Genomic DNA, 112,722 nt, shown 5'->3' with positions numbered 1-112,722 from the left:
CTGTCCGATGTCGCGGGTTCCGGCCCCGGCGGACGGATCGTGAAGGCCGATGTGGAGGGGGCAAAGCCCGGCGCTGCCAAGGCGCAAGCGCCCGCGGTCGCAGCGTCGCCTGCGCCGTCTGCGCCTGTGGCTTCCGCTGCGTCCGCACCAGCCACTGCGCCATCCGCGCCTGTCGGCCCGAACGACGCACCTTATGAGACGATCAAGCTTTCCAACATGCGCAAGACGATCGCCAAGCGCCTGACGGAATCCAAGCAGACCGTCCCGCATTTCTATCTGACCCTCGATTGCAATCTCGAAAAGCTGCTCAAGCTGCGCGGGGAACTGAACGCAGGGCTCGAAAGCCGCGGCGTGAAGCTCTCGGTCAATGATCTGCTGATCAAGGCCTTGGGCGTGGCGCTTGAGCAGGTGCCCGATGCGAATGTGAGCTTTGCGGGTAATAATCTGCTCAAATTCTCCCGCGCGGATATCTCGATGGCGGTCGCCATTCCCGGCGGCCTGATCACGCCGGTGATCACCGATGTGGGCAGCAAGGCTTTGTCGAAGATCGCGACCGAAGCCAAGGATCTGGCGGGCCGCGCGCGCGACGGCAAATTGCAGCCGCATGAATTTCAGGGCGGCACCGCCTCCATTTCCAACCTCGGCATGTTCGGCATCAAGCAATTCGATGCGGTGATCAATCCGCCGCAGGGCATGATCCTGGCCGTGGGCGCGGGCGACAAGCGCCCCTATGTCGTCGATGGCGCGCTCGCGATCGCCACGGTGATGACCGCCACCGGCAGCTTTGATCATCGCGCGATCGATGGCGCGGTGGGGGCGCAATTGATGCAGGCGTTCCAGGCGCTGATTGAAAACCCGCTGGCGATGGTCGCCTGATATGACGATGATGCGCTCCGTCTTGTTCGGAGGCATTGCTGCCATCGGTGTGCCGGCTGTCGTGAAGACGCTCAAATCCGAAGGGCTTCAGATCCTTGCCGCGGGCAGCATGGATGTGGATGTGGGCCACGGCGTGACGCTTCACTGGTCATGGCCTGTCTTCGTGGTGGTCACCGGGCTTGTCTTCATCCTGCTGCAGACCACCCACGGTCGAAATTAGCGCCGTCCTTCCTATTTCAGATTGATCCGATCAGGAGCTTTTCATCTTGGCTGACACCTTTGACCTCATCATCCTGGGCTCCGGCCCCGGCGGCTATGTCGCCGCGATTCGCGCCAGCCAATTGGGCCTGAAAACCGCGATCGTCGAGCGGGAAAGCCTGGGCGGCATCTGCCTCAACTGGGGCTGCATCCCCACCAAGGCGCTGCTGCGCACCTCGGAAATCTATCATTATATGAAGCAGGCCGATAAATACGGCCTCTCGGTTGAAAAGCCCTCCTTCGATCTGGAAAAGGTGATCGGGCGTTCGCGCGGCGTGGCCAAGCAGCTCAATCAGGGTGTCACCGGCCTGATGAAGAAGAACAAGGTCACCGTCTATTTCGGTGATGGCAAGCTGACCGGGCCGGGCAAACTCTCGGTCACCAAGGATGGCGCTGTCACCGCGCTGGAAGCCAAGAATATCATCATCGCCACCGGTGCCCGCGCGCGCGATCTGCCTTTCGCCAAGGCGGACGGCAAGCGTATCTGGACCTATCGCACCGCGATGACGCCGCCGGAAATGCCCACCAAATTGCTGGTGATCGGTTCCGGCGCGATCGGCGTGGAGTTTGCGAGCTTCTATAATGACATGGGTTCTGAAGTGACCGTGGTCGAAATGCTCGATCGCGTGCTGCCCGTGGAAGATGCCGAAGTCAGCGCGTTCATGGAAAAATCGCTGACCAAGCAGGGGATGAAAATCCGCACGTCCACGGGGGTCCAGAAGATCACCGATACCGGCACGGGCATCAGTGCGGAGATCAAGGACAAGGACGGCAAGGTCACCACCGAAGACTTCAGCCATGTGATCGTGGCGGTGGGCATCGTGCCCAATGTCGAAAATATCGGCCTGGAAGACGTGGGCGTGGAGCCGGACAAACGCTTCCATATCAAGACCGATGCCACCTGCCAGACGAACGTGCCGGGCATCTATGCCATTGGCGACGTGACGGGTGCCCCGTGGCTGGCGCACAAGGCGAGCCATGAGGGGATCATCGCGGTCGAGGCGATCGCCGGCCTGCATCCCCATGCGATGGATGTGCTCAACATTCCGGGCTGCACCTATTGCCATCCCCAGGTGGCCAGTGTCGGCCTGACCGAGGCGAAGGCCAAGGAAGCCGGGTATAAGGTGAAGGTCGGCAAATTCCCGTTCATCGGCAATGGCAAGGCGATCGCGCTGGGCGAGACCGAGGGTTTCGTGAAGACCGTGTTCGATGAGGCCACGGGCGAATTGCTGGGCGCGCATATGGTGGGCGCCGAAGTGACCGAACTGATCCAGGGCTATACGATCGGCAAGACGCTGGAGACGACCGAAGCGGAACTGATGGAAACCGTCTTCCCGCATCCCACCATCAGCGAAACGATGCACGAAAGCGTGCTCGCCGCTTATGATCGCGTGCTGCATATTTGAGGCGTGACGATCCGGGGAGGATTGCGGCGCAGAACGGCCGGGCGGGCGGTGTAGGAATGACTGAGATGGATCCCGTTATCCGCCGGCTGTTCCGGTTTTCCATGATCTGCCTGGCCCTGGCTGTGCTGGTCTATGCGCTGGCCGGCTTTGGCCTGACCCAGGCGCTCGATGAGCGGGCGATGCTGGGTTTTAGGGGCATGGTGAGTCAATTGCCCCCGGCGGCCACGGATGTGGCGCGCGGGTTCACATGGATGGGCAATGGTCTGCCGCGCTCGCTGATCGCCGCGGGGTTCATCCTGTTCCTGATGATCCGCAAGCTGCAGCGCGCGGCATCCTACGTGCTTTATGCAACGGCGGGCATTGCCGCGCTCAATGCCTGGGTGCTCAAGGCCATCGTGGCGCGGCCCCGGCCCGATATCGTGCCGCGGCTGATCGAGGTGGACCAGAGCTGGAGCCTGCCGAGCGGCCATGCTGCCAACAGCGCGGCGGTCTATGGCGCGATCGCCCTGGTGGCGACGGTGATCTGGTGGCGCAAGAGCCAGCGACGGACGATCTGGGCGGCGGCGGGCCTGTTGGTGTTCGGCATCGGCCTGTCGCGCGTATGGCTGGGCGTGCATTGGCCGAGCGACGTGATTGCCGGCTGGCTTGTCGGCGCTGGATGGGCGCTGGGGTTGGCGGTGTTGCTGAAACCGGTGAGGGCGCGGGCGGGTAATTGATATTTCTGCCGTTTGTCCCGAGCGAAGTCGAGGGACATTGGTGAAGCGACAACGTCCCTCGACTGCGCTCGGGACAAACGGTGAGTTGGATTACTCCCCCGAAACCAGCTTCAACTGGCTCTCGCCCTCAAGCAAAACCGCATTGCCGCGTAGCGTGAAGCGGCCTTCGACATGACCGCCGCTGGCGATGCTGATCGTTTCATAAGTCACGTCGCCGGTGATGTGCGCGGTGCGCTCCACGATCAGTTCGCGGGCGTTGATCGCGCCGTCTACCGTGCCCGAAAGGCGCGCGGTTTCCGCGGTGACGCTGCCCCTGATCCGGCTGCTCTCGCCCTGAACGAGCGCGGCGCATTGAATATCGCCCTCCACCGCGCCATCGATGTGCAGATCGGCCTTGGCGCTGATATTGCCGGTGATGACGACATCCGCGCCGATCACCGAAAAGCCGGTGCTGTTAGCCTTGGCCGAACCGCCGCTTGACGCTGTCTTGGACTTTGAGAACATCTTCATTCGCCTCCAGGAAAGGGCGGGGATTGATCGCGCGGCCCTGCACACGGACCTCGAAATGGAGATGGGTGCCGGTGGAGCGCCCGGTGCTGCCCATGCGTGCGACCTGCTGGCCGCGCTTCACGACATCGCCCACCTTGGCATTGAAGCCGGACAAATGACCATAGCGGGTTTCAAGACCATGGCCGTGATCGACCACGACCAGATTGCCATAGCCATTTTGCTGGCCGACGAAAGTGACGCGCCCGGCCGAAGCCGCGAAGATCGGCTGACCATTATAGCCGCCCACATCCATGCCGGCATGGAGCGCGCCGGCTCCGGTAAAGGGATCAGCGCGATAGCCGAAGCCGCTGGTATAGGAGAGCGGGAAAGCGGGGGCACTATTGGGCATGGCGAGCAGCGTACGCTCCATCCGGTCAAGCTGCTGCAGCGAAATGGCGAGCTTGGACAGATGCGGATCGCGGGCGGACTTGGCCGGAATGAAGGGGCCGCCCATGCCGCTGTTGCGGGCCGGACCGATGAGTGAGCGGGGATCGAGGCCAAGCCTGCGGATGGCGTTTTCGGCCTGACGCGCGCGGACGGCCGCGGCGAGGGACAGGCGTTCGGCGAATGCGAACTGGCGCTGCTCCAGGGCGGCGAGCGGGGCTGCCGGGCTGGCGCTGCTGATCTTCTGCGTCTGGTCTGCGGGCGGCGTCGCCGCGGGTGCCTGGGCAGCGGCGGGCTGCGGATTGATCTGCACATCGCCGAAATAATGCTGGATCATCTGATCCATCTTTTGCTGACGCGCCTCGATCCGGTCTGCCATGCCATCTACGGAGGAGCGGTAGGCCTGAACGCGGCTTGCGGTCTGCGTCACCTTTTCCTGCTGCGCATCGAGCGCGATGCGATCCTGATTGGTTTTCACCTGGAGGGTAATCATCAGCGCGCCGCCGATCACCAAGGCCACCGCGGCCAAGGCCGTGGCGGACGCGAGCTTGATCTGAAATCCGGAAGTGATCTTGAGGAATCGCATCTGGCCACCGGAGCGGACATAGATCTCGCGATCAGGAAAATAGCGGGCCACGCGGGCAATCAGCCCGTTCGCCCCCTTCAAATTTAGGTTCACTGTGCGACCCGTGTTTTTTAATGGGATGCCGGGCGCATAGCAGTGGCACCGGAGAGTCGCGATTCAGCCGGATCGGACTCGTGACGAGTCGAGTAAGACTCGCGATAAGACGAGGGAACCAACCGCAAGTACCGTATTGATTCGTCACACTTACGGGTGCGTTTTACGATAAATCTTCGCGAATCGCCGGTTTTAGGGAGTTTTACCTTCCGACATTTCGAGAATCACTTGCCATTGCGCCGCAGACAGTGGCGCGACCGACAGGCGCGACTGCTGCAGCATGACCATATCGGCCAGCTTCTTTTCCGCTTTCATGGCGGCGAGCGACACCGGATTCTTGAGCGCCTTCAATGGCTTCACCCGCACGGCAACCCAACGGCCGGTCTCGTCCGTCCGATCGGGCTCTGCCGCTGCCGCGATCTCCATGATGCCCACCGCTTCCTTGCCGATATTGCTGTGATAGAAAAAGGCGTGATCGCCGGGCTTCATCGCCTTCATATGACCGGCGGCGGCATTGTTGCGCACACCATCCCAATAGCCTTCGCCATCTTTCACCAGATGATCCCAACCATAGACATCGGGTTCGGATTTCATCAGCCAGTAATTGCGGGTCATCGGAAATCTCGCCTGATTGCACGGATTGATCGAACCAATGTCATAGTCGATCTGTTATGAGAGCCAAACCCGATCCTGAGGAGAATAAACATGATCACCCGCATAGGTTCCGCCACTTATGAAGGCTTTGGCAAAGAGGGGAAGGGGCATGTTTCCACTCAATCCGGCGTGCTTTCGGACAATCCCTATGGCTTTAACACGCGCTTCGAGGATACGCCGGGCACGAACCCCGAAGAACTGATCGCGGCCGCCCATGCAAGCTGCTTCACCATGGCGCTGAGCTTCGCGCTGGCCGGCGCTGGCTATACCGAGGGTTCATTGTCCACCAAGGCGGCGGTGAAATTGGACAAGGAAGGCGATGGTTTCAAGATTTCGCGTTCGGATCTGACGCTGACCGCCAGCGTACCGGGGATCGACGCGGCGGAATTTGCCGAGATTGCGGCAGGGGCCAAAGCGAATTGCCCGGTCTCTAAGCTGCTCAATGCGGAAATCACGCTGGAGCATACGCTGTCCAACTGACGCCGGTTCGATGCTTTACATGGACCGGCGAAACAGTTTTCCGCGTTCCGTGATCATTACGGCGATGATCGCCCCCGTGCCGCACAGGGTGAAACCTGCATAAAGCGGCACGGTGGTGCCATCGAAGCTCTGGCCCACGAAAATGCCGATGGTGGCACCCATTATGGTGGAAAAGCTGCCCTGGAGCGAACTTGCGGTGCCGGCGACATCGCCCACCTTCTCCATCGCCAGTGCGCCGAAATTGGCGGTGGACAGCGCGAAACAGCCCATCATCAACCCCTGCAATATCACGAAGACGGTCAGATCCTCATATCCAAGCGCGCTCGATATCAGATGAAGAGCGGCGAAGATCGTAAAGCCGATCATCGCCCAATGGCCGATGTAACGCATCCCCAGACGCTCGACGAAATGCGAATTGAACAGCGATCCCAGCGCCATCATGCCCGCGACGCCACCAAAGGCGGGCACCAGGAGATGCGATGCCTGGAAAACATCGGAAAAGATCTGCTGGACCGAATTGATGAAGCCCATCAGCGCCCCGGTCAGGAAGGCGATCGCCACGGTATAGCCGGTGGACTGGCGATCGCTCAGCACGCGGGCATAGGAGGCCTTGATGCGCGCGGGCGTGATCGGCAGCCTGTTTTCCGGGTCCAGCGTTTCGGGCAGGCGCAGCGCGATCCAGCCGCCGATGGCGATGCCGACCGCGGCGAGCGCCACGAAAATCCAGCGCCACGGGGCGATCGTGAGGATCAATTGGCCCACCGCCGGCGCCACGATCGGTGCCGCCATGAACACGATGAACGCCAGGCTCATCACCCGCGCCATCTGACGCCCGACAAACCGATCCCGCACGATGGACACCACCAACACGCGGCCACCCGCGGCGGAAGCGCCTTGCGCTATCCGGGCTGCGATCAGCCATTCAAAGCTGGGCGCCAGCGCGGCTGCTATGCTGAAAATCGTATAACAGACCATGGCGATCAGCATGATGCCGCGGCGACCAAAGCGATCGGAGAGCGTGCCGACGAAGAATTGTGCCACGCCGAAACCGATCATGAAGGCGGAAATCACGAACTGGCGGTGATTGCCGCTGGTCACGCCCAGGCTCTCGCCGATCGCGGGCAAAGCGGGCAACATGGAGTCGATCGCAAGCGCGACCATGGCCATGATCGCCGCCATCAATCCGACGAATTCGCGGAAGCCCGGACCCTTTGCGGTCTGACTGTCTGGGTTGGTGATGCCGTGCATGATGAGCGCCTTGGCGGAAAATGCAGCACATTTCCAGTGTTGCGCTGCAATAAATCCGTCAGCCGAGCAGGCCCATGCCCAGCAATAGCAAGAGGAAAAGGGTGAGCGCGATCGATGAAAATATCAAAAGCAGGCAAGTGCGCACGAGCGTCGCGAACCGTCCGGTCTCGTAAGCGCCCTTGATCTGCCGGTAAAAATGCACGGGCGGCACGATCGTCGCCAGCGCTGCGATCACCCAGCTCGCGGCCCCCGCTACACCCATCAGGGTCAAAAGAACGCACAGGAGAGACATGAACGCCAGCGAATAGGTCACGAAGATCGTATGATCGTAAATGTGCCGTTTGCGATGCCAGGCAAACATCATCCAGACGAAGGGAACAGAGATGGGGATCAGCGCCCAGGAATATTTATAGGCGCTGGTCTGGATCTTGTAGAGCGCAAGGCTGGGATTGGCGGTGGCTTTGGCGATGCCCTTGTCCAGCTTGGGCCAGCCGGTCTTCACATTGGCGAAATTCGGCATGGTGCCGCCGCCTGCCGGTGTCGAAGCGCCTTCCATTTCCTTTACGATCTTCTGGCGGGTCGCAAGATTTTCAGACAGTGTCTGGGTCGGCTGACCAGCGGCCTTGGCTTCCGCCAGTTTCCGTTCGGTTTCGGCTACGCCTCTTTTCTGGATCCGTAACTGATCGGAGAGTTGCGCGCCGATTTGCTGACGACCTTCAGGCTTGATTTCCAGATCGTCGAGATGTCCGCCAAAGGTGTTGATCACCGCGAACATCAGGAAAACCGAGAAGAGGAACAGCGCCAGCGGCGAGATGAAGCGCGCGCGCTCGCCGTGGATATAGCGCCGGGTGAGCGCGCCCGGCTGCCAGGCGAGCATGGGCAGGGTACGCCAGATCTTGCCTTCGAAATGGAACACGCCATGAGCCAGATCATGCCAGATCGCACCGATCGAACGGTGAATATGGCCCGATTGACCACAAGCGTGACAATAAGCGCCAACAAGCGCGGTGCCGCAATTCAGGCAGGCCCCCTCTGTATGATGGGTATCGCCGGCCTCGCCCTCGATCGCGCGCGCGATCAGGCCGCCCGTGATCGCGTCTCCCGCAGCGTCCATATCCCCCGTCATGGCCCTGTCATATCAGCGGCGGGGAGGAACGGGGAGAGGCTATTTATGCGGCGCAGCGAACGTGCTAGCGCGCCGGATTATGCTTATGTTAGATGAAGATTCCGATGCCCTGATCCGCACGATGGCGCAGGAGGCCCGCGCCGCGGCGACCGTGATCGCGCGTGCGCCAAGCGCGGTAAAGGCCGCAGCATTGGTGGCCGCAGCCGAAGCGATTCGCGCGGACGCGGATGGGATCCTGGCGACCAATGCGGAAGATATGGCGCGGGGCCGTGCCAACGGGCTGACTGCAGCGCTGCTCGATCGGCTGCTGCTCGATCGCGAACGCATCGCCGCGATGGCGGACGGCGTTGAATCGGTCGCCGCGCTGCGCGACTCGGTCGGGCGGATCATCGAGGAAACCGTGCGGCCCAACGGCCTGATCCTGCAGCGGGTCCGCGTGCCGCTGGGTGTGATCGCCATCGTCTATGAGAGCCGGCCCAATGTGACCGCGGATGCCGGAGCCTTGTGCTTCAAATCGGGCAATGCCGCGATCCTGCGCGGCGGATCGGAAGCGCAGGCCAGCAACCGCGCGATCCATGCAGCGATGGCGCGCGGACTGGTGTCGCAAGGATTGCCGGCTGCTACGATCCAGCTTGTCCCGACCACGGACCGTGCCGCCGTCGGCGCGCTGCTGCGCGCGGAAGGGCTGATCGACATGATCGTGCCGCGCGGTGGAAAATCGCTGGTGGCGCGTGTTCAGGCCGAGGCGCGGGTGCCTGTGCTGGCGCATCTGGACGGGATCAATCACATCTATGTCGATGCCGCGGCTGACCCCGCCAAGGCGATGGAGATCGTGGTCAACGCCAAGATGCGACGAACCGGCGTGTGTGGCGCGATGGAGACCCTGCTGATCGACCGCGCCTATCCCGATGCGGCGGCATTGCTGGGCGCATTGATCAAATCCGGCTGCGAAGTGCGCGGCGATGCGGCGGTGCAGGCGCTTGATCTGCGGATCGAACCCGCCACTGCGGCCGATTGGGATACCGAATATCTGGATGCGATTGCGTCCGTTGCGATGGTGGATGGCGTGGAGGAAGCGATCGCGCATATCGCGGCGCATGGATCGCACCACACCGATGCCGTGCTGACCGAGGACCGGGCCGTGGCGGAACGCTTCCTGGGCGAAGTCGATAGCGCGATCGTGATGCACAATGCCTCCACGCAATTTGCCGATGGCGGCGAATTCGGCCTGGGCGCTGAAATCGGCATCTCCACCGGACGGCTCCACGCCCGCGGTCCCGTGGCGCTGGAGGGGCTTACGACCTATAAATGGCTGGTCAGGGGCACCGGGCAGGTGCGTCCTTGAATCGGATGTATACAAGTGATACATTCGTTTCATGAGCAAGACATCCGTCATCACCGCCCGGCTTGACCCGGAAACGCTGGAACTGGTCGACAAGGTCGCCAAATCGCACGGCCGCAGTCGCGCCTGGTTCGCGGCGCACGCGATTCAGCGGGTTGCCGAGAGCGAGGCGGATTTTCTGGCCTTCGTGCAGGTGGGCATTGACGCCGCCGATCGCGGTGAGCTGATTCCGCAGGATGAGGTGTTTGCCAAGATCAGGGCGCGGCGGCAGGGGCGTGAAGCCGCGTGAGAGCAATCGTCTGGACGACGCCGGCCGAGCATGATCTCGAAGAGATAGACGATTACTGGCTGAAGCATAATCCGGAACGGGCTGACGCAATTCTGGACGTGATCGAGGCTGCGGGCAATTTCCTCACCACAATGCCGCACGCTGGTCCGGCGGTACACAGCCTTGCCGCGCGCAAATGGAGCGTGAGCACGACGGATTATGTTCTGGTGTATCGGGTTCATGTCGACCGAATCGAGGTTTTGCGTGTGCATCATGCACGGCAGGATTGGTTTCCGTCTTGACCAGAATCGGTCTCCTCGGTGGTTCCTTCAATCCGGCGCATCGTGGACATCGCCGGATCAGCACATTCGCGCTAGCCGCCTTGGGGCTGGACGAAATCTGGTGGATGGTCTCCCCCGGCAACCCGCTCAAGGATGGCGCGACGGATATGGCACCGCTCGCCGCAAGGCTCGCTTCGGCGCAGAAAATGGCGCGCGGCCTGCCCATTCGCGCCACCGCGATCGAGCGGACGCTGGGCACGCGATACACTGTGGATACGTTGGCGGCGCTGCGCCGTCGTTACCCCAAGGCGGAATTCATCTGGCTGATGGGCGCCGATAATCTGGATCAGTTTCAGCGCTGGCGCGCATGGCGCAGCATCGCCCGCATAGTTCCGATTGCTGTTATCGCGCGTCCGGGCTATGACGGGGCTGCCCGCGCAAGTCCTGCGATGGGCTGGCTGCGGCGCTTCGTCCACCCCGTTAGCCAGAAACAGGAATGGACGCATTGGAGACCGCCGGCGCTCGTGCTCTTGCGCTTTCGCCCCGATCAGACCTCCGCAACCCGTCTGCGACAGGCGGACCCCCATTGGCATCGTGCCTTCGACCGCAGCGCTCCGCGCGACGGCGTCACGCGACGACCATTTCCCCCAAAGGACTAGATTTTGCCCGCCACCGTACCTGCCATCAACGTGCCCCCTGCCAAATCCGACAATGTCGAGGCGCTGCACCAGCTTATCCTGACATCGCTCGATGATGATCAGGCGCTGGAAATCGTCAGCATCCCGCTCGCCGGAAAAAGCAGCATCGCGGATTACATGGTGATCGCCAGTGGCCGATCCACGCGGCAGGTCGCGTCGATGGCACAGAAGATCGCGCACAAGATCAAGGATGAGTTTCACCGCGGTTCGCGCATCGAAGGCTTGCCCACCGCCGATTGGGTGCTGATCGACGCGGGCGACGTGATCGTCCACCTGTTCCGCCCCGAAGTCCGCAGCTTCTACAATCTTGAGCGGATGTGGAATTTTGGTGAGGCACCTGCCGCGAACGAGGGCTGATGCTCCTCCATATCGTCGCGCGGGGGCGGATCGGGCGATCGCCCGAGGCCGAATTGCTCGATCGTTATGTGAAGCGGCTGAGCTGGCCGTTCAAGCACACCGAATTACCCGACACCGGCGGCAAGATGCCCGCGCGGGAGCCTGGCACCGTGCTGGTAATGCTTGATGAGAAGGGCGAACAGCTCACCTCCATGCAATTTGCGAAAAAGCTGGAGGGCTGGCGCGATCAGGGGCGGCGGGAGACGCGCTTCCTGATTGGTGCGGCGGATGGCTTCGATGACTCGCATCGCGCCGAGGCCGATCTGCTGATTGCCTTCGGCAGGGCCACCTGGCCACATCTGATGGCCCGCGCGATGCTGGCCGAGCAATTGTGGCGCGCCACCTCCATCCTTGCCAATCATCCTTATCATCGCGAAGGATAAGCGGCATGAAGCGCGCCGCTGTCCCGATCGCCTTGTTCGCCGCGCTCAGCCTCGGCCTGATCGCGTTTTCGCCCGCGACCGCCACGATCGAGGATGAGCAGCGCGCGTTGCTGAAGGCCAAGCGCGAGGCGGTTGCCGCGCTCGCCCGGTCCGAAAAGCTCGATGCGCAGGCGCAAAGTGAGAATGACGAGGCGATCCGCGCCCGCACGCAGGAAGCTGCTGTGGCCGCGCGCATCCAGCAGGCCGAGGCGGATATAGTGGCGGCAGAGGCACGCATCCGCATCATTGCGCGTCTGCAGGATGTTCACGCGGCCAGCCTCGCCGCCAAGCAGGGGCCGGTGGTCAAGCTCACTGGCGCGTTACAGATGATGTCGCGCCGTCCGCCGATGCTGGCACTGGTGCAGCCCGGATCGACCAGCGATCTGGTGCATGTACGGATGCTGTTGGCTGGTGTGCTGCCCGTGATCGAACAGCGCACGGCGGGCTTGCGCGCGGACGTGGCCAAGGCGCGCGCCTTGCGCGGGTCCGCCGAAATGGCGGCGCGCGCGCTGCACACCGGGCGCGAGCGTCTGGAATCCGAACGTATGGCGCTCGCCAAGCTGGAGGCGGAGCATCGGATGCGATCGGCGCAATTCGCCGATGGCGCGATGTTCGAATCCGATCGGGCGATCGGGCTGGGGGAGAAAGCGCGCGATATCGTCGATCTGATGGCCGAGCTGGAAGTGCAGGCGGGCTTGCGCGAGGACCTGGCGAGCCTGCCCGGCCCGATGTTGCGCCCCGCGCGGCCCGGCACCCGGCCCGTGCCGCTGAACCAGAATGCGGCGCGACCACAAAGTAATCCGCCTTATCGGCTGCCTGTGGTGGGGCAGGTGGTCACTGGCCTTGGCGAAATCGCGGCGTCCGGCGCGCGCGCCAAGGGGTTGACGCTGGCGGTGCAGCCAGGTGCTCAGGTAGTGGCACCCACGCGCGGCCGCATCGCTTATGCCGCGGATTATCGCGGATTCGGCAAGATCGTGATCATCGATCATGGCAGCGGATGGACGACCTTGCTGACTAGCATGGCCGGCCTCGGCGTAAAGGTGGGGGATCAGGTGGAGCAGGGCAGCCCGATCGGCCGCGCCGGCAATGATCGGCCCCGGATCACGGTGGAACTGCGTCGCAACGGCCGGCCGGTGGATATCACGCCATTGGTGGGGTGAATAATCCGTCATTCCCGCAAAAGCGGGAATCCCGCTTCTTCTTCTATCGGACGCTTCGAGGAAAAGCGGGATCCCCGCGTTCGCGAGGATGACAAGAGAGAGAAACAGTCACCTCTCATTCATCCGCATTCAGCTTGGTTTCGCCTGCGCCAAAAAGCCTGTATGATGCAGTCAAAGTCTGGGAACCCCTTTGAACGGGAATTACGTTTCAATGTCCAAGTCCTTCGTTCAGGCGCTCGTCGCTGTTTCCGCGATCGCCCTTATCCCCGCCACCACCGCCGGCATGGCCGCGGTCGATTCGACGACCTGGCGCGAGCTGGATCAATTCGTCGCGGTGTTCGATCGGGTGCGTGCCGAATATGTCGACAAGGTGGATGACGAGGCGCTGATCCGTGGCGCGATCGACGGGATGCTCGCCAGCCTGGATCCGCACAGTTCCTATCTCGATGCGCGCGATGCCGCCAATCTGCGGACGCAGACCGAAGGCTCCTATGGCGGCCTCGGCCTCACGGTCACGATGGAAGATGGCGCGGTGAAGGTGATGACGCCGACCGAGGATACCCCCGCTTTCCGCGCCGGGATCAAGACGGGCGACTATATCACGCATCTCGATGGCAAGCTGATCTATGGCGGCACGCTGGATGAAGCGGTGGACCAGATGAAGGGCAAGCCCGGCACCCAGGTGCGGCTCACCATCGTGCGTCCCGGCCGCGATGCACCTTTCGACGTGACGCTGACCCGTGAGATCATCGTGCTCAAGCCGGTGAAATGGGAAGTGAAAAACAATGTCGGCGTGATCAACATCAACACATTCTCTTCGAAAACCGCCGATGGCGTGCGCGCCGCGATCATGGGGATCGATAAGTCCCTCGGCCGTAAGCCCGCGGGTTATGTGATTGATCTACGCTCCAATCCCGGTGGCTTGCTGGATCAGGCGATCGAGGTTTCCGATATCTTCCTGGAGCGCGGCACCGTGGTCGAGCAGCGCGGGCGTAACCGCGGCGATATCGAGCGTTACAGCGCGCGGCCCGGCGATATGGCGCAGGGGTTGCCGATCGTGGTGCTGGTGGATGCCGGTTCCGCCTCCGCTGCCGAAATCGTCGCGGGTGCGCTGCAGGATCAGCATCGCGGCGTGGTGATGGGCGAACGCAGCTTCGGCAAGGGTTCGGTGCAGACCGTGATCCAGTTGACCGACACCACCGGCCTTCGTCTGACCACGGCGCGTTATTATACGCCTTCGGGTCGTTCGGTGCAGGAAGGCGGAATCGAACCCGATATCCTGGTGCCGCAGCTTTCCGATCCGGATTACAAGACGCGCCCGCGCGTTCGGGAGGCGGATCTGAAGCGCCACCTGATCAACGAGGCCAAGGTGGATAACAGTGTGTTGGAGGATGATGCCAAGACCGATCCGCGCTTTGCCATGACGGCCGATGAGCTGAAGAAAAAAGGCGTGGAGGATTTCCAGCTCAATTATGCGATCGAAGCCGTGGTGCGCGCCGGGCGCAAACCCGCCGTGCTGGCGGCGCTCGCCGCCCGCCCCGGCGGCAAGCGCTGACGCCAGGGGACGCTGAGGGATCATGACCGACAGGCTTGGCCTTGCGCGTGCCGTCGCGCTGCTCGCTCCGGTGGCGCTACTGGGCGGCGCGCTGATCTCCCAATATTGGGGCGGGCTGTTTCCGTGCGAAATGTGTTATTGGCAACGCTGGCCGCACATGGCGGCGATCGGCCTGGCGCTGCTCGCGATCCTGCTCCGGCGCACGGCGGGGGCCAAGCCTTTGCTGGCGCTGGCCGCGATCGCCATCTTGATCAGTGGCCTCATCGGTGGTTTTCACGCAGGCGTCGAATATGGCTGGTGGGAAGGGCTCACCCAATGTTCAACCACCATGGCGTCGGGCGATCGCAGCACGATCCTGGCGCGCATCATGGCCGCGCCGATCATCCGCTGTGATGTGGCGCAATGGGAATTGGCAGGGATTTCGCTTGCCGGGTTCAATTTCATCTTCTCGACCGGCACGGCGCTGTTGATATTGGCGCTGATGGCAAAGGGACGCAAGGTATGAACCGGATAGACACAGCGTCTATGCTTCGCGTGAACCAGGCAGGTGAATATGGGGCAACGCGCATCTATGCCGGCCAACTGGCCGTGCTGGGCGATCGCTCGCCCGTGGCGCGTTCGATTGCCGGCATGGCGGCGCAGGAGCAGCGGCACCGGGCGCATTTCGATGCGATGATCGCGGCGCGCGGCGTGCGGCCGACATTGCTGCAGCCCTTCTGGGATGTGGCCGGTTTTGCGCTCGGTGCGGTGACGGCGGCGATCGGCCCCGAAGCGGCGATGGCGTGCACCGCGGCGGTCGAGACCGAGATCGACAAGCATTATGGCGCGCAACTCGATCAGCTTGGCGACAGCGATCCCGCGCTTTCGAGCGCCATCGCCGAATTTCGCGCCGAAGAGGTTGAGCATAAGGAGGCGGCGATGGCGGCAGGGGCCGAACTCGCGCCGGCCTATCCGCTGCTGAGCGGCGCGATCCGGCTGGGTTGCCGCGCGGCGATCGCGCTTTCGAAGCGGATATGAGCGGAGCCGCCGCCCGCATTGACGCGTTGGTGACGTGACGGAATTTCGGGCGGCATATCGCCTGACACAATCAGAAGAGGACCAAGCCATGAAGCCATCCATCCTGATCCCCGCGCTGGCCGCGGCATTCGCCCTGACCGCCGCGGCTTCTGCGCAGACCGGACCCGCAGCGGTCGAGCCGAAGATCAATCAGGTGATCGTCTATGGCGATCAGCCTTGTCCGCTGAGCACCGAGGACGAGATCGTGGTGTGCGCGCGCGATTCGGAGGAATTCCGCATCCCCGCAAAGCTGCGCGGTAATCCCAATGCGCCGGCCAATCAGGCGTGGGGCGTGCGCGCCACGCAGATCGAATATGTCGGGCGCTCGGGCCTCGGCACCTGCTCGGCCACCGGCGCTGACGGCGCGAGCGGCTGTTTCAACAAGCTCGTTCAGCAGGCCCGTGCCGAACGCAAGCAGGGCGATGGCACCGGTTCGGTCGGGCTGATCGAGGCCGCACGTCAGGAGCGTCTTGGCCAGATTGACGAGAAATCGGATGCGATCGAGGCGCGGGTGAAGGCGGAGGAAGCGCAGAAGAAAGCGGCGAAGGACGTTGAGAAGAACATGCCGCAGCCGGAGTGAATTCGGGACGATAAGACATGCCGTTTGGGTGGCTATGATTGTTACGGCACCCGCATCTTCTAACCCCGTTTGTCCCGAGCGAAGTCGAGGGACGTGGATCCGGTTCCCACGTCCCTCGACTACGCTCGGGACAAACGGGTTCTCGCGGCTAAATTACCCCTTCTCCCCCGCGATCCACGCATCGATCTGTGCGTCCAGAACGTCCAGCGGCACCGCGCCTTGGCCCAGCACGGCATCGTGGAAGCGGCGCAGATCGAATTTGGGGCCGAGTGCGGTTTCAGCCCTTTCGCGCAGCGCCCGGATCTTGAGTTCGCCCAGCTTATAAGCCAGCGCCTGGCCGGGCCAGGTGATGTAGCGGTTTACCTCGGCATCGATATTGGCGTCGGACATGGCGGTATTGTCCTTCATATATTGCACCGCCTGCTCCTTGCTCCATCCCTTCGAATGGATGCCGGTATCCACCACCAGCCGGCACGCGCGCCACATCTCATAGCTCAGCCGCCCCATGTCTTTTTCGGGGGTGTCATACAGGCCGATCTCGATCCCCAGCCGCTCCGAATACAATCCCCAGCCCTCGACAAAAGCGGTGAAGAACGTCCCCGCCCGTCGCCACAAGGGCATGTCCAGTTCCTGCTGGAGCGCGATCTGCTGATGATGGCCGGGCACCGATTCATGCGCTGTGAGCGCCGGAATTTCCCAGAAGGGGCGCTGATCGAGCTTGGACGTGTTGACATAATATGTGCCTGAAAGTCCGGATTCAGGAGATCCGGGGCCATAATAGGCAGTGGTCGTGCCTTCGGCGGTTTCCGCGGGAATTGCGCGAATGCCATAGGGCAGCCGGGCGACCTTGCCGAACAGGCCGGGCATCTTGCCATCGATGGTCTTGGCGACGCGCGCCGATTTTTCCATCAGCTCTTCGGGTGTCTTGGCATAATATATCGGATTGGTGCGCAGATCCTGGATGAACGCCGCACGGCTGGAGAAGCCCGCCATCTTCGCCACCGCCTCCATTTCGCCGCGGATGCGCGCGACTTCCTTCAGCCCGATATCGTGGATCGCGGCGGGCGTGAGATCGGTGGTCGTCTCCTGCCGGATGCGGAAGGCGTAATAATCCGCACCGCCCCTTTGCGCAGATATGCCCGGCGTCCTGGCGCATTTTTTCAGATAGGTGCCGGTGTAGAAATCATAATGCTTTTGATAAGCCGGATTCAGCACCCTTGTGATGATCGTCCGCGCTTTGTCTTGCATCGTGGCCCATTCGGCGGCGCTGGCATCGACCGGACGGGATTTCAGAAAGGGCGCATAGAAGCGCGATGTCACCGGATCGTCCGCAATGACGCCGATGATGCCCTTTTCCGATCCCTGGATCGCGACGCATGGCAAGACATAGCCCTTGTCCACCGCCATCTGCGTGATCTTCAACGCCTCGTCATTGAGCGCGGGATATTGCGCGATGCGGGCGAGATAGCTGGCATAATCCGCCTTGGTGCGAAACGGCAGACTGTCCGCCATGCCCGCGAAGCTCTGGTGCCAGCCGTCATAGGTGGTGAACAGCATCATGCGCTGGCCATAGCCATTGCCTTCGATCGCTTCGGCAAAGCCGCGCCGCAGAATTGCCTTGTTCACGCTGTCCGCAGGAGAAAGCGCGGTATCGGAAATGGCATCCAGCCGCCTCAGGAAACCGACAAGTTCCTTCGTCCGCGCGTCTGCGGCGGCAAGGCTGATATCCTGGATCTTGTCGTCATATGTCCGCACGCCCAGCGATGTCGCATAGACCGGATTCTGCCTGAGCATCCAGGCTTCATAATCCGATTGCAGCGCCTTGAAGTCGTCCGCTGGTGCGGCGGAGACGGGCGTCGTGGTCAACAGCAGGACGGACAGAAGCAACGTGCGCATGACGAAATTTCTCCCTGGATTTTGATGCGGACGCTAGACCGGCCATCGGGCGATGGCCAGCGTGCGTTCGTCGCATATCGAGAACGATTGTGGGAACCGTTTCCAGCGCCATGCTTATTACGCGCATGAAGGCGCGGGCATCATCGGCGAAGGACAATGGGCGATCGGAAAAGCTTCGGCGGGAGGCGCGGAATTGCGTCCTTATCGCCGTGCGCGAAGACGAGCCGGAGTTTGCGGCCATGTTGATCGATGAGGCGTTGAAGCTTTCCCGGCGCGCGCGCGAACTGGATAGCGGCGCGCCGCCATCGAACGACAAGCCCATCCTGTTGCAAGGAGATGATCATGACCCTGAAAGCCATCGCCCTGAACGGCACGCTGAAACCGAAGGGCGCGTCCTCCACCGATCGGATGATCGCAACGCTGGGGACTGCCTTTGCGAAACATGATGTGGAGATCATCGAGACGATCCGTCTGGCCGATCACGATATCCTGCCGGGCGTAAAATCGGATGAAGGCAAGGGCGATGCCTGGCCCGCGATCCGCGAAAAGATACTGGCGGCCGATATCCTGATCTTTGCGGGGCCGATCTGGATGGGGCAGGTGTCCAGCGTATCCAAGCGCGCGCTGGAGCGGATGGACGCCTTTCTCGACGAGACTGACGATCAGGGGCGGATGCCAAGCTATTCCAAGGTCGCGATCGCCGCGATCGTCGGCAATGAAGATGGCGCGCATCATGTGAGCGCCAATGTGTTTCAGGCGTTGAACGATGTGGGCTTCACCATTCCCGCCGTCGCCGCCTGTTATTGGGTGGGTGAGGCTATGGGATCGAAGGATTATAAGGATCTGGATGCCACGCCCCGTGCTGTCACGAAGACGGCGGGCATGGTGGCGACCAATGCGGCGCATCTGGCGGCATTGCTCAAGGACAATCCCTATCCGGGCTGACGCACCATTTCTTCATAGCGCTTGAAGAGATGCTCCATGCGGGCGAGATCACTCATGAAGGGTGCCTTGCGATAGAGCCGATCGACCGCAGCATCCAGTGCGGTATGAGCGCGGCGGAGTTCGGCGGGCATCATATCCGGATCATAGAGATCGGCGAGCGTCGCGTCTGCATTTTTGGGCAGGGCGCGCGCGTCAAGCACCGATCGGGCCAGCGCTTCCAATCTGCAGCGCTGCGCATCGGCGGCATCGGGCCAGGGGAAACTGTTGTAGACCAGCCCGATCGTATAGCGATAGCGGCTCTCCAGCCTTCCGCCGACATGCCGCAGCCACGCCATGTGCATCCGGCTGGTGAGAATGGCGAAATGCCACAGTGTGGCGTCGGCCAGGATCTGCACGAGATCGGTGGGTATGGCGCGCGTGTCATTCCAGCCGATCGGCACGTAATCGCGCCGCTCGGAACTCACCTTGGGAATGATCAGGAAGCGCCCTTCCGGACGGGTATTCACTTCGAATGACAAGGGATATTGGGCCAGATCGCGGGTTGCCGCTTTCTTGCTGGCGGACCGGAATGCCCGCACATTGCGTATCCGTTCGCGCACCGCGGGCAGACGCTGTATCTCCGCGGGTGGCGTATCCTGGAGATCGAGGATCCAGCGCTGCCCGCCGCGAATGAATTCCAGCGCGCCGATCAGCGGAACCATTAGCGCCGCCGCATCCGGCTCTTGCCGCAGGAAGGCCGCACGCTGGGCGGGATTGAAGATATAGTGGCCGCCATCCACGATCTTGCTGCCCATCCGCATCACCGGCGCATCGCAGATCGGCGTCGTCGCTTCGGAAACCACCATGTGCTGCTCGGCTGGCTTGGCATCGAAAAGATAAGCGCTCAGCGCGGCATGGCGCGTTTCGATCGCTGGATCCTTGCCCTCGGCATAGCTGAACAGCCGCTTTTCATCGGGCGATTTCTCGTGTCGGGCTAGCCCGATCACCACGGTATGGACTCCCGCGCGGCCGGGCCAGGCAAAGCTGCGATGTGCGAACGTGATCTCGAGCCCAAGCTGTTCGAACAGGATGGGCCAGAGCTGCGCCACCTGTTCTCCCTGGCAGATCGAATTGGTCGCAACGAACCCAATGCGCATGGCGCGGCCGACCGCATCCGGAGCGCCGCACGCATTGAGATAGGCACCGGCCTTCAGAAACCATGATGTCACATAGTCCAGCGATCCCGCACGCCGCCCGAAGCGGCGGAGGAGATGGCGCATCTGCTGGCGCTGGGAGGGAGATTGATAGCTTTGCCCGATGAACGGCGGATTGCCCAACACATAGGAACAGCGCTCAGGCGGCAGAACCTCCGCCCAGTCGATCTCGAGCGCGTCGGCATGGCGAATGGTCGGCGCGGTCACGAGCGGGATGCGCGCGTAATTCTGGCCGAAATCTTCGGCGAGCCGGGTATTGGCGATATGATCGGTCATCCACAACGCAACTTCGGCGATCTGCGCGGGGAATTCATCGATCTCGATCCCGTGAAACGCATCCACGTTCAGCCTCGAAAGCAACGCGATGTCGGTGACGCGGTTGACCTCGGTCTCCTTCAATACCTCCCGCTCCAGCTCGCGCAATTCGCGGTAAGCGATCACCAGGAAATTGCCCGCGCCACAGGCTGGATCAAGGAATGTCAGCTCCGCCAGACGCTCGTGAAATTCGCGCAGCGCCCTGATCCTTGCGCCATCCTTGCGCGCTTTCAACCGCTCGAATTCGGCGCGTAGATCGTCCATGAACAATGGCCCGATGACCTTCAGGATCGAATGTTCGGGCGTGTAGTGCGCGCCCTGCGCTCGCTGCGTCACCTTGTCGATCACGCTTTCGAACAGGGCGCCGAAGATCGCCGGGCTCACCTCACCCCAATTGAAAAGGCAGGCATCGAGCAGCATCGTGCGCATTGCATTGTCGAAGGCAGGCATCCGGATGCGCTCTTCGAACAAGCGGCCGTTGATATAGGGAAAGGCCGCGAGATCGGCGTCCAGATTGCTCTGCCGGGCCGCAGGGGGCGTATTGAGCACCTCAAACAATTCGCCCAGCCAGCGCCCCAGATCGCTGCCATCCGCCGCGGTGCGCTGCTCCAGCAACAGATGGAATTGATCACGCGAGGCAAAGATCGCCGTATCGTCGGCAAACAGGATGAACAGCAGCCGCACCAGAAGCCGTTCGAGATCATGGCCGAGATAGCCCGCCTCGGCCAAGGCCTCATGCAATCGCCCCATCAGCCGCGAGGCTTTTTCATTGGCCGGGCTCTGGTTGCGGAGCAATTTGGGCTGCACGCCGAGCATGAAGCCGAACGCCTCCACATGGCGCTTCAACTCCTCCAGCCGGAAGCGCCATTCGCGGCGCTCATCAAGATCGATCAGATGGAAACGCTGGAAATCGGAGACCAAAGTGTAGCGCGGCTTCTGCGCTTCGGGCAGCCAGTCGTGATAATCGAGCAACTGGTTGGAGGCCGCGCGCAGATCGAGCCCTGCCGATTTCTGCTCGACGATCAGCGTGCCCGGCCAGAACAGATCGATAAACCCCCGCCGCCCGGCATCGAGATTGTCGACCCGTTGTTCATACACCGCGACCTGCCGCCGCTGGATGCCGAAGACCCCGAAAAACTCCTCGTAAAAGGCCTGCGTCTCGCCTTTTTCATAGCGATCATGCTTGTGCACCTCGCTGAACCGCGCCGCCCGCGCACGGATTTCGGACCATTGCAGCCGCATGATATTTCCCCCCGGAATGAAGGGCGGAAGCTATCGGTGGTGGCGACGATGGGCGCGGGGAGACTGGTCCGGAACGGAGCAGGTTTCTGCTTTCTGCTGTGGATTGAGACGCCACTTATCGTTCCTCCCCGGCCCGGGGAGGTGGCAGCCGCAGGCTGACGGAGGGGCAGTCATCCCGCTGAAGTCAGTAAAACATTGCACGCTACCACTGCCCCTCCACCGGAAGCGGTCCCCCTCCCCCGTGGGGGAGGAATGAATCTTTTTGCAAGGCTTGCCGGATGTTATAGACGGGCCGGGAATGGGAACGTATAGTGAACAAATGGCCCAGTTGGATACTCGTCAAAAGCTCGCTATCCTCGCCGATGCCGCGAAATATGATGCGTCCTGTTCGTCATCGGGCACGGTGAAGCGCGATAGCCGGGGCGGGAAGGGCATCGGATCGACCGAAGGCATGGGGATTTGCCATGCCTATGCGCCGGATGGCCGCTGTATTTCCCTGCTCAAAATCTTGCTCACCAATAGCTGCATCTTCGATTGCCATTATTGCATCAATCGCAAGAGCTCGAATGTGCGCCGCGCGCGCTTTTCGGCGAAGGAGGTGGTGGATCTCACGCTTTCTTTCTATCGGCGCAATTATATCGAGGGGCTGTTTCTCTCCTCGGGCATCATCCGGTCTTCCAATTATACGATGGAACAGATTGTGGAGGTGGCGCGGTCGCTGCGGGAGGATCATGATTTCCGCGGCTACATCCATCTGAAAACCATCCCCGATGCCGATCCGGAATTGGTGCATCAGGCGGGGCTTCATGCGGACCGCGTGTCGATCAACGTCGAATTGCCGACGGTGGGTGGCTTGAAGCGATTGGCACCCGAGAAATCCGCGACGCAGATCGAAGGCGCCATGGCAGACGTGAAAACAGCGATCGTGGACAATAAGGATGCGCGCAAAAAGTATAAGAGCGCACCCAAATTCGCGCCCGCCGGCCAATCCACCCAGATGATCGTGGGGGCGGACAGCGCCACGGACGGCGATATCGTGGTGCGTGCGGATTCGCTTTACGGCCGCTTCGGTCTGCGCCGCGTCTATTATTCGGCCTTCAGCCCGATTCCGGACGCCAGCGCGATCCTGCCCCTGCAGCGGCCGCCGCTGATGCGGGAGCACCGGCTCTATCAATCGGACTGGCTGATACGCTTTTATGGCTTTGCCGCGCAGGAGGTGGCTGCGGCCGCGGACGAGAGCGGGATGCTGCCGCTCGATATCGATCCCAAACTTGCCTGGGCATTGAAATTCCGCGGCGGCTTTCCGGTGGACGTCAACCGCGCACCGCGGGAAATGCTGCTGAGGATACCCGGACTGGGCGTGAAAGCAGTCAACGGCATCATCGCATCACGGCGCTGGCGCACATTGCGATTGGCTGATGTGGCGCGCCTCACGGTATCGCTCGCCAGGATCCGGCCTTTCATCGTGGCGGCGGACTGGCGACCGGTGGTGCTGGCGGACCGCGCTGATCTAAGGCCCATCGTGGCACCGAAGCGTGAACAGCTCGAATTATTCGGTGGCTAAGCATTGCCTTGCCCGCCCCGCTTGCGCCAAGAGGGCGGGGTTACGACGGCATGGAGTGGATGGCAGCGGTGCTGACCGACGATCAGGATCGGTGGAAGCGGCGCATTTCCAACAATGCGGCGGCCGCTTTGCTCGTTTTCACGCTCCTGCATATCCTCTGCTTCGTTGCGGTATCGGGCTATACCGGGTGGCGCTGGATCAATTTGCTGGGCATCGCGATCCTGGTCGGCTTCGCGATCCCCGCGATTTCGAAGATCGAGGCGCGTTGGGAAGCGCTGACGCGCGAGCCGCTCGGCCCCGCGGAGATATCGACCCATTTCCGGCGCGAACGAATGCGGCTGTGGATCGCGGCTATCTTGCTGCCCTTCCTTGGATCGGCCGTGTTTCTGGGCGCGCACGCGCTGGCGGGTTGAAACCAATCAGGGATGTGCTCGTTGAGCTTCCGGAAATTGACCGGAGGAACGACGATGGCGACTGCCGAAATCTTCGAACGACTGAAACAGGATCACGACCGGCACCGCGAATTGCTGGCCAGTATCGACGAGACCAAGGGCGACAGCGAACGGCGCCGCAGCCTGTTCGAAGCATTTCGCGTGGAAGTGACGGCCCATGCCGCGGCGGAGGAGGAATCGCTTTATGCGACGATGCTGGCCAAGCCCGATCTGCGCGAGGATGCGCAGCATTCCGTATCCGAACACAAGGAGATCGACGATTTCCTGGAGGAACTGGTCGAAATGGATTTCTCGTCATCGGGCTGGCTGACGCGCTTCCGCGCGATGAAGCATCGCTACGAGCATCATATCGACGAGGAAGAAGAAGAGATGTTCCCCGATGCCGCCAAGGAATTGACCAAGGCGGAGGAGGATCAACTTGCAGAGACCTTCCGCAAGCGCAAACCGGCGGAATTGGAACGCGCGAAATAAAGTGTAACGCCGTTCGGGCTGAGCCTGTCGAAGCCTCTTTTTTCTTCATACCTCGTGAAGTGAAGGGCTTCGACAGGCTCAGCCCGAACGGCATAGGTTGACGAAGATGCGTTCGATTGCCCTCGCCGATGAAGACGATTTCGATGGCTGGAGGCAAGCCGCGCGCGCGCTCGCGCTGGCAGATATGCCGCCCGATGCCGTGATCTGGCAGGTGGGTGATGCGCCGTGCGATCTGTTTGCCGAAGCCGGTTCGCCAATGGCGACGACCGAAGCGGCATTTTCCGTTCCCCGGCCTTTCGTCGATCTAGCGAAATCGGCGATCCTCCATCATGATCCGGCACGTTTCTCGCTACTCTACACGCTGTTGCTGCGCATTCGGGACCAACCCGGCGCGATGCAAGATCGCGCTGATCCATTGCTGCGCCGGCTGGAGGACATGGCCAAGTCTGTTCGCCGTGACATCCATAAGATGCGCGCATTTCTGCGCTTTCGCGAACTGGATGGGCGCTTCGTCGCCTGGTTTGAGCCGGATCATCATATCGTGCGCGCCAATGCCGGCTTCTTCGTGCGCCGCTTCGCCACGATGCACTGGTCGATCCTGACGCCCGAGGTGTCGCTGCATTGGGACGGCGATACGCTGACCGAGGGGCCGGGCGCGACCAAAAGCGACGCGCCCGATGGCGATCCGGTAGAGGAGGTATGGAAGACCTATTATGCCTCCATCTTCAATCCGGCGCGACTGAAGAAGGGCGCGATGCTGAAGGAAATGCCGAAGAAATATTGGAAGAACATGCCTGAAACCGCTTTGGTGCGGGCGCTTATCGCCGGTGCGCAGGCGCGGGAGGCGCGGATGATTGTTACCGCCCCGCGCACGCTGCCCGGTGGCAATAGTGAAGCCGCGTGGGCGGCGCTGCGTGAAGAAGCGATGGGCTGCACGCGCTGTCCTCTCCACCGTCAAGCGACACAGACGGTGTTCGGCGAAGGCCCGGTGGACGCGCGGATCATGTTTGTGGGCGAGCAGCCAGGCGATCAGGAGGATCTGCAGGGACAGCCATTCGTCGGTCCGGCCGGGCAGGTGTTCGATCGCGCGCTTGAAGAGGCTGGGATCGACCGGGCCAGCGTCTATGTCACCAATGCGGTCAAGCATTTCAAATTCGAGCCACGGGGCAAGCGGCGCATCCACCAGACCCCGGAGGTGAGCGAGATCAAGGCCTGCCGCTGGTGGATCGAGCAGGAACTGATGATCGTGAAGCCCGCGTTGACGATCGCACTCGGCGCGACGGCGGTGCGATCGGTGTTCGGCAAGGCGATGCCGATCGGCAAGTCCCGCGGACGGCTGATGGAAGTGCCGGGTGGCGGGAACGGCTGGATCACCGTGCATCCGAGCTATTTGCTGCGATTGCCTGATGAGGCAATGGCCGCGCAGGAGCGGGTGCGGTTCGTGGAGGATTTGAAGGGGGCCGTGGCCAGTCTGGGATGATCGCTACAAAAGTCCCCTAACTTTAATAAATCCGTTGGTGTCGAGCGCAGTCGAGACACGTTCCGGATGTGTCCCCACGTCCCTCGACTACGCTCGGGACAAACGGGTGAATAGGCGAAATATTCACTCAGCCGCCAGCAATTGCTCGGCCCCGCCCAGATCCACGGATACAAGCCGGCTCACGCCTTGCTCGATCATGGTCACGCCGAACAAGCGGTGCATCCGGCTCATCGTCACGGCATTGTGCGTCACGATCAGGTATCGCGTGTCGGTTTCGCCCACCATCGCATCGAGCAGATCGCAGAAACGCTCGATATTGGCGTCGTCCAGCGGGGCATCCACTTCGTCCAGCACGCAGATCGGGGCGGGATTGGTGAGGAACAGCCCGAAGATCAGCGCCACTGCGGTCAGCGCCTGTTCGCCACCGGATAGCAGCGTCAGCGTTGCGAGCTTCTTGCCTGGCGGCTGCGCGAGGATTTCCAGGCCGGCCTCCAGCGGGTCATCGGAATCGACCAGTTCCAGATGCGCCTGCCCGCCGTTGAACAGGGTGGTGAACAGCCGCTGGAAATGGCCGTTCACCGCCTCGAACGCGGCCATCAGCCGTTGGCGGCCTTCGCGGTTCAGGCTGCCGATCGAGCCGCGCAGACGGTTGATCGCCTGACCCAATTCGTCGCGCTCCGCCGTTGATTTCTCATGCTCGGCCTCGATCTCGGCCAGTTCCTGTTCCGCGACGAGATTGACCGGGCCGATCCGCTCGCGGTCCATTACGAGCCGGTCATTGCGTCCGGATTCGCTTTCCGCGCTGCCGACGTCCGCGCTGTCGAACCCGATCTTTTCGGGGAGCACCGGCGGCGGGCATTCGAAGCGCTCGCCCGAGATGCGGCCCATCTCCACCCGGCGGAGTTCCTGATTTTCCGCGCGCGCCACGGCACCCGCGCGTGCTTCGCGCACCGTCGCCAGCGCCTCGCCGGCTTCCGCCAGCAAGGCCTCGGTTTTGCGCAGCGCCGTCTCCGCCTCGCGCTCGTTGGTGATCAGCGTTTCAGCGGCCGCAGTCAGCGCGCGGCTTTCCTCGTCGAGCGTCGCGATCTGCTTGTCCAGCCGGGCAGGCGCATCGGCCAGTTCCTCGGCCTCCTTCTCGCCCGCCGCGGCACGGCGTGTCATTTCCTCGATGCGCTTGGCCGCTTCGCCCGCGCGTGAACGCCAGCCCTTGGCCTCTGCATTGGCGGCGGCCAGCCGTTCGCGGTCGCTGGCGATATTGCGATCCAGCGAGGCGCTTTCGGCCTTCAATTGCGCGACGGCGCTGCGCGAGGCGTCATTGGAGGATTGAAGCGCCGACACCCGCCCGGCCATGGCCGAGCCATCGGGCAGCGCCTTGACCGCGGTTTCGGCGCTGGCCGCTTCGGCTTCCGCTTCGCCTTGTTCGGCGATGGCGCGCGCGATCCGCTCCACCATTTCGGCGCGGCGTGCGGCAAGGCGTTCGATCTGACCAGCGATCTGATCCTCCTCGCGCGCCGCGGACCGCGCGCTTTGCTCGGCCCTGGCGAGCAAAGCGCGCGCTGTATCGGCGGCGGTGCGCGCGGACTCAACGGCGGCTTTGGCGGCATTTGCGGTTTCGCCCGCCTGGTCCACGGCCTGCTTGGCCTTGGGCAGCAGGTCTTCGATTTCGGCCAGGCGATTGAGGCGGATCAGGCGCTCGGCCGCGGCGGCCCCGCCTTCCTTCGCCACATAACCGTCCCAGCGGCGCAAGACCCCGGCGCGGGTCACGATCCTCTGGCCCACCGCCAGCGGCGCGCCATCGTCTGCATCCATCACGCCGATCTGGGACAGACGCCGGGCGATTGCCGCGGGCGCTTCGACATGCGCGGCCAGCGGCGTTGCGCCAGCGGGCAAGGCGGGATCACCCGGTAGCGCCTCGGCCCCCGCCCAGAAACGAATGCCGCCCGTCTCCAGCCCGGCATCCAGATCGTCACCCAGCGCCGCCGCCAATGCGCGTTCGTAGCCGGGCGCGGCCTTGATCCTGTCAAGCAAACGATCACCCGATTTGTTCTGATCAACCGCGCGGATCAGCGCCTTGGCCTCGCCCTCGAGGGCTGAAAATGCGGCCTGCGCGGCAGACATCGCGCTTTCCGCTTCGGTTCGTGCGGCGGCGGCGGCGGTGCGCTCGGCTTCGGCGCGTTCGATGGCCGTTGATGCCGCAGCGGCTTCGGCCTCAGCCGCCTCGCGCGTTTTGCGTAGGCCGTCGCGTGTCGCGATCAGCGGTGCGTCCTGGCCCAAGGCATCGCGCTCGCCGGTCAATCTCTGAGCCTCGCGCATCGCGCGTTCCAGTCTGGCCCGCGCGGTAGCGAACGCCGCCTGCGCCACGCGTGCGTCGGCCATTTCGCCGGCTTGCTCGGCCAGCGCTTTGGCCAACAGCACTTCGGCATCGCGCGCCGCCCCTTCGGCATCGCGGACCCGGCCCTCCATTGCGGGCCGGTCTTTCTGCGCAGCGCTGATTCGCGCATCCAGCGCCTTGCTCTCGGCCCCAAGCCGGGCCAGCGCATCCGCCGCATCATTGGCCAATGCGCCTTCCCGTTCGCGATCCTCGGCCATCCGCGCGCGTTGCGCCTCAAGTTCGTTCAGGCGGCGATCCAACGCGGCGCGCTCGGTGCGCAGCGAGGCCAGACGGTGCCCCGTCTCGGACGCCTTTTCGCGCGCCGATTGCGCGGCGCTGCGCTTGTCCGCCAGCGCCTGCGTCGCCTGCGCCTGCCAGGCTGCCGCTCCGCGCTGCGCCTCGCTTGCCTTGGCGACGGCATCCTCGGCCAATTGCGCCTCCTGGCGCGCGATATCCGCCGCTGCCGCCGCATCGCGCCAGCGCGCGAAGATCAGCCGCGCCTCGGCGATCTTGATCTCTTCGGTGAGTTTGCGATAGCGCTCGGCCTGCTTGGCCTGCCGCTTCAGATTGGCGGCGCGCACCGCCATATCGGCCAGCAATTCGTCCAGCCGCGCCAGATTGGTTTCCGTGGCGCGCAGCTTCTGCTCGGCATCCTTGCGGCGCACATGCAGCCCGGCGATTCCGGCCGCTTCCTCCAGCATCATCCGCCGTTCGGTCGGCTTGGCGGCGATCACCGCGCTGATCTTGCCCTGACTGACGAGCGCGGGCGAATGCGCGCCCGTGGCGGCGTCGGCAAACAGCAGCGAAACATCCTTGGCGCGCACATCGCGGCCGTTCACCCGGTAAGCCGAACCCGCGCCACGCTCGATCCGGCGGACCACCTCGACATCGCCATCATTGGCGGCACCGATCGGCCCGATCACTTCGCTCGCCGGGCGTTCCGTCAGGATGGTGACTTCGGCGAAGCTGCGCGCGGGGCGGGTGGCGGTCCCCGCGAAGATCACATCCTCCATCCCGCCGCCGCGCATCGACTTGGCGGAGCTTTCGCCCATCACCCAGCGGATGGCTTCGAGCAGATTGGATTTGCCGCAGCCATTGGGGCCGACGATGCCCGTCAGCCCCGGCTCGATCCGCAGTTCTGCAGGATCGACAAAGCTCTTGAACCCCGAAAGCTTGAGGCGCTTGATCTTCATGAGGTCAGCGCCCCCGCCTGGCCCATAAGCGCGATCAGGCGCCCGCAGCGATCAGCATCGGCTCCAGATCCTTCCAGGTGCCGACGCGCTCGACCGTGCCATTGACGACGAACGTCGGTGTGCCGGTGATCTCGAATTCCTTCACGCCGGATTCGGTGATCTTGGAAAGTTCGTCGATCGCGGCTTTGTCCGAGAGGCAGGCCTTGGCCTTTTCAGGGGCGACGCCGCGTTGCTGCACGAAGGTATCGAGCTGGAGCTTGGCGGCGATCAGGGGCGCGACCTGCTCGGGCTTCAAGCCCTGCCACGCCGCCTGATCGGCGGGGGTGAGCTGCTGCGCGAGGCCCAGCCAATTGGCCTGATCCGCGAAGATCTGCTCCGAAATCGGAAAATAGGGCACCGGGCCATTGCAGCGCGCGAGCAGGAATGCGGGCATGTCGAGAATGTTGAGCAGGAACGGGCGCATCTCATAGCTGAGCGTGCCCTTTGCAATCAGTGCCTTCATCGGTGCCGAGGATTCAGCCGAAAACTGGGCGCAATGCGAACAGCTCAAGGCGCCATATTCGATCAACTTCACCTTGGCATCGGGATTGCCGAGCAGGAAGCCGCCGGCCTCCGTCTTCGAAGCGGTTTCGGTCCATTGCGCGCCCGCGGGTGCGGTGACGCCAGCGGTGTTGGAAGATGCAGCATTGTTGCCGGCGTCTTCCTTGCTGCAGGCGGCCAGCGCGATGGCGATGGTCAGGATCGGGAGGGCGGATTTCAGCTTCATGACGGGGTTACGCTCCTGTGATGGTATCAATTGAGTGCGGCATCCAATTTGGGCTTCAGTGCAGCCCAGGTTCCGGTGTCCTTTACCAGCGCGCCGTTCAGATAAAAGGCGGGCGTACCGGGAATCTTGCGTGTGTCCCAGGCTTCGCTGGCCTGATCTTCCATCAATTTTTGCTGCGCAGCATTGGCGAGGCACGCGCCGATGCGCTGTTCGCTCATCCCGCGCTTGCGCATCAGCGAATCCAGCCCGGAACCCAGAGTGAGCGCGGTGAGTTGCTGGGTGATGTTCATCGCGGCAAGCCGCTTGCCGTTGCTGGCTTCGAAGAAAAGACCCTGCGTATACCAATCCCCCTGCGCGGCGAAAATCGCATCGCTATGCCCCAGGAATTTGGCAGGGCCATCGCAGCGCGCGAGCAAGGCTGCAGCATAATCCATGGTGTCGCGGATCGCGTGACGCACTTCGATCGAGGTCCGGCCCCTGGCGATATAATCGCGCTTCAGCACCGCCGCGCCCTGCTGGGAGAATTCCGCGCAGTGCGAGCAGGTATAGCTCAGATATTCGACCAGCTTGGTCTTCGCCGCGGGATTGCCGATGACATAGCTGCCATTGGGCTTCATCACGCCGACCGTGGTCCAGTCCCGTGCCGGGGCCGCGGCGATCAAGAGGATGCCGGCCAGCGCAGCCAGAGCGAGACGCTTCACTTCTTGTCCACTCCGACCATGGGGGCTCCGCGGGTGGCCGCGACGCCCTGCGCCAGTGATTCGAGCACGGCCTTCAGTTCAGGGTCGGCAATGGCGCGCAAACTGTCGCCCAATTCGACAGACAAGGGCTTGAGCGCGCGCGGCGCGGCGCGCTTGGTTGACGGCTTTGCGGTCGCGCCCTGTTTGAACGCGAGCTTTGCCACCGCGCTATAGCCGAAGAAGCGGTTTACCCGCTCGATGATTTCGGGTGCCACATGCTGCATCATCGGCGCGTGCGCGCCCACCACGCTCAATGTCAGTACGCCATCGGCGCGCGTGCCATGCGGGAAGCGGATCGATTCGGGCGTGGATACGCCCGCGTAGCGTTCGCCCACGATTTCGGACCAGCGGCTGACCACGGCGCTCTGCACGAACCCGAATCGACGGTATGCGGCGCGGCCGATATCGGGCAGCATCTCGGAAACCGTGCGCGCGCGCCCGCCGCGCGGACGTTCGTCGCCCGTGTTTTCCTTGCCGCCGCTGCTACGCCTTTCGCTCATCCGATGCTCCATGCCATAGCCGACCCATGCCAGTCGATATGCCAGACGAAAATGTGGTCGGAGATGTGTGGAAGGCATTGTCCTTCTTCTCCCATCCCGGCTTTCCCGGAGGGGCGGGGGGTGGGCTCTTCTTTCAAAAGGGAAGGGCCACCCCCAACCCCTCCACGAGGGCGTGGAGGGGAGTCCAGTGACCGAAATCGCATCCGATCTCCTGCGCTGGTATGATCGTCACGCGCGCAGTCTGCCGTGGCGCAGCGCGCCGGGGACGAATGCTGCCGATCCCTATCGTGTCTGGCTGTCCGAAATCATGCTCCAGCAGACCACAGTGGCCGCGGTGAAGCCCTATTTCGAGAAATTCACGGCGCTTTGGCCCGATGTGGCGGCGCTGGCGGCGGCGGACGATGCCGATGTGATGAGCGCCTGGGCGGGGCTTGGCTATTATGCCCGGGCGCGCAATCTGCTGGCGTGCGCCCGCGTGGTGGCGGCTCAGCATGAGGGCGGCTTTCCCGAAAGCGAGGCGGGCCTGCGCGCGTTGCCGGGGATCGGCTTTTATACGGCGGCGGCGATTGCGGCGATCGCCTTTGGGCAGCGCGCCGTGGTGGTGGATGGCAATGTGGAGCGCGTGGTCTCGCGGCTGTTCGCGGTGGAAACGCCTTTGCCCGGTGCCAAACCCGCGCTTTATGCGCTGACCAACGGGATCACGCCCCATGCGCGTTCCGGCGATTTTGCTCAGGCGATGATGGATCTGGGCGCCACGATTTGCACACCGCGCAATCCGGCCTGTGCAATCTGCCCGTTGCGAAGCCACTGCGCCGCATTCCGCACCGGCGCACCCGCGCAATTTCCTTTCAAGGCGGCAAAGAAGGCGCGGCCGCAGCGTTTCGGCACGATCTTCTGGCTGGAGCGGGATGGCGATGTGCTGCTGGTGCGTCGCCCGGACAAGGGATTGCTTGGCGGGATGCGCGCATTGCCCACTGGCCCCTGGGCGGATGCGCCGCCGGGCATGATGGATGCACCTGCGGATGCGGATTGGGTGCTGGGCGGCGAAACGGTGTCGCATGTCTTCACGCATTTCGCGCTCGATCTGGCGATTGCGCGGGCTGCGCTTGAAAAGGGTTGCGCCGGCAATTGGGACGGAGAATGGTGGCCGATGGATCGGCTGGACGCGGCGGGATTGCCCAGCGTGTTCGCCAAGGCGGCGCGCAAGGCGCTGGAGGAGATTGTTTGATGGCGGAAATGATGCTGGCGCGGCGTGAATTCGTCCGTTCGATCGCGACGCTGGGCGCGCTGGGGGCCATGCCGCCCGCGCTGCTCGCAAAGGCGAAGGAGGGGGATTGGCGCGTCGTCAGGCAGTTGTTCGAGGCCACATTGTCCAAGGGCAAGATCCCCGGCATGGCCGCGGCGCTCGGGCATGGCACGGCCCCGGCCGCATTCCTGAATGCGGGCACGATCGCCAGCGGCAGCCGGGCCGCGGTGACCCCCGATACGCTGTGGCGCGTCTATTCGATGACCAAGCCGGTCACCGGCATGGCCGCCATGATGCTGATCGAGGATGGCGATTTGCGGCTGGATCAGCCGGTGGCCGATTTCATCCCCGGTTTCGCCAAGGCGCGCGTGCTCACCGATCCTGACAACAGCCTGGACAGCCGTCCGGCCAATGGCATGATGACGATCCGGCACCTGCTGACGCATACCGCAGGACTTGGCTATTCGATCATCACCAAGGGACCATTGTTGCAGGCCTATAATGAGCAGGGCATCTTGCCCGCGCAGGTGAGCCGCACGAAGATGCCCGGCGTGCCCGATTACCCGACCGCACCCAGCCTTGCGGAATTTGCCGACCGGCTGGCGACGCTGCCATTGATTGCCGATCCGGGCGCACGCTGGAGCTATTCGGTAAGTCTGGATTTGCTTGGGCGGATCATCGAGATCGCCGCCGGGCGGCCGTTCGATGCGTTTCTGCAACAGCGGCTGTTCGATCCGGCAGGCATGAAAAACACGGTTTTCCAAGTTGCAGACAAGGATGTTTCCCGCCTCACCACCAATTATTTCGCCTTGCCCACGGGCAGCTTCCCGGTCGATCCCGGTGCGACCAGCATCTATCTCGACAAGCCCGCTTTCCCCTTTGGCGGGGCGGGGCTGGTGTCCAGCGCGCGCGATTATGACCGGTTTCTGGCGATGCTGATGGGCATGGGCAAGATCGGCGGCAAGCGCATCATGAAGCCCGAAACAGCAAAGCTCGGCATGAGCAATCTGCTGCCCGATGGCGCAGATACCACGGGCACATTTGCGGACGGGCAGGGCTTTGGCGCGGGCGGCCGCGTGGTGATGAAGGAGACGCCGGGTGGTGCCGGGATCGGCACATTCGGCTGGGGCGGCGCGGCGGCGACGATCGCCTTTGTCGATCCCAAACGCGGCATCCGCGCGAGCGGCTTTGCGCAATATATGCCCGATGCGGCTTTCGGATTTCCGACGGATTTCTCCAAGAGCGTTTACGCGAGTCTGGTGTGATCTCTGTTTCTTCGCGCCATTCCGGTTTTTTCCATCATTCCCGCGCAGGCGGGAATCCCGCTTCTTCTTCTTTCCTGGAGTCCGGCACAAAGCTGGATTTCCGCCTACGCGGGAATGACAGGAATATGGTGTGAGTTCCAACCATCGTCCCGGTTTTACGGGCAGCACCTTGGACCGCGAAGATCTCGTCCGCACCAATCCCGAAAGGCTGGCGGCACTGGCCGGCAGCCTGTCCGCGCGCTTGCTCGCGCTGGACGGGATCGATCCGATATTGGACGATCAGGGGTTGTTGACGTGGAAGAGCATGGCGGAGAGCGATCCGGGGAGCGAATTGATCTTCCTCGGCGTGCAGGATGGCAAGCCGCGCTTTACGGAAGTGCGCCCTGATCTTCCCCAAGGCGCGGCGCGTTCGCGGGCGATCTTCCGGATGCTCGATATCCTCCCGCCCGAGGAAGCCTCCACCTATGCCGCGGCGCGCAGCCTGATCGACTGGCATGTGCGCCATGGCTTTTGCGCGCAATGCGGCACGCCGACGGAGATATTCCGGGGCGGATGGGGCCGCAACTGCGGGCAGTGCAAGGCGGAGCATTATCCGCGGGTGGATCCGGTGGTGATCATGCTGGCCGAACATGAAGGCCGGGTGCTGGTCGGCCGCCAGCCCGCTTATCCGCCGCAGCGCTATTCGGCGCTCGCGGGTTTTCTGGAACCGGGTGAATCAATCGAGGAGGCCGTCGCGCGGGAGCTTCATGAGGAAGCGGGCGTGAAGGCGCTCGCTGTGCGCTATGTGGTCAGCCAGCCTTGGCCGTTTCCATCGTCACTGATGATGGCCTGTGTGGCGCAGGTGGAGAGCGATGCGCTGACGATCGATTATACCGAGCTGGAGGATGCCTTCTGGGTGACCCGCGCAGAGGTGGCCGCAGTGATGAATGGCGAGGCGGGCGCGAAATTTCTGCCGCCGCCGCCCTATGCGATCGCGCATACGCTGTTTCGAAGGTGGTTGGCTGAAACATAATTCCAAACCATAATACTCCGTCATGCTGAACTCGTTTCAGCATCCATTTGTCCGCCCCGCCATTGGTCGTGACTTCGCAATGGATGCTGAAACGAGTTCAGCATGACAGCGGTATTGGGGAGGTCGGCGCTCTCACCTCACCCGCGTCACGCTCACGATCTTTACCGGATTGATCATATGCTGCCCGATCGTGTTCATCGATCGTCCGCCGGGATAAGTGGGGGCGGCGAGGATGCGGTGGACGATGGGCATCCCGCTCACCACACGGCCAAAAGCGGCATAGCCGGGGTCGCCACCTGGCCGCGCGTCCAGAAACGGTGCGGCGCCGACCACCAGGAAGAAATCTCCCCGCGCCGTGCCGGGGGCATGGCGCGCCATGGAGATCGTGCCGTCCACATGACGCAGGCCGGTCTTGCTGGTCGGCTCATGCGCGATAGGGAATTTGCCGCGCTTGGCCAAGCTGTTGATCCCGCCCTGCACCAGCCCGCGTCTGGGATCGCCCTTGTTCCGCGCGGCGCGGTAGAAGGTAATGTTATCGAAGCGTTTTTCATCGACATAAGCGAGGAAATTATTGGCCGTGATCGGTGCGCGGCGGGTGTCCAATTCGACGATGATCGGGCCGAGGCTGGTCTGGATCTTCACGCGCACCAGCGCCGGTCCGGCTGCGCCGGCGGGCAGGGCGGCGAGGAGCAGGAGGAGGCAGATCACGGCCCCCCAAATCGCTCGGGCTGATATCCGAGACACCGTTCGGGCTGAGCCCGTCGAAGCCTTTCCCTTCTTGCTTCTCCCCTCCACGCCTTCGTGGAGGGGCCGGGGGTGGCATCTTCTTTTTTCGACTGTCGAGAGGATAGGGAAAGGAGAAGGGCCACCCCCAGCCCCTCCAGCAAGGGCTGGAAGGGAGTCAGAAGGGAGACGCTTTGACAGGCTTCGCCCGAACAGGGTCTGGGGCAATCCGATGATCACGCCAGCGCCGCGTCGGACCCCATCAATGCGGGGAAAAAGCCTTCATGCGCGGCGCGGAGATCGGCGAGGGGGATGCCGGTAACCGATTGCCCGCCGGTCATGCCGATCTGCGTTGCACCGGGAATATCCGTGCCGACAGCAGCCGTCACCACATAGCGGGCCTGATCTTCGCCAAACGCCGTTGCGGTGTTCAGCGTGATCGACAATTCAGCGCCGATGCCGCCAGCCAAAGCCATTTCAGCGATCGTGACGGTCAGGCCACCATCGGCCACGTCATGCACCGCCGTCAGCGTCCCGCTCTTGACGAGCGAACGGACCAGATCGCCATTGGCGCGCTCTTTCGCCAGATCGACCGACGGCGCGGAACCGTGCTCCTGGCCCTGAATTTCACGCAGCCAGATCGACTGACCCAGATGGGTGCCTTCGCCGCCGATGAGCCAGATCGCCTCACCCTCAGCCTTGAACGCCACGGTCGCCATGTTGTCCACATCCGCCAGCAGGCCGATCCCGCCGATCGCGGGGGTCGGCAGGATCGCGGACCCGCCGCCGGTGGCCTTGCTCTCATTATAGAGCGAGACGTTGCCGCTCACGATTGGGAAATCGAGCGCGCGGCAGGCGTCGCCCATGCCTTCGAGGCAGCCGGTAAGCTGCGCCATGATCTCGGGGCGCTGGGGGTTGGCGAAATTGAGGCAGTTGGTGACGGCCAGCGGCGTGGAGCCGACCGCGGAGAGATTGCGATAGCATTCGGCGATCGCCTGCTTGCCGCCCTCATAGGGGTCCGCATAGCAATAGCGCGGGGTGCAATCGGTGCTGATCGCAATGCCCTTCTGGCTGCCATGGACGCGGACCACAGCGGCATCGCCGCCTGGGCGCTGCACCGTGTCGGCGCCCACCATGTGGTCATATTGCTCCCAGATCCAGCGGCGGCTGGCGATATCGGGGCTGGCCATCAGCTTGAGTAGATCGGCCGCGATATCGGTGCTTTCGGGAATGTCGCCGAGCGGCTGGACATTTGCCCAGGCCTTATATTCTTCCTTGCTCGCGGCGGGGCGATCGTAAAGCGGCGCGTCGTCGGCCAAGGGTGCCAGCGGGATGTCGCACACCGTTTCGCCGTGATGCGTCAGCACCATGCGGCCGGTGTCGGTCACTTCGCCGATCACCGCGAAATCCAGATCCCATTTGCGGAAGATCGCTTCGGCGAAATCCTCGCGGCCGGGTTTCAACACCATCAACATGCGCTCCTGACTTTCGGAGAGCATCATTTCATAAGCGGTCATGCCGGTTTCGCGCTGCGGCACAGCGTCCATGTTGAGCAACAGCCCGACGCCGCCCTTGCTCGCCATCTCGACCGAAGATGAGGTGAGGCCAGCCGCGCCCATATCCTGGATCGCGACGATCGCGTCGGACGCCATGAGTTCGAGACACGCCTCGATGAGCAATTTCTCAGTGAAAGGATCGCCGACCTGCACTGTGGGGCGCTTGGCTTCGGAATCCTCCCCGAAATCCGCGCTCGCCATCGTGGCGCCGTGAATGCCGTCCCGCCCGGTCTTGGAGCCGACATAGACGATCGAATTGCCGACGCCCGAGGCCGCGGAATAGAAGATCTTGTCGGTATCCGCGATGCCGACCGTCATCGCATTGACGAGGATGTTCCCGTCATAGGCCGGGTGGAAATTCACCTCGCCGCCCACGGTGGGCACACCCACGCAATTGCCATAGCCGCCGATGCCGCGCACTACGCCGCTGATCAGATGGCGCATCTTGGGATGATCGGGACGGCCGAAGCGCAATGCGTTCATGTTCGCGATCGGGCGCGCGCCCATGGTGAACACGTCGCGCAGGATGCCGCCCACGCCCGTCGCCGCGCCCTGATAGGGTTCGATGTAACTGGGGTGGTTGTGGCTCTCCATCTTGAAGATCGCGGCCTGACCATCGCCGATATCGACCACGCCGGCATTCTCGCCGGGGCCGCAGATCACCTGCGGGCCGGTGGTCGGCAATTTCATCAGATGAATCTTGGAGGATTTATAAGAGCAATGCTCGGACCACATCACCGAGAATATGCCGAGTTCGGTCATATTGGGCTCGCGGCCCATCGCGTGCAGGACGCGCTCATATTCTTCGGGGGAAAAGCCGTGCTCGGCGACGATCTGGGGCGTGATTCCGGACATGGGGAGCGCCTTAGCGGCGGGGGCGGGCGAAGCCTAGCCCGTATCGCGCTTCCGCGCCCGTTTACAGCATTATTGCCGGTCCAGCCCCACCAGCAGGCCGCGCCGGGCCGCGATGGCGACTGCCTCGGCGCGGGTGTCGGCATCGAGCAGCGTCATCGCATGATGAACCTGCGCACGCACCGCGAGTGCCGTCAGTCCCAGCAGCGGGGCGATTTCGAAATCCTGATATCCGGTGAGAATTAGCGCCAGGCTTTGCCGCTGGATCAGGCTGAGGCCGGCATTTTCGGGCGCGTCTTCCCGAATGCCGCGCCGCTGATCGAACAGCGTCATGCCCTGATCCGCATACAGATCGGCCAGCGCCTGAAGCCGCGCAATGCGATCGCGCTGAGGCATCTCGCCAGGCCCGGTGACCAAGACCAGTAAGGTGATGTCCCGCCGCTGGATGGGGATCAGCAGGCCGCGGTCGGCACCGTCCAAGATCAGGCGGGGATATTCGGGGCGAGCGCGCGCGATCCGGAGTGCCTCGATCGACATGCCGTTCATATCGCCGAAGAGCGAGGAAAAGCGCGAACCTTCCTCAAGCATCAGGCAGAGATGATGATCGAAGCCTTCGCCCGCAATGGCCGCGGCAAAGGCGGTGGTCAATTCCGCGAGCGACCGCGCCGACGCTGCGCGCATGGCGAAATCCGGCAGCGGATCGCCCGGCGAATCCCGATGCGCGGTTTGCGCCGATATGCCCGCGATCATCCCCATTGCCACCCCAGCAGAAGAGCATCCGCTTTACCGGTACGCGGGTTAAAATTTGGAGAATCGAGATTTGGTGCCGCCGTTAACCGGATCGCAGCGGTGAGGCGCTAAGCAGATGTTCGATGAACCGACAGCGGAAAGACGACAGCGAGAGACAGACGGGTTCCGGGCTGGCAGCGGCTTCGGGCGATGCCCCGCATATCTGGGTCGATTCCCTGCCGCAGCCGCTGATTTCGGCGCTGGATGCGGCGGGGATCGCCATCGCCTATCGCCTGCCGGAAAGCCGGACCGTGATCTTTTCAGATGCGGCGCAACGATTGCTCGACGTGAAGCCCAGCACCACGATCGAACGCGCGTTGCGCACCGTGGGGCGCAAATACCGCCGCCGCTTGGCCGATTTCGTCACCGGCAAGGCGCGCCATCCGGACGCGGGCGGGCTTTCCCGGATCATCGTGCCCTTGCTCTTCGAAAGCGGCGTGCGCAAATGGCTGGAACTCAGCATGTCCGCCGATCCGGCGGGCGGCGGCGAATATCTGATCCTGCGCGATTGCACCGAAGATACCGACACCCGCCGCAGGCTGGAACGCGAGCGCGAGCATCTGCGCCACACCGTCGAACTCAATCCGCAATTGCCCTGGCTGGCGGATGCGCAGGGCAATATCATCGCCTTTACCGAGCGCTATGAGATCATGACCGGGCGCACGGCGGAGGAACTGACCGGCAATGGCTGGGCGCTGATCACACATCCTGACGACCGGGAGCGCGCCATGGAGCAGACCGCGCATTCCGTGGCGACGGGCGATCCGCTGGATACGCGGGTGCGCGTGCGCACGGCGGACGGTGCCTATCGCTGGATGCGCGTGACGGCTTATTGCCTGCGCGACGACGAAGGCAAAATCCTGCGCTGGTTCGGCTATACCGAGGATATCGACGATCATGTGCTGATCGAACAGCAGATCCGCTGGACTGCGGAGCATGATGCGCTCACGCGATTGCCAAACCGGATGGTGTTCAATCGTCAACTCGAAGATGCGCTGACCAGCGAATATCAGCTTGGCCAGAAGATCGCGGTGCTGCTGGCGGACGTCGATAATTTCAAGGACGTCAACGATGTGCTGGGCCATGATTCGGGCGATGCACTGCTGATCGGCTGTGGGGAATCGATTGGGCGCGCGCTGCCGCCCGGCTCGATGTTGTCGCGGATCGGGGGCGACGAATTCGCGATCATCCTGCCGTTCGATGGCGCGGTATCCGTGTTGAACGAAGTGTGCGACCGGATCTTCGCCGCGATGCGCGATCCGCTGAACGTGAACGGCCAAAGCGTGGAATGCCGGGTGAGCATCGGGGCCGCGATCTTCCCCTTTCATGGTCAAAGCCCCACCGAATTGTTCAAGAATGCCGATATCGCGCTCTATCAGGCCAAGGCGCGCGGGCGCGGCCAGATGACGGTGTTTTCGCTCGAAATGAAGCAGGAGACCCAGCGCCGCGTGGCGATGGTCAATCTGGGGCGCAAGGCGGTCGAGAGCGATTCGATCATTCCTTATTACCAGCTTCAGGTGTCGCTTGAGGAGAATCGCCCGATCGGCTTCGAGGCGCTGCTGCGCCGGCGGGATCGGCAGGGGCGCATTTGCGCGCCGTCCAGCATTTCCGCGGCGTTCGAGGATGCGGAGGTGGCCGAGGCGATTGGCGATGCGATGCTGAAGGCCGTGCTGGCCGATATGCAGATGGCCGAAAATCGCGGGGTCGATCTGGGCACGGTCAGCGTCAATTTCTCGACCGCCGAATTTCGCAGCGCCACATTCATCGACCGGCTGACCAACCGGATTGCCGATGCGGGCATCGATTTCAGCCGCGTCATGATCGAAGTGACCGAAGGCGTTTTCCTGGGCCGGCCCGCGGATAGCGCGGCGCAGACGATCCGCACGCTTCACGATCTTGGTTTCAAGATCGCGCTCGATGATTTCGGCACGGGCTATGCCTCGCTCGTCCATCTGCGCCAGCTTCCGGTGGACACGCTGAAGATCGATCAGTCGTTCATCCGCGCACTGGTCGATAGCAAGGATGATCTGGCGATCGTGAGCGCCATCCTCAATCTGGGCGCGAGCCTGGGGCTGAACGTGATCGCCGAAGGGATCGAATCCGAAGCGCAGCTATCCATATTGCGGGGGCTGAAGCTGCGTTATGCTCAAGGCTATCTCTTCGCGCATCCGGTGCCGATCGAAGAGGCGTTTGCGCTGGCGCTGCCTTGGCAGACCCAGGGCCATGCCCGTGATCAGGCGCATGGAGAACGGCCTGGTATTCACAAGCGGATGATCGGCTGGCGCTGAACGCCGCACAACCGGCCGGCCATAAAAAGGGCCGGCGGATCGCTCCACCGGCCCGCATTGTGAAGATCGAGAATCAGGCCTTGCAGGCCTGGGCACCCTTTCCGGGAAGCGTGATATTGATGCTCGTGCCCGCACCGGACACGGCGAAACCTTCAGCCACGAAAGGACCGCCTGCCGCCGCCGCCTTGAGCGGGGTGGGGCTGCCACCGGCGGGCGTAACGGTCGCGGAAAGATCGTCCGACAGGAAATCGACCGAAACGATGCTGCTATCCTTGCACCGATATTTCTTGGACGATTTCACCGAAGGCGGCAGCTCGACCGGAGCAGCATTCGCCAATGCGGCGGCCTGATCATCCTGCGGGCTGTGACCCTGAGTCACGGTTGTAGGTTCTGTGTTGCAAGCACCAAGCGCGATAAACGCGCTCAACGCCACGAAAGGGAGGAGGGGTTTTTTAATCATGGTGATCATGCGCTTCGCGGGTGCAGCGCGCCGCGTCAAGCATAGTTGTGTGACATAGTGTCAAATATTTTTGCAGTGCACCACAATTGGCAATAAAAGGAATGTCAAACGATCGAAATTTGAAATACGATTACAGACGCCCGGCGATCCGACAGCGCTATCAATCCCGAAGGACTCATAGTTTAGGGGGTTAAAGTGAAGTGCACTTGCCGCTGCGCCCGGCACTGGTCTATTCCGCCGCCATGACCATCATATCAGACACGCTCTCCCTGATCGGCAACACGCCGCTTGTCCGCCTGGCCGGACCCAGCGCCGACACCGGCTGCGACATCCTCGCCAAATGCGAATATGCCAATCCCGGCGCGTCGGTGAAGGATCGCGCCGCGCTCTACATCGTGAACGATGCCGAGGATAAGGGACTGATCGCGCCCGGCGGAACCATCGTCGAGGGCACAGCGGGCAACACCGGCATCGGCCTGGCGCTGGTCGCCAATGCCAAGGGCTATAAGACGATCATCGTGATGCCAGAAACGCAGAGCCGGGAGAAGATGGATACGCTGCGTGCGCTGGGTGCCGAACTGGTGCTGGTCCCCGCCGCGGCTTATTCGAACCCCGGCCATTTCGTGCACACGTCGCGCCGGATTGCCGAGGAAACCGAAGGCGCAGTCTGGGCCAATCAGTTCGACAATATCGCCAACCGCAAGGCGCATATATTGGGCACGGCCGAAGAAATCTGGGAACAGACCGGCGGCAAGATTGACGGCTTCATCTGCGCCGCGGGCACGGGCGGCACGATTGCCGGGGTGGGGCTGGGCCTGAAGGCGAAGAATGAGGATATCGTGATCGGGCTGGCCGATCCCCATGGCGCGGCGCTGTATGAATATTATGCGCATGGCGAGTTGAAGGCCGAAGGCTCTTCGGTGGCCGAAGGCATCGGCCAGGGGCGGATCACCGCCAATCTGGAAGGCGCGCCGATCGACACGCAATTCCGCATCTCGGATGAAGAGGGGCTGGAGCAGGTGCATCGCCTGCTCGAAGAGGAAGGGCTGTGTCTGGGACTGTCGTCTGGCATCAACGTGGCGGGCGCGGTTGCGCTGGCCAGGCAGATGGGGCCGGGCCACACGATCGTCACGATCCTGTGCGACACCGGATTTCGCTATCTTTCGACGCTCTACAATGCCGAATGGCTGGAATCCAAGGGGCTGACCGTGCCCGCCTCGCTCAAAGACGGATCGAGCCGCTGACGCGATCAGATGTTCGACAAAAGCATTGCAAATGGTTATCCCATGCGTGTGACAGTGCATTTGCCTGAAACCGAGAAGAAGGAACGGCTCCAGCGGGTGCGCATCGGCGCGACCGGGCTGGCGGCGGTTTTGCTCGTGATCCTCGGCGCAGGCGCGCTGACCCGATCGGCCAGCGACGAGACCCCGGTCGATCAGACACCCGGCGTGGAGACACCTGGCGGGCTGCCCGATCTCACCGGCAATGCCGGCGCATCCCAAAAGACGCAGGAGCCGCTGGCCGAACTCGGCGTGGCACCCAGCATGGATGCCAGCAGCGATCCGGCCAATGCCGCGCAGGGGCCGCGCCCCTGATCATCCGCCGCAGGGCTTTGCTGCTCATCGTGGCCGGGGCTTATGCTCTGGCCGAATTGATGTGCGGCATCGGCGCAGGGCGGTTCTTCGAGGCGGAGCGGGCCGAGCCGGATGCTTTTATCGTCGTGCGCCCGATTTTGCTGTTCGGCCTGATCTTGATCATCCGTCGCTGGAATGGTGCGGCGCGATGGGGCGGGGTGGTGGCCGCCCTGGCGCTGGCGCTGATAACGGAGATCATTCTGCTGTCGCGGCTGGGTGGCTTCGATGCGCGTTCCTTCGCGGTGCAATTGGCTTCCGCGCTGCTGCTCGCCGGCCTGCTGGATGCTCTGGTGCAGGCGGCGGGACGCCTCGGGCGTTGGGCGGGGATGCTGCTGGCCGCGCCTCTGGCAGCGGCGCTGATCTGGGCGCAGCCGCTCGCTTTCATTCAGACGATGGCCGAACCCTGGCTCTCCCCCACACCAGAAAAGCTTGCAAAACTGCCGCCGCTGGTGGTGGTCACGGGGCTGCCGATCGTGCGCGGCGAAGGGGATATCGGCGCGTTGCTGTCCGGCACTGCGGCACCAGCCGAAAGCTGGCGCTGGCTGGAGCGGCATTTCCGGACGACGCCTGTCGATTTCGTGACGCCCGAAGCGCTCGCGGGGCGTGGTTTGCTGCTGCTGGCCCAGCCGCGCACGTTGCAGCCGCAGGAATTGGTCGCCATCGATGATTGGTTGCGTAGCGGCGGGCGGGCGCTGGTGCTGGCCGATCCCGCGCTGCACTGGGATAGTCGCTATCCGCTGGGCGATCCGCGCGCGCCGCCACCCATGTCGCTGCTCGATCCGCTGATGACGCGCTGGGGCGTGCGGCTCGATCAGGGCGAGCCTGGTCCGGTGATCATGGATGTGGTCGTCGCTGGCCGGCGCTGGCGGGTGGCCATGGACGCGGCCGGCGTTTTCGTCGCCACAGGCGAGGGATGTCGTGCCGAGTCCGACGGGCGGCTGGCGCGCTGCACGGTGGGGGACGGGCAGGTGTTGCTGGTGGCCGACGCCGATCTGATGGCGGATCGCCTGTGGGTCGCTGCCGGAGCGGACGGCGCGGCGCGCGTGCGCCGGCTGGCGGATAACGGGCCGGTGCTCGGCGCATGGCTGGATAGTCTTGGCGGGATTTCCAGAGACCGTGGCGCGGAGGCCGTGCGCTGGTTTGCGCCGGGCGTTTCATGGTTAACCGCCTTGGCGCTGGCGTGCATTCCAGCGTTATTCGCGCTCATCGCGGGCTTATTCATGAGATTTTGGCCGCGGAGTCGCGCCGCGTGAGTCGCAATGCTTGCGAATACTTTAGGAACAAAATGGCAACTTGACTGGGTGCGCCGAATTTTGACACTTATCGACATTAAAATTATGATTGAAAATCAGTGTGTTGAAGTGTTGTCCCGCAAAATCCCCAATTCACCCCTTTTTTCCCGAGCCAGACCCTGATAACAAAATCTCTTACAGGGCGGGGCACACTTCCCTCTTCGGATAATTAGCACGGGCGCTCACAAAAGGCGATTTTCCGGGCGGGAGAGCTGTGCAGGCCAGGGCAAGGGCATTCACGCGCGTGGCGAGGCAGAGCTATCATGGAGCGGGATTGAGCGTCATCGACGCCAAGGGCCGCGTCTCGATTCCGCCTGAGCTCCGATCCCTCATCCTCGAAAATGGCGCGAACGAGCCTCGTATCGCGCTCAATTTCCATAATTCCGAACAATATCTGGTGGCTTTCGAAAAGGCCTATATTCCCGAGCTTCAGGCCAAGTCCGACCGGGATTATGCCGAGCGCGAAGATCCGAGCCTGACGCGCGATTATTTCGATGACCAGAATTTCGGCACGCTGGAAACCCAGCCATTCGATGCAAGCGGCCGCTTCATCATGTCCCCCGTGATGCGCCGCCTGGGCCAGTTCGAAGATCTGGCCTTCTTCTTCGGGTCAGGCGCGGTCATCCGCATCTGGAACCCGTGGCTCGCGCGGGAATCTGCCCTGGTTCCGCGCGGGCCGAAGGTTATTCTGGAAACCCTGCTCGAACAGAAGGGGCTGCTATGAGCATCCCTCATGTTCCCGTCCTGCGGGACGAAGTGATCCATGGCCTCGCCATTGCCCCCGGCGAAATCCATGTCGATGGCACGTTCGGTGCCGGCGGCTATACCCGTGCCCTGCTCGCCAGCGGGGCCATGGTCTATGCCCTGGACCGCGATCCCGATGCGATTGCCGAAGGCAGTGGCTTGGTGACCTCCAGCGATGGCCGTTTGATCCTGCTGCCCGGCTTGTTTTCCCGCATGGACAAGCTGCTCGCCGAACAGGGCGTGGACGCCGTGGACGGGGTGACGCTGGATATCGGCGTATCCTCGATGCAGCTCGATCGTGCGGACCGGGGTTTTTCGTTCCAGCAGGATGGCCCGCTGGATATGCGCATGGGGCAGGATGGGGAGACCGCCGCCGATTTCCTGAACATGGCCGAGGAAGAGGCGATCGCCGACGTGCTCTATCATTTCGGCGACGAACCGCGCTCACGCCGGGTGGCGCGCGCGATCGTGGCTGCGCGCCCGCTAACCCGCACGTCCGAACTCGCCCATGTCGTCCGCCGTGCGCTGGGCTATAAAGCGCATGACAAGAAGGATCCCGCCACGCGGACCTTCCAGGCGATCCGCATCCACCTCAATCGCGAATTGGGTGAGCTTGAGGATGGGCTTGAGGCCGCCGAACGTGTGCTGAAGCCCGGCGGACGGCTGGCGATCGTGACGTTCCACAGTCTGGAAGACCGGATGGTGAAGCGCTTCCTGCGGGATCGCAGCGGCGGTGCGCCACAGGGTTCGCGTCATTCGCCCGATGTCAGCGGCACCGGGCCTGCCCCCTCGTTCGAGCGCGTGGCCAAGCCAGTGCGCCCGAGCGCGCAGGAATTGGAGCGCAATCCACGGGCGCGCTCCGCCACACTCAGGGTCGCAACCCGCACAGCCAATGCCGCAGGAGGAATGCGATGATCGCCAACCGCTTCAAGCCGATGGGCCTCGTCATGATCGGCATGACCGCCGCGATGGGGTTTTACCTCATTTCGTCGCGCGTGGCGTCCGAACGGACCGAGCTGGAAAAGGTGGATCGGCAGATCCTGGCGGCGAAAAAGCAGATCCGTCAGCTTCAGACCGAGATCGGCACGCGCGCCAGTATGCGCCAGCTTGAGCAATGGAATGGCGAAGTGCTGGCGCTGAGCGCGCCCGACGCCAGTCAATATGTGCAGGAGGCCGCGCTCGGCCATATCGATCGCGTGGGGATCACCGATGGTCCGCGCTTCCTGCCCGCGCAGATGGTGACGGCGATGGCCAATACGGCGCTGCCCGCGCAGATCGCCCCCGCCGTCGTGCGATCCGATGCGGTGGACGTGTCCGGCAATGAGCGCCGCGCGCTGGTCGATGAATCGCGTGCCAAGCCGAAGACCATGGCCGCCGCCGCTCTGGCCGCCCACAAGCCTTCGCCATCCGTCGCCCGGATGGAAAAGAAGCTGCTCGACGATGGGCTGCTTGGCGAACTCGCGCACGCCGCGCGCGCGGAGGAACGCAAGAGGTGACCACGCTCGTCGCCCGTCCCCACCGCGTCCGCCATGCCGGCCAGCGCTATCAATGGCTGGTGACGGCGCATTACCGGCTGATGGTGATGATGCTGGTGTTTCTGGGCGTGGGCCTGTTGATCGGGCTGCGACTGTCTTATCTCGCGGTGTTCGGCGATGAGCCGCGCAGCCGTGTCGCGGGCACGCTGGTGCCCTTGCGCGGCGATATCGTCGATCGCAACGGCGTGCCGCTGGCGCGCACGATCGACGCCTGGTCGATCGGGGTGCATCCCGATCGTCTGCTGGGCAAGCCCGAGGATCTCGCACCGCAACTCGCCGCGCTGCTGCCCGAGCATGACGCCGGCTGGTATCTGGCCGTCCTGCGTTCGGGCAAGAGCTTCACCTATCTGCGTCGCCGCGCGCTGCCCGAACTGGTCGCCAAGATCAACGCGCTGGGCGAACCCGCCATGGCCTTCGCGCGCGAGCCCGAAAGGCTCTATCCGCAGACCACATTGGCGGCGCATGTGCTGGGTTATACCGATTTCGACGGGCATGGCGTGACCGGCATGGAGCGGGTGCTGGATGATCGCCTGACCGATCCGGCGCAGCGCGGCACGCCCGTGGCGCTTTCGATCGACAGCCGGGTGCAGGCGGCAATGGAGAGCGAGCTTTTCGCAGCGATGACCAGCCAGCAGGCCGTGGGGGCCACCGGGCTGGTGCTTGACGTGGCCACTGGCGAAGTGATCGCGATGGCGTCGATGCCCGTTTATAATCCCAACAAGGTGGGGCAATCGCCCCCGGAGGCGCGCCGCAATAATGTGACCCAGAGCGTCTATGAACTCGGCTCGACGTTCAAGCCGATCACCATGGCGGCGGCCATCGACGACGGTGTGGTGACCTCCATGGCGAAGCGCTATGATGCCACCGCGCCCGTCGCCATCGGCCGCTTCCGCATCAAGGACGATCATCCAGCCGGACGCTGGCTCAATGTGCCCGAAACGCTGATCCAGAGCTCCAACATCGTCACCGCGCGGATCGCCGACGAAATGGGTCAGGCGCGGATGGAAGCGGTGTTCCGCAATCTGGGTTTCGATAAGCCGCCGGTGATCGAATTGCGCGAAAAGGGCCGCACGCTCTGGCCGCGCGACTGGGGCCGGGCCACCACGCTGACCACCGCTTACGGTCATGGTATCGCCGTAACGCCGCTGCATTTGGCGACGGCCTATGCCGCGCTGGTCAATGGCGGCACGCTGCGGCCGGCAACGCTTTATCGCGTCGCACCGGGCAAGGCAGCGGTCGGCCGCAGGGTCTTCACCGAATCGACCAGCGCGCGGATGCGTCAGTTGCTTCGTCTTGTGGTGATGCAGGGCACCGGCAAACGCGCCGAAGCGCCCGGTTACCGCGTTGGCGGCAAGACGGGCACGGCTGAAAAGCCGCAGGCGGGCGGCTATTCGAAAAGCGTGAATGTCTCCACCTTTGCCGCCGTCTTCCCCATGGACAAGCCCCGCTATGTGGTCATCGCCATGCTCGATGCGCCCAAGGGCAGCGCCGAATCCTCCGGGCTGACCACCGCCGGCTACACCGCTGCACCCGTCGTTTCCCGCGTGATCGCCCGCACCGGCCCGATGCTGGGTGTGATCCCCGACGCCAATAAGGAAATCGACTTGAGCGATCTGCTGCCTCTGATCTGGAAACCGAAGGGGCACGAATGATGCGGCTGGGAATGCTCACGGGTGGGGATGAAACGCAGACGGTGACGGGCTTCGCGATCGATCATCGCAAAGTCGCGCCCGGCACGATCTTCGGGGCATTTCAGGGCGCGGCGCACAATGGCGAGGATTTCATTCCCGCCGCGATCGCCGCCGGTGCCGTTGCGATCGTCGCGCGGCCGGGGCTTGAGATCGCGGGTGCAGCCTATATCGCGACTGATGAACCGCGCGCGCATTTCGCGCGGCTCGCCGCGAAATTCTTTGCCCCTTTCCCGCAAACCGTGGTCGCCGTGACGGGCACCAACGGCAAGACCTCGACCGTGGAGCTGACCCGTCAGCTCTGGCGGATGGCGGGGTATCATGCCGCGTCGATCGGCACGCTCGGCGTCACCACCGGGGGGGATCAGACCAAGACCGGGCTGACCACGCCCGATGTGGTCACGTTCCTTTCCAACGTCGCCGGGCTCGAGCGCGAAGGCGTGACGCATCTGGCCTTCGAAGCCTCGTCGCACGGCCTCTCGCAATATCGCACCGAGGGTCTGCCGGTCCAGGCGGCCGCCTTTACCAATCTCAGCCGCGATCATCTCGATTATCATGGCGATATGGCGGCCTATTTCACCGCCAAATTGCGGCTTTTTTCCGAAGTGGTGGATGCCAGGGGTTCGGCCGTGATCTGGGCGGACGACGAAGCGTCCGCGCGGGTTGTGGATCTGGCTCGTGAGCGGGGGCTCCGAGTGCTGGGTGTGGGCGTGCACGGGGATGCGCTTCGGCTCGTCTCGCGCGCCCCCACCCAGTTGGGGCAATCGCTGGTGATCGAAGCGGGTGGCGAGACGCACAATGTGAACCTGCCGCTCATCGGTGCCTATCAGGCGGCAAACGCGCTGATCGCGGCGGGCCTCGTGCTGGCGACGGGCGGCGAATTGAAGACCGTCCTCGGCCATCTGGCGCGGTTGCAGCCGGTGCGCGGGCGGCTTGAGCGCGCCGTGATCACGCGGACGGGCGCGCCGGTTTATGTCGATTATGCGCACACGCCCGATGCGATCGAGGCGGCGATCCTGGCGCTCAAGCCCCATGCGGCGGGGCGGATGATCGTGGTGATCGGTGCCGGCGGGGATCGCGACACGGGCAAGCGCCCGGAAATGGGCGCGGCGGCGGTAAAGCTCGCCGATCATGTGATCGTCACCGACGACAATCCGCGCAGCGAGGATCCCGCAGCGATCCGGCGGGACATCATGGCGGGTGCAGCCGGCGCGATCGAGATCGGCGGACGGCGCGACGCCATTGCAGCGGCCATCGCCGAAGCCGGGCCGGGCGATATCGTGCTGATCGCGGGCAAGGGCCATGAGCAGGGACAGATCGTGGGGGATCGGGTGCTGCCGTTCGATGACGTGTCCGTCGCGCGGGAATGCGCGGCGTGATACTCCAGCCATCCACATTTCCGTTCAGGCTGAGCCTGTCGAAGCCTTTTGCTTCTTCTGCAGCGGTGCCGGAGAAAAAAAAGGGGCTTCGACAGGCTCAGCCCGAACGGGCATGGGCAGAGGCGGCATCATGAGCCTCTGGACCTCCCAGCAGCTCGCGGAAGCGACTGGCGGCACGGCATCGGCCCCGTTCGAAGTGAACGGGGTCGCTTTCGATTCGCGGGAGATCGGCCCCGGCGATCTGTTTCTCGCGCTGAAGGGCGAGGAAACCGACGGTCATCTGTTCATCGAAAAGGCATTTGGTCTGGGCGCGGCGGGTGTGATCACCGCCAAACCCGTGAACCATCCACATATCCTGGTCGCGGATACAACCGCGGCGCTGGATGCCCTTGGGGTCGCAGCAAGGGCCAGGACGGCGGCGAAAATCGCCGGCGTCACGGGGTCGGTGGGCAAGACCGGCACGAAGGAAGCGCTGTTCGCGGCGCTCGATCGCTTCGCGCCCGGCCGTGCCCACCGGTCCGTGAAGAGTTATAACAATCATGTCGGCGTGCCGCTGAGCCTGTCCCGGATGCCGGCCGCCACGCGCTTCGGCGTGTTCGAAATGGGGATGAACCATGCGGGCGAACTGGCGGGGCTCACGCAGATCGTGCGTCCGCATGTCGCCATCGTCACCGCCATCGCGCCCGCGCATCAGGAATATTTCAGCAGCCTCGAAGCCATTGCTGACGCCAAGGGGGAGATTTTTGCCGGGCTGGAGCCGGGCGGCACAGCGATCATCCCGTTCGACAGCCCCTATCGCGACCGCCTGATTGCAGCCGCCAAGCCTTATGCCGCCAATATCGTGACCTTCGGGCTGGGCGAGGGTGCCGATGTTCGCGCGGTGGAGGCGATGCGCGCGCCGCATGGCGGCACGATGATCAATGCCAAGCTGCCCGACGCAGAGCTGTTCTTCACGGTCGCTTTGCCCGGCGCGCATTGGGTGTCCAACGCGATGGCGGTGATCGCCGCGGTCGATGCGATGGGGGGCGATCTGGCGCAGGCCGGGCTGGCGCTTGGCGATATGGCCGGCCTGCCGGGGCGCGGCGCGCGGCACACGATTGCAGCGGGCGAAGGCACGGCGCTGTTGATAGACGAAAGCTATAATGCCAATCCCGCCTCCATGACGGCCACGATCGGCCAGCTTGGCGAGGAAGCTGCCGGGCGCAGGATCGTGATCCTGGGCGCGATGCGCGAATTGGGCGGCGATACCGATGCCTTCCATGCCGCCATCGCCAAACCGATCGAAGCGGCGAAGGTCGATTTCGCGCTGCTGGTCGGCCGGGAAATGGGCGCGCTCGCTTCTGCACTTGAGGGCCGCGTCGATTTCGCGCATGTGCCCGATGCGTCCACCGCCATCGATCGCCTTCCCGGCTTGATCGGTGCGGGGGACGCCATTCTCATCAAGGGATCCAACGCGATCGGGCTGTCCCGCGTCGTTGCGGCTCTGACTTCGCCGGACGGAACCGACTGATGCTATACTGGCTCGCACAACAGCTCGATTTTCCCGGCATCCTGAACCTGATCCGCTATCTGAGCTTTCGTACCGGGGCGTCGATCGCGACCGCTTTGGTCATCGGCCTCGTCATCGGCCCGCGCTTCATCGGCTGGCTGCGCTTGCGGCAGGGCAAGGGGCAGCCGATCCGCGAAGATGGCCCGCAGACGCATCTGGCCAAGCGCGGCACGCCCACCATGGGCGGGTTGATGATCCTGACGGCGGTTTCGCTTTCGATGCTGATCTGGATGGACCTGTCCAACCTCTATGTCTGGGCCTGCCTGTTCGTGACGCTCGGTTTCGGCGCGATCGGGTTTCTGGACGATTATGACAAGGTGAAGAAGGCCAGCCACAAGGGCGTCTCGGGCAAGGTGCGGCTTGCGGGCGAATTCCTGATCGCCGGCTTTGCAAGCTGGATGATCGTCAGTCAGTCCGGCACCTTGCTTTATGTGCCCTTCCTCAATTATCCGCCGCTAGATCTGGGGTATTTCTACATATTGTTCGCCGCCTTCACGATCGTGTCGTTCGGCAATGCGGTCAACCTCACCGATGGGCTGGACGGCTTGGCCACCTTCCCGGTGATCATCGCCAGCCTGGCGTTCCTCGTGATCGTCTACATGGCGGGCAATGCCAAATTCGCCGGCTATCTGGGCATCCCGCATGTGCCGGGGGCGGGCGATCTCGCGATCTTCTGCGGCGCGATCATGGGGGCGTGTCTGGCGTTCTTGTGGTTCAATGCGCCGCCGGCCGCGGTGTTCATGGGCGACACCGGCAGTCTCGCTTTGGGCGGGGCGCTCGGCGCGATCGCTGTCACCGCGCATCATGAGATCGTGCTGGGGATCGTCGGCGGGCTGTTCGTGGTCGAGGCGATGTCGGTCATCATCCAGGTGTTCTTCTACAAGCGCACCGGCAAGCGCGTGTTTCGCATGGCGCCGATCCATCATCATTTCGAACAGCTTGGCTGGGCCGAGGCGACTGTGGTGATCCGCTTCTGGATCGTCTCGATCGTGCTGGCGCTGGCCGGTCTCGCCACGTTGAAAATCCGGTGATCGTCTCCGACGCCTTTCGCGGCAAGCGCTATGCGGTTCTGGGCCTTGCGCGCTCGGGGCTGGCCACGGTGCGCGCGCTTGCGGCCTCTGGCGCGCAGATGACCGCATGGGATAGCAATCCCGATGCGATCGAAGAACTCCGTTTGTCCCGAGCGCAATCGAGGGACGTGGACGCGTACCAGCGTGTCTCGACTTCGCTCGACACAAACGGAGTTTTGGATTTTCAGGATCCGCTTGAGATCGATCTGGCGGGCTTCGACGGCGTGGTGGTGTCACCCGGCGTGCCGCTCAATCGCCATCCGATCGCCAAGCGTGCCGCGGATGCGGGCGTGCCTGTGATCGGTGATATCGAACTGTTCGCACAAGCCCGCGCCAGCCTGCCGCCGCATAAGGTGGTTGGCATCACTGGCACAAACGGCAAATCGACCACCACCGCGCTGATCCATCATATCGTGAAAGCGGCGGGCATCCCCACCACGTTGGGCGGCAATATCGGTCTGCCGATCTTGGGACAGGATCCGCTGGCGGCGGGCGGAATTTACGTGCTTGAGCTGTCGAGCTACCAGATAGATCTGACCTTTTCGCTCGATTGCGATGTGGCCGTGCTGCTGAACATCACGCCGGATCATCTGGATCGCTATGACGGCTTTGCGGGCTATGCGGGGTCGAAAATGCGGCTTTTCGAGATGCAATCATCTAATCATTTCGCAATTCTTGGATTTGATGATCCGGAAGTGCGGTCAAGGTCTGCACTGCCGCTTTGGTTTAACCGCGGTGAAAAGTTGGTGTTAAGTACGATCGACGAGATCACCGATCAATCCGCATGGCCGACGCTGCAAGGCCCGCATAATGCGCAAAATGCCGCCGTCGCCATTGCCGTCACCCGCGCACTCGATATCGACGATGCGATGATCTTCGCCGCGCTCAAAACCTACCCAGGCCTGCCGCACCGCATGGAAATCGTGCTCGAACGCGGCGGCGTTCTGTTCGTCAATGACAGCAAGGCCACCAACCCGACATCCACCGCGCCCGCCCTCGCAGCCTATCCGAAAATCCACTGGATCCTCGGCGGGCAGGCCAAGACGAATGACCTCGATGCCTGTGCGCCGCACTTCGATCATGTGGTCGCGGCCTATACCATTGGCGATTCCGCCCAGATGTTCGCCGATCTGCTCGCGCCGCATATGGTGGTCAGCAATTGCGGTGACCTGAAAACGGCTGTGGGCGTTGCGGCGGAGGCAGCGCGGAGCGGGGAGACCGTGTTGCTCTCCCCCGCCTGTGCCTCATTCGATCAATTCCGTGATTTCGAAGCGCGCGGCGATGCGTTTCGCGTGGCAGTGGAGGCTCTGGGCTGATGGCATCGATCCCCGGTTTCGGACCCGTCGTTCCCCGCAGCAAGACCAAGGTCGGCGTACTCTCGCGCTTCGGCCGCGACGATCGCTCGTCCTTCAGCCTGTGGTTCTGGGAGATCGACCGCTTCCTGCTGCTGTTCGTCACCTTGCTGATCTCCATCGGCCTGATCGCGGTGGCCGCCGCGTCTCCTGCGGCGGCGGAGCGCTATTCGGGTGGCGGCGTGAAGGTCAATCCGCTCCATTATTTCTATATGCAGCTTGCCTGGGTGGTGATCAGCGTCCCCGTGATGCTGTTCATTTCCACCTGGCCGAAGGATGTGGCGCGTCGCGTCGCGCTTTCGGGCGCGATCCTGTTCGCCTTCATGCTGGTGCTGGTGCCTTTTTTCGGCGAGGAAGTGAACGGCGCGCGGCGCTGGGTGGGCTGGGGCGCGGCACGGCTGCAGCCTTCGGAATTTCTCAAACCCATGTTCGTGGTGGGCCTGGCCTGGCTTCTATCGCTCAAGGCACAGGATCGCACGCTGCCGCTGGTGCCGATTTCCGGCATGATCACCGGGCTGATCGCCTTGTTCCTCATGAAGCAGCCCGATTTCGGCCAGACCGTGATCTTTGCCGCGATCTGGATGACGCTGCTGCTGCTGTCCGGCGTCAATTCGCGGATCATCGGCTGGCTGGTCGGCGGCGGCGTCGCCGGGATCGTCTGCGCCTATCTGTTCTATGATGTCGCGACCAAGCGCATCAACGATTTCATCTTCGCCGAGGGCGACACCTATCAGACGGATATGGCGCACGCCACGCTGACCGCGGGCGGCCTTTTCGGCACCGGCCCCGGCGGCGGGCAGATGAAGTTCCGCCTGCCCGAAGCGCATACCGATTATATCTTTTCCGTAATCGGCGAGGAGTTCGGCCTGATCGCCTGCTTCGCCATCGCAGCGCTCTATATCGCGATCGTGGTCCGCGTGTTCGTGAAGCTGCTGGAGGAGGAAGACATGTTCCTGCTACTGGCCTCTGCCGGTCTGGCCACGCAATTCGGGCTGCAGGCGCTGATCAACATGGCGGTGAATGTCCAGCTTGCACCGTCCAAGGGGATGACGCTGCCGTTCATCAGCTATGGTGGATCATCCATGCTCGCTTTGTCGATCGGCTTCGGACTCCTGCTCGCATTTACCCGCCGTAACCCGTATCTGTCACGCTCGCCCTATGTGAGCAGAGGTGGTGGGATATGAATTTCGTGCGGCATTTCGTTCTGGCGGCGGGCGGCACCGGGGGGCACATGATCCCGGCGCACGCGCTGGCGCGCGCGCTGATGGAGCGGGGCCATCATGTCGCCCTGGTGACTGATGAACGCGGCGCGCGCATTCCCGGCCTGTTCGATGGCGTGCAGACGCATGTGCTGCCCGCCGGGCGCCTCTCCAAATCGCCGGCCGGCCTGTGGCGCGCGGGCAAGTCTATCCTGGCGGGCCGCGCGATGGCGATGCGGCTGTATGAGACGTTCCGGCCCACCGCCGTGATCGGCTTTGGCGGCTATCCCGCTTTGCCGTCGCTGCTCGGTGCGTTGAAGGCAGGTATTCCGACAGCGGTGCATGAGCAGAATGCCGTGCTGGGTCGCGTCAACCGGCTGCTCGCGGGCCGCGTCGATGCGATCGCGACGGCCTATCCCGAAGTGAAGCGCCTCGCCGAAAAGCATATCGGCAAGGTGCATCTGATCGGGAATCCGGTGCGTGATGAAGTGCTGGCGCTCCGCGATCAGCCGTTCCCCACGCTGGAGGACGATGGCGTTTTCCGTTTGCTCGTGACCGGGGGCAGCCAGGGCGCATCGATCCTGTCCGACGTGGTGCCGGCTGGTCTGGCCATGCTGCCGCTCAATTTCCGTCGCCGCCTGCAGGTGACGCAGCAATGCCGCGTCGAGGATATCGACAAGGTGCGCGCGACCTATGCCGAACTGGGCATTCCCGCCGATCTGGCAACCTATCTCCCTGATCTGCCAGAGCGGCTGGGCTGGTCCCACCTTGTGATCGCGCGCGCGGGCGCATCGACGATTGCGGAGCTGACCGCGGCGGGGCGCCCTGCGATCCTCGTGCCGCTGCCTTCCGCCACCGATGATCACCAGAGCTATAATGTGCGCGAAATGGTGGCGGCGGGCGGCGCGCGCTCGATCCCGCAAAAGGCGTTCACCCCGGTCGAGCTGGGCAAGCAGATGCAAAAACTGGCGCTGGAGCCGGGCGCGCTGGCCAATGCGGCGAAGCGCGCGCGCGATTGCGGGCGGCCCGAAGCCGCGCGCGATCTGGCGGACTTACTGGAAGGCATGGGCGCAGCGCCCATCGGCGGAGAAACGATCAAGATGCGGCCTACACCCACCATCGGCACAGCGCAGGCTTTCGCATGAGGGGCGTGCACACCGATATCGGGACGATCCATTTCATCGGCATCGGCGGCATCGGCATGTCCGGCATTGCACGCGTGATGAACAATCTGGGGTATAAGGTTCAGGGGTCCGACAGCGCCGAGAGCGCGACCGTGCAGCAATTGCGCGAGCGCGGGATCGATGTGATGATCGGCCATGCCGCCGAAAATCTGCGCGATGCGCGCGTGGTGGTCACCTCCACCGCGATCAAGCGCGGCAATCCCGAAGTCGAGCTGGCGCTGGAGAAGCGCATTCCCGTGGTCCGCCGCGCGGAGATGCTGGCGGAGCTGATGCGGCTGAAATCCACCGTCGCGGTGGCGGGCACGCATGGCAAGACGACGACGACCTCGATGATCGCGGCAATGCTGGATGCGGGCGGCTTCGATCCTACCGTGATCAACGGCGGGATCATCAACAATTATGGCTCCAACGCGCGTCTGGGCGAAGGCGAGTGGATGGTGGTGGAGGCCGATGAGAGCGATGGCAGCTTCCTGCGGCTGGATGGCACGCTGGCGGTGGTCACCAATATCGATCCCGAGCATCTCGATCATTATGGCAGCTTCGATGCGGTGAAGACCGCCTTCGTCGAGTTCGTCGAGAATGTGCCCTTTTATGGGGCGGCGTTCCTCTGCCTCGATCATCCCGAAGTGCAGGCGATCCTGCCGCGCGTCCGCGATCGTCGGATCGTCACCTATGGCTTTTCCGCGCAAGCCGATGTGCGCGCGGATAATGTGACGCCGATCCCGGCGGGCAATCGCTTCGACGTGGTGGTGCGGTCCGTTGACGATGTGATCCGTCGCATCGATGGCGTGATGCTGCCGATGCCGGGCCGTCACAATGTGCAGAATGCGCTGGCGGCGATCTGTGTTGCGATCGAAATGGGCATCCCCGACGAGACGATCATCGAGGGCTTCTCGAAATTCGGCGGCGTGAAGCGGCGCTTCACCAATGTGGGCGAAATCGACGGGATCACCGTGATCGACGATTATGGTCATCATCCGGTGGAAATCCGCGCGGCGCTGTCTGCAGCGCGCGAAGGCGTCGCTGGTCGGGTGATCGCGGTGGTCCAGCCGCATCGCTATTCGCGCCTCGGCGATCTGATGGATGATTTTCAGCAGGCGTTCAACGATGCGGACATGGTCTATGTCACACCGGTCTATGCCGCGGGCGAACAGCCGGTGGAGGGCGTGAGCGCGGCGGCATTGGTCGCTGGTCTGCGTCAGCGCGGGCATCGGGCCGCAAACGAGATCGCCGACGCCGATGCGCTGGCGGCGGCGCTGGCTGTGGCAGGGCAGCCGGGCGATATGGTCGTGTGCCTTGGCGCTGGCGATATCACGAAATGGGCCGCTGGCCTGGCGGATGGCATCAAGGCGGTGCGCGCGTGATGCCTGCATCATCCCCCACTCCATTTGTCCCGAGCGACGTCGAGGGACGTTGGTGCGTCGGCGAGATGTCTCGATGGAGCCTGTCCCGAGCGACGCCGCAGGCGGCGTCGAGGGGCTCGACACAAACGGATTTTGGGATGCGGAAGGGGTTCGCGTGACCCTCGCGCTGGCCCTTCCCCCTGTGCGCGGCAAGTTGACGGCGCAGGCACCTTTGGCGCCGCTCGTGTGGTTCAAGGCGGGTGGTACTGCGGAATGGCTGTTCGAGCCCAAGGATGTCGATGATCTCAGCGCCTTCTTGGCCGATCTTGATCCGGCGGTGCCGGTGATGGGTCTGGGTCTCGGATCGAACATGATCGTGCGCGATGGCGGGGTGCCCGGTGTCGTGGTGCGGCTGGGCAAGGCGTTCGCCAAGGTCGAGGCGCTGGATGCGACCACATTGTCCTGCGGCGGCGGGGCGAGCGGCATTCTCGTCTCCTCCACGGCGCGCGATGCGGGCATTGGCGGGCTTGAGTTTCTGCGGTCGATCCCCGGCACGGTCGGCGGGTTCGTGCGGATGAACGGCGGCGCTTATGGCCGTGAGGTCAAGGATATATTGGTGGATTGCGACGTCGTGCTGCGCTCGGGTGCGCGGGAAACGCTGTCGCTTGACGCGCTTGGCTATCGCTACCGGCATAGCACCTTGCCCGAAGGTGCGATCGTGGTGAGCGCCACCTTTCGTGGCCATGTCGCCGATCCCGTCGCGATCCAGGCGGAGATGGACCGCATCGCTGCTGCGCGCGAGGAATCGCAACCGCTGCGCAGCAAGACGGGCGGATCGACCTTCAAGAATCCGCAAGACCACAAGGCCTGGGCTTTGGTCGATGAAGCCGGCTGCCGTGGCCTCACGATCGGCGACGCGCAGGTATCGGAAAAGCACTGCAATTTCCTGCTCAATCTCGGCAGCGCGACTTCGGCGCAGATCGAGGCCTTGGGCGAGGAAGTGCGACGCCGGGTGAAAGAGAAATCGGGCGTGACGCTTGAATGGGAAATCCAGCGTATTGGAATTAACTCCCTCTCCCCTTCAGGGGAGAGGGCCGGGGAGAGGGGGCCATCCTCATGAATGACGTTAGAAACCCCCGTCTCCCAACCCTCTCCCCTGAAGGGGAGAGGGCTAAGCTTCACATCGCAGTCCTGATGGGCGGATGGTCCGCCGAGCGCGAAGTCTCGCTGTCCAGCGGCAATGGTGTGGCGGACGCGCTCGAGAGTCTGGGCCATAAGGTCACGCGGATCGATATGGATCGCAACGTGGCGCAGGTGCTGGCGGGCGTGCGCCCCGATGTGGTGTTTAACGCGCTGCACGGCACGCCGGGCGAGGATGGTACGGTGCAGGGGATGCTCGATCTGATGCAGATTCCCTATACGCATTCGGGCCTCGTCACCTCGGTGATCGCGATCGACAAGGAACTGACCAAGCAGGCGCTGGTGCCGCATGGCATCCGGATGCCCGAAGGCACGATCGTGAAGAGCGAGACGCTGTATGACGCCGATCCGCTGCCGCGGCCCTATGTGCTGAAACCGATCAATGAGGGTTCGTCGGTGGGCGTCGCCATCGTGACCGAGAGCGGGAATTACGGCAATCCGATCGGCCGCGACGTGAAAGGTCCGTGGCAGGAATTCGAGACTTTGCTGGCCGAGCCGTTCATTCGCGGACGCGAACTGACCGTGGCGATCATGGGCGGCGATCAAAATGGGGACAGGGCGCTGGCGGTGACTGAACTCAGGCCCAAGAGCGGCTTTTACGATTATGACTCCAAATATACCGATGGCCTGACCGAGCATATCTGCCCCGCCGAAATCCCCGACGATATCGCCGCGGCCGCGATGGACATGGCGCTTGAGGCGCACAAGCTGTTGGGCTGCAAGGGTACGAGCCGTTCCGATTTTCGCTGGGATGACGAGCGCGGCGTGCGCGGGCTTTATCTGCTTGAGGTGAACACCCAGCCGGGTATGACTCCCTTGAGCCTGGTGCCCGAGCAGGCGAAATATTGCGGCATTTCCTATGCCGAATTGTGCGATCGCATCGTGAAGGACGCCCTATGAACAACGCGACGATCAGGCGGGGACAGCCGGGCAAGGCACGCCCCAAGGTGACCGGAAGGCGCAAGGCGCCGGTGAAGCGCAAATCCATGTTTGCCAGCGCCGCGGCCTTGCTGCCGTTTCCGCTGGAAGTGGTGCAGAAAGCGGTCGGCTATGGCGCGGTGGCGCTGGGCATCGGCGTGATCGCGGTGGGCGTCACATTCCTGGGCTTGCCACAGATGGCAGGCGTGGCCGCCGCCGAAATGGTGGGCCGCGCCGGTTTCGAGGTGAAGCGGATCGAAGTGACGGGCATCGACCGCATGGAGCGGATGACGGTCTATGCGATCGCCACCGATCAGCAGAGCATGGCGATGCCGCTGGTCGATCTGGACGATGTGCGCGGGCGCTTGATGGCGCAGCCCTGGATCGCGGAAGCGCGCGTTTCGCGGCGTCTGCCCGATACGCTGCTGGTGGATATCGTGGAGCGCAAGCCCGCGGCGGTGTGGCAGAGCCAACAGCAATTGTCGCTGATCGACGGCAATGGCGTGGTGCTTGAGCCCGTGTCGCCCGACGCCATGCCCAATCTGCCATTGGTGATCGGCCCGCAGGCCAATCTGCAGACCGCGCCGCTCAAGACCCTGCTGAGCGCGGCGCCCGCGCTGGGGCCGATGGTGGCGGGTGCGACCTGGGTGGGCAATCGCCGCTGGGATTTGCGCTTCCAGTCCGGCGAGACGCTGGCGTTGCCCGAAGGCGAGCAGGATGCGCGGGTGGCACTGGTGAAATTCGCGCGGATCGACGGCACGGAACGGCTGCTGGGCCGCGGTTTCGTGCGCTTCGATATGCGCATTCCCGGCAAATTCGTCGTCAAGGTGCCACCGCGCAGCGCGACGACCAAGATCGACACGCCGTCCGATGCGCCAAAGCAGGATGGCCAGGCGGGCAAGATCAAAGATACGGATGCGAACAGCAGCGGGGGCGAAAATGGCACAGGCGAAGGGTGAAGGGCTGATCACGGCCCTCGATATCGGTTCATGGAAGGTCTCCGCGCTGATTGCGGAGAAAACGGAAAGCGGCGAACTCAACGTGCTGGCGACCGGCCAGCGCGAAAGCCAAGGCGTGAAGCGTGGCTATATAGCCGATATGGCGTCCACAGAGCGCGCCGTGCGGGAAGCCGTGGAGCAGGCGGAGCGGATCGCTGGCACCAATATCGAGGATGTGTGGGTCAGTTTCTCGGCCGGCGGCCTGGTGAGCGATATCGCGCCGGTCGAAGTCGAACTGGGCGGTCACCGGATCGAGCAGGAGGATATCAACACGCTGCTGATGTCCGGCCAGCAATCGATTGATCCCGACGGCCGCATGATCCTGCACGCGCAGCCCACCCTCTATACGCTGGATGGCCTGCGTGGCGTGAAACAGCCGCTGGGGCTGTATGCCGACCGGCTGGGCGTGGACATCCACGTCGTCTCTGCGGACGGTTCTCCGGTGCGCAATCTTGATCTGTGCGTGCGCAGCGCTTATCTGAAGGTGAAGTCCATCGTCGCCTCACCCGTGGCGACGGGCATGGCCTGCCTATCCGAAGAAGAGCGCGAACTGGGCGTGGCGCTGGTCGAAATGGGCGCGGGCGTGACCAATGTCTCGCTCTTCTGCGGCGGCCTGCTCGTCGGGCTGATGTCCATCCCCTATGGCGCGGCGGACATTACGGACGATATCGCATCGGCTTTCGGCACGCGACGCAATCATGCCGAGCGGATGAAATGCTTCTACGGCTCGGCCACCGCGACCCCGCGGGACAATCATGACATGATCGAGGTCGCGCCCATTTCTGCCGATGACGACAGCGGCGACTCATCGCGCATCACGCGGGCGCAGCTCATCGCCGTCATCCGTCAGCGGCTCGAGCATCTGATGGGTGAAGTCGCCAAGGCGCTGAAGGATCTGGGCTTCACCGGCCCGGTCGGGCGTCAGGTGGTGCTCACCGGCGGCGGGGCCGAACTGAAGGGCATGGCGGATTACGCGCAAGGCGTCCTGGGGCGCGCCGTCCGCATCGGCAAGCCGCGCGGCCTGATCGGAATGCCCGATGCGCATAGCGGCCCGGGCTTCGCCACATTGGGCGGCCTGGTCCATTATGCGGCCAGCAATCCCACCGATCTTCGCTCCATCGTGCCACAGCACCAGTTGGTGCACCGCGTGAACGGCGGGGGCTTGATTCAGCGCCTTATCAGAGTGATCGGTGATAACTTCTGATGAACAGGATTCACGCCAGCATGGTTTGTTTCGCCCCCACAACCACTAGGGAGTGGGGTGAATGATCATGCAGGCTACAATTTTTTACGCCCAAGTTAACTTTTTTGGTGATTCGGCGAATCGGATAGTGCACAACAAATCAGGGGCTATCGCTTCGCCCGCGTCGAAGCATGGGGAGACAACACAATGAGTATCGAATTCATGCCGCCTGAGGTGGACGAACTTCGGCCTCGCATCAGCGTCATCGGCGTCGGCGGCGCAGGCGGCAACGCGATTGCGAACATGATCGCCAGCCAGGTGCAGGGGGTCGATTTCATCGTCGCCAACACCGATGCGCAGGCATTGAAGGCATCCACGGCGGAGCGCCGCATCCAGCTTGGCCTGCGCATCACGCAGGGGCTTGGTGCCGGATCGCGCCCCGAAATCGGCCGTGCGGCGGCTGACGAGACGCTGGAGCAGATCGAAAAGGCGCTCGAAGGATCGCACATGTGCTTCATCGCGGCCGGCATGGGCGGCGGCACCGGCACCGGTGCGGCTCCCGTCATCGCCAAGGCCGCGCGCGACAAGGGTATCCTGACCGTTGGCGTCGTGACCAAGCCGTTCAGCTTCGAAGGTTCGCGCCGCGCCAAGGCTGCGGAAGCGGGCATCGAGGAACTGCAGAAGCATGTCGATACGCTGATCGTCATCCCCAACCAGAATCTCTTCCTGATCGCCAATGCGAACACGACCTTCAAGGAAGCGTTCCAGATGGCGGATGAAGTGCTGCAGCAGGGCGTGCGTGGCATCACTGATCTGATGGTCATGCCCGGCCTGATCAATCTCGATTTTGCCGACGTTCGCTCCGTCATGGGTGAAATGGGCAAGGCGATGATGGGCACCGGCGAAGCCGAAGGCGATCGTCGTGCGATCGAAGCCGCGGAAAAGGCGATCGCCAATCCGCTGCTCGATGGCGTTTCGATGAAGGGTGCCAAGGGCGTCATCATCTCCATCACCGGCGGCGAAGACATGCGCCTGATGGAAGTCGATGAAGCGGCGAACCACATCAAGGAACTGGTGGACCCGGACGCGAACATCATCTGGGGTTCGGCGTTCAACAACGATCTGGAAGGCCGCATCCGGGTTTCCGTGGTCGCTACGGGCATTGAAGCCGATGTCGCGTCGGCACCCGAACCTGCCCGCGTCTTCGCTTTCCCGACGGCACGTCCTGCGCCTGTCGCCGTGACGCCCGTCACCGAAGCGGCTGCCGATGAAACCCCGGCGCCCGTGCTGGAAGCGCCGGAAGAGATCGCCGCGGAAGGCGACGAGTTGTTGCTCGACACCGGCCGCATCGTGGAAGAGGCTTCGGCTGAAGAAGCGCCGCTTGAACTGAGCGAAGAAGTGAAGGCCGAACCGGTCACGCCGACGTGGTTGGCCGGCACGGCCGATACCGCTGAAGCGGCCCCCGAGGAGCGCGCCCCGCGCGTCTCCACCGGCGGCGGCACATTGTTTGAGCGCATGTCCAACATTGCGCGCGGCAATAAGGCAGACGATGCCGAAGGCCGTTCGGATCCGCTGGATATCCCGCGCTTCCTGAATCAGCAGAACAACCAATAATCGTCGTCCCCGCGGGGACGATCAGAAGAGGCTCCGGCGCAAGTCGGAGCCTTTTTTGGTTTCTGGGGGGAAGCGGGGCGCGATGCGACTCCCCTCCCGGCCTTCCGGGAGGGGTTGGGGGTGGGCCTCCTGCTTTCTCAGAAAAAGGGGGCACCCCCAGCCGGTGCTATTCAGTGTCCCCCTTCACCAAAACAGCTCATTCGGCCTCCCGCCGCACCGCTTCACCGTGGACTGTGCTTGCAATTCATGAAGCCTTCATCGACAGACCTGTCTTGGGGCTGGGTCATTATGAAATCGAGATCATTTCTTTTCCATATGCCGCTGATCGCCGCGGCGATTCTGGCGGCGGGTGCGCCTGCTTCTGCGCAAATCCAGGGCAGTCAGGCCGGGCTGTCGCTGTCTGAAAATCTCATGATATTGGCGGGCGATCCGCGCGATGTCCGTGCGCTGGTCGGGGCCGGCCGGGCCGCGCTGGCGCTGGGCGATGCGGAGGCGGCGATGGGCTTTTTCCAGCGCGCCGAGGCCGTCGATCCCCGCAGCGGGGAGGCCAAGGCCGGGATCGGATCGGTGCTGCTGGCGCAGGAAAAGGCAGGGGATGCGCTCAAGCAGTTCGATGCCGCGGTGAAGCTGGGCGTGCCCGAAGCCACGATCGCCAGCGATCGGGGGCTGGCCTATGATCTGCGCGGCGATCCGCGCCGGGCGCAGCGTGATTATGCACTGGCTGTGCGGCGCGGCAATGATGACGAGGCGGTGCGCCGCTATGCGCTCTCGCTCGGGATTTCGGGGGATCGCGATCAGGCGCTCAAGATGCTCGATCCGTTGCTGCTCAAGCAGGATCGTGCGGCCTGGCGCGCGCGGGCCTTCGTTCTGGCAATGAACGGGGATGTCGGCCCTGCCTATGATATTGTCGCGGTGGTGATGCCCACGGCGGCGCAACCGATGAAGCCCTTTTTCGCCCGGCTTCACAATCTTTCCCCGGCCCAGCGCGCGGCGGCGGTGCATCTGGGGGCGATGCCGCATGATGGGCGCACCGACGGGCGGATCAATGATGCGCTCGATGGCGGCAGGATCGCCAGTAACAGCGGCGTCCTGATGCCTGCAGGTGATCCGCTGGCGTCGCTGCGCGCAGAAACAGCGCCGGAGCCGGTCAAGGTGGCGGCCAAGGTTTCTAAGGAGCCGCGTCGGAGACCCGGGCAGCCGGCGGTGGATCAGATCAAACCAGTGCAGATCGCACAGGTCGCGCCAAAGCCGGTGGCCACCCCACCGGTCGCCAAAATTATACCCAAGAAGGCCACTGTCAGCCAGCCGCCCGTCGTGAGGATCGCCATGGCCGATGTGCCGCCGCTGGCGCGTGCGCAGATGGAGAAGCCGTCCAATCCGGCGCTTGATGCGGTGGTCGCCAAAAATCAGGCGGTGGGAGCCGGCGTTGCGGGTGTCCCTGTGAACCGGCCCGTTGAACCGGTTTCACCCGGAACCGAAGCCGTGAGACGCGCCCCTGCGGCGGAGCCGGGCTTTGCATCGCTGCAGCCGGGCGATTTCGATCTGCCCGCTGGCTCCGCGATCGTGAAGTCGGCTGAAACGCCACCATCGACGGCGATCAAGGCTGAGGATGTCACGTTGGCGCAGATCGTCGCCGGGCTGAAGGTGGAGCCTGTGGCGGCTGTGCCCTTGCCCGAGCCGGCACCCGCCAGGGCCGTGGAGATCGCGAAGCCGCCCGCGCCCAAGCCAGCGGCGATTCCGCCGGCCAAGCCGAAGCCCGATAGCGTAAAGCCCAGCGAAAAGGCGAAGCCGGACGCCAAGGCGGCGGCTGTGAAGCCGGGTGACAAGAAAGCGGCGGCAAACGGCAAGATCGATCCCAAGAAAAAAGCCGATGCCAAGAAATCCGAGCCCAAGAAGCCGGATCCGCTCAAACTGCATCCCGCGCGCGTCTGGGCGCAGATCGCGACGGGCGCGAACGCGCGGGCGCTGGCGACCGATTATGGCAAGTTCGCCAGGAAGAGCCCCGATGCGTTCAAGGGGATGCAGGGCTGGAGCGTGCCGTTCAAGGGCACGCGGCGCTTGCTGGTGGGGCCGTTTCCTTCCGGCAAGAAGGCGCAGGATTTCCTGAAGAAGGCCGGTATCACCGGATTTCCGTTCGAAAGCCCCGCGGGGATGGAGATCGAGAAGCTTTCCGCCAAATGAGGGAGATGGCTGCTTACGCCTGTGATCCGGGCAAAAGCCGGGGGCGGCTGCATGAGGAAGGCGATGCCGTGCGCGGTCCGCGGGATGCGTTCCAGCGCGATCGGGATCGGATCATCCATTCCATCTCCTTCCGCCGTCTGCGCCACAAGACCCAAGTGTTCATCGCGCCCGATGGCGATCATTTTCGCGTGCGGCTCACCCATAGTCTCGAGGTGGCGCAGATCGGGCGCACCATCGCGCGCGCGCTCGGCCTGAACGAGGATCTGACCGAAGCGCTGTGTCTGGCGCACGATATCGGGCATCCGCCCTTTGGCCATGCCGGGGAGGATGCGCTGGAGGCCGCGATGGCGGGCGCGGGGGGCTTCGATCACAATGCGCATACACTGCGCACGCTGATGCTGCTGGAAACGCCTTATCCGCATTGGGATGGGCTGAACCTGACGTGGGAAATGCTGGAGGGACTGGCCAAACACAATGGCCCGATCCATCAGCCCGGCTGGGCGATGCAGGCGGCCGATGCGCTGCGGCCGCTCGATCTGGAAAGCTGGCCCTCGCTGGAGGCGCAGGTGGCGGCGCTGGCCGACGATATCGCCTATGACAATCACGATATCGACGATGGTGTGCGCGCCGGGCTGCTGTCTATGGAACAGTTGCTCGAAGTCCCGCTGGTCGCCGATGGCTGGCGCGCGGTGACCGCGCGGTGCGCCGGCGTGACCTTGCAGCGGCAGCGTTCGGAATTGATCCGGTCGCAAATCGGCGTGATGGTCAACGATCTGATCGCGGAGACGCGGCGGCGGATCGCGGCGTCGGGCGTGCGCTCCGTGGAGGATGTGCGGGCGGCGGGGCAGGCCTTGTGCGGCTTTTCACCGGCCATGCGCGATGCGGAGCGCGATCTGAAGGCTTTCATGTACGCCAATCTCTATCATCACCAGAGCCAGCTCGATGCGGCGGCGGGCGCGCGCACGGTGGTCGCGGGGCTGTTTGACGCTTATCACGGCGATGATCGGGGGATGCCGGAAAGCTGGCGCGCGTCCATGCCGGCGAGTGAACCGGATCGCAGCCGGCATATCGCCGATTTCATCGCGGGGATGACGGATCGCTACGCCATCGCGCGCTTTCGCGAAATGGGCGGACAGGTGGATCTGCCTGAGGGATTTTGAATCAAAGCAATGGCAGGATAGGCTCTGACGCGAAAAAGGCCGCCATGCCTGCGCATGACGGCCTTTTCGAAATCCGGTGTGCGTCAGCTTAGTCGGCTGCGGCAACCTGGCCGTCACGGACGACCGACTTGACCTGGCTCAGCTTGAACGCAACGGCCGAACCGCTGGACGTGCCGCGGACCATGCCGTTCGCAACGATCAGACGGAAGCTCTCGCCGCCGGGGTAAGACCGGCCGCTGATCACCTTGCCGCCGCTTTTCGCTTCGGTGTGATAGACGTAGGTGGTGCCTTCATGCTCGAACGACTTTTCAGCAGCCTTCTCAGCGAAAGCAGGAGCGGAAACGCCAAGAGCGGCGATGATGGCAATGGACAGCATTCTCATGGATAATCTCCCTATGTGAATGCCGATCAGGGTTCCCCAGGATGAATTTGTTATATGCCATTCTTATGTTGCGGTGCGGCATATTGCGCAATCGCAAGGATTGCATCGATGGTTGCAATAATTGCAACTACAAAGGAGATACGCAGTGATCATTGGCATTATCGGCGGAAATGGTCTCATTGGTAACCAGTTAATTACTGGATTTTTGCAATGCGGCATCGCGGTAGATGCTTTGTTGCGCCGCAGCGTAATTCCTGAGACATCCGGTCTGAGGCAGCATATCGCGCCGCCCGAAAGCTGGCCCGCGCTGGTGGAGGACATAAAGCCGGACGTTGCGATTTCGGCGCTGGGCACCACGATCAAGCAGGCCGGATCGCAGGCCGCGTTCGAATCGGTCGATCTCGATATGGTGATGGCCTTCGCCCGCGCGGCGCGCTCGGCAGGGGCGCGGCAGATGATATTGGTGTCGTCGGTCGGTGCGGATCCGGCTGCATCCAATTTCTATCTGCGCACCAAGGGGCGGGTGGAAGCGGGATTGCGCGCATTGGCGTTCGATCGGCTCGATATCGTCCGCCCCGGCCTGTTGCTGGGGGATCGCCCGGGTCCGCCGCGAGTGGGAGAGCGGATCGCGACCCTCTTCAGCCCGGTTCTCGATCTGGTCCTGCGCGGTTCGCTGGATCGCTATGCTGCCATCCATGCCGATATCGTGGGCGCGGCCATGGTGAAGCTGGCCGGGCAAACTGCACCCGGCGTGTTCGTGCATGAAAACCGGGCGCTCAGACGCCTGGCGGATGTTTCCGGGGCGTGACCCGCGCGTAGAAGTCCGCTATTGGCGCGCTTCATTTTGTCGAAAGCCCATTGTGTGACCCTTTACGCCCGTTTTGCCGCGCATATCGATGCCGTGCTCGATAGCCTTGTTGCCGCCGGAGACTTGCCCGAGGGGCTGGAGCGCCGCAATGTGACCGTGGAGCCGCCGCGGGATCCATCCCATGGCGATCTCTCGACCAATGCGGCCATGGTGCTCGCCAAGCCCGCGGGTACCAACCCGCGCGCGCTGGCCGAAAAGATCGCCGCCGGGCTGGGCGCGATCGACGAGGTGGTATCCGCAGAGATTGCGGGACCGGGCTTCATCAATCTGCGGCTGGCCGAGAGCGCATGGCGCGGCGAGCTTCAGGCCATTGCCGATGCAGCGGGCGATTATGGCCGTTCGGATCAGGGCCGGGGCATCACCGTCAATATCGAATATGTCTCCGCCAATCCCACGGGGCCGATGCACATGGGCCATTGCCGTGGTGCGGTGGTGGGCGATGCGCTGGCGAGCCTGCTCGAATATGCGGGCAATACGGTGATCCGCGAATATTATGTGAATGATGCGGGCGGGCAGGTCGATGTGCTCGGGCGTTCGGCGCATGTGCGGTATCGCGAAGCGCTGGGCGAAGCGGTGGGCGAGATCCCCGAGGGTCTGTATCCGGGCGATTATCTGGTGCCGGTTGGCCAGGCGCTGGCTCAGGAGTTTGGCGACACCTACGTTGCCGCGCCTGAAGGCGAATGGCTGGCGCTGTTCCGCACCCGTGCGGTTGCGGCGATGATCGTGATGATCAAGGACGATCTGGCGCTGCTGGGCATCCATCATGATCTGTTTTCGTCGGAAGCCGAATTGCAGGCGGCGGGAAAGCCCGAGGCGGCGGAGGCCGAATTGCGGTCGCGCGATCTGGTCTATGATGGCGTGCTTGAGCGGCCCAAGGGCCAGACTGTGGAAGATTGGGAGCCGGTGGAACTCCCGCTGTTCCGCTCGACTCAATTTGGCGACGATCAGGATCGTCCGATCAGAAAGTCCGATGGCCATTGGACTTATTTCGGCGCGGATTTGGCCTATCATTATCAGAAAGCCCAGAACGCCGACGAATTGATCGACATCTGGGGTGCGGATCATGCCGGCACGGTGAAGCGCATCCAGGCGGCTGTGGCCGCGCTGACCCATGGCAAGACGCGCTTCGATGTGAAATTGGTGCAGATGGTACGCCTGCTGCGCGATGGCGAGCCCGTGAAAATGTCCAAGCGGTCGGGCAATTTCGTCACGCTGGCCGATGTGGTGGAGGAAGTGGGCAAGGATGTCGTGCGCTTCACCATGCTCACCCGCAAGGCCGATGCGCAGATGGATTTCGATTTCGCCAAGGTGGTGGAGGCGTCGAAGGACAATCCGGTCTTCTACGTCCAATATGCCCATGCGCGCATCCGTTCGGTCAATCGCAAGGCGGCCGAGGCTGGCATCGTGTGCGGTGCGGTGGACCTGTCGCTGCTTGACGCCGAGGATCTCGCGGTGGTGAAGCTGGCCGCGCAATTCCCGCGCATCGTGGAAGCGGCGGCGCTCAGCCGCGAGCCGCATCGCGTGGCCTTTTATCTGGGTGATCTCGCTGCGGCCTTCCATGCGCTGTGGAATTTGGGCAATGATAGGCCCGAACGGCGTTTCCTGCTGGCAAACGACGCCCCGACAACCTGCGCACGGCTTTTTCTTGCCAATGCGATCGGGCAGATTATCGTTAACGGATTGGCCATTATGGGGGTGGCCGCCGTCGAGGAGATGCAGTGATGACGGATGTGGATCGCGACGGACTGAATTTGCGTGATGAGGATCGCCTGCCCTGGCTGGAGGCCGTGGAGGATGAAGATCCCGAAAGCGGCATCAATTCGGGTAAGCTCATCGGCGGGCTGATCATCGCCCTGATCCTGCTCGGCCTTGTCGTCGGCGGGGCTTATTGGCTCAAGAATCGCGGCAGCAGCACCGAAGGGGATGGCGCCGTGATCGCTGCGCCTGCGGGTGACTATAAGGTGAAGCCCGACGATGCCGGCGGCATGAAGGTGGAAGGGCAGGGCGACGCCGCCTTTGCCACCAGCGACGGCGCGGAAGGCGGCGCGCAGATCGACACCAATGCGCTGCCCGAAGCACCCGTGGCCGTCACCAAGCCAGCCCCCGTGGTCGCCAAGCCGGTGACGCCGCCCGCGGCAGCCGTCAGCACCAAGGTGGCCGATGCTGGCAAGCTGGCTGCGCCCGTCGCAACCCGGCCCGTTGCCGCGCCCGTGGCGTCCGGCGCGCGCGGCAGTCAGGTGCAGTTTGGTGCCTTTGGGACGGAGGCCAAGGCCAATCAGGTCTGGGCCAATCTCACCAAGCGCTTCAACTATCTTGCGCCTTTTTCCAAGATTGTTGTTCCCGTTCCCGGCGCAAGCGGCACCGTCTATCGCTTGCGCACCGATGCCGGATCAGGCGCGGCGGCTTCGGCGCTTTGCGGCAAGCTGAAGGCGGCGGGCGAAACCTGTCTCGTCCAATAAGCGGGGCACACGCGCGATGAAGCCGGTCATCTTCGGCCTTTCCGGCCTGACGCTGACCGTGGACGAGCGTGCGCTGTTTGCGGCGGCACGGCCGGCGGGCTATATCCTGTTCAAGCGCAACGTCGGCGATCCGGATCAGCTCCGTGCGCTGACGGACTCATTACGCGCGCTGGACGGCCGCCAAAATCTGCCGATCCTGATCGATCAGGAAGGCGGTCGTGTCGCGCGGATGCAGCCGCCGTTCTGGCCCGCCTTCCCGCCGGCGGGTGCCCCCTTCGGGGCGCTTTATGATGTCGCGCCGGCGTCGGCGATCGAGGCGGCGCGCGCCAATGCGGAGGCGATTGCGATCACGCTCCGGCAAGCGGGCGTCACGGTGGATTGCCTGCCGTTGCTGGATGTGCGTCAGCCCGGCGCGAATGACATCATCGGGGACCGCGCCTTTGGCACGGATCCGATGCGCGTCGCGGCGCTGGGCCGCGCGGTGCTGGATGGATTGAAGCGGGGCGGCTGCGTCGGCGTGGTGAAGCATATGCCCGGTCATGGCCGCGCGATGGCGGACAGCCATCTGGAATTGCCCGTTGTCACCGCGTCTGACGCGGAGCTGGAAAGCGATCTCGCGCCGTTCAAGACCTTGAAGACTGCGCCGATGGGGATGACCGCGCATGTGGTCTACACCGCGTGGGACAAGGACCGCCCCGCCAGCCTCTCCCCGCGCGTGATCGAGGAGATCATTCGCGGGCGGATCGGCTTTGACGGATTCTTGATGTCCGACGATATCGACATGAAGGCGCTCTCCGGCACGCCGGCCGAAAAGGCCGCGGGCGTGGTCGCGGCAGGCTGTGATGCGGCGCTGGATTGCTGGGGCCGGTTTGACGAGATGGCCCAGATCGCGGAGGCGCTGGACGATATGAGCGCGGTGTCGCTGGCAAGGCTGGAGCGGGCGATGGCCGGGGTGACGGACGAGAGGCCACCGGGCGATTATGCGGCACTGGCCGGCAAGCGAGATGCTTTGCTGGGTTATGCGTGACCCCGTGTCACCGCCTGTCCCGAGCGAAGTCGAGGGACGTCTGTCCCCTGCACCACGTCCCTCGACTTCGCTCGGGACAAACGGATTCATTTTAGCGCATGTGTAGTCTCGACTCGTCCCGGCAGCGGTGCATAAACGGCCCATGATCCAGCAGGACGCGCTTTTCGAAGATTCCCCCGAATGGGGTGGCGATACGCTGACGCTCAACCTGGATGGGTGGGAGGGGCCGCTCGATCTGCTGCTGTCGCTCGCGCGCGTGCAGAAGGTGGATCTGCGCGAAATCTCGATCTTGGCGCTGGTCGAGCAATATCTGAATTTCCTGAATGAAGCCAAGGCTTTGAAGCTGGAGATTGCGGCGGATTATCTGGTGATGGCGGCCTGGCTGGCCTATCTCAAATCCTGCCTGTTGCTGCCGCGCGACGAGACGGTGGATCCCAGTCCCGAGGAACTGGCGCTGAGACTCCAGCTTCGGCTGCAACGGCTGAACGCCATGCGCGAGGCGGGGGCGCGGCTGATGGGGCGGGACCGGCTGGGCCGCGACGTCTTCCCGCGTGGTGAACCGGAAGGGTTGCGGACGGTGCGCAAGAGCCTGTGGCAGGCCGATCTCTTCGCGCTGATCTCCGCTTATGGCCAGATCAAGGCGCGCACGGCACCGGCCTATCACCATGTCTCGCGCCGTCCCGTCATGACGCTGGACGCCGCGCTCCAACGCGTGGAGCGGTTGATCGGCGAGATGATCGACTGGGCGGAGATCGGCCGATTTCTGCCCGAGGGGCTGGAAGGCCCGCTGCACCGTTCGGCGCTCGCCTCCAGCTTCGTCGCGGCGCTTGAACTGGCGCGGCAGGGAAAGGTGCATCTGAAACAGAATGACGCTTTCGCGCCGCTCTATCTGAGGGCCACCGCATGAACCCGCCCGATGATCTGGCCCGCGCCGTCGAGGCGGCCTTGTTCGCCGCCGAGGAACCGCTGGCCCTGAACGAACTGCGCGCGCATATCGGCGCGGACGCGGATGTGAAGCGCGCGCTGGAGACTCTGCGGCAGGATTATGCCGGGCGCGGTGTGGAACTGGTGGAGCGGGGCGGGCGCTGGCTGTTCCAGACCGCACCCGATCTGGCGCATATCCTGCGGCGCGAGCGCGAAGAGCCCAAAAAGCTGAGTCGCGCGGGCATAGAGACTCTGGCGATCATCGCCTATCACGAGCCCGTGAGCCGCGCGGAGATCGAGGCGATCCGCGGCGTGCAGATTTCCAAGGGCACGCTGGACGTTTTGATGGAGGCCGGATGGGTGCGCCCGGCGGGCCGCCGCGAAGTGCCGGGACGACCGCTCATCTATGCCACGACCCCTGATTTCCTGGCGCATTTCGGGTTGGAGAGCCGCAAGGATCTGCCGGGCATTGACGATCTGCGTGCGGCAGGTCTGCTGGATCCGATCGATATCGCCATGCTCGATTTGGATACGGAGCAAGCCGAACTGGAAAGCGCCGGCGATAGCGACTAGATAGAGTTTATGATTGTCATCATTCTTGCACGATCCTGCCCCAAAGCGCCCGCTTCGCTTTCGCGCATGTCCTGCATCGAGGAGAAATTAAATGGGTAGTCTGAGCATCTGGCATTGGCTGATCGTCGGCATCATCGTGATGCTGCTGTTCGGGAAAGGCCGCTTTTCCGACATGATGGGCGATGTCGCCAAGGGCATAAAGAGCTTCAAGAAGGGCATGGCCGAGGAAGAGGAATCGCCCAAGCCGATCGTCGCGCCGCGCATCGAAGGCCAGCGGACGGCGGATCCGGTGGTCGATCCAGCGCCCGTGAGCAAGGACGTCAATTAAGCGACGCGCCCCGGTCCGTTCAGGCTGAACCTGTCGAAGCCCTTATCTTTCTTCACTTGGGAAAGAAAAAGGGAAGCCCTTCGGCAAGTTCAGGGTAACGGTGCTTCACCTCACGGCTTTTAAGGGTCGCCGACCTGTATGTTCGATATTGCCCCTACCGAATTGCTGCTGTGCGCGGTCGTCGCCCTGCTGGTGATCGGCCCCAAGGATCTTCCTAAGGCGATGCGCGTGGTGGGCCATTGGGTCGGCCGGGCGCGCGGCGTGGCGCGGCATTTTCGCGCCGGTTTCGATACGATGGTGCGCGAAGCCGAGCTTGAGGAAATGGAAAAGAAGTGGCGCGAGGAAAATGCGCGCATCATGAGCGAACATCCCGCTGATCCCCCCGCGGATACAATTGCCGATCCTGCGCCCGATCTGGTGGTGGTGCCTGAACCCGTGGAGGACGCGATCGCCCCGATCCCATCCGAACCTGTCGTGATGGCCGCGACAGCGGCATCGGCCCCCGCGGCCCCGGATGCGCCGGCCATGTTGCCCATGCCGCTCCCCGAGGGCGCGCCCAAGCCAAAGCGGACGAAAAAGGCATGAGCGAAGAGATTGACGACAGCCGCGCGCCTTTGCTCGATCATCTGATCGAGCTGCGTCGCCGGATGCTCTGGGCCGTGAGCGCGCTGCTCGTGGCGTTTCTGGTCTGCTTTTATTTTGCATCCCCGATCTTTTCCTTCCTGGTGCAGCCGCTGGTGCAGGCCGGGCAGGGCAAGATCATCTACACCCAGGTATTCGAGGCGTTTTTCGTTCAGGTGAAGGTGGCGCTGTTCGCGGCTGCGATGATCGCCTTTCCCGTGATCGCCACGCAAATCTGGCTGTTCGTGGCGCCTGGCCTGTATCGCAAGGAAAAGCGGGCACTGCTGCCCTTCCTGTTTGCCACGCCGATCCTGTTCATCGCAGGCGCGTCTCTGGCCTATTATTTCGCCATCCCGATGGCCCTTAAATTCCTGCTCAGCTATCAGGGCGATCTGGGCGGGATCGAGCAGGAAGCGCTGCCTGCGGTCGGCAATTATCTGTCCTTCACGATGCAGTTCATCATGGCTTTCGGCGTCGCTTTCCTGATGCCGGTTTTGATCATGCTGCTGGAGCGCGCCGGAATCGTCACCCGCACCCAGTTGATCGGGCTGCGGCGCTATATGGTGGTGGTTGCGTTCGTGATCGCGGCGATCTTCACGCCGCCTGATGTCGTCTCCCAGCTTATGCTCGCGATCCCGCTGGTGCTGCTCTATGAGCTCACGCTGGTAACGATCTGGATCACCGAGAAGCGGCGCGCCAAGGCTTCGGCTTCGGAATCCACCGCAATCACGCCATCGACCGACGCATAGAAAAGCCCGCCTCTCCGGGGAGAGACGGGCTTTGCATCGGCTGAATAAGCCGGTTTTAGTTGATCACTTCCGAACCAGCCTGGCCGACGGATTCAACGTCGCGACCAGCACCCTTGACGGTGTTGCAAGCGGTGACGAGGAGCGAGCTGGCGACAAGGGCCAGGGCCAGATATTTGCGAACCATAGGATATCTCCGAAATCAGCGGCGCACCAAAGCGATGCCACCCCTTTCCAAATGTTTGAAAAGCGAATCGGTTCCGCAACGAAATATCTGGAAATAAAAGAAAATGGGCTCGGACTTGCCACCGGGGGGGAGGGGGTTAGCAAGTCCGAGCCCGTGTCTTGGATAGCGAGAGCGGGGGGGCAAAAGGTCGCTATCCGAAGTATAAAACAAGCAAGGGTTCTGAAGGTTCCTTGAAAAAGAGGATTATTTTATTTTATTTTTTCAACCGCAATAATTGTTAGTTTTCAGTCGCCTGACCCTACATCATCCTGTGCGACGATCGGGATTTCCAGCGCAAACACGCCGTTTTCGAGATCGCGGTCGAAGGGGGAACGGAGCTGGCGGGACAAGCCTTCGAGCACGCGGCCATAGCGGCCTTCAAGGCCCGCCATCAGCGCCGGGGATCCGATCAGGGCGTCAGACCGCACTTCGAGCCGCGCCTTGCCCGGCACGGAGGCGGCGAGACTGATCGCCACGCGCGCATCGGGCAATGCCGTCATCGCCAGCTCGAACAGTTCGGTGAGCAGGAACGACACCGGCACGGCGACATCCTGACTCACATAAACGGGCTGGATATCGAGCGCCATCGTCGGCCCCGTCATCCCTTCCGACACCGAAGCGCGCAGCCCCTGTGCCAGTTCGCCGATCAGCGGGCGCAAGCCGACGCCGCGATTGTCCTCAAGTTCGGCGAAATGATTGCGGTGCACCACAGCGAGCGCATCGACGCGGCGCTGGATCGAGCCATAGGCGCGCGCCACCTCGGGATTGTCCACGCCGCGCGCGTGCAGATTGATCAGGCTGGCCACCACCTGGAGATTGTTTTTCACGCGGTGATGGACCTCGCGCGTCAGCCGGGTCTGCCGCGCCAGCCCTTCGGCAAGCTCGCCTTCATGCAGCGAGATCCGCTCGGTGATCGTGTGAAAAGTGTTCGCAAGTTGGCGCAGTTCGAAGGCGGGGGTCGTCATGCCCGCCAGCGAATCGACGATTTCACCGGGTCGATAGGCCGATACATCGCGTTCGAGCAGCTTGAGCGGCCTGATCAGCAGCCGGTCCACCACCGCCCAGCCGATGGCGGCGGCCGACGCCCACATGATCAAGGGCAGCAGGATGGCGAGAATTTCCGCCGCGCTGAAATCCTGCCGCGCCACGTTGATTTCGGCCGTCATCCCCGTGGTGCCGATGGGTGCGGACAATGTATCCGATCCCGCCATGCCGCCGCCGATGCTGCGCTCGGTCAACGCAGTGCGTTCGTCCTGATCCAGCAGGACGAAACTGTGATCGATATCGAAACCGCCCGGCGTGGCCAATTTGGTGAGCAGCGCGCGCGGATAATGCAGCACGCTTACGACGGACGCACTGGCGCTGCGCACCGTGATCGTCAGCCCCTCTTCATCGATCTCGAGATCATCGGGGGTATTGGGATCGAGCGGCAAAGTGCTGGGGCGCAATACGGCGATGGCACCCGCGCGGCAGACGGGTTCCGAAGCCGGGCCGAAGATGGCAAAGGGAGTTGCTTCTCCGCCTTGTGCCGCGATGATTTCAGTGATGCGCGGACAGATCGTAGGATCGTCGGGCCGGTCGATCACTGATTTCATGGCCACGCTCAGCGTCGCCATGTCTCCGGCAATGGTGGTGGCGATCTTGCGAGTGCTTTCCGTCAGCGCGATACGAACCTGCGCGCGGCGTTCCAAATCCGCCGTGCGGCTGGATTGGAGCGTGGCGAAAAAAGCGATCAGACCCAGCGGCAGCAGCGCCAGGCTGAGGATCAGGAACAGCTTGAACCCGGTCGAAAACCGGGCGAAACGCCCTTCGCGCGCCAGCGGATCATCCGTGGCGGCCTGCTTGGCGTCGATTGTCACTGATCTCAGCCGAGCTTGCCGAGCAGATCGAGCATTTCCTGAGGCACTGTCTCGTCGATGGTCCTTTGATAAATGTTACGCAGCGCCGTGCCGACATCGCTGTCTTTTTCCGACGGGCGAGACGAGGGCTTTTTGGCAGAGGGGCGCGTCGAATGTGCGGCGCTCTTATTGGTCTTACCGTTAGACACTGGACATTCTTCCCCCTGCGCATATGCGCTTGCAGACCCAAAACAGGGCATGACCCCATGCTCGCTCGCGACGGCGAACATCATGCCATGCGGCACACGTTATATTTCGTGTCCCGCGCATGAAACAAAAAACTCACTCGTTTGTTCCCACCGTTGCGCAAGTGTTTTTTCAGCGTCGGGGTGCGGGGAGCAGGGGGGTTGCTTTGATCCTTCCGTCCGCCCATCACGGCGCGACAGATTAGGAGCAATGAATAAATGTCGCTTGGTCAACAACTGGCACCGCATCTTCCCTTCTTGCGCCGCTATGCCCGCGCGCTCACCGGCAGCCAGGGCCACGGCGATGCCTATGTCCGCGCCACGCTGGAAGCGATTGTTGATGCGCCGGATCAGTTTCCGCGCGATGTCGATCCGCGGCTTGGTCTCTACCGCACCTTTCACGCGATCTGGTCGCCGGCCAATATGGAGCCCGATCTGATCGACGAGGGCGTTCATCAGCCCGAAGCGATCGCCCAGGCGCGTCTCTCGCGGATCACGCCGCTGTCCCGTCAGGCGCTGCTGCTGACGGCGATGGAAGGCTTCACGCCCGAAGACACGGCCTATCTGATCGAAGCCGAGACCGCTGAGGTCGAAGCGCTGGTGAATGAAGCGCTGGTCGAGATCGAGCGCCAGACCCGCGCGGACGTGCTGATCATCGAGGATGAGCCGATCATTGCGATGGATATCGAAACGATCGTGCGCGATCTGGGTCATGAAGTGACCGGCGTCGCCGTGACGCGTGATGAGGCCGTGGCGTTGGCGCGGGCGAAGCGACCGGGCCTGGTGCTGGCCGATATCCAGCTTGCCGACGATAGCAGCGGAATCGACGCGGTGAAGGATATCCTGGCCGAATTCAGCGTGCCCGTGATCTTCATCACGGCGTTTCCAGAGCGTCTGCTGACCGGCGAACGTCCGGAGCCGACCTTCCTGATCACCAAGCCTTTTCAGCGCTCGACGGTGAAAGCCGCCATCGCTCAGGCCCTGTTCTTCGATTCGGCTACGGTGCCGGCCTGAACTCATATCTTTGCGGTTCCATCCGTTGCAGTGACGGAACTTGTTGGCGCGGCGGGGCGTTTCCCCATCCGATGCGTATAAACAACAAGCGGGACCGCAGATCATGAGCGACGAGGAAATCCACATCTCGACAGAGGATGCGCGTGCAGGGGCGACCCCGCACATGACGCGTTATATCCTGGGCGTGTCCCTGGTGGCCGTGATCGTGATCTTCGCGATCATTCTGGCCTGGTAGTCGCACGCGCGCTGTCTTGATTTTATTGGCTGCAAGGAGGTTCGGGTGCTAGTTTCACAATCAGCGCCTTCGCCGGTTTTGTTCGTCCCGCGGGTTGGGGTAATGATGACACAGATTTCTTCCGATACGCCGAGACCGGACGATTTTGACGACGACGAGGATGAAATCCAGGAAGTCGTCGAACATGTCTCGCTGAGTGACGACGAGTTCAAGAAAGAGCTTGGCGCGGTGATCCCGCATTTGCGCGCTTTCGGGCGATCGCTCTCGGGCAATGCCGATCTCGCGGATGATCTGGTGCAGGAAACGCTGATGAAGGCCTGGGCGGCGCGCCTGCGCTTTCAGGCGGGCACCAACATGCGCGCCTGGACCTTCATCATTTTGCGCAATCTCTATCTCTCCCAGATGCGGCGCGCGCGGTTCAAGGGCGAGTGGGACGATCTGACTGCAGACAAGATTCTTGCGGCCCCGGCCAGCCAGGATCGGCATGTCGAACTTGCCGATATGCAGCGCGCGTTGCTGATGCTGCCCCAGCCGCAACGCGAGGCTCTGATCCTCGTGGGCGCCGGTGGCTTCGCTTATGAGGAAGCCGCCGATATCTGTGGTGTCGCGGTGGGCACGATCAAGAGCCGCGTGGCGCGCGGGCGCGTCGCGCTGGAGCAGATCATGAACGATAATTCGCTCGGCCCGCGCAGCGAGCATGAGGCTGATCCCAATCGCACCGCGCTCGATACGATCATGGAACAGGTGGAAGAACTCAGCCGGGACCGGTGAACCGACGTGGATCGCGAGCGTGGGGATTTTGCCCCTCGCCACCCCGATTCCGCGCTGCTATCGCGGCTGAATGGCCACCGACCCCATCGATCCCAATAAGCAGATCATTGACGCTCCTTTCGATACCGCGCTCTCGCAGCGGTATCTGGTCTATGCGCTGTCGACGATCACCGCGCGATCCTTGCCCGATGTCCGTGATGGTCTGAAACCCGTGCATCGCCGCCTGCTCTGGGCGATGCGGTTGCTCAAGCTCGATCCGGCGAGCGGGTATAAGAAATGCGCGCGCGTCGTGGGTGACGTGATCGGCAAATATCATCCGCATGGCGACCAGTCGGTCTATGACGCGATGGTCCGCCTCGCCCAGACTTTCTCGCTGCGCTATCCGTTGGTCGACGGCCAAGGCAATTTTGGCAATGTCGATGGCGATAACGCCGCAGCCATGCGCTATACCGAGGCGCGGCTGACGCTGGCGGCCAATGATCTGATGGCCGGGCTGGACGAAGGCACGGTCGATTACCGGCTGACATATAATGGCGAAGAGGAAGAGCCGGAGGTTTTTCCCGGGCTGTTTCCCAATCTTCTGGCCAATGGCGCGACGGGCATCGCGGTGGGCATGGCGACCAGCATCCCGCCGCACAATGTGGCTGAACTGATCGACGCATCGATGTTGCTGATCGATCAGCCCGAGGCCGACAATGCGCAACTCGTGCAATTCGTCAAAGGCCCGGATTTTCCGACCGGCGGCGTCGTGGTGGATAGCGCCGCCTCGATCGCCGAGGCCTACGCCACCGGGCGGGGCGGTTTCCGCGTGCGATCGCGCTGGGAAAAGCAGGATGAGGGACGCGGCACCTGGGTCGCGGTTGTCACCGAGATTCCGTATCAGGTGGGCAAGTCCAAGCTGATCGAGCAGATCGCGGCGCTGATCAACGACAAGAAATTGCCGATCCTGGCCGATGTGCGCGATGAATCGGATGCGGAAATCCGCATCGTGCTGGAGCCGCGCAGCCGCACGATCGATCCCGACATGCTGATGGAAAGCCTGTTCCGGCTGACCGAGCTTGAAACGCGCATCTCGCTCAATCTGAACGTGCTGGACGCCAATCGCACGCCGCGCGTGATGAGCCTGAAGGATGTGCTGACCGCATGGCTGGCGCATCAGATCGAAGTCCTCGTCCGGCGATCACAGCATCGCCTGTCCAAGATCGATGACCGGATCGAGCTGCTCGACGGCTATCTGATCGCCTTCCTCAACCTGGATCGGGTGATCGAGATCATCCGCTATGAGGATGAGCCCAAGGCCGTGATGATGGCCGAATTCGGGCTGACGGACCGCCAGGCCGAGGCGATCCTGAATATGCGGCTGCGGTCTTTGCGCAAGCTGGAGGAAATGGAAATCCGCAAGGAGCGGGACAGTCTGGATGAAGAGCGCAAGAGTCTCGCCGCGCTGATCGACAGCCCCGCGCGGCAGCGCACCCGGCTCAAAAAGGATCTGGCGGCGCTGCGCGAACGCTATGGCCCGGAAACCGCGCTCGGCAAACGCCGCACGGCGATCGAGGAAGCCGGCCCGGCGCGGGAAATCCCGCTCGAAGCGATGATCGAGCGCGAGCCGATCACTGTCATCATGTCCCAGCGCGGCTGGATCCGTGCCATGAAGGGGCATAGCGATCTGGGATCGGCGGATGCGCTGAAGTTCAAGGAGGGTGATGGCCCGGCCTATGCCTTTCACGCGCAGACCACGGACAAATTGCTGCTCGCGGCCGACAATGGCCGTTTCTATACGCTGGCCAGTGACAAGCTGCCCGGTGGGCGCGGCTTCGGGGAGCCGGTAAGACTGCTGATCGATATGGACGCAGAACTGGGCATCGTGAACCTGCTGCCCGCCACGGCCGGGGGCAAATTGCTGCTGGCGTCATCGGACGGGCGCGGTTTCGTGGCGACGATGGCGGATGCCGTGGCCGAAACCCGCAAGGGGAGGCAGCTTGTGAACGTGCGCCCCGGTGCCAAGCTGAAGATCGTGCGGTCGATCCCGGCCAGTGCCGATTACGTCGCGGCGATCGGGGATAATCGCAAGCTGGTGGTGTTCCCGCTGAATGAACTGCCGGAAATGGGGCGCGGGCAGGGTGTGGCGCTGCAGAAATATCGCGATGGCGGCCTGAGCGATGCCATCGCCTTCCGGTTCGAGGACGGCTTGAGCTGGGCCATGGGCGGGGATAGCGGCCGCACGCGGACCGAAAGCGATTTAACATTGTGGAGAGTCGCGCGCGGCGCGGCCGGACGTATGCCGCCCACCGGATTTCCGCGGGATAACCGCTTCGGTTGATCCCGTTCACATCATTGGTTTTACAAAGAATTTACCTAATTCGCTTTATGGCCAAGCCCCATGGTCGCGAAAACCCAAACCAGAGCGGCGCGACCGTCGAACCGCAGGGCGGGCATCCCCACCGCGCGCGCGCTCAATTTGCCGATTTGCGAAATGGCCGCGAACGCCGCCGATTCGAGACAGCAATTGCTGGACGCCCTGCCGATCGCGGCGGCAACCGTGGGCATCGAAGATGGCGTGGTCGTCATCGAATGCTCCAATCAGGTGTTCAAGCATTTCGAAAAGCCGCTGGCCTATGTGGACAATGATCAGGCGCTGATTCTCGATCGCAACGGGCTGGCGCGGCTGATCGAAGGTTTCCTGCGGACGGACGCCGCCAGCGGCGAATTCTTCTGGCACGATGGCGATGCGATTTCCGGTCGTCATTTCAATGTGAACCTCACACGCATTCATTCCGGACAGCCCGACCACCCGCGCTGCATGGTTTTTCTGCTCGATCGCACAGCCGAACTGCAGACCGAGACCAATTTGCGCCGGGAAATGCTGTCGGACAGCCTGACCGGCCTGCCCAATCGCGCTGGCTTTACCGAAATTCTGGAAGAGACGGCAGCGGGCGACGATCCGCATTTCGCCGTGTTGATCATCGATCTGGTCCGCTTCAGCCGTGTGAACGAGTGCATCGGCCCGATGGCGGGCGATGAACTCATCATCACGGTCGCGCGGCGTCTGGTCCATGCCTTGCGTGGTGGGGATCGGCTGGCGCGGCTGGGTGGCGATGAATTCGGCATTCTCGTCCGATTGGTCGATGGGCCGGGCGACGCGCTTCATGTGGCGCAGCGCGTGGGCGAAATCCTTGCCGCGCCCTGTCGCCTGTCGGAGCTGGAAATCTGCGTCGAGGCGAGCGTAGGCTGCGCGGTCTTCACCAGCGAGAGCGACGATGTGGAGGAACTGGTCCGTCATGCGCAATTCGCCCTGAAGCGCGCCAAGGTGACGGGCCGCACCGAGATTTACCAGCCGATCGCCTTTCGCAAGGCCCGGCAGCGATTCACGCTGGAAACCGAATTGCGCCGCGCGGTCGAGGGCGGCGGGCTGCACCTGGCCTTTCAGCCGCTGGTCGATCTGGAGACCGATCAGGTGACGGGTTTTGAGGCGCTGGCGCGCTGGAAAACCGAGGACGGGCGCGATATTTCGCCGACCGATTTCATTCCCGTGGCCGAGGAATCGGGCCTGATCGTGCCGATCGGACGCTGGGCGCTCGATTCGGCCGCGCGCACGCTGGCCGCATGGGATAAGCGCACGGGCCATACGCTGCCGGTGAAGATGAGCGTCAACCTGTCGGCGATCCAGCTTGCGCGCGACGATATGGCCGGGGCGTTGTCTCAGGTAATCGATCTGCACGGCATCGCCGGCAACCGTTTCACGCTGGAGCTCACGGAAAGTGCGATCATCGCCGATCCGGAGCGCGCCGTGCGTGTGCTCGATTCGCTCAAGGCGCTGGATGCGTCGCTGGCGATGGACGATTTCGGCACGGGCTATTCCAGCCTCACCTATCTCCAGCGTCTTCCGCTCGATATCCTGAAGATCGATCGCAGCTTCATCACGGGGATGCTGACCGACAAGAACAAGATCGCGATCGTCCGCGCCGTGCTGTCCCTGGCGGATGCATTGGGCATGAAGACCACGGCGGAAGGCATTGAAACCGTGGAACTTTCGCGCACCCTTGCTGCGCTTGGATGCGCCGTGGGGCAGGGCTTTTTCTATTCAGGTCCGCTCGATGAGACGGAAGCGTTCGACTATATGGTCTCACGCAACAATTGAGCCACGGCCTGGTCAGCGATCGCCGATACGCGCTCTTCCCCTGGAAACCCCTCGTCGATCCACTGCTGTTCCACCTGCTTTAGCGCGCGCGCCACGATCGGCCCGGCCTGCAGCCCGCGCGTTACCAATGCACCGCCACCGATCGGCAGGATCGGCCGAGGCATGTTTTGTATCGCATGAATTCGGGGCAGGGCGTCTTCGATCGGCGTGTTAGATAGCAGGAGACGATCGAGCGCGGCGTCCATGCCCCAGCGATAGAACATCTCCTCCGCACTGGTGCCATCATCCGCCAAGGCCGTGTCCACGCGCTTGCGAATCGCCTTGGAAAGTTTGAGCCGCGCCGCCACACCATCCGCGATCTTGCGATCGGGGGGGAGGATCGCGATGAAACGCCGCAACGCATCGGGCTTCGCACCGGCTGCGCTTTCCCGTGCGATGAGCGTCGCCAGGCGCTTGACCGCAGCCTCGCCAATCTCGGGCACGATCGGCTTGAAGATAGCGTGCGTCTGCATCGTAGCAAGCGTGGGCGCAGGATCGGGCAGGCCGAGCAGCTTGAGCAATTCGTCCGCAATGCGCTCGCGGGACAGCGCCATCATGTCGTTGGCGCGCGTTGCACAGGCGGCCAGCCCGTCCGCATCGGGCGCGCCCTTGCCGAAACGCGCGTGGAAACGGAAGAAACGCAAAATACGCAGATGATCTTCCGCGATCCGCTGCGCCGCATCGCCGATGAAGCGCACCCGGCCCTGCGCAAGATCCTCCACGCCGTCGAAATAATCGAGAATGTCTCCGGTCGCCGGATCGGCATAAAGCGCGTTGACGGTGAAATCGCGCCGCGCCGCATCCTCGCGCCAGTCATCGGAAAAGGCCACGGTCGCGCGGCGGCCATCGGTGGACACGTCCTGTCGCAGCGTGGTGACCTCCACCGGTCCGCCCGGCAGCAATGCGGTCACGGTGCCATGCGCGATCCCGGTGGGCACGGTCTTGATCCCGGCCTCCGCCAGCCGCGCGACCACGGTTTCCGGCCGCAATGCGGTGGCCACGTCCACATCCTGTACATCGACGCCCAGCAGCGTATCGCGCACCGCCCCGCCCACGAAGCGCGCATCGCCCAGAGCGCCGAACAGCCGGTCCAGCCCCTCGCGATGCCGCCAGGGCGCATCGGGCAGCGTCAATCCGCCCATTGCAGCCTCCGCGTGAGATTGACGATCATCGCCGCGGTCGCCCCCCAGATGCGGCGGCCCTCGAAGGTGATTTCATAATAATGCCGCTCGCGCCCCTGCCATTCCACGGCCTGCTCCAGATGATTGGCGGGTTCCAGCAGGAAGGACAGGGGGACTTCGAACACGTCTTCCACCTCTTGAGCATTGGGGGTGTAGACCAGATCTGGCGGCACCACGCCGATCACCGGGGTCACTTCATAACCGGTGATGGTACGATAAGGGTCGGTGATCCCGATGATCGTCACGGCGGCGCGGGGCAGGGCGATCTCCTCCTCGGCTTCCCGCAGCGCGGCACCGATCGGGCCATCGTCCTCCGGATCGATCCGCCCGCCCGGAAAGGCGATCTGGCCGGGATGCTGGCGCATGTTGGCGGGCCGCTGCGTCAGGATCACGCCGGGATCGGCGCGGTCCGTCACCGGGATCAGCACCGCGGCGGGTGTGACCAGGGACGTTTCCCCATCATCGACAACCACATTGTCACCGATCAGCAGGATGGGCGAATGGCGATGGCCATGTTCAAGCGCATGGTGCAGCCGCTCGACCAAAGTCATGCCGGGGTCCCGAACGGAAAGAACACGCCCTGGCTCCACAGGCCGGTCTGATCATCGTCCGATGCCAGCGCCAGATTGGCCAGTTCATACCACACGCTGCGCGCCACCAGCGCTTCCATGTTCCCGCGCACCATCAGATAAGGGTGCGGGCCATCGTCCCGACTTTCAAAGCGCAGCGGATGATCTTCGCCCGCCACCACCATGTCCCCGGTGTTCAGCCGGAAGGCGAGGATTGTGTCGCGGCCCTCGCCCTCGATCTTCACCTCGACCGCGACGAACGGCGCATCCTCCACTTCGATATCCAGCTTTTCGGCGGGCGTGACGAGCACATAGCCGCCATCGGCCTCGCGCCGCAAAATGGTGGAAAACAGGCGCACCATCGGCATCCGCCCGATCGGCGATCCCTGATGAAACCAGGTGCCGTCCCGCGCGATCCGCATCTCGCTATCCCCGCAATACGTGGGGTTCCAGCTTTCTACCGGGGGCAGGCGGCGTTCCTCCACCAGGCGCGCGATTTCGACGAGCGAGAGCGTGGAGAGGTCTTCGGGCGGGGGCGTGGTGGGCATGATAGGGTCCGATTAGGCGATCCTCTGCCCCAGCGCAAAGCGGATCAGCGTGTGGGATCCGGCAAAATCCGTCCGTGCTGCGGCACATTTTGCAGGAAACGCGCCCGGACGAGCAGGCGGCGGCGCTCCACCGGGCCATCCAATTCCCATCCTGCCGTGCCCTCCGCGGTAAAACCGAAGAAGCGGCCATAATATTCGGGATCGCCGATCATCATCAGCGGCGGCGCATCGGTGTCGCTGGCGGCCTTCAGCACGGCGCGCATCAGCATTTGCCCGATGCCAGAACGCTGGATCCCCGGCTCCACGGCAACGGGGCCGATCATCACCAGCGGTTCGTCCGCGATCTTCACGGGCCAGCTTTGAAGCGTCCCCAGCAGCGCGCCATCCATATCCACCGCGGCAAAGCTCAGCGCCGGGATCGCGCACGTCCCTTCGCGCAGCGCATAGGCCGGGCGCGTGCGGCGATCCGCACCGAAAGCGCGATCGAGCAAATCTTCCACCGCGGCGACAGGCACGCGATCGAGCGGGACGATTTCCGCCACGGGGCATTCCTTTCCGATGGGTAGAGGGCATGGACGGCAGGCGCGGCGGGCTTTAGCGGGTCTGGCAGGGATGAAAAGAGCGAATCGCCCGCTCACGCGCCAGGGAACATGATGCAGGACAGTCTTCAGCTCAGGGTTTTGGATCTCGAAGTGCCGGTTTTGACCGGCATCTATTCGGAGGAAACCCATCTGCCGCAGCCGCTCCGGATTTCGGTGATCGTCGATCTGGAATGTCACCCGCGTTATGATCCCGATACGCTGCTGTCCGCCTCGAAAAACTATATGGACCTCAAGCACGCGGCGATGGCCGCCCTGCCGGTGGATCAGCATTTCACGCTGGTCGAGGCCGTGGCCGATCATATTTGCGAAACGCTGATGGTGCAGGATCGCCGCGTGCAGCGCGTGCAGGTCGATATCGTGAAGCTCGCCATTGCCGAAAAAGACGAATCGATCGGGATTTCGCTGGTGAGGCATCGCCGATGAAGCTCGCTCTGGTCACGGGCGGTTGCCACCGGGTCGGCGCTGCGATTTCGGCGAAGCTGGCCGAAGAAGGCTGGACGCTCGCGCTGCACGCCCGGCACAATGCCTCGCCCGATCCGGCGCTGCTGACGCGGCTCGGCCAATGTGGCGCGGCATGGCACGGCTTTGTCGCCGATCTGGCCTATGAAGCCGAAATCGAGACGCTGGTGGGCCGGGTGACGGCGCATTTCGGGCAGGCACCCCATTTGCTGGTGAACAACGCTTCATTATTCGGGCAGGATGATCCCTCCAGCCTCACGCTCGGCGCGCTGGTCGATCATTTCACGGTCAATACAGCCGCCCCGGTGCTGCTGGCGCGTTCCGTCGCGGCATTGGCGACGTCTGCGCGCCGCGCGGTGATCATCAACATTCTCGATCAGCGCATCCGCAATCCGGTCGGCGATCAGGCGAGCTACACCATTTCCAAGCTGGCGCTGGCGGGCGCGACGGAGATGCTGGCGCGCGCGCTGGCCCCGGCCGCGCGCGTCTGCGCGGTCGCGCCCGGGCTCACCATGCCCACGGAAGACTATCTGCCAGCACAACTCGCCCGGCTGGAGCAGGCGATGCCGCTCGGCCTGCTGCCGGAGCCCGAGGATATCGCGGACGCCGTGGCCTATCTCGCCGCTGCCGAATCGGTGACGGGGCAGGTGCTGTTCGTCGATGGCGGGGCGCATCTGACCGCCTTCGAACGGGATTTCGTCTATCTTGGCAAAGACGCCGGCTGAAGCGCCGCTGCCCGATTGCGCGTGCAAACGCCCAATCCGTCGATCACCACGCGGTAATCCGCGCGCGCCTGATCGAAGATCACGGGATCGGCATTGTCCACGGCGCTCTCTGGCAGTTCGCGCGGCAGGAAGCAGGCAAGCCGATACCAGAGCAGGCTCTGCGGCTTGGGCGTGGCTGCCGATTCGTCCACGATCTCGCCCAAAGCGACTGCCCATCGCGGCCCCTGGCCGGGACGCCTGATGATTGAGAGCGATACGGGCTCGCCGCTGTCGGTAATGAGGAAGATCTGCGTTTCGCTTTCGCCCCGGATGGCCCCGGGAACGTGAAAGGCATGGCCCACGCGGGCGATTCGCGGCGCTGAACCGGGCGAAACCGCTTCGGAGATGATCGCACGCAGCGTCGCTTCGGTCTCGGCCGACCACGCCAATTGTGCATCAGGCGCGATCAATTGCAGGTCAGCCGGCTTGCCCGGGACAGGGCGTGCGAGAATCAGCACGCGGCTTTTTTTCAATTTTGGCGCTTTTCCTCGCGAATCCAGCCTCACATTAGCCACATAGCGGATACGCGGTGGGCTTCCACCGGCACCGCGAATCAGCGAAATGACGTCCGATTCGATGAGATATCGTGCAAATGCGGTTTGAACTGGGGTGGAAATTTCGTCTTTCATGCGGGTGGCCGAAACGATTTTCGCATCGATCACCACCGGGGCTGCAAGCGCCAGATCGGCAAGGTCCGCATAACTGCCCGCAATGGGGGCAGACATCGCCTGAGCGTTGCAAATACTGGGAAAACTCGTTGCAATCGCCAGCCCTAAAAATGCTATTCCATAGCGTCTCATATTCGCTCCATGACCGTGCTTTGCCCGTCATGCCAGAAGGCAGATGAACCTGCCATGCAACCCGTAGCGTCAGGGTGTCGTTCCAACGGAGACAAAAGCGTTTGCGTCGCCCCGCGGCTGGCGATAGACGTTGGGCTCTGCCTTAAGATACAATAAATCGTGGCAGGGCGGGTCTGTAAAAAATTCCGGGCGCAGTGCGTTCCCGGTGGCCATGTCCTGTCTGCAACCGAGTAAAGAAGGAGTGTCGTTCCTGGATGGCTTACGCTGATCAAAAGATGAGTTCGAGCCGTGTGATCGCGATCATTATCGTGGCGCTACTTCACGCGGTGCTCGGATACGCCTTCGTTACCGGACTGGCCTTTAACGTGGTCAAGAAGGTCGCGGCGGATATGGACGTGTTCGACGTTGAAGAACCGCCCCCCCCCGAGGAAGAACCGCCACCCCCGCCGCCCAAGCAGGATGTGCCCCCGCCGCCCGTCGTGACTCCTCCGCCGATCGTGCGGACGAACACGCCGCCGCCGCCGCAGATCCAGCAGGTCAACCGTCCACCGCCGCCGTCTCCGCCCCAGGTGGAAAAGCCGGCACCGCCGCCACCGCCTCCGCCCAAGCCCGGCATCGCCAAAAAGGCCGTGCAGCGCTCAGGTTCGATCAGCGATGACGATTATCCTTCGGCTGCCCAGCGTGCAGGCGATGCAGGTTCGACGACTGTGAACTACACCATCGGCGCGGACGGCAAGGTTTCCACTTGCGAAATCCGCAAGTCGAGCGGTTCGGGTTCGCTGGATGATCAGACCTGCAAGCTCATCAGGAGCCGCTTCCGCTTCAAGCCAGCGGAAGATGCCACGGGCAACAAGCTGTCGGAAAGCCGTACCCAAACGGTGACCTGGCGTCTGCCCAAGGACTGATACGCTTCCTCCCTTAAATTTCAGATATATTCTAAAAGGATCCAATCGAAATGTTCATCCAGATTGCAGCCGCGGCCGGAGCCGCTCCCGCCGCAGGCGAAAATCCCTATGGCCTGTTCGCGGCGCTTGAGCAGGGCGGCGCCATCGCATGGTCCGTGTTCATCATCCTCGTCGTGATGTCGGTCTTTTCCTTCTACATCATGTTCACCAAGCTGTTTGATCAGCAGAAGATCATGAACCAGGCAAAGCGCGTCCGCGCCGGTTTCTGGAACACGCCCAGCCTGAAGGAAGGCGCAGCCAAGCTCGACAAGAACAGCGCATATCGTCAGATCGTCGATGACGGCCTGATGGCGCAGGAGCAGCACGCCAAGCTGACCGATCCGGTCGAAGCGCATGATTGGCTTCATGGTTCGCTGGCTCGTTCGGAAGCCGCGATCAATTCGAAGCTCGGTGGCGGCCTCGCATTCCTGGCAACCGTGGGTGCAACCGCACCGTTCATCGGTCTGTTCGGCACCGTGGTCGGCATCTATCGCGCTCTCGTGAAGATCGGCGCATCCGGTCAGGCATCGATCGACGTCGTCGCCGGCCCGGTCGGTGAAGCTCTGATCATGACCGCACTGGGCCTGGTCGTCGCCGTTCCTGCCGTGCTTGCCTATAACTGGCTGCAGCGTCGCAACAAGTCGATCGCCGAAGACCTCAGCGCCTTCTCGAACGATGTTCTGGGCTATATGGCTTCGGGCGGCGCTGTGAAGCCTGCCGCCATGGTGCGCGCAGCCGCTGCCAAGGCACCGGTTGCTGCCGCAAAGCCCGTCACGACGACGGGTGGCGTGCCCCCCAAGGTCTGATTTACGGACAATCGGGCGGCGCGTATCCCTTTGCGCCGCCCGCCCCGTAATTCAGTCAGGAGACATCTCCTGCGGGATATGGCTCCAAGCGTAAGATAGGACGAATACATGGCAATGAGTGCTGGACCCGGTGGTGACGACGCCCCCATGTCGGACATCAACACGACGCCGCTCGTGGACGTCATGCTGGTGCTTCTCATCATCTTCCTGATCGCGATTCCGGTCGTGATCCAGACGGTTGACGTCAAGCTTCCCGAGGTGCGTCACGATCCGACGACGACGAAGCCGGAAAACGTTTCGCTTTCGGTCAAGGCATCGCCCAATGGCGCGTGTGAGGTTTACTGGAATTTGACCCAGGTCAATTCGCAGGAATTGCTGGATCGCGCCGTGGCCAAATTGAAAGCCGAGATCGACAAGAAGGGCGGACTGGAGAATTTCACCGCGGAAGATATGCCTGAAGCGCATATTCGTGGTGACGTGAACACGCCGTACCGCTGCATTGGCGGCACCATCTACACGATGCAGATGGCGGGCTTTGCCCGTGTGGGCTTCATCTCAGAGCCGCCGGCTGGCAGCTTTGTCGCCCAGCGTCTGTAATCGAGCGATCAGGAGTATTTCGAAATGGCAATGAGCGGCGGCAGGGAAGATGGCGAGCCGATGATGGAAATGAACACGACGCCGTTGATCGACGTCATGCTCGTTCTCCTCATCATGTTCATCATCACCATCCCGATCCAGACCCATGCGGTTAAGGTCGATCTTCCGGTCGATGATCCCAACCAGAAGAACAATCCACCGCCGATCCTTCCGGATATCAACAAGGTGGCGATCACGCCGCAGGGTGTGATCCTCTGGAATGCGTCGCCGATCGACAAGCTGACCCTGCGTCAGTATCTCGATCGCACCCGTGACATGGATCCGGAGCCCGAGCTCCATTTCCAGCCGGATGCCCAGGCGCGCTATGATACGGTGGATCAGGTTCTCTCGATCATCCGTAAATCGGAAGTGAACAAGATGGGTTTCGTCGGAAACGAGCAATACGCGAATTTCTGATCGATCCGATCGACGAACAATCAGGGCGGTCCTTCGGGGCCGCCTTTTTTGTTTGCGCCTGGATCGGCCCCGGAACGAAATCGCCGCGCCGCGCGTCCCCTTCCTACACATGCGAGGGGGGCGACTGATTTGGAACCAATGGTGAAGCGGAGCGGGCGGTCGCGGTGGATCTGGCTGGCCGTGATTCCGCTGGGGGTCGTGGCGCTGGCGCTGCTGGCCCTTGCGCTATTCCCCTGGGGTGCCTTGCGGACGATGGCGGAGGAGCGGCTGTCCGCCTCGCTTGATCGGCCTGTCACGATCGCTTCCGCCGAGCGGACCGATCGATTCTCCTTCCATCCGACGATCCTGCTGCGCGGCGTGCGCATTCCGCAGGCGGCATGGGCAGGCCAGGGCGATCTGCTCAACCTGGCCACGGCGCGCGTGCGCTTTGCCGCGCTGCCTCTGCTGCTGGGTGATCTGCGCATCGAGGCGGTCGAACTGGACGGAATGAAGATCGCGCTGGTGCGCGACGCCGCCGGCCGCGAAAGCTGGAACAATGGCAAGAAGGATCGGGACAAAGCGGCCAGCCGCCCCGCGATCTCCACCCTCACCATCGCCAACAGCAGCCTCTCCTATGCCGATGCCAAGCGCGATCGCAGCTTCACCGCTGCGCTGAGCGCGGACATCAACCGCGGCCTCACGCTTTCCGGCACCGGCCTCATCCGCGGTGCGCCGGTGACGCTCACCGCCTCGGGCGGCGCGATCGCGGGCGTGAAGCCGGGTACGCCCTGGCCCTTCCGCGCCGAAATTGCCGGCAAGGCGGTGGGGATGACCGCCGTGGGCCGGATGGACGGTCCGCTCGACATCGGCCATTTGACCGCCGCGGTGACCGGCTATGGCGACGATCTGCGGATGCTGGACGCGATCATCGAAGCGGGTTTGCCCGGCACGCAGCCGGTGAAGCTCAAGGCCAATGTGCGCCGCGATTCGCCGGATTGGATCGTCACAGCGCTCACCGGTACGATCGGCCGTTCGGATATCGCGGGTCATGCCACCATCAGGAAGCGCGACGGTCGGACCCGGATCGAGGGCGCGATCGCCTCCAACCGCTTCGATTTCAATTCGCTGTCATCCGACGAAGGTCTGCGCAAAGGCGCTTTGCTCAAGGCGCGGATCGGTGATCGCATCGTGCCGCCCACCGCGATCGATCTGAAGTCCGTGGCGCGGACCGATGGGCGACTGGAACTCAGCGTGAAGCAATTGCTCTGGCCCGGTTCTTCGCCCTTCCGCCATTTGCGTGGCACACTTACGCTGGAGCAAAGCCATCTGAAAATCGAGCCGTTGACCCTGGGCCTCACCCGGGGACGTCTGGATGGACGCATCACGGTCGACCAGCGCAAGGGCGGGCCGATGTTCACCGTCGATCTCACCCTGGCTCAGGCGCGACTGCTGGATTTCTTTCCGGCAACGGCGATCGACGGCAGTCTGGCCGGGCGCATCCGCCTGAGCGGTCCGGGCGGCACGATCCGCGCCGCGATCGGCCGTTCCAGCGGCTCGATCGCGCTGGTCGCGCGCGATGGCACGATCCCGGCGCGCACCGCCTCGCTGCTAGGCCAGGACGTCGGGCGCGGCGTGACCGGCGACAAGGAGGAGATGGCGGTTCTGCGCTGCATGGTGGCGCGGCTGGACGTGTCCCGCGGCGTGGCGCAGGCAAACCCCGTGGTCATAGACACTTCGCGCGCGCTGACGCGTGTGACGGGCCGGATTTCGCTGGCCGATGAGCGGCTGATGCTGACATTGAGCGGCGCGCCCAAGAAGCAGAGCCTGTTGCGGCTGGCGGGCACGATCCCGATCGGCGGCACGATCACGCATCCCGATATCCAGGTGCCCGAGCAGACGAAGTCGGCGGGCGGCATCCTGAAAATGCTCGGACGCGCGATCGCGGGCAAACAGGGCGCGGTGGCGGCGGACGCGAATTGCGGCGCGCTGACGGCGAAGGCGTTGCGGTAGAGGCTGAACTTCGCGGTGTCATAGAGGCACCGTGTAAATCTGCTCCTAAGGTGTGCTTGCGCCTATAAGACAGTATTACATTAATTGCTATGGAACCCCAGTTCTATTTTGTGATAAATATCTGTGCTATTTGATTTGTCTGTTGCGATATTGGAATATTCTTCATGTAAGAATTTGTCTTTGCTTAAAGGCGATGACATATAAAGCGGCATGAAAATATTCATTATCGGCCTTCACATCCTGCTCGCGATAAGCGCTACGCTTGTCATGCTGATGCCGGGCGTGATCGTTATTGGTCTGCTCGCGTTGCTGGTGCCGGGGCTGATACTTGCAGCGCTTCCGACGCTCTTCATGTGGTATTCGGCTTTTGCAATCTCCTGGTGGGGATTGCGGCTCGTCATTCCCGAGAAAATGGCCCTGCTGCCTGCGGCTATGGTCGCAGCCGCGCTTGTCTGGTTCGTGCCACAGGCGAGCATCTCCGAAAGTCAGGTCAGGATGGCGGCGGCGACCAAAATGCCCGATCTGATACCGTCGCAGAGAATTACGTTGGCCGGGGATATCCTGCTTTCCGTGCCGCGGCTGGATGTGATGCAAAGGCAGCCGGGCGAGGCGCGCGAAAGCGATGAAGAACGCATGGCCAGGCCATGGGTGTGCGATGCCCTATGTGCGGCGCTGCTCGCCAGCCCCGGCGTCCGCAGCGTCACTCTGATCACCAATGGCACGTCGGAAGAGGCCGAGACGCGCGCGTTGAGATCGCGGACCTTATCCATGCTGCCAAAGGCGCAATGCCCCGCCAAAACGATCATGCCGATCAATCCTGGCGGACTGGATATCGATCCGCCTGAGCCGGAAAATGGCGGCATCATGCACATCGCTTCGTCCTTGGGTGCGGAATGGAATCTCCGCCTTTCCACAACGCATTGCATCGTGGCCGAAGCGCCCAAAGCGACATTCGACATGATCGTAACGCACAGAAGCTACAGCGATGCGCCCGTGCCGAAGCGGGCGCGGGGCGTGAAAATGAAGGACAATAAATGGTCGTTCGATCCCGAAAAGGTGAACATCGACAGTTTCACGGTGAGCAACCGGCAAGGCCAGATCCTGCTGCGCAAGACGATTGCGACAACCGCTGTCCTTGCTCGCCCGCTTTATATCGGAATGGCCGGGGGGCTGGAGAATTTCCATCTGGCCTGGGCCCGCTCCGCGCGCTCCAGCGGACCGCGTTACGAACAGATCAAGCCGGCGGGATTGCTTGCCCGATATAGCAATCTTTCGACGGGCGGAAATATGGCGGCGCTGATCCCTGCTGTCCGCAAACGCCTGACCGAAATGCTGGATGATCGCAACGTCGATGCGGACGATCCGGGATTTGATTTGCTGAGAGACTGGTTCGCCAGCTTCAAGCCACCATCGACCGTCTCCAACGAGGACAGCGCTTTTCTGATCCGCCTCATATCCGATCCGCGGATCGTGAAATATGATGGGCTTTATGCGCCGATAAAGGCGATGGGCGATCAATCGCTGGCATTGAGGGCGGTAATCGGTCGGAGGCTCCTGACGGCCGATCCAATGGGCCCCTGGATGAAAACGCTGGCCGCGCAATATGAGTCCATGCCGACAGGAACCTTCTTGACGGGAACCGCCGATGAGGCTGCGCTTCTGGCAGACCCCGAACGCCGCCTTTACGCGGGCGGGCTGATCGTCCGTCAATCCGATCGCGGCGCGGCGGCTGTGCCGATGCTCGTCGTCATTCTGCGGACGCATCTGGAGCGGCGCGCGGCACCTGATCGTGAGCGCGGCAATACCGATGATCTGCTTCCCATCGATTCCGCCAGGCGTGCCCTGTGCCTCCTCGGCCCGGACGCCCGAACTGCACTGCCCGAGGTCCGTGACCTGCAGCGGGAGGGATTGCTGACACCCCAGATGCTCGACGATCGCGAATGGCAGTTTGTTCTGGCGCGACTCGGCGTGCCGGTGGACGACATTCCAAAGCCCGAGAATGTTTCGGGGACGGCCGACAATTTCCATAAGAACCTGCGCAACAAGCTGAAGCATTTTGATCCGGCGCGGAACTGTGAAGCAGAGTGGAGCTAGGCGCGCCTTCGCACGCGCGTTGATAACATATCCGATTACCAGATCAGGCCGCCAGCCCCTCGAACTGCAGCCGTGCCAGCCGCGCATAGAGGCCGCCGCGGGTGGTCAGTTGATCATGGCTGCCTTCTTCCACGATGCGGCCTTCCTCCATCACGATGATGCGGTCGGCGGCGCGCACGGTGGCGAGACGGTGGGCGATGACGATCGTGGTGCGGTCTTCCATCAATTTTTCCAGCGCCTGCTGCACCAGCCGTTCGGATTCCGCGTCCAGCGCGGAGGTCGCCTCGTCCAGCAGCAGCACAGGGGCGTTGCGCAAAATGGCACGGGCGATGGCGAGCCGCTGACGCTGGCCGCCGGAGAGGCGCGCGCCGCCCTCGCCCATGAAAGTATCCAGCCCCTGAGGCAGCTTGCGCAGGAAATCCGCGGCATTGGCGGCTTCGGCTGCGGCCCAGAGCTGCGCATCGCCCGCCGTCCAATCGCCATAGCGCAGATTGTCGCGCGCCGAAGCGGCGAAGATTACGGTTTCCTGCGGTACCATGGCGATCCGTGCGCGGATGTCCGCCGGATCGGCGTCGGGCAGGGCGATCCCGTCCAGCCGCACGGTGCCGGCGTCCGGATCGTAAAAGCGCTGGATCATCTGAAACAAGGTCGTCTTGCCCGCGCCGGAGGGGCCGACCACCGCCACGGTTTCGCCCGGCGATACCGAGAGCGAGAAATCGGCCAGCGCACTCACTTCGCGCCGGGTGGGATAATGGAAGGTGACATGCTCGAAGCGGATCGCGCCACGCGCCGGCTGAGGCAGAAGCAGGGGATGTGCCGGCGGCGCGATCTCCGGCTGCTCGGCAAGCAATTCGGCCAGCCGTCCGGCCGCACCCGCGCCGCGCAGCAGATCGCCATAGACCTCGGTCAGCGAGCCAAACGCGCCCGCCACAAGGCCGCCCGTCAACACGAAGGCCGCGATCGTGCCGCCGCTCAGCGTGCCCGCCATCACGTCCAGCGCGCCTTTCCACATCACCAAAGTGATCGATCCGAAGACGAGCGCGATCACGATCGATGTCATGATCGCGCGCAGCAGGATGCGGGTCCGCGCGGTGACGAAGGCGCTATCGACGGCGCTCTGGAAGCGTTCCGCCTCGCGCTTTTCCTGGCCGAAGGCCTGCACGATCTTCATCGCGCCCAATGTTTCGGAAATCATCGCGCCGACATCGGCCACGCGATCCAGGCTGGTGCGCGACAGCACCTGCAATTTGCGCCCGATCAGCACGATCGGCAGCACGATGATCGGGATGCCCGCCAGCAGGATCAGCGTGAGCATCGGAGCCAGCGTGAAGAGATAGACGATGCCGCCGATCCCCATGAACAAATTGCGCAGCGCGACGGAGATGGTGGTGCCCACGATCTGCTCGATCACCGCCGTGTCCGCCGTCATGCGCGAGGCGATTTCGGATGGACGGTTTTCTTCGAAGAAGCGAGGCGGCAGGCGCAAAAGGTTGCGCTGCACCATGGCGCGAATGTCCGCCACGACGCGTTCGCCGAGCCAGGATACGAAATAGAAGCGCATCGCGGTCGCGATCGCGAGGACGACCACGATCATCAGCAGATAGCGGAAATGATCGCTGACATCGGCACCGTTGCCGCCCGCGCTGAAACCATTGTCGATCACGCGCTTGAATCCCGCGGGGATGGCGAGGGTCGATCCTGCCGCCAGGATGAGCGCGATGCAGGCACCCGCGATCACGCCGGGATAGCGGATCGCTACATGCCAGACCATCTGGAGATTGCCGAGCTTGCGCCCCGCGCCGTTCTTTTCAGTGATGCTGTCCGCCATGAAAAGCGCCTAGCAGCCCATCGCGGGACGCTCAATCACCGCTTTATTCTTTTGCATCGCACAAAAACCAGTTATTCCGGTATTCGAAATCCGGGTATCCGGTTCTATAAGGTTTGAACCATGCTTTACAGTGCTTATGAAATGCAGCGTTCGCTGCTCGCCAGCGCCAGCGCTTTCGCCAATATGGGCGCTGAGCTGCTGCAGAATCCGGCCAATCCCTTTTCCTATTTCGGCGGCGGCCCGATTCTGGCGTCCGCGCTGGATGTGTTCGCCCATGCCTCGGCGCCACGCGGCAAACCGCCCTTCGGCCTGGGTTTCACCGAGATCGGTGGCAAAAAGGTCGCCGTTACGGAGGAGATCGTTCTTCAAAAGCCCTTTGGGCAGCTCAAGCGCTTCGTGCGCAAGGGCGGAAAGAATGATCCCAAGCTGCTGATCGTCGCGCCGATGTCCGGCCATTATGCCACGCTGCTGCGCGGCACGGTGGAACGGATGCTGCCGGGGCATGACGTGTATATCACCGACTGGCGCGATGCGCGGCAGGTGCCGTTGTCAGAAGGCCAGTTCGATCTGGACGATTATGTCGATTATATCGTGGCGTTCCTGGAGCATATCGGCCCCGGCGCACACATGCTGGCGGTCTGCCAGCCCTCGGTGCCGTGCTTTGCCGCCACCGCGCTGATGAATGCGGACAAGAATCCTTGTGCGCCCAAGACATTGACGATGATGGGCGGCCCGATCGACACGCGCGAAGCGCCCACCGCGGTGAACACGCTGGCCACGCAGCGACCGCACACCTGGTTCGAGCAGAATGTGATCGCCACCGTGCCGATGCAATATCCGGGTGCCGGGCGGAAGGTCTATCCGGGCTTCCTGCAGCTTGCAGGATTCATGACCATGAACCTCGGCAATCACATGATGAGCCATTATGACATGTTCAAGCATCTGGTGGCGGGCGATGACGAGAGCGCGGACACCACCAAGGATTTCTATGAGGAATATCGCTCGGTCTGCGACATGACTGCCGAATTCTATCTCCAGACGATCGACGTGGTGTTTCAGAACCATGCCCTGCCCAAGGGTGAATATCTGCACCGCGGCCAGCGCGTCGATCCCGCCGCGATCACGGACACCGCGATTCTGGCGATCGAGGGCGAGCGGGACGATATCTCAGGGCTGGGGCAGACCAAGGCAGCGCTGAAAGTGACCACCGGGCTGCCCGAAGATCGCAAGCAATATCACATGGCACCGGGCGCGGGCCATTACGGCATCTTCAACGGCAGCAAATGGCGCAACAGCATCGCGCCGATTGTTGAGGCATGGATCAAGAAGTTCGATTGATATTTATCTCATAAATTGCCGTTCGGGCTGAGCCTGTCGAAGCCTCTTCCTTCTGACAAATGCGAAAGAAGGAAGAGGCTTCGACAGGCTCAGCCCGAACGGTTTCTATATCCGGATCACAGCGCCACTTCCGCGTGCTTGCCCTTCATGTCCGAGCGCACATCCTGGCCGGTCATCATCTTGAACAGCCCTTTGATCGACATATCGGCCTGCCAGATTTCGGCATCGCCCAGTTCGAAACGCAGCATCAGCAGCGACGGATCATTGCGACCGCCGGGATACCAGGCTTCCACTGGCTTGGACCAATAACGGTCGATCACCGCGGGATCCTTTTCCTCGACCAGCGTGCCATGAATGCAGGCGAACAGATCATGCCCCTTGGCCGCGAATTGCGCCATCGCCGGACCGCCGGGGGCGAGGCGGTTGTCACGACTGGTATAAAACCAGAAGGCGCTGTCGGCCTCCTTGTCGAGTTGCGCGGTCATCGGCAGGCTGTGCTCGTGATTGCCGTCGAGGCCAACCATGAGGAACGGGCTGGCAGCGAGTTCCTTCCAGAAATGCTCGCGGATCTTGGTGTCGTCGGTCATGATGCTCTCCCTTGGGGTTGGAAGAACAACGGCCGAGGCGGAAAAAGTCTCCCGATAAATCCTCTCCCAGCGGGATAGGTTTAGGGCGTGATGACATTACATGGCTCGGTCATCGCGAGGAGCGCAGCGACGCGGCAATCCAAGGTGGCATAAACCGCGCTGGATTGCTTCGCTACCCTCGCAATGACAGGGTTGGATCAATCACAGTCATCACACACTAAGACATCAGAAAACCTCGAACAGCCCCGCCGCGCCCATGCCGCCGCCGATGCACATCGTGACGACGACATATTTCGCGCCGCGCCGCTTGCCTTCGATCAGCGCGTGGCCGGTGGCGCGCGCGCCGGTCATGCCATAGGGATGGCCGATCGAGATCGCGCCGCCGCTGACGTTGAGCAATTCATCGGGGATGCCGAGCTTGTCGCGGCAATAGAGCACTTGCACCGCAAACGCTTCATTCAGCTCCCACAGGCCGATATCGTCCATCTTCAGATTGAAATTCTTGAGCAGCTTGGGAATGGCGACCACCGGGCCGATGCCCATTTCGTCCGGCTCGGTGCCGGCCACCGCCATGCCGACATAACGGCCGAGCGGGGAGAGGCCGCGCTTTTCGGCGAGCCGGGCCTCCATCAACACGCTGGCGGATGAACCATCGGACAATTGGCTGGCGTTGCCCGCCGTGATCGTCATGCCCGGTCCCATCACCGGCGGCAGCGACTTCAGCCCCTCCAGCGTGGTTTCAGGGCGATTGCCCTCATCCTTGGCGATCGTCACGTCCTTATAAGTGACCTCCTTGGTTTCCTTGTTCACCACCGCCATGTTCGCGGTGACCGGCACGATTTCCTTATCGTAATAACCGGCAGCCTGCGCGGCGGCGGTGCGCTGCTGTGACTGGAGCGCATATTCATCCATCGCATCGCGGCTGATCCCATAACGCTTGGCCACCACCTCGGCGGTGCCGAGCATCGGCATATAGACATCCTTGTGCATCGCGATGAGTTCGGGATCCGGCGCGACGCGCATCTGCGGCGTCTGCACCAGCGATATGGATTCGACGCCACCGCCGATCGTGACATCCATATTGTCCGTGATGATCTGCTTGGCCGCGGTGGCGATCGCCATCAGGCCCGAGGCGCACTGACGATCGACCGACATGCCGGCCACGCTCACCGGCAGCCCGGCCCGCAGCAGCGAAGTCCGCGCGATATTACCCGCCTGATGCCCCTGCTGCAGCGCGCAACCGAAGACGACGTCATCCACTTCGGCAGGATCGATCCCGGCGCGTTCGACCGCGGCCTTGATCGCATGGCTGGCGAGCGTGGGGGCAGGGGTGTTGTTGAAGGCACCGCGATAGGCGCGGCCGATGGGGGTGCGGGCGGTGGAAACGATGACGGCATCACGCATGGATATTTCCTTCTAAATCCCCCTCCCGCTTGCGGGAGGGGTTAGGGGTGTGAATGGAATTTATATGGGGATGATGCAGGCCCACCCCCAGCCCCTCCCGCAAGCGGAAGGGGGACAGGTTAGATGAAAAACTGGCTGATCCATTCGGCGATCACGGCAGGCTTGTCCTCTCCCTCGATTTCCACGGTGAATTCCATCGTCTGCTGCCACTGGCCCGGCCTTTTTTCCTCCAGATCGAGCAGCTTGAAGCGACCACGAACACGCTTTCCAGACCGCACCGGGGCAAGGAAGCGGACTTTATTGCCGCCATAATTCACGCCCATCTTCACGCCTTCGATGGCCGGGGCGTGCATCTTCTCCGAAAGCTGGGGCATCAATGAAAGCGTAAGAAATCCGTGTGCAATCGTGCCGCCGAACGGCGTGAGTTTCGCCCTTTCGGGATCGACGTGGATGAATTGATGATCGCCCGTGGCGTCCGCAAAAGTGTCGATCATGGCCTGGGTGATGGTCACCCAATCGGACACGCCGATCTCGCTGCCGATCTGCCTTGAAAATTCGTGCACGGAGATGCTCGACACGGCTTTCCTTTCGATCCTCTCTTGGGCATAAGGCTGCGCAGTTTATTGCGCAATGTCGCCCGGCTTGTCCGGAAAATACGGCCTTGCTTAGTCGAAAGTCAAAAGCGATGGATTCCGCAACGTCATTTGCCACCAATATGCGCCCGTTGCATCGGGCACCCGAACCCGATGTGCTGAAAGGCCTTCTTGAGTCGGCGCGGCTCGCGCCTGGCGAGCGGAACGGCATCATGGCGCGGGCGGGCGGTTTGCTCGCGGATCTGCGCGCGGCGCAGAATGATGGCTGGGTGAACCAGTTTCTGCAGGAATATCGGTTGAACAGCTCTGAGGGCGTGGCCCTGCTCTCGCTGGCCGAGGCTTTTCTGCGGGTGCCCGATCCCGAAACCGCCGACGCTCTGATTGCGGACAAATTGGGCGATGCCAATTGGCGCGCTCATGCGGGCAAATCAAATTCCAAGCTGGTCAATTCGGCCACCTGGGGTCTGGTCGTGGGCCGCGCGCTCGTCAGTGACAGCGGCAGCGCAGGCGTGCTCAAGCGGCTGATTTCCCGCGCTGGCGAACCCTTCGTGCGTCAGGCGGTGGGCGCGGCGATGAAGATGATGGGCGAAATCTTCGTGATGGGCCGCAATATCGGCGAAGCGACCAAGCGGATGCGCAAGCCCGAGCATAAGGGCTTCACCGCCAGTTTCGACATGCTGGGCGAGGCCGCGCGCACCTTTCCCGATGCCGAACGCTATTTCCAATCCTATGCACAGGCCATTGCCGAGGTGGGCGAAAGCGCCACGGCGGGCCATTCGATCTCCGTGAAGCTCTCCGCGCTCCACCCCCGCTATGAAGTGGCGCAATGGGACCGATCGGTCTCCGCGCTGACGGAGATGCTGGAGGCGCTGGCGGTGTCGGCGGCGCATAACGGCATTGCGCTCACCGTGGACGCCGAGGAATCCGAGCGGCTCGAGATGAGCCTCGAGATCATCGGCAAGATCGCTGCCTTGCCCGCGCTCAAGGGCTGGGACGGCTTCGGCATGGCGGTGCAGGCCTATTCCAAGCGCGCCCGCCCGGTGATCGGCTGGGCCAATGAATTGGGCCGGATCATGAACGTGCGTCTGGTGAAGGGCGCTTATTGGGATAGCGAGATCAAGCGCACGCAGGAGCAGGGCTTGAGCGATTATCCCTTGTTCACGCGCAAGGCCGCGACCGACGTTTCCTACCTTGCCTGCGCCAAGGACATGCTGGCCGCGCCGAACATCTTTCCGGCCTTCGCCAGCCACAATGCGCTCACCGTGGCGACGATCCTCGAATGGGCCGGACCGCGGCGCGATTTCGAATTTCAGCGACTGCACGGTATGGGCGAGGGGCTTTACGAGCGGCTTGTGCGCGAGGATGGTTATCATTGCCGCATCTATGCGCCGGTGGGCGGGCATCGCGATCTGCTCGCCTATCTGGTGCGCCGGCTGCTCGAGAATGGTGCGAACTCCAGCTTCGTGCATCAGCTTGCAGACGAACATCTGAGCGATGAGGACTTGCTGGCGGACCCGGTGGAGAAGATCGCGAAGGTGGGCGGCACGCGCCATCCGAGCATCCCGCTGCCGATCGACCTGTTCGGACCGGAACGGCGCAACAGTGCGGGGATCGATCTGCAGGATCGGGAGATTTTGGCGGATGTGGTTCGCGGGGTTTCCAAACCACCGTTTGTCCCGAGCGAAGTCGAGGGACGTGGTGCCAGTGACGAACGTGTCTCGACTGCGCTCGACACAAACGGTGCGATAGGACGCGCCCATGCCGCCTTTCCGGCTTGGTCCGCCACGCCCGTTGAAGAGCGCGCTGCCTGTCTCGATCGTCTCGCCGATCTGCTCGAAGACCAGCGCGCCGAACTGATGGCGATCGCGGTCCATGAAGCCAAGAAGACCGTCAGCGACGCGCTGGGCGAAGTGCGCGAGGCCGTCGATTTCTGCCGCTATTATGCCGCCCGTGCGCGCGAGGGCTTGCAGCCGATCGAATTGCCCGGCCCCACGGGCGAACGCAATGTGATGCGGATGGAGGGCAAGGGCGTGTGGGCGACGATCGCCCCATGGAATTTCCCGCTCGCGATCTTCCTAGGCCAGACGGTCGCGGCGCTGGTCACTGGCAACACCGTGGTTGCCAAACCTGCGCCGCAGACGCCAGCGATCGCGGGCTGGGCGGTGGGCCTTGCGCATGAGGCGGGTATTCCCGAAGACGCGCTGATCCTGCTGCCGGGCGGCCCCGAAGTGGGGGCGGCGATCGTGGGCGATCCGCGCATCATGGGCGTCGCTTTCACCGGATCGACCGCGACCGCGCGGCGGATCGCGCGCAGCCTGCTGGAGGATGAAAGCCGCCCGCTCGTGCCGCTGATCGCAGAGACCGGCGGGATCAACGCGATGATCGTCGATTCGACCGCGCTGCCCGAACAGGTGGTGCAGGATGTGGTCACATCCGCTTTCCGCTCGGCGGGACAGCGTTGCTCTGCGCTGCGCGTCTTGCTGCTGCAGGAGGAGATTGCGGAGAGCACGCTGGAGATGCTGAGCGGGGCAATGGAGGCGCTGGTGGTGGGTGATCCTGCTGATCCGCGCACCGATGTGGGGCCGGTGATCGACGAGACAGCGCACGCCAGGCTCATGACCTATCGCGAAAGCCGGAAGGCGCATTGGATCAAGAGCCTGGACGTGCCCATGGAGGGTTTGTTCGTGCCGCCCACCGCGATCCGGCTGGGTGATCTGTCCGAACTGACACAGGAATGGTTTGGCCCGATCCTGCATGTCTGCACCTGGAAAGCGGGCGAGCTTGAAGCGACGATCGCCGCGATCAACGCCAAGGGCTATGGGCTGACGATGGGCCTGCACAGCCGCATCGCGCGCAATGCCGATACGGTGGAGGCACTGGCGCGCGCGGGCAATCTTTATGTGAACCGATCCATGATCGGCGCGATCGTGGGAAGCCAGCCCTTTGGCGGGGAAGGGCTTTCGGGCACCGGCCCCAAGGCGGGCGGGCCGCATTATCTCTATCGCTTCTGCGCGGAGCGGGTGACATCGACCGACACTACCAGCGCAGGCGGCAATGCCACCTTGCTGTCACTGGATGACGTGGGAATTTGAGGGCAGCAGCCCAACACCCGTTTGTGTCGAGCGAAGTCGAGACACGTGCGTGGCCTAACGTCCCTCGACTTCGCTCGGGACAAACGGGCTTATGAAAGTTTCTTCTTTGCCGCCGGCGTCTTCACAGGCGGAGGCGCGGGATCATCCGCATAGGGCATCACCAGCGTGCCATCCGGCGCGGCGGTGAAGCTCGTCTGCGTGGGATAGGCGAATTCGATGCCTTCCTTGTTGAAGCGCTGAAGGATCGCGACGCATACCGCGTGGCGCGCAGCAAACACCACTTCATAGGTTTCGGACATCACATCGAACTGAATCTCGTAATCCAGGCTCGATCCGCCGAAGGCGGTCATTCCGCAGCGGACGAGTTGGCATTTTTCCTGTTCCTCCACGATCTCCTTGATGATCGCGGGAATTTCGGCGCAGACCTCGGGCGGCGTCTGATAGGTGACGCCGATCATCAGCACATGGCGGCGGCGGCGGAGCCGGGCCATATTGTGCAATTCCTTGTTGAGCAGATTGGCGTTGGAGATCACCACCTCCTCGCCCGTGACCGAGCGGACGCGCGTGGTCTTCAGCCCGATCGCCTCCACCGTGCCCGATGTGCTGTCCCACTTGATCGCATCGCCGCGGCGGAAGGGCTTGTCGAACAGGATGGAGAGCGCGGCGAACAGATCATCGAATATGCCCTTGGCCGCCATGCCGATCGCAATGCCGCCGATGCCGAGACCGGCGACGAGGCCGGTGACATTCACGCCCAGATTGTCCAGCACCAGGATCAGCGCGATCGCGAAGATGGTGACCGTGATCAGCAGCCGGATGATACCCATCGCATTGCCCAGCGCTTCGGCATGATGCGCATCGGTGCCGGCGCGACGCTCGATCATTCCCAGTGCAATCTCCCGCACCCAGATCGCGCTTTGGAACACGGCGGTGATGGTGAAGAGGAAATTGATCGTGGAGGCCAGCAGCGCCGGTGATTGCGCATAGCCCGAAACCAGCTTGGCAGCGACCAGCACCATGAAGATGGTGCCCGTCTTCGATATGGCGCGGCCGATGATCGTGCGCCAGCCGGTCAGATCCTCCTTGTCGCACATCTTCACGCCGATCCGGCGAATGCCGAGCAAGGCGAAGAAGATGCCAGCGCCGATGGCGGCGGCGATCAGAATCTGGAAGCTGTGATCGGATAACCATTGCACGCTGTCATTCCACAGCGTTGGGATGCTCGTCCCGTCGATCATCAGGGGCGCGGCGCTATTGGGGGCAGTCATCAAAATCCTTCTCAGGCCGCTAGGGCGGGCTTGGCCTTGGTCTCGGTGTTCAGGCCATCGAGAAAAGCGATCAGCCCACGCTCAGTGCGGCCCAGATACCGGGTCGCACGCGGGAGACGCAAGGGCAGAGCGCCTTGCTGCCCCGCCAGATCGATCAGCGCCGGGTGCACATAGGATTTGCGGGCGATCGCGGGCGTATTGCCTAGGTCTTCGGCCACGGGCTCAAGCATGGATTTCAGAGACAATTTGCAATCGGCGCCGTGCAGGGTCTCGAACGCGATCAGGCTGGCACCCCAGGTGCGGAAATTTTTCGCGGTGAAATCGCTCGCGGTGATCTCGCGCAGATAGGCGTTCACATCGGTCGAGGTGACGGCATGAGCCGCTCCATTATCATCGAGGAACTGGAACAGATGCTGCCCCGGCAGATCCTGGCAGCGCTTGACGAAACGCGCGAGCGATCCGTCGGTGATCGCGGCCACGCGGTCCTTGCCCGATTTCGAACGATAGCTCAGCCGCAGCGTGTTGCCGATCACCTTGGCGTGGCGCGATCGGAGTGTGGTCGCGCCGAAACTCTTGTTCGCTTTCACATAGGATTCATTGCCGATGCGCAGCCGTCCGCGATCGAGCAGGCGCACGATGGCCGCCACGGCGCGCTCCTTGCTGAGCGCGGTGCGGCGCAGATCGGATTCCACCCGCGCGCGGATCAGCGGCAGTGCGCGGCCGAAATCGCTGCATTTGTCATATTTCGCGCTGTCCTGCCTCGCGCGAAATTCGGGGTGATAACGATATTGCTTGCGTCCCTTTTCGTCAAAGCCTGTCGCCTGGATATGGCCGTCCGCGGACGGGCAGAACCAGGCATCCTGATAGGCGGGCGGCAATGCGACCGCATTCAGCCGGTCGATCTCGTCCCGGTCCTTGATCCGCTCCCCCTTGGCATCGGTATAGGCCCAGCCGTGACCGGCCTTGCGGCGCGTGATGCCGGGCAGGCCGTCATCGACATAGCAAAGGCGATCCTGGGGGTGCGCTTCTTTCGACATGCCCGTTTCAACCCACGCCCTGCCGGATCGTTCCGGAACGGGTGTGCGCATTCCGGGTTAAGCCTATGAATTCATGCAACAGGAGACAATTATGCCCAGTATCTCGGACGCCAAGATTCTGATCCTCGCCACTGACGGGTTTGAGAATTCCGAACTGTTCGATCCGCGCGAGACGCTTATGGCGGCGGGTGCCACGGTCCATCTGGCGTCTCCTGCGCTCGATCCCATCCAGGGCAAGAAGCATGACAAGATGGGCGACCGGATCAAGCCGGACATGACGCTCGATGCCGTCAAGGCCTCCGATTATGACGCGCTGCTATTGCCTGGTGGCGTCGCCAATCCCGATAGCCTCCGGATGGAGCCCAAGGTGATCGATGCGATTCGCGATTTCATCCATGCGGAAAAGCCCGTGGCGGCGATCTGCCATGCGCCCTGGCTGTTGGTGGAGGCCGATGTGGTGCGCGGAAAGACCGTGACAGGCTGGCCCTCGGTGCGCACCGATCTGACGAATGCGGGCGGCAACGTAGTCGATCAGGCCGTGGCGGAAGACGGCTTCCTGATCACCAGCCGCAAGCCGGACGATATTCCGGCGTTTACCGAAGCGCTGATTGAGGCGATCGAGCGGCGCTAGGTTGATCATCGATGCGTTTATCCCGAGGAAGTCGAGGGACGTTGGTGACGACATACGTCTCTCGACCGCGCTCGGGATAAACGGATTTGGGATGCCAATTATGTCACAATCTGTTTTGCGCTTTTCCTCTTCGCAAATATCGGCACGAACCCGGCTTCTTTTTCCCGCCGCTGCAAATAGCTGCTCAGCCCGATCTGCACGCCGATGAGCATGAAGATGAAGGGCTGGAACGCGATACCCACGAAGAGCGCACCGATCAGATAGATGATGTGCGCATGTTGCAGCCCCACGGCGAGCGGGGCGACCCAGAGTTCATCCGGGCGATCCCGGTCGCGATAGCGCCGCCGGATTACCTCCATGCGGAAAAGCCCGCCCAACTGGATCGCCAGCCACAGCATGAGCCCCGGATAGCCCTGTTCGCCCAGCATCTCGAAATAGGCGCTGTGAAAGGCGCGCGCGGCATCGAAATGCACCGTCTTTTTCACATCCGCGCCGATGCCCACGCCCAGCCTCGTCTCATTCTCGATCCGCAGCCGATTGGCGCGATAGGATTCGAAGCCGCCGCCGAAAGGATGATCCTTGGCGAATTGCCAGGTCCAGCCCCACACCGCCAGCCGCGTATTGGCGCTGCTATCCGCCTTATAGCCCTGGATCGTATCCATGCGCTGCGTGAAGCTGGATGGCAGCAGCGGCAATGCGATCAGCCCGAGTGCGCCCGCCAGCCCGATATAGAGAAAGCGCCGCCGGTTGAAGCGGAGCAGCAGCAGGCCGAGCACGGCGATGCAGATCAGCCCGGTGCGCGCTTCCGTGCCGATCGGGATCAGCAGGCAGGCGAAGATCAGCGCCCCGGAAAAGAGGCGGACGCGCCAATCGGGTGGATAGATCGTGCCATATTTCATCAGCCACAGGATCAGCGGCACGATCGCGATCGCCACCGTGGCGATCGTGCTGCTCTCGTAAAGCCCGGAATTGTTGGAGACCATCAGATTGAGCACGCCATAGCCGCCGCCCGCCGTGGCGGTCTTGAGGCCGCCCACGATGATGATCGAGGCCGCGCACAGGATCATGTAAAGCACCAGCGCCTCGATCCGCAGGCGCGTATGCAGGGTGAGCGGCAGGAAGATCGCAAAGGCCAGCGCCTTCCACACCCAATCCCATTTGGCATAGGCCTCAAGCGGGAAGGGCGATGCCCCAAGCGTGGCACCGCAATAGAGCAGGAGGATCAGCATCAGCGCCTGGCGCGGCGCGAAGCGGGCGTTGCGCTTGTCGTCCATTGCCAGCCAGCCCAGCACCGCCAATCCCGCCGCGACCATCGAGATCGGCACTGAATTGAGCAGCAGATAGCTCAGCCGCTGGGGCGAGACGATATCGACATAGACATAGGCCAGGATGAACAGGAAGGGCCGCTTCAGCCCCAGCCCGAACAATGCTGCGAGAAATCCGATAAAGGCCAGTTCACGCACCCGGCTTCACTCCGGGTTTCGGGGGTGATCCGGGCCTTGGAGCGAAACCGCGCGCCGGCGCTTCATCCTGCGGCGGAGGCGGCTCGCGATCCAGATCCGCGCGCGCGATCAGCCGCCAGGCCGCAATCAGCAGCAGCGCGTGCGTGAGCAGAAGGGAGAAATTGTCGATCACGCAAACCGCCATAGCCGGGCGCGGTTGACGTCACGTTAAACCTTGCCGGTGCAAGGCGATGCGATGCGCATCCTGCATATCCTCGATCACAGCCTGCCGCTGCACAGTGGATACACATTCCGCACGCGCGCGATCATGAAGGCGCAGCTTGCCATGGGCTGGGATGTCGCAGGGGTGACCGGGCCGCGCTACAACCATCAGGCGCCGGACCCGGAAGAGGTGGAAGGGCTGCTCTTCTTCCGCACGCCCGCGATCAAGGCCGTGCCCAGCCCGCTGCGCGAATGGCGCGAGGTTTCCGCGCTCACCGATCGGCTCGACCGGCTGGTGCGGGAATGGAAGCCCGATCAGCTCCACGCACATTCCCCGGTGCTCAATGCGCTGGCGGCGCAGCGCGTGGCGAAGCGCCATGGCATTCCCCTGGTCTATGAAATCCGCGCCTTCTGGGAAGATGCGGCGGTGGGCAACGGGACTGGGCGGGAGGGGTCAGCGCTTTACTGGCTCACCCGCCAGCTCGAGACGCGCGCCGCGCATAAGGCCGATGCGGTGGCGGTGATCTGCGAGGGATTGCGGAGCGATCTGATCGCGCGCGGCGTGGATGCGGGCAAGATCTTCGTATCGCCCAATGGCGTGGACCTTGGCCTGTTCGGTGATCCGCCACCGCCCGATCAGGCGCTGATCAGCGCACTTGGACTGGGCGGTGCCGAAGTGATCGGCTTCATCGGCAGCTTCTATGATTATGAGGGGCTGGACGATCTGATCGCGGCGATGCCGATGATCATGGCTTCGCGGCCCGGTGCGCATCTCCTGCTGGTGGGCGGCGGGCCGATGGAGGCTGCGCTCAAGGCGCAGGCGGCGGCATCATCGGCGGTGGATCGCATCCGCTTCATCGGGCGCGTGCCGCATGAGCAGGTGGAGCGTTACTATGGTGTGGTCGACATCCTGGCCTATCCGCGCAAGGCGATGCGGCTGACCGAGCTTGTCACGCCGCTCAAGCCTTTGGAAGCCATGGCGCAGCGGCGGCTGGTGGCGGCGTCCGACGTGGGTGGGCATCGCGAGCTGATCGAGCATGGCGTGACCGGCACGCTCTTTCCCCCCGACGATCCCGCCGCCCTGGCGCAATCTCTGATCGGGATGTTTGCGGATCGTGCGGGCTGGGAGATGCGCCGCACCGTGGCGCGTGCCTTTGTGGAGCGCGATCGTAACTGGTCGTCAAACATTTCGCGTTATCTCCCTGTTTACCAAAGACTGACGGGGCTCAGGCTCCAGGGGACAAGACCATGAATACCGAAATTCTCCCGCGCACGCAGACACCCGCGATCACCGCGCTGATGGCCGGATTGATCGTGGCGGTGGCGATCCTGTCGCTGCCGGTCGTCCTGTTGGAAAATCTCGTCTTGGCCAGCGGACTGCCTGCTGTGCTGGCAGCGGCGGAAGCGCCATTGGGGCTGACCGCACGGGGATTGATCGCGGCGTCCGCCGGCATGATGACGGGCCTCTCCCTATGGATTGTGCTGGGCCTCGTCTGGCCCGCTGCGGATGAGCAAGCGGATGCCTATGACGTGTTCCGCGATGATCTCCCCATTCTTCGCCCGATCTTCGCCGCCACCGATCTCGGTGCGCCGTTTGACAGCATCCGTGCAGCGGACCGCGCCGTGCTGCCGTTCGAGAATGATCCCGTCGCCGAAGGCGATGCGCCGATGATCGCCGAACCGGGCCGGATGCTGTGGGAGCCCGATCCCTGGTTCGATGAGATGCAGGATCCCGAGCCGGCCCTGATCGAGCCGGTGCGCTGGGGTGCGCCGTCGCTGGAAGCCGCGCCGATCGCCACGCTCAGCCTCACCGAGCTTGTCGCTCGTCTGGAAGCCGGCCTGCGCCGCCGCAAGGCAATGGCCGCGGCGGCACCGATCCCGGTTGCCGCGGTCCGCACGGCTCCATTCTCCCCCGTGCGCGATATGGACGATGCGCTGCGGGATGCCCTGGGCACGCTGCAGAGGCTTGCGGCGCGGAGCGCCTAATGCGCCTCCACGGTGAGTGCCTCCACATCGAACCCTAGCCCGTCGCCGCGCTTGAACAGCGCGATGTCCGCTACGATGTGATCGGGCAGGGCGAAATCGCTCTCCCCCAGATCCTGCCCCATTCGCTCCAGTCCCGTAATTGCACCAGCGCCGATCGCGCTGAAATGGAAGCGATGCCGCGCCCCGGTGAAGGTGGCGCTTGCCCAGCGTTCCGAACGGCTTTCCTGCAGCTCTGCCGCCAGCCCCTCGCGCGCCATCCGCGCCTCTATATGACGCAGCAGCCCCGCATGCGGATCGGCCAGCCGGGCAGTCTTGCGTGGGCCACCCTTCACGAGTGCACCCCCGCATCCTGCCCGTCCATATAGGCGGTGACGCGTTGGGCGAGCTGGCAGCGCGGCTCGCGGCCATTGCGCATGTCGCTCACCAGGCGGGGGTCTCCGGCGGCGTCCCGCCCGAAACGCGTTTGGGCGATGCGGTGGTGATCGAGATGCCGTTCGATGCGGCGAAGCAAGTTCATGGTGGCGGTCCTTTCCCCGAGTCGATGATCGATAGGATATTTCCTGCTGGGAAAAATCCTACATTGCAAAGGAAATTTCCTATGCTATATGTGTCGGAATGGACCAATCAGATCCCCGTGCCGCGCTGGATGCGCTGATTCGCGAAAAGGGCGGGGATTATGCCTCGCTCTCGCGGATGATCGGGCGCAATCCGGCCTATATTCAGCAGTTCATCCATCGCGGGACGCCCAGGAAGCTGGACGAGGAAGACCGGCGGCTATTGGCGGGCTTTTTCGGCGTGGCCGAATCAGTGCTTGGCGGGCGTGGCGATGCTGTGCCGCCCCGCGCCGTGCGCGCGGAAAAGGCGCGGCGGCATCCGGCGGCGGATCTGGTGCTGATCCCGCGGCTCGCGATCGGTGCATCGGCAGGCGCGGGCGCGCTATCCGGGGATGAACGCGTGCACTCCCGGCTGGGTTTTCATCCGCACTATCTGCGCGATCTCGCGGCGGGCGATCCCGCCAATTTCTCGATCATCAGCGTGGAAGGCGATTCCATGGCCCCCACGCTGTCCGATGGGGACGAGATCATGATCGACAGCGGCGATGCGGCGGCGCGGTTGCGCGACGGCATCTATGTCCTACGGCTGGAGGATGCGTTGATGGTGAAGCGGATCGCGCTCAATCCGGCGGGACGCACGCTCACGGTGCAGAGCGACAATCCCGCCTATCCATCCTGGCCCGATTGCCGGCCAGGCGACGTCGGCATCATCGGCCGCGTCGTCTGGGTCGGCCGCAGACTCGGCTAGGCCGATTTGGTTCCCTGAAAATGTGCATTAAAATGCCTAACGTCCCGAATTGAAACGTCAGCCGTTAACCCAAAAGAAATTGTTTCTTAAGGATTTTTTCAGGGTTAGGGGACTGTCGAACCGCGACGATGCGGTTGTCTCGATCACCCAAGGGGACCTGTAAAATGAAGCGTTATCTACTGGCCGGCGCGGCCTTGCTTTCCATGACATCGGCTGCAAATGCAGCAAATCTGATCAGCGCCGAAGTGCGCGGTCTCAATGCCTCGCAGCAGGCCTCCGGAACCGTATGGAACACCACGGTCGACGGTTTTTACACGCTGTTCCTCGGTCAGCCGGCTTTCAATGGCCTGAACCCGCAGGATCAGGCGATTAACAATCCCAGCGAATTGGGTGCGAACGACTTCGTCGTTCTCGGCGATGGCTGGCCCGTTGGCACCAATACCAATTCCGATCCTTTCTATCAGCTCACGCTGAAGTTCGAAGGCGGCGCTTCGATCGCAGGCGTTTATGACGCTACCGCCAAGACGCTGGTTTCCGGCACCTCGGCGCTGATCGACAATGCGCAATACACGCTGACCGGCTTCGGCTGGGAGCGCACCGCCAACGTGAATAACGTGAGCGCAAATTCGGCCGTCCCGGGCGGTTCCACCTCGGACTATGCCGGCCAGTTCTCGTTTGACGTCGCTGCCGTTCCTGAGCCTGCGACCTGGGCGATGATGATCACTGGCTTCGGCTTTGTCGGTGGCTCGATGCGTCGTCGCGCTGTCAAGACCACGGTCAGCTACGCGGTCTGATCGTTGATCTGAATGATAGGGAGCCCCATCGGAGCAATCCGGTGGGGCTTTTTCATGCGACTCAGCGCCGCGTGCGATCCAATAGCCATACGGCCAGCGCAACCACGGTGCCCGCGGCGAATCCGCCGACCAGCCCCAGCGACGGCTGACCCTGCATACTGCCGATGATCACGCCGGCGACGGACAGGATGGCGATGGCGATGCCGCCGGCCATGGGCGATTTGGGTCCGGGATTCTGGCTCATGCCGCGCCTGTGCCACGTCCCGCGTCCGCGCGCCA

Annotated in this window: 110 protein-coding genes (1 of these 110 running past the window's edge); 75 read left to right on the top strand and 35 right to left on the bottom strand. The window is 63.1% G+C overall.

What is annotated here, in order from left to right:
- The 4 genes in view from FHS49_RS10600 to FHS49_RS10585 are tightly spaced (at most 56 nt apart) and all read left to right on the top strand, a layout consistent with a single transcriptional unit that may run on beyond the window.
- Positions 1–876, top strand: the 3' portion of a protein-coding gene (locus FHS49_RS10600; RefSeq protein WP_184018191.1) for a pyruvate dehydrogenase complex dihydrolipoamide acetyltransferase. It extends 432 nt beyond the left edge of the window; the window shows 876 of its 1,308 coding nt (coding positions 433–1,308); its start codon lies beyond the left edge, outside the window; it ends in the stop codon at positions 874–876.
- A 7-nt stretch (positions 877–883) separates the two neighbouring features.
- Entirely contained in the window at positions 884–1,096 is a 213-nt protein-coding gene (locus FHS49_RS10595; RefSeq protein WP_184018189.1) for a hypothetical protein, read from the top strand.
- Between the two features lie 46 nt (positions 1,097–1,142).
- Complete coding sequence (gene lpdA, locus FHS49_RS10590; RefSeq protein WP_184018187.1) at positions 1,143–2,540, top strand: dihydrolipoyl dehydrogenase; 1,398 nt, start codon at positions 1,143–1,145, stop codon at positions 2,538–2,540.
- 56 nt (positions 2,541–2,596) lie between these two features.
- The gene (locus FHS49_RS10585; RefSeq protein ID WP_184018185.1) at positions 2,597–3,256 is read left to right on the top strand and encodes a phosphatase PAP2 family protein; all 660 of its coding nucleotides are present in this window, start codon (positions 2,597–2,599) and stop codon (positions 3,254–3,256) included.
- Between the two features lie 90 nt (positions 3,257–3,346).
- On the opposite strand, the gene FHS49_RS10580 is transcribed toward FHS49_RS10585, so the two are convergent.
- From FHS49_RS10580 to FHS49_RS10570, 3 genes are all read right to left on the bottom strand, one after another.
- A complete protein-coding gene (locus FHS49_RS10580; protein WP_425502682.1) occupies positions 3,347–3,766 on the bottom strand; it encodes a bactofilin family protein in 420 nt (139 codons plus the stop codon).
- A complete protein-coding gene (locus FHS49_RS19890; RefSeq protein WP_184018182.1) occupies positions 3,711–4,868 on the bottom strand; it encodes a peptidoglycan DD-metalloendopeptidase family protein in 1,158 nt (385 codons plus the stop codon). Before FHS49_RS19890 ends, FHS49_RS10580 begins: the two co-directional genes overlap by 56 nt.
- 192 nt (positions 4,869–5,060) lie before the next feature.
- The gene (locus FHS49_RS10570; protein ID WP_184018180.1) at positions 5,061–5,483 is read right to left on the bottom strand and encodes an EVE domain-containing protein; all 423 of its coding nucleotides are present in this window, start codon (positions 5,481–5,483) and stop codon (positions 5,061–5,063) included.
- 90 nt (positions 5,484–5,573) lie between these two features.
- On the opposite strand from FHS49_RS10570, the gene FHS49_RS10565 reads away from it, so the two are divergent.
- Entirely contained in the window at positions 5,574–6,002 is a 429-nt protein-coding gene (locus tag FHS49_RS10565) for an OsmC family protein (RefSeq protein ID WP_184018178.1), read from the top strand.
- Positions 6,003–6,017: 15 nt separating this feature from the next.
- On the opposite strand, the gene FHS49_RS10560 is transcribed toward FHS49_RS10565, so the two are convergent.
- Positions 6,018–7,250, bottom strand: a complete 1,233-nt coding sequence (locus tag FHS49_RS10560) for a multidrug effflux MFS transporter (protein ID WP_184018176.1) — start codon at positions 7,248–7,250, stop codon at positions 6,018–6,020.
- 58 nt (positions 7,251–7,308) lie between these two features.
- Complete coding sequence (locus FHS49_RS10555) at positions 7,309–8,376, bottom strand: DUF3667 domain-containing protein (RefSeq protein ID WP_184018174.1); 1,068 nt, start codon at positions 8,374–8,376, stop codon at positions 7,309–7,311.
- An 85-nt stretch (positions 8,377–8,461) separates the two neighbouring features.
- On the opposite strand from FHS49_RS10555, the gene FHS49_RS10550 reads away from it, so the two are divergent.
- The 11 genes from FHS49_RS10550 (at position 8,462) to FHS49_RS10500 (ending at position 16,134) form a co-directional block, all read left to right on the top strand.
- Complete coding sequence (locus tag FHS49_RS10550; RefSeq protein ID WP_425502681.1) at positions 8,462–9,721, top strand: glutamate-5-semialdehyde dehydrogenase; 1,260 nt, start codon at positions 8,462–8,464, stop codon at positions 9,719–9,721.
- Between the two features lie 31 nt (positions 9,722–9,752).
- Positions 9,753–10,007: a CopG family ribbon-helix-helix protein gene (locus FHS49_RS10545; RefSeq protein WP_184018169.1), complete on the top strand. Its 255-nt coding sequence runs from the start codon at positions 9,753–9,755 to the stop codon at positions 10,005–10,007.
- The gene (locus tag FHS49_RS10540; RefSeq protein ID WP_184018167.1) at positions 10,004–10,288 is read left to right on the top strand and encodes a type II toxin-antitoxin system RelE/ParE family toxin; all 285 of its coding nucleotides are present in this window, start codon (positions 10,004–10,006) and stop codon (positions 10,286–10,288) included. Before FHS49_RS10545 ends, FHS49_RS10540 begins: the two co-directional genes overlap by 4 nt.
- Entirely contained in the window at positions 10,285–10,926 is a 642-nt protein-coding gene (locus tag FHS49_RS10535) for a nicotinate-nucleotide adenylyltransferase (protein ID WP_184018165.1), read from the top strand. Before FHS49_RS10540 ends, FHS49_RS10535 begins: the two co-directional genes overlap by 4 nt.
- Before the next feature lie 3 nt (positions 10,927–10,929).
- Positions 10,930–11,322 carry a ribosome silencing factor gene (rsfS, locus tag FHS49_RS10530; protein ID WP_221240467.1) on the top strand — a complete coding sequence of 131 codons (393 nt, stop codon included), beginning with the start codon at positions 10,930–10,932 and terminating at the stop codon, positions 11,320–11,322.
- Positions 11,322–11,744, top strand: a complete 423-nt coding sequence (locus FHS49_RS10525; RefSeq protein WP_184018163.1) for a 23S rRNA (pseudouridine(1915)-N(3))-methyltransferase RlmH — start codon at positions 11,322–11,324, stop codon at positions 11,742–11,744. The genes rsfS and FHS49_RS10525 overlap by 1 nt, the downstream gene beginning before the upstream one ends.
- A gap of 5 nt (positions 11,745–11,749) precedes the next feature.
- The gene (locus tag FHS49_RS10520; protein ID WP_184018161.1) at positions 11,750–12,943 is read left to right on the top strand and encodes a murein hydrolase activator EnvC family protein; all 1,194 of its coding nucleotides are present in this window, start codon (positions 11,750–11,752) and stop codon (positions 12,941–12,943) included.
- Positions 12,944–13,154: 211 nt separating this feature from the next.
- Entirely contained in the window at positions 13,155–14,498 is a 1,344-nt protein-coding gene (locus FHS49_RS10515; protein WP_184018159.1) for a S41 family peptidase, read from the top strand.
- 22 nt (positions 14,499–14,520) lie between these two features.
- Positions 14,521–15,003, top strand: a complete 483-nt coding sequence (locus FHS49_RS10510; protein ID WP_184018157.1) for a disulfide bond formation protein B — start codon at positions 14,521–14,523, stop codon at positions 15,001–15,003.
- Complete coding sequence (locus tag FHS49_RS10505; protein ID WP_281397065.1) at positions 15,000–15,515, top strand: demethoxyubiquinone hydroxylase family protein; 516 nt, start codon at positions 15,000–15,002, stop codon at positions 15,513–15,515. Before FHS49_RS10510 ends, FHS49_RS10505 begins: the two co-directional genes overlap by 4 nt.
- 88 nt (positions 15,516–15,603) lie before the next feature.
- Positions 15,604–16,134 carry a hypothetical protein gene (locus FHS49_RS10500; protein WP_184018153.1) on the top strand — a complete coding sequence of 177 codons (531 nt, stop codon included), beginning with the start codon at positions 15,604–15,606 and terminating at the stop codon, positions 16,132–16,134.
- Between the two features lie 153 nt (positions 16,135–16,287).
- On the opposite strand, the gene FHS49_RS10495 is transcribed toward FHS49_RS10500, so the two are convergent.
- Positions 16,288–18,030, bottom strand: a complete 1,743-nt coding sequence (locus tag FHS49_RS10495) for a DUF885 domain-containing protein (protein WP_184018151.1) — start codon at positions 18,028–18,030, stop codon at positions 16,288–16,290.
- Positions 18,031–18,372: 342 nt separating this feature from the next.
- Between FHS49_RS10495 and FHS49_RS10490 the strand changes: the two genes are divergently transcribed.
- Complete coding sequence (locus tag FHS49_RS10490; protein ID WP_184018149.1) at positions 18,373–18,975, top strand: flavodoxin family protein; 603 nt, start codon at positions 18,373–18,375, stop codon at positions 18,973–18,975.
- Here FHS49_RS10490 and FHS49_RS10485 read toward each other — a convergent pair.
- A complete protein-coding gene (locus FHS49_RS10485; RefSeq protein ID WP_184018147.1) occupies positions 18,963–21,725 on the bottom strand; it encodes a class I SAM-dependent DNA methyltransferase in 2,763 nt (920 codons plus the stop codon). The genes FHS49_RS10490 and FHS49_RS10485 overlap by 13 nt on opposite strands.
- Positions 21,726–22,044: 319 nt before the next feature.
- Here FHS49_RS10485 and FHS49_RS10480 point away from each other — a divergent pair, with 319 nt between their 5' ends.
- From FHS49_RS10480 to FHS49_RS10465, 4 genes are all read left to right on the top strand, one after another.
- The gene (locus tag FHS49_RS10480) at positions 22,045–23,289 is read left to right on the top strand and encodes a putative DNA modification/repair radical SAM protein (protein ID WP_184018145.1); all 1,245 of its coding nucleotides are present in this window, start codon (positions 22,045–22,047) and stop codon (positions 23,287–23,289) included.
- Positions 23,290–23,348: 59 nt separating this feature from the next.
- Complete coding sequence (locus FHS49_RS10475) at positions 23,349–23,702, top strand: hypothetical protein (RefSeq protein WP_184018143.1); 354 nt, start codon at positions 23,349–23,351, stop codon at positions 23,700–23,702.
- Between the two features lie 54 nt (positions 23,703–23,756).
- Positions 23,757–24,212, top strand: coding sequence for a hemerythrin domain-containing protein (locus FHS49_RS10470; protein ID WP_184018141.1), 456 nt, complete (start codon positions 23,757–23,759; stop codon positions 24,210–24,212).
- A 106-nt stretch (positions 24,213–24,318) separates the two neighbouring features.
- Positions 24,319–25,692 (top strand): UdgX family uracil-DNA binding protein, encoded by a 1,374-nt coding sequence (locus FHS49_RS10465; protein WP_184018138.1) that lies wholly within the window; start codon positions 24,319–24,321, stop codon positions 25,690–25,692.
- A 123-nt stretch (positions 25,693–25,815) separates the two neighbouring features.
- Here FHS49_RS10465 and FHS49_RS10460 read toward each other — a convergent pair whose 3' ends face one another.
- The 4 genes from FHS49_RS10460 to FHS49_RS10445 are packed head-to-tail and all read right to left on the bottom strand — an operon-like array spanning position 25,816 to position 31,262.
- The gene (locus tag FHS49_RS10460) at positions 25,816–29,256 is read right to left on the bottom strand and encodes a chromosome segregation SMC family protein (protein ID WP_184018136.1); all 3,441 of its coding nucleotides are present in this window, start codon (positions 29,254–29,256) and stop codon (positions 25,816–25,818) included.
- Positions 29,257–29,290: 34 nt separating this feature from the next.
- Positions 29,291–30,022, bottom strand: coding sequence for a thioredoxin domain-containing protein (locus tag FHS49_RS10455; protein ID WP_184018134.1), 732 nt, complete (start codon positions 30,020–30,022; stop codon positions 29,291–29,293).
- 26 nt (positions 30,023–30,048) lie between these two features.
- Entirely contained in the window at positions 30,049–30,723 is a 675-nt protein-coding gene (locus tag FHS49_RS10450; protein ID WP_184018131.1) for a thioredoxin domain-containing protein, read from the bottom strand.
- Positions 30,720–31,262 carry a DUF721 domain-containing protein gene (locus FHS49_RS10445; protein WP_246350570.1) on the bottom strand — a complete coding sequence of 181 codons (543 nt, stop codon included), beginning with the start codon at positions 31,260–31,262 and terminating at the stop codon, positions 30,720–30,722. Before FHS49_RS10445 ends, FHS49_RS10450 begins: the two co-directional genes overlap by 4 nt.
- Positions 31,263–31,449: 187 nt before the next feature.
- Between FHS49_RS10445 and mutY the strand changes: the two genes are divergently transcribed.
- The 3 genes from mutY to nudC all read left to right on the top strand — a co-directional run bounded on the left by mutY (position 31,450) and on the right by nudC (position 34,785).
- Positions 31,450–32,490, top strand: coding sequence for an A/G-specific adenine glycosylase (gene mutY, locus FHS49_RS10440; protein WP_343052962.1), 1,041 nt, complete (start codon positions 31,450–31,452; stop codon positions 32,488–32,490).
- A complete protein-coding gene (locus FHS49_RS10435; RefSeq protein ID WP_184018127.1) occupies positions 32,490–33,773 on the top strand; it encodes a serine hydrolase domain-containing protein in 1,284 nt (427 codons plus the stop codon). Before mutY ends, FHS49_RS10435 begins: the two co-directional genes overlap by 1 nt.
- Positions 33,774–33,903: 130 nt before the next feature.
- Positions 33,904–34,785, top strand: coding sequence for an NAD(+) diphosphatase (gene nudC, locus FHS49_RS10430; RefSeq protein ID WP_184018125.1), 882 nt, complete (start codon positions 33,904–33,906; stop codon positions 34,783–34,785).
- Positions 34,786–34,917: 132 nt separating this feature from the next.
- On the opposite strand, the gene FHS49_RS10425 is transcribed toward nudC, so the two are convergent.
- The 3 genes from FHS49_RS10425 to FHS49_RS10415 form a co-directional block, all read right to left on the bottom strand.
- Positions 34,918–35,493: a peptidylprolyl isomerase gene (locus tag FHS49_RS10425; protein ID WP_343052961.1), complete on the bottom strand. Its 576-nt coding sequence runs from the start codon at positions 35,491–35,493 to the stop codon at positions 34,918–34,920.
- Positions 35,494–35,744: 251 nt separating this feature from the next.
- The gene (purL, locus tag FHS49_RS10420; RefSeq protein WP_184018123.1) at positions 35,745–37,919 is read right to left on the bottom strand and encodes a phosphoribosylformylglycinamidine synthase subunit PurL; all 2,175 of its coding nucleotides are present in this window, start codon (positions 37,917–37,919) and stop codon (positions 35,745–35,747) included.
- 69 nt (positions 37,920–37,988) lie between these two features.
- Positions 37,989–38,672 carry a helix-turn-helix transcriptional regulator gene (locus tag FHS49_RS10415; protein WP_184018120.1) on the bottom strand — a complete coding sequence of 228 codons (684 nt, stop codon included), beginning with the start codon at positions 38,670–38,672 and terminating at the stop codon, positions 37,989–37,991.
- Between the two features lie 116 nt (positions 38,673–38,788).
- Between FHS49_RS10415 and FHS49_RS10410 the strand changes: the two genes are divergently transcribed.
- The gene (locus FHS49_RS10410; protein WP_184018118.1) at positions 38,789–40,993 is read left to right on the top strand and encodes a putative bifunctional diguanylate cyclase/phosphodiesterase; all 2,205 of its coding nucleotides are present in this window, start codon (positions 38,789–38,791) and stop codon (positions 40,991–40,993) included.
- Between the two features lie 73 nt (positions 40,994–41,066).
- Here FHS49_RS10410 and FHS49_RS10405 read toward each other — a convergent pair whose 3' ends face one another.
- Positions 41,067–41,372, bottom strand: a complete 306-nt coding sequence (locus FHS49_RS10405) for a hypothetical protein (RefSeq protein ID WP_343052960.1) — start codon at positions 41,370–41,372, stop codon at positions 41,067–41,069.
- Positions 41,373–41,695: 323 nt separating this feature from the next.
- Between FHS49_RS10405 and FHS49_RS10400 the strand changes: the two genes are divergently transcribed.
- The 21 genes from FHS49_RS10400 (at position 41,696) to FHS49_RS10300 (ending at position 66,676) form a co-directional block, all read left to right on the top strand.
- Positions 41,696–42,697, top strand: a complete 1,002-nt coding sequence (locus FHS49_RS10400; RefSeq protein ID WP_184018116.1) for a cysteine synthase A — start codon at positions 41,696–41,698, stop codon at positions 42,695–42,697.
- 42 nt (positions 42,698–42,739) lie between these two features.
- Positions 42,740–43,048 (top strand): hypothetical protein, encoded by a 309-nt coding sequence (locus tag FHS49_RS10395; RefSeq protein ID WP_184018114.1) that lies wholly within the window; start codon positions 42,740–42,742, stop codon positions 43,046–43,048.
- 29 nt (positions 43,049–43,077) lie between these two features.
- A complete protein-coding gene (locus tag FHS49_RS10390; RefSeq protein WP_184018113.1) occupies positions 43,078–44,340 on the top strand; it encodes a Gldg family protein in 1,263 nt (420 codons plus the stop codon).
- Between the two features lie 313 nt (positions 44,341–44,653).
- Positions 44,654–45,103: a hypothetical protein gene (locus FHS49_RS10385; protein ID WP_184018112.1), complete on the top strand. Its 450-nt coding sequence runs from the start codon at positions 44,654–44,656 to the stop codon at positions 45,101–45,103.
- Entirely contained in the window at positions 45,100–46,038 is a 939-nt protein-coding gene (gene rsmH, locus FHS49_RS10380; protein ID WP_184018111.1) for a 16S rRNA (cytosine(1402)-N(4))-methyltransferase RsmH, read from the top strand. Before FHS49_RS10385 ends, rsmH begins: the two co-directional genes overlap by 4 nt.
- Positions 46,035–46,619 carry a hypothetical protein gene (locus FHS49_RS10375; protein ID WP_184018109.1) on the top strand — a complete coding sequence of 195 codons (585 nt, stop codon included), beginning with the start codon at positions 46,035–46,037 and terminating at the stop codon, positions 46,617–46,619. The genes rsmH and FHS49_RS10375 overlap by 4 nt, the downstream gene beginning before the upstream one ends.
- Positions 46,616–48,310, top strand: a complete 1,695-nt coding sequence (locus tag FHS49_RS10370; protein ID WP_184018107.1) for a penicillin-binding transpeptidase domain-containing protein — start codon at positions 46,616–46,618, stop codon at positions 48,308–48,310. The genes FHS49_RS10375 and FHS49_RS10370 overlap by 4 nt, the downstream gene beginning before the upstream one ends.
- Positions 48,310–49,725, top strand: coding sequence for a UDP-N-acetylmuramoyl-L-alanyl-D-glutamate--2,6-diaminopimelate ligase (locus FHS49_RS10365; protein ID WP_184018613.1), 1,416 nt, complete (start codon positions 48,310–48,312; stop codon positions 49,723–49,725). The genes FHS49_RS10370 and FHS49_RS10365 overlap by 1 nt, the downstream gene beginning before the upstream one ends.
- Before the next feature lie 130 nt (positions 49,726–49,855).
- A complete protein-coding gene (locus FHS49_RS10360; protein ID WP_184018105.1) occupies positions 49,856–51,235 on the top strand; it encodes a UDP-N-acetylmuramoyl-tripeptide--D-alanyl-D-alanine ligase in 1,380 nt (459 codons plus the stop codon).
- Entirely contained in the window at positions 51,235–52,305 is a 1,071-nt protein-coding gene (gene mraY / locus FHS49_RS10355) for a phospho-N-acetylmuramoyl-pentapeptide-transferase (protein ID WP_184018103.1), read from the top strand. The genes FHS49_RS10360 and mraY overlap by 1 nt, the downstream gene beginning before the upstream one ends.
- Positions 52,302–53,660: a UDP-N-acetylmuramoyl-L-alanine--D-glutamate ligase gene (gene murD / locus FHS49_RS10350; RefSeq protein ID WP_184018101.1), complete on the top strand. Its 1,359-nt coding sequence runs from the start codon at positions 52,302–52,304 to the stop codon at positions 53,658–53,660. Before mraY ends, murD begins: the two co-directional genes overlap by 4 nt.
- Positions 53,660–54,880: an FtsW/RodA/SpoVE family cell cycle protein gene (locus FHS49_RS10345; RefSeq protein ID WP_184018098.1), complete on the top strand. Its 1,221-nt coding sequence runs from the start codon at positions 53,660–53,662 to the stop codon at positions 54,878–54,880. Before murD ends, FHS49_RS10345 begins: the two co-directional genes overlap by 1 nt.
- Entirely contained in the window at positions 54,877–56,040 is a 1,164-nt protein-coding gene (gene murG / locus FHS49_RS10340) for an undecaprenyldiphospho-muramoylpentapeptide beta-N-acetylglucosaminyltransferase (RefSeq protein ID WP_184018096.1), read from the top strand. The genes FHS49_RS10345 and murG overlap by 4 nt, the downstream gene beginning before the upstream one ends.
- Entirely contained in the window at positions 56,037–57,443 is a 1,407-nt protein-coding gene (gene murC / locus FHS49_RS10335; RefSeq protein ID WP_184018094.1) for a UDP-N-acetylmuramate--L-alanine ligase, read from the top strand. Before murG ends, murC begins: the two co-directional genes overlap by 4 nt.
- A 154-nt stretch (positions 57,444–57,597) precedes the next feature.
- Positions 57,598–58,542, top strand: a complete 945-nt coding sequence (gene murB, locus FHS49_RS10330) for a UDP-N-acetylmuramate dehydrogenase (protein WP_343052958.1) — start codon at positions 57,598–57,600, stop codon at positions 58,540–58,542.
- A gap of 74 nt (positions 58,543–58,616) precedes the next feature.
- Positions 58,617–59,522, top strand: a complete 906-nt coding sequence (locus tag FHS49_RS10325; protein WP_246350568.1) for a D-alanine--D-alanine ligase — start codon at positions 58,617–58,619, stop codon at positions 59,520–59,522.
- Positions 59,519–60,499, top strand: a complete 981-nt coding sequence (locus FHS49_RS10320) for a cell division protein FtsQ/DivIB (protein WP_184018087.1) — start codon at positions 59,519–59,521, stop codon at positions 60,497–60,499. Before FHS49_RS10325 ends, FHS49_RS10320 begins: the two co-directional genes overlap by 4 nt.
- Complete coding sequence (ftsA, locus tag FHS49_RS10315) at positions 60,480–61,742, top strand: cell division protein FtsA (protein WP_184018085.1); 1,263 nt, start codon at positions 60,480–60,482, stop codon at positions 61,740–61,742. Before FHS49_RS10320 ends, ftsA begins: the two co-directional genes overlap by 20 nt.
- A gap of 186 nt (positions 61,743–61,928) precedes the next feature.
- The gene (gene ftsZ, locus FHS49_RS10310) at positions 61,929–63,335 is read left to right on the top strand and encodes a cell division protein FtsZ (protein ID WP_184018083.1); all 1,407 of its coding nucleotides are present in this window, start codon (positions 61,929–61,931) and stop codon (positions 63,333–63,335) included.
- Between the two features lie 315 nt (positions 63,336–63,650).
- Entirely contained in the window at positions 63,651–65,516 is a 1,866-nt protein-coding gene (locus FHS49_RS10305; RefSeq protein WP_184018081.1) for a tetratricopeptide repeat protein, read from the top strand.
- The gene (locus tag FHS49_RS10300) at positions 65,513–66,676 is read left to right on the top strand and encodes a deoxyguanosinetriphosphate triphosphohydrolase (RefSeq protein WP_184018080.1); all 1,164 of its coding nucleotides are present in this window, start codon (positions 65,513–65,515) and stop codon (positions 66,674–66,676) included. Before FHS49_RS10305 ends, FHS49_RS10300 begins: the two co-directional genes overlap by 4 nt.
- An 88-nt stretch (positions 66,677–66,764) precedes the next feature.
- Here the strand turns inward: FHS49_RS10300 and FHS49_RS10295 are convergent, their stop codons facing one another.
- Positions 66,765–67,058: a hypothetical protein gene (locus FHS49_RS10295; RefSeq protein WP_184018078.1), complete on the bottom strand. Its 294-nt coding sequence runs from the start codon at positions 67,056–67,058 to the stop codon at positions 66,765–66,767.
- Between the two features lie 145 nt (positions 67,059–67,203).
- Here FHS49_RS10295 and FHS49_RS10290 point away from each other — a divergent pair, with 145 nt between their 5' ends.
- The 9 genes from FHS49_RS10290 (at position 67,204) to tatC (ending at position 74,607) form a co-directional block, all read left to right on the top strand.
- The gene (locus FHS49_RS10290) at positions 67,204–67,866 is read left to right on the top strand and encodes an NAD-dependent epimerase/dehydratase family protein (RefSeq protein WP_343052957.1); all 663 of its coding nucleotides are present in this window, start codon (positions 67,204–67,206) and stop codon (positions 67,864–67,866) included.
- Between the two features lie 54 nt (positions 67,867–67,920).
- Positions 67,921–69,648, top strand: a complete 1,728-nt coding sequence (gene argS / locus FHS49_RS10285; protein ID WP_184018074.1) for an arginine--tRNA ligase — start codon at positions 67,921–67,923, stop codon at positions 69,646–69,648.
- Positions 69,648–70,385 carry an SPOR domain-containing protein gene (locus FHS49_RS10280; RefSeq protein WP_184018072.1) on the top strand — a complete coding sequence of 246 codons (738 nt, stop codon included), beginning with the start codon at positions 69,648–69,650 and terminating at the stop codon, positions 70,383–70,385. Before argS ends, FHS49_RS10280 begins: the two co-directional genes overlap by 1 nt.
- 16 nt (positions 70,386–70,401) lie before the next feature.
- Positions 70,402–71,412 (top strand): beta-N-acetylhexosaminidase, encoded by a 1,011-nt coding sequence (nagZ, locus tag FHS49_RS10275; protein WP_184018070.1) that lies wholly within the window; start codon positions 70,402–70,404, stop codon positions 71,410–71,412.
- Between the two features lie 142 nt (positions 71,413–71,554).
- Entirely contained in the window at positions 71,555–72,319 is a 765-nt protein-coding gene (locus tag FHS49_RS10270; protein ID WP_184018068.1) for a segregation and condensation protein A, read from the top strand.
- Positions 72,316–72,909, top strand: a complete 594-nt coding sequence (gene scpB / locus FHS49_RS10265) for an SMC-Scp complex subunit ScpB (RefSeq protein WP_184018066.1) — start codon at positions 72,316–72,318, stop codon at positions 72,907–72,909. The genes FHS49_RS10270 and scpB overlap by 4 nt, the downstream gene beginning before the upstream one ends.
- Before the next feature lie 91 nt (positions 72,910–73,000).
- Positions 73,001–73,237, top strand: a complete 237-nt coding sequence (locus tag FHS49_RS10260; RefSeq protein WP_184018064.1) for a twin-arginine translocase TatA/TatE family subunit — start codon at positions 73,001–73,003, stop codon at positions 73,235–73,237.
- Positions 73,238–73,375: 138 nt separating this feature from the next.
- Entirely contained in the window at positions 73,376–73,822 is a 447-nt protein-coding gene (gene tatB, locus FHS49_RS10255) for a Sec-independent protein translocase protein TatB (RefSeq protein ID WP_184018062.1), read from the top strand.
- On the top strand, positions 73,819–74,607 hold the full coding sequence (tatC, locus tag FHS49_RS10250; protein WP_184018060.1) for a twin-arginine translocase subunit TatC: 789 nt from the start codon (positions 73,819–73,821) through the stop codon (positions 74,605–74,607). The genes tatB and tatC overlap by 4 nt, the downstream gene beginning before the upstream one ends.
- Before the next feature lie 55 nt (positions 74,608–74,662).
- On the opposite strand, the gene FHS49_RS10245 is transcribed toward tatC, so the two are convergent.
- The 3 genes from FHS49_RS10245 to FHS49_RS10235 form a co-directional block, all read right to left on the bottom strand.
- Positions 74,663–74,791 carry an entericidin A/B family lipoprotein gene (locus tag FHS49_RS10245; protein WP_184018058.1) on the bottom strand — a complete coding sequence of 43 codons (129 nt, stop codon included), beginning with the start codon at positions 74,789–74,791 and terminating at the stop codon, positions 74,663–74,665.
- Between the two features lie 284 nt (positions 74,792–75,075).
- Positions 75,076–76,689 carry a histidine kinase dimerization/phosphoacceptor domain -containing protein gene (locus FHS49_RS19885; RefSeq protein WP_184018056.1) on the bottom strand — a complete coding sequence of 538 codons (1,614 nt, stop codon included), beginning with the start codon at positions 76,687–76,689 and terminating at the stop codon, positions 75,076–75,078.
- Positions 76,690–76,694: 5 nt separating this feature from the next.
- Complete coding sequence (locus tag FHS49_RS10235) at positions 76,695–76,961, bottom strand: hypothetical protein (protein ID WP_221240465.1); 267 nt, start codon at positions 76,959–76,961, stop codon at positions 76,695–76,697.
- A gap of 171 nt (positions 76,962–77,132) precedes the next feature.
- On the opposite strand from FHS49_RS10235, the gene FHS49_RS10230 reads away from it, so the two are divergent.
- The 5 genes from FHS49_RS10230 (at position 77,133) to FHS49_RS10215 (ending at position 83,071) form a co-directional block, all read left to right on the top strand.
- On the top strand, positions 77,133–77,927 hold the full coding sequence (locus tag FHS49_RS10230) for a response regulator (RefSeq protein ID WP_184018054.1): 795 nt from the start codon (positions 77,133–77,135) through the stop codon (positions 77,925–77,927).
- A gap of 103 nt (positions 77,928–78,030) precedes the next feature.
- The gene (locus FHS49_RS19835; RefSeq protein WP_281397064.1) at positions 78,031–78,162 is read left to right on the top strand and encodes a hypothetical protein; all 132 of its coding nucleotides are present in this window, start codon (positions 78,031–78,033) and stop codon (positions 78,160–78,162) included.
- 102 nt (positions 78,163–78,264) lie between these two features.
- Positions 78,265–78,933 carry a sigma-70 family RNA polymerase sigma factor gene (locus tag FHS49_RS10225; RefSeq protein WP_425502680.1) on the top strand — a complete coding sequence of 223 codons (669 nt, stop codon included), beginning with the start codon at positions 78,265–78,267 and terminating at the stop codon, positions 78,931–78,933.
- Positions 78,934–79,003: 70 nt separating this feature from the next.
- Entirely contained in the window at positions 79,004–81,253 is a 2,250-nt protein-coding gene (gene parC, locus FHS49_RS10220) for a DNA topoisomerase IV subunit A (RefSeq protein WP_184018052.1), read from the top strand.
- Between the two features lie 153 nt (positions 81,254–81,406).
- On the top strand, positions 81,407–83,071 hold the full coding sequence (locus tag FHS49_RS10215; protein ID WP_184018050.1) for a putative bifunctional diguanylate cyclase/phosphodiesterase: 1,665 nt from the start codon (positions 81,407–81,409) through the stop codon (positions 83,069–83,071).
- On the opposite strand, the gene FHS49_RS10210 is transcribed toward FHS49_RS10215, so the two are convergent.
- Genes FHS49_RS10210 through FHS49_RS10195 form a run of 4 tightly spaced genes read right to left on the bottom strand, consistent with a single transcriptional unit; the run spans position 83,047 to position 85,950 of the window.
- Entirely contained in the window at positions 83,047–84,252 is a 1,206-nt protein-coding gene (locus FHS49_RS10210) for a CCA tRNA nucleotidyltransferase (protein ID WP_184018048.1), read from the bottom strand. The genes FHS49_RS10215 and FHS49_RS10210 overlap by 25 nt on opposite strands.
- Complete coding sequence (locus FHS49_RS10205) at positions 84,240–84,842, bottom strand: CoA pyrophosphatase (RefSeq protein ID WP_184018046.1); 603 nt, start codon at positions 84,840–84,842, stop codon at positions 84,240–84,242. The genes FHS49_RS10210 and FHS49_RS10205 overlap by 13 nt, the downstream gene beginning before the upstream one ends.
- Positions 84,839–85,408: a DUF1285 domain-containing protein gene (locus tag FHS49_RS10200; RefSeq protein WP_184018044.1), complete on the bottom strand. Its 570-nt coding sequence runs from the start codon at positions 85,406–85,408 to the stop codon at positions 84,839–84,841. Before FHS49_RS10200 ends, FHS49_RS10205 begins: the two co-directional genes overlap by 4 nt.
- A gap of 44 nt (positions 85,409–85,452) precedes the next feature.
- Complete coding sequence (locus FHS49_RS10195) at positions 85,453–85,950, bottom strand: GNAT family N-acetyltransferase (protein WP_343052955.1); 498 nt, start codon at positions 85,948–85,950, stop codon at positions 85,453–85,455.
- Between the two features lie 111 nt (positions 85,951–86,061).
- Here FHS49_RS10195 and FHS49_RS10190 point away from each other — a divergent pair, with 111 nt between their 5' ends.
- Together FHS49_RS10190 and FHS49_RS10185 are read left to right on the top strand one after the other, a co-directional pair.
- The gene (locus tag FHS49_RS10190) at positions 86,062–86,433 is read left to right on the top strand and encodes a dihydroneopterin aldolase (protein ID WP_184018040.1); all 372 of its coding nucleotides are present in this window, start codon (positions 86,062–86,064) and stop codon (positions 86,431–86,433) included.
- Positions 86,430–87,194 (top strand): SDR family oxidoreductase, encoded by a 765-nt coding sequence (locus tag FHS49_RS10185; protein ID WP_184018038.1) that lies wholly within the window; start codon positions 86,430–86,432, stop codon positions 87,192–87,194. Before FHS49_RS10190 ends, FHS49_RS10185 begins: the two co-directional genes overlap by 4 nt.
- Here FHS49_RS10185 and FHS49_RS10180 read toward each other — a convergent pair.
- Entirely contained in the window at positions 87,170–87,958 is a 789-nt protein-coding gene (locus FHS49_RS10180; protein ID WP_184018036.1) for a hypothetical protein, read from the bottom strand. The two genes, FHS49_RS10185 and FHS49_RS10180, sit on opposite strands and share 25 nt — an antisense overlap.
- A 329-nt stretch (positions 87,959–88,287) precedes the next feature.
- Here FHS49_RS10180 and FHS49_RS10175 point away from each other — a divergent pair, with 329 nt between their 5' ends.
- From FHS49_RS10175 to FHS49_RS10150, 6 genes are all read left to right on the top strand, one after another.
- On the top strand, positions 88,288–88,938 hold the full coding sequence (locus FHS49_RS10175; protein WP_184018034.1) for an energy transducer TonB: 651 nt from the start codon (positions 88,288–88,290) through the stop codon (positions 88,936–88,938).
- Positions 88,939–88,988: 50 nt separating this feature from the next.
- Positions 88,989–89,783, top strand: a complete 795-nt coding sequence (locus FHS49_RS10170; RefSeq protein ID WP_184018032.1) for a MotA/TolQ/ExbB proton channel family protein — start codon at positions 88,989–88,991, stop codon at positions 89,781–89,783.
- Between the two features lie 108 nt (positions 89,784–89,891).
- Positions 89,892–90,380 (top strand): ExbD/TolR family protein, encoded by a 489-nt coding sequence (locus FHS49_RS10165; protein ID WP_184018030.1) that lies wholly within the window; start codon positions 89,892–89,894, stop codon positions 90,378–90,380.
- Positions 90,381–90,404: 24 nt separating this feature from the next.
- The gene (locus FHS49_RS10160; protein WP_184018029.1) at positions 90,405–90,836 is read left to right on the top strand and encodes an ExbD/TolR family protein; all 432 of its coding nucleotides are present in this window, start codon (positions 90,405–90,407) and stop codon (positions 90,834–90,836) included.
- A 138-nt stretch (positions 90,837–90,974) separates the two neighbouring features.
- Positions 90,975–92,825, top strand: coding sequence for an AsmA family protein (locus FHS49_RS10155; RefSeq protein WP_184018027.1), 1,851 nt, complete (start codon positions 90,975–90,977; stop codon positions 92,823–92,825).
- Between the two features lie 210 nt (positions 92,826–93,035).
- Complete coding sequence (locus tag FHS49_RS10150) at positions 93,036–94,919, top strand: hypothetical protein (RefSeq protein ID WP_184018025.1); 1,884 nt, start codon at positions 93,036–93,038, stop codon at positions 94,917–94,919.
- A 43-nt stretch (positions 94,920–94,962) separates the two neighbouring features.
- Here the strand turns inward: FHS49_RS10150 and FHS49_RS10145 are convergent, their stop codons facing one another.
- Positions 94,963–96,747, bottom strand: coding sequence for an ABC transporter transmembrane domain-containing protein (locus FHS49_RS10145; protein WP_184018023.1), 1,785 nt, complete (start codon positions 96,745–96,747; stop codon positions 94,963–94,965).
- A gap of 120 nt (positions 96,748–96,867) precedes the next feature.
- Between FHS49_RS10145 and FHS49_RS10140 the strand changes: the two genes are divergently transcribed.
- A complete protein-coding gene (locus FHS49_RS10140) occupies positions 96,868–98,085 on the top strand; it encodes a polyhydroxyalkanoate depolymerase (protein WP_184018021.1) in 1,218 nt (405 codons plus the stop codon).
- A gap of 116 nt (positions 98,086–98,201) precedes the next feature.
- On the opposite strand, the gene FHS49_RS10135 is transcribed toward FHS49_RS10140, so the two are convergent.
- The 3 genes from FHS49_RS10135 to FHS49_RS10125 form a co-directional block, all read right to left on the bottom strand.
- On the bottom strand, positions 98,202–98,672 hold the full coding sequence (locus FHS49_RS10135; protein ID WP_184018019.1) for a pyridoxamine 5'-phosphate oxidase family protein: 471 nt from the start codon (positions 98,670–98,672) through the stop codon (positions 98,202–98,204).
- 225 nt (positions 98,673–98,897) lie between these two features.
- Positions 98,898–100,076 (bottom strand): acetyl-CoA C-acyltransferase, encoded by a 1,179-nt coding sequence (locus FHS49_RS10130; RefSeq protein ID WP_184018017.1) that lies wholly within the window; start codon positions 100,074–100,076, stop codon positions 98,898–98,900.
- Positions 100,077–100,195: 119 nt separating this feature from the next.
- Positions 100,196–100,654 (bottom strand): MaoC/PaaZ C-terminal domain-containing protein, encoded by a 459-nt coding sequence (locus tag FHS49_RS10125; protein WP_184018015.1) that lies wholly within the window; start codon positions 100,652–100,654, stop codon positions 100,196–100,198.
- A 137-nt stretch (positions 100,655–100,791) separates the two neighbouring features.
- Between FHS49_RS10125 and putA the strand changes: the two genes are divergently transcribed.
- Complete coding sequence (gene putA, locus FHS49_RS10120; RefSeq protein ID WP_246350566.1) at positions 100,792–103,761, top strand: bifunctional proline dehydrogenase/L-glutamate gamma-semialdehyde dehydrogenase PutA; 2,970 nt, start codon at positions 100,792–100,794, stop codon at positions 103,759–103,761.
- 89 nt (positions 103,762–103,850) lie between these two features.
- Here the strand turns inward: putA and FHS49_RS10115 are convergent, their stop codons facing one another.
- Positions 103,851–105,029 (bottom strand): mechanosensitive ion channel family protein, encoded by a 1,179-nt coding sequence (locus FHS49_RS10115; RefSeq protein WP_184018011.1) that lies wholly within the window; start codon positions 105,027–105,029, stop codon positions 103,851–103,853.
- Positions 105,030–105,040: 11 nt separating this feature from the next.
- Positions 105,041–106,066: a DNA topoisomerase IB gene (locus tag FHS49_RS10110; RefSeq protein ID WP_184018009.1), complete on the bottom strand. Its 1,026-nt coding sequence runs from the start codon at positions 106,064–106,066 to the stop codon at positions 105,041–105,043.
- Positions 106,067–106,157: 91 nt separating this feature from the next.
- Here FHS49_RS10110 and FHS49_RS10105 point away from each other — a divergent pair, with 91 nt between their 5' ends.
- Positions 106,158–106,697 carry a type 1 glutamine amidotransferase domain-containing protein gene (locus tag FHS49_RS10105; RefSeq protein ID WP_184018006.1) on the top strand — a complete coding sequence of 180 codons (540 nt, stop codon included), beginning with the start codon at positions 106,158–106,160 and terminating at the stop codon, positions 106,695–106,697.
- Between the two features lie 98 nt (positions 106,698–106,795).
- Here the strand turns inward: FHS49_RS10105 and FHS49_RS10100 are convergent, their stop codons facing one another.
- Both FHS49_RS10100 and FHS49_RS10095 read right to left on the bottom strand, forming a co-directional pair.
- On the bottom strand, positions 106,796–108,160 hold the full coding sequence (locus FHS49_RS10100) for a putative O-glycosylation ligase, exosortase A system-associated (RefSeq protein WP_184018004.1): 1,365 nt from the start codon (positions 108,158–108,160) through the stop codon (positions 106,796–106,798).
- Positions 108,153–108,332 carry a hypothetical protein gene (locus FHS49_RS10095; protein WP_184018002.1) on the bottom strand — a complete coding sequence of 60 codons (180 nt, stop codon included), beginning with the start codon at positions 108,330–108,332 and terminating at the stop codon, positions 108,153–108,155. Before FHS49_RS10095 ends, FHS49_RS10100 begins: the two co-directional genes overlap by 8 nt.
- A 63-nt stretch (positions 108,333–108,395) precedes the next feature.
- Between FHS49_RS10095 and FHS49_RS10090 the strand changes: the two genes are divergently transcribed.
- Positions 108,396–109,613 (top strand): TIGR04063 family PEP-CTERM/XrtA system glycosyltransferase, encoded by a 1,218-nt coding sequence (locus tag FHS49_RS10090; RefSeq protein WP_184018000.1) that lies wholly within the window; start codon positions 108,396–108,398, stop codon positions 109,611–109,613.
- On the top strand, positions 109,610–110,347 hold the full coding sequence (locus FHS49_RS10085) for a hypothetical protein (protein WP_184017998.1): 738 nt from the start codon (positions 109,610–109,612) through the stop codon (positions 110,345–110,347). The genes FHS49_RS10090 and FHS49_RS10085 overlap by 4 nt, the downstream gene beginning before the upstream one ends.
- Here the strand turns inward: FHS49_RS10085 and FHS49_RS10080 are convergent.
- The gene (locus FHS49_RS10080) at positions 110,344–110,679 is read right to left on the bottom strand and encodes a hypothetical protein (RefSeq protein WP_184017996.1); all 336 of its coding nucleotides are present in this window, start codon (positions 110,677–110,679) and stop codon (positions 110,344–110,346) included. The two genes, FHS49_RS10085 and FHS49_RS10080, sit on opposite strands and share 4 nt — an antisense overlap.
- The gene (locus FHS49_RS10075; protein ID WP_184017994.1) at positions 110,676–110,864 is read right to left on the bottom strand and encodes a hypothetical protein; all 189 of its coding nucleotides are present in this window, start codon (positions 110,862–110,864) and stop codon (positions 110,676–110,678) included. Before FHS49_RS10075 ends, FHS49_RS10080 begins: the two co-directional genes overlap by 4 nt.
- A 98-nt stretch (positions 110,865–110,962) precedes the next feature.
- Between FHS49_RS10075 and FHS49_RS10070 the strand changes: the two genes are divergently transcribed.
- Together FHS49_RS10070 and FHS49_RS10065 are read left to right on the top strand one after the other, a co-directional pair.
- The gene (locus FHS49_RS10070; RefSeq protein WP_184017992.1) at positions 110,963–111,649 is read left to right on the top strand and encodes a S24 family peptidase; all 687 of its coding nucleotides are present in this window, start codon (positions 110,963–110,965) and stop codon (positions 111,647–111,649) included.
- Between the two features lie 164 nt (positions 111,650–111,813).
- On the top strand, positions 111,814–112,443 hold the full coding sequence (locus tag FHS49_RS10065) for a PEPxxWA-CTERM sorting domain-containing protein (protein WP_246350564.1): 630 nt from the start codon (positions 111,814–111,816) through the stop codon (positions 112,441–112,443).
- A gap of 61 nt (positions 112,444–112,504) precedes the next feature.
- On the opposite strand, the gene FHS49_RS10060 is transcribed toward FHS49_RS10065, so the two are convergent.
- Positions 112,505–112,687: a hypothetical protein gene (locus tag FHS49_RS10060; protein WP_184018658.1), complete on the bottom strand. Its 183-nt coding sequence runs from the start codon at positions 112,685–112,687 to the stop codon at positions 112,505–112,507.
- Positions 112,688–112,722: the final 35 nt, after the last annotated feature.

The sequence above is a fragment of the Sphingobium boeckii genome (assembly GCF_014199215.1).
GTDB lineage: Bacteria > Pseudomonadota > Alphaproteobacteria > Sphingomonadales > Sphingomonadaceae > Sphingobium_A > Sphingobium_A boeckii.
The sequence above is the reverse complement of the archived record's forward strand: the minus strand, read 5'-3'. Positions and strand labels throughout refer to the sequence as shown.

What these genes read in the sequence shown, in the direction of transcription:
- FHS49_RS10595 (WP_184018189.1), top strand. Translation starts at nt 884, where the DNA reads ATGATGCGCTCCGTCTTGTTCGGAGGCATTGCTGCCATCGGTGTGCCG.
- FHS49_RS10585 (WP_184018185.1), top strand. Translation starts at nt 2,597, where the DNA reads ATGACTGAGATGGATCCCGTTATCCGCCGGCTGTTCCGGTTTTCCATG.
- FHS49_RS10580 (WP_425502682.1), bottom strand. Translation starts at nt 3,766, where the DNA reads ATGAAGATGTTCTCAAAGTCCAAGACAGCGTCAAGCGGCGGTTCGGCC.
- FHS49_RS10570 (WP_184018180.1), bottom strand. Translation starts at nt 5,483, where the DNA reads ATGACCCGCAATTACTGGCTGATGAAATCCGAACCCGATGTCTATGGT.
- FHS49_RS10565 (WP_184018178.1), top strand. Translation starts at nt 5,574, where the DNA reads ATGATCACCCGCATAGGTTCCGCCACTTATGAAGGCTTTGGCAAAGAG.
- FHS49_RS10560 (WP_184018176.1), bottom strand. Translation starts at nt 7,250, where the DNA reads ATGCACGGCATCACCAACCCAGACAGTCAGACCGCAAAGGGTCCGGGC.
- FHS49_RS10555 (WP_184018174.1), bottom strand. Translation starts at nt 8,376, where the DNA reads ATGACGGGGGATATGGACGCTGCGGGAGACGCGATCACGGGCGGCCTG.
- FHS49_RS10550 (WP_425502681.1), top strand. Translation starts at nt 8,462, where the DNA reads ATGTTAGATGAAGATTCCGATGCCCTGATCCGCACGATGGCGCAGGAG.
- FHS49_RS10545 (WP_184018169.1), top strand. Translation starts at nt 9,753, where the DNA reads ATGAGCAAGACATCCGTCATCACCGCCCGGCTTGACCCGGAAACGCTG.
- FHS49_RS10525 (WP_184018163.1), top strand. Translation starts at nt 11,322, where the DNA reads ATGCTCCTCCATATCGTCGCGCGGGGGCGGATCGGGCGATCGCCCGAG.
- FHS49_RS10520 (WP_184018161.1), top strand. Translation starts at nt 11,750, where the DNA reads ATGAAGCGCGCCGCTGTCCCGATCGCCTTGTTCGCCGCGCTCAGCCTC.
- FHS49_RS10515 (WP_184018159.1), top strand. Translation starts at nt 13,155, where the DNA reads ATGTCCAAGTCCTTCGTTCAGGCGCTCGTCGCTGTTTCCGCGATCGCC.
- FHS49_RS10510 (WP_184018157.1), top strand. Translation starts at nt 14,521, where the DNA reads ATGACCGACAGGCTTGGCCTTGCGCGTGCCGTCGCGCTGCTCGCTCCG.
- FHS49_RS10505 (WP_281397065.1), top strand. Translation starts at nt 15,000, where the DNA reads ATGAACCGGATAGACACAGCGTCTATGCTTCGCGTGAACCAGGCAGGT.
- FHS49_RS10500 (WP_184018153.1), top strand. Translation starts at nt 15,604, where the DNA reads ATGAAGCCATCCATCCTGATCCCCGCGCTGGCCGCGGCATTCGCCCTG.
- FHS49_RS10495 (WP_184018151.1), bottom strand. Translation starts at nt 18,030, where the DNA reads ATGCGCACGTTGCTTCTGTCCGTCCTGCTGTTGACCACGACGCCCGTC.
- FHS49_RS10490 (WP_184018149.1), top strand. Translation starts at nt 18,373, where the DNA reads ATGACCCTGAAAGCCATCGCCCTGAACGGCACGCTGAAACCGAAGGGC.
- FHS49_RS10485 (WP_184018147.1), bottom strand. Translation starts at nt 21,725, where the DNA reads ATGCGGCTGCAATGGTCCGAAATCCGTGCGCGGGCGGCGCGGTTCAGC.
- FHS49_RS10480 (WP_184018145.1), top strand. Translation starts at nt 22,045, where the DNA reads ATGGCCCAGTTGGATACTCGTCAAAAGCTCGCTATCCTCGCCGATGCC.
- FHS49_RS10475 (WP_184018143.1), top strand. Translation starts at nt 23,349, where the DNA reads ATGGCAGCGGTGCTGACCGACGATCAGGATCGGTGGAAGCGGCGCATT.
- FHS49_RS10470 (WP_184018141.1), top strand. Translation starts at nt 23,757, where the DNA reads ATGGCGACTGCCGAAATCTTCGAACGACTGAAACAGGATCACGACCGG.
- FHS49_RS10465 (WP_184018138.1), top strand. Translation starts at nt 24,319, where the DNA reads ATGCGTTCGATTGCCCTCGCCGATGAAGACGATTTCGATGGCTGGAGG.
- FHS49_RS10460 (WP_184018136.1), bottom strand. Translation starts at nt 29,256, where the DNA reads ATGAAGATCAAGCGCCTCAAGCTTTCGGGGTTCAAGAGCTTTGTCGAT.
- FHS49_RS10455 (WP_184018134.1), bottom strand. Translation starts at nt 30,022, where the DNA reads ATGAAGCTGAAATCCGCCCTCCCGATCCTGACCATCGCCATCGCGCTG.
- FHS49_RS10445 (WP_246350570.1), bottom strand. Translation starts at nt 31,262, where the DNA reads ATGAGCGAAAGGCGTAGCAGCGGCGGCAAGGAAAACACGGGCGACGAA.
- FHS49_RS10435 (WP_184018127.1), top strand. Translation starts at nt 32,490, where the DNA reads ATGGCGGAAATGATGCTGGCGCGGCGTGAATTCGTCCGTTCGATCGCG.
- purL (WP_184018123.1), bottom strand. Translation starts at nt 37,919, where the DNA reads ATGTCCGGAATCACGCCCCAGATCGTCGCCGAGCACGGCTTTTCCCCC.
- FHS49_RS10415 (WP_184018120.1), bottom strand. Translation starts at nt 38,672, where the DNA reads ATGGGGATGATCGCGGGCATATCGGCGCAAACCGCGCATCGGGATTCG.
- FHS49_RS10410 (WP_184018118.1), top strand. Translation starts at nt 38,789, where the DNA reads ATGAACCGACAGCGGAAAGACGACAGCGAGAGACAGACGGGTTCCGGG.
- FHS49_RS10400 (WP_184018116.1), top strand. Translation starts at nt 41,696, where the DNA reads ATGACCATCATATCAGACACGCTCTCCCTGATCGGCAACACGCCGCTT.
- FHS49_RS10395 (WP_184018114.1), top strand. Translation starts at nt 42,740, where the DNA reads ATGCGTGTGACAGTGCATTTGCCTGAAACCGAGAAGAAGGAACGGCTC.
- rsmH (WP_184018111.1), top strand. Translation starts at nt 45,100, where the DNA reads ATGAGCATCCCTCATGTTCCCGTCCTGCGGGACGAAGTGATCCATGGC.
- FHS49_RS10375 (WP_184018109.1), top strand. Translation starts at nt 46,035, where the DNA reads ATGATCGCCAACCGCTTCAAGCCGATGGGCCTCGTCATGATCGGCATG.
- FHS49_RS10365 (WP_184018613.1), top strand. Translation starts at nt 48,310, where the DNA reads ATGCGGCTGGGAATGCTCACGGGTGGGGATGAAACGCAGACGGTGACG.
- FHS49_RS10360 (WP_184018105.1), top strand. Translation starts at nt 49,856, where the DNA reads ATGAGCCTCTGGACCTCCCAGCAGCTCGCGGAAGCGACTGGCGGCACG.
- mraY (WP_184018103.1), top strand. Translation starts at nt 51,235, where the DNA reads ATGCTATACTGGCTCGCACAACAGCTCGATTTTCCCGGCATCCTGAAC.
- FHS49_RS10345 (WP_184018098.1), top strand. Translation starts at nt 53,660, where the DNA reads ATGGCATCGATCCCCGGTTTCGGACCCGTCGTTCCCCGCAGCAAGACC.
- murG (WP_184018096.1), top strand. Translation starts at nt 54,877, where the DNA reads ATGAATTTCGTGCGGCATTTCGTTCTGGCGGCGGGCGGCACCGGGGGG.
- murC (WP_184018094.1), top strand. Translation starts at nt 56,037, where the DNA reads ATGAGGGGCGTGCACACCGATATCGGGACGATCCATTTCATCGGCATC.
- FHS49_RS10325 (WP_246350568.1), top strand. Translation starts at nt 58,617, where the DNA reads ATGGGCGGATGGTCCGCCGAGCGCGAAGTCTCGCTGTCCAGCGGCAAT.
- FHS49_RS10320 (WP_184018087.1), top strand. Translation starts at nt 59,519, where the DNA reads ATGAACAACGCGACGATCAGGCGGGGACAGCCGGGCAAGGCACGCCCC.
- ftsA (WP_184018085.1), top strand. Translation starts at nt 60,480, where the DNA reads ATGGCACAGGCGAAGGGTGAAGGGCTGATCACGGCCCTCGATATCGGT.
- ftsZ (WP_184018083.1), top strand. Translation starts at nt 61,929, where the DNA reads ATGAGTATCGAATTCATGCCGCCTGAGGTGGACGAACTTCGGCCTCGC.
- FHS49_RS10305 (WP_184018081.1), top strand. Translation starts at nt 63,651, where the DNA reads ATGCCGCTGATCGCCGCGGCGATTCTGGCGGCGGGTGCGCCTGCTTCT.
- FHS49_RS10300 (WP_184018080.1), top strand. Translation starts at nt 65,513, where the DNA reads ATGAGGGAGATGGCTGCTTACGCCTGTGATCCGGGCAAAAGCCGGGGG.
- FHS49_RS10295 (WP_184018078.1), bottom strand. Translation starts at nt 67,058, where the DNA reads ATGAGAATGCTGTCCATTGCCATCATCGCCGCTCTTGGCGTTTCCGCT.
- FHS49_RS10280 (WP_184018072.1), top strand. Translation starts at nt 69,648, where the DNA reads ATGACGGATGTGGATCGCGACGGACTGAATTTGCGTGATGAGGATCGC.
- nagZ (WP_184018070.1), top strand. Translation starts at nt 70,402, where the DNA reads ATGAAGCCGGTCATCTTCGGCCTTTCCGGCCTGACGCTGACCGTGGAC.
- FHS49_RS10270 (WP_184018068.1), top strand. Translation starts at nt 71,555, where the DNA reads ATGATCCAGCAGGACGCGCTTTTCGAAGATTCCCCCGAATGGGGTGGC.
- scpB (WP_184018066.1), top strand. Translation starts at nt 72,316, where the DNA reads ATGAACCCGCCCGATGATCTGGCCCGCGCCGTCGAGGCGGCCTTGTTC.
- FHS49_RS10260 (WP_184018064.1), top strand. Translation starts at nt 73,001, where the DNA reads ATGGGTAGTCTGAGCATCTGGCATTGGCTGATCGTCGGCATCATCGTG.
- tatB (WP_184018062.1), top strand. Translation starts at nt 73,376, where the DNA reads ATGTTCGATATTGCCCCTACCGAATTGCTGCTGTGCGCGGTCGTCGCC.
- tatC (WP_184018060.1), top strand. Translation starts at nt 73,819, where the DNA reads ATGAGCGAAGAGATTGACGACAGCCGCGCGCCTTTGCTCGATCATCTG.
- FHS49_RS10245 (WP_184018058.1), bottom strand. Translation starts at nt 74,791, where the DNA reads ATGGTTCGCAAATATCTGGCCCTGGCCCTTGTCGCCAGCTCGCTCCTC.
- FHS49_RS10235 (WP_221240465.1), bottom strand. Translation starts at nt 76,961, where the DNA reads ATGATGTTCGCCGTCGCGAGCGAGCATGGGGTCATGCCCTGTTTTGGG.
- FHS49_RS10230 (WP_184018054.1), top strand. Translation starts at nt 77,133, where the DNA reads ATGTCGCTTGGTCAACAACTGGCACCGCATCTTCCCTTCTTGCGCCGC.
- FHS49_RS19835 (WP_281397064.1), top strand. Translation starts at nt 78,031, where the DNA reads ATGAGCGACGAGGAAATCCACATCTCGACAGAGGATGCGCGTGCAGGG.
- FHS49_RS10225 (WP_425502680.1), top strand. Translation starts at nt 78,265, where the DNA reads ATGATGACACAGATTTCTTCCGATACGCCGAGACCGGACGATTTTGAC.
- parC (WP_184018052.1), top strand. Translation starts at nt 79,004, where the DNA reads ATGGCCACCGACCCCATCGATCCCAATAAGCAGATCATTGACGCTCCT.
- FHS49_RS10215 (WP_184018050.1), top strand. Translation starts at nt 81,407, where the DNA reads ATGGCCGCGAACGCCGCCGATTCGAGACAGCAATTGCTGGACGCCCTG.
- FHS49_RS10210 (WP_184018048.1), bottom strand. Translation starts at nt 84,252, where the DNA reads ATGGGCGGATTGACGCTGCCCGATGCGCCCTGGCGGCATCGCGAGGGG.
- FHS49_RS10205 (WP_184018046.1), bottom strand. Translation starts at nt 84,842, where the DNA reads ATGACTTTGGTCGAGCGGCTGCACCATGCGCTTGAACATGGCCATCGC.
- FHS49_RS10200 (WP_184018044.1), bottom strand. Translation starts at nt 85,408, where the DNA reads ATGCCCACCACGCCCCCGCCCGAAGACCTCTCCACGCTCTCGCTCGTC.
- FHS49_RS10190 (WP_184018040.1), top strand. Translation starts at nt 86,062, where the DNA reads ATGCAGGACAGTCTTCAGCTCAGGGTTTTGGATCTCGAAGTGCCGGTT.
- FHS49_RS10185 (WP_184018038.1), top strand. Translation starts at nt 86,430, where the DNA reads ATGAAGCTCGCTCTGGTCACGGGCGGTTGCCACCGGGTCGGCGCTGCG.
- FHS49_RS10180 (WP_184018036.1), bottom strand. Translation starts at nt 87,958, where the DNA reads ATGTCTGCCCCCATTGCGGGCAGTTATGCGGACCTTGCCGATCTGGCG.
- FHS49_RS10175 (WP_184018034.1), top strand. Translation starts at nt 88,288, where the DNA reads ATGGCTTACGCTGATCAAAAGATGAGTTCGAGCCGTGTGATCGCGATC.
- FHS49_RS10170 (WP_184018032.1), top strand. Translation starts at nt 88,989, where the DNA reads ATGTTCATCCAGATTGCAGCCGCGGCCGGAGCCGCTCCCGCCGCAGGC.
- FHS49_RS10165 (WP_184018030.1), top strand. Translation starts at nt 89,892, where the DNA reads ATGGCAATGAGTGCTGGACCCGGTGGTGACGACGCCCCCATGTCGGAC.
- FHS49_RS10160 (WP_184018029.1), top strand. Translation starts at nt 90,405, where the DNA reads ATGGCAATGAGCGGCGGCAGGGAAGATGGCGAGCCGATGATGGAAATG.
- FHS49_RS10155 (WP_184018027.1), top strand. Translation starts at nt 90,975, where the DNA reads ATGGTGAAGCGGAGCGGGCGGTCGCGGTGGATCTGGCTGGCCGTGATT.
- FHS49_RS10150 (WP_184018025.1), top strand. Translation starts at nt 93,036, where the DNA reads ATGAAAATATTCATTATCGGCCTTCACATCCTGCTCGCGATAAGCGCT.
- FHS49_RS10145 (WP_184018023.1), bottom strand. Translation starts at nt 96,747, where the DNA reads ATGGCGGACAGCATCACTGAAAAGAACGGCGCGGGGCGCAAGCTCGGC.
- FHS49_RS10140 (WP_184018021.1), top strand. Translation starts at nt 96,868, where the DNA reads ATGCTTTACAGTGCTTATGAAATGCAGCGTTCGCTGCTCGCCAGCGCC.
- FHS49_RS10135 (WP_184018019.1), bottom strand. Translation starts at nt 98,672, where the DNA reads ATGACCGACGACACCAAGATCCGCGAGCATTTCTGGAAGGAACTCGCT.
- FHS49_RS10130 (WP_184018017.1), bottom strand. Translation starts at nt 100,076, where the DNA reads ATGCGTGATGCCGTCATCGTTTCCACCGCCCGCACCCCCATCGGCCGC.
- putA (WP_246350566.1), top strand. Translation starts at nt 100,792, where the DNA reads ATGCGCCCGTTGCATCGGGCACCCGAACCCGATGTGCTGAAAGGCCTT.
- FHS49_RS10115 (WP_184018011.1), bottom strand. Translation starts at nt 105,029, where the DNA reads ATGACTGCCCCCAATAGCGCCGCGCCCCTGATGATCGACGGGACGAGC.
- FHS49_RS10110 (WP_184018009.1), bottom strand. Translation starts at nt 106,066, where the DNA reads ATGTCGAAAGAAGCGCACCCCCAGGATCGCCTTTGCTATGTCGATGAC.
- FHS49_RS10105 (WP_184018006.1), top strand. Translation starts at nt 106,158, where the DNA reads ATGCCCAGTATCTCGGACGCCAAGATTCTGATCCTCGCCACTGACGGG.
- FHS49_RS10090 (WP_184018000.1), top strand. Translation starts at nt 108,396, where the DNA reads ATGCGCATCCTGCATATCCTCGATCACAGCCTGCCGCTGCACAGTGGA.
- FHS49_RS10085 (WP_184017998.1), top strand. Translation starts at nt 109,610, where the DNA reads ATGAATACCGAAATTCTCCCGCGCACGCAGACACCCGCGATCACCGCG.
- FHS49_RS10075 (WP_184017994.1), bottom strand. Translation starts at nt 110,864, where the DNA reads ATGAACTTGCTTCGCCGCATCGAACGGCATCTCGATCACCACCGCATC.
- FHS49_RS10070 (WP_184017992.1), top strand. Translation starts at nt 110,963, where the DNA reads ATGGACCAATCAGATCCCCGTGCCGCGCTGGATGCGCTGATTCGCGAA.
- FHS49_RS10065 (WP_246350564.1), top strand. Translation starts at nt 111,814, where the DNA reads ATGAAGCGTTATCTACTGGCCGGCGCGGCCTTGCTTTCCATGACATCG.
- FHS49_RS10060 (WP_184018658.1), bottom strand. Translation starts at nt 112,687, where the DNA reads ATGAGCCAGAATCCCGGACCCAAATCGCCCATGGCCGGCGGCATCGCC.